Annotated in this window: 91 protein-coding genes, 2 pseudogenes and 1 riboswitch (1 of these 94 cut by a window edge); of the genes and pseudogenes, 50 read left to right on the forward strand and 43 right to left on the reverse strand. The window is 69.4% G+C overall.

The window, feature by feature from the left end; translation table 11 throughout:
* Positions 1-282 precede the first annotated feature (282 nt).
* The 3 genes from gspE to Q0Z44_RS01000 all read left to right on the forward strand — a co-directional run bounded on the left by gspE (position 283) and on the right by Q0Z44_RS01000 (position 3,729).
* On the forward strand, positions 283-1,707 hold the full coding sequence (gspE, locus tag Q0Z44_RS00990) for a type II secretion system ATPase GspE (protein ID WP_298008866.1): 1,425 nt from the start codon (positions 283-285) through the stop codon (positions 1,705-1,707).
* A gap of 21 nt (positions 1,708-1,728) precedes the next feature.
* Positions 1,729-2,952, forward strand: coding sequence for a type II secretion system inner membrane protein GspF (gene gspF / locus Q0Z44_RS00995; protein WP_298008869.1), 1,224 nt, complete (start codon positions 1,729-1,731; stop codon positions 2,950-2,952).
* Between the two features lie 105 nt (positions 2,953-3,057).
* A complete protein-coding gene (locus tag Q0Z44_RS01000) occupies positions 3,058-3,729 on the forward strand; it encodes a response regulator transcription factor (protein WP_298008872.1) in 672 nt (223 codons plus the stop codon).
* Positions 3,730-3,829: 100 nt separating this feature from the next.
* Here the strand turns inward: Q0Z44_RS01000 and Q0Z44_RS01005 are convergent, their stop codons facing one another.
* Positions 3,830-6,169 (reverse strand): hybrid sensor histidine kinase/response regulator, encoded by a 2,340-nt coding sequence (locus Q0Z44_RS01005; protein ID WP_298008875.1) that lies wholly within the window; start codon positions 6,167-6,169, stop codon positions 3,830-3,832.
* A 233-nt stretch (positions 6,170-6,402) separates the two neighbouring features.
* On the opposite strand from Q0Z44_RS01005, the gene Q0Z44_RS01010 reads away from it, so the two are divergent.
* The 3 genes from Q0Z44_RS01010 to Q0Z44_RS01020 are packed head-to-tail and all read left to right on the forward strand — an operon-like array spanning position 6,403 to position 8,728.
* The gene (locus Q0Z44_RS01010) at positions 6,403-7,413 is read left to right on the forward strand and encodes an AAA family ATPase (protein ID WP_298008880.1); all 1,011 of its coding nucleotides are present in this window, start codon (positions 6,403-6,405) and stop codon (positions 7,411-7,413) included.
* A 51-nt stretch (positions 7,414-7,464) separates the two neighbouring features.
* On the forward strand, positions 7,465-8,427 hold the full coding sequence (locus Q0Z44_RS01015) for a 5'-nucleotidase (protein WP_298008885.1): 963 nt from the start codon (positions 7,465-7,467) through the stop codon (positions 8,425-8,427).
* Positions 8,408-8,728 (forward strand): hypothetical protein, encoded by a 321-nt coding sequence (locus Q0Z44_RS01020; RefSeq protein WP_298008889.1) that lies wholly within the window; start codon positions 8,408-8,410, stop codon positions 8,726-8,728. Before Q0Z44_RS01015 ends, Q0Z44_RS01020 begins: the two co-directional genes overlap by 20 nt.
* 7 nt (positions 8,729-8,735) lie before the next feature.
* On the opposite strand, the gene Q0Z44_RS01025 is transcribed toward Q0Z44_RS01020, so the two are convergent.
* From Q0Z44_RS01025 to Q0Z44_RS01040, 4 genes are all read right to left on the reverse strand, one after another.
* Entirely contained in the window at positions 8,736-9,338 is a 603-nt protein-coding gene (locus Q0Z44_RS01025) for an MOSC domain-containing protein (protein WP_298008892.1), read from the reverse strand.
* 66 nt (positions 9,339-9,404) lie between these two features.
* Complete coding sequence (locus Q0Z44_RS01030; protein ID WP_298008897.1) at positions 9,405-10,559, reverse strand: ATP-binding cassette domain-containing protein; 1,155 nt, start codon at positions 10,557-10,559, stop codon at positions 9,405-9,407.
* Complete coding sequence (locus tag Q0Z44_RS01035; RefSeq protein WP_298008902.1) at positions 10,556-11,290, reverse strand: ABC transporter permease subunit; 735 nt, start codon at positions 11,288-11,290, stop codon at positions 10,556-10,558. Before Q0Z44_RS01035 ends, Q0Z44_RS01030 begins: the two co-directional genes overlap by 4 nt.
* A 10-nt stretch (positions 11,291-11,300) precedes the next feature.
* Complete coding sequence (locus Q0Z44_RS01040; protein ID WP_298008907.1) at positions 11,301-12,131, reverse strand: substrate-binding domain-containing protein; 831 nt, start codon at positions 12,129-12,131, stop codon at positions 11,301-11,303.
* A 362-nt stretch (positions 12,132-12,493) separates the two neighbouring features.
* On the opposite strand from Q0Z44_RS01040, the gene Q0Z44_RS01045 reads away from it, so the two are divergent.
* Positions 12,494-14,359, forward strand: coding sequence for a phosphoenolpyruvate carboxykinase (GTP) (locus tag Q0Z44_RS01045; protein WP_298008910.1), 1,866 nt, complete (start codon positions 12,494-12,496; stop codon positions 14,357-14,359).
* 328 nt (positions 14,360-14,687) lie between these two features.
* Positions 14,688-15,152, forward strand: coding sequence for an FxDxF family PEP-CTERM protein (locus Q0Z44_RS01050; protein ID WP_298008915.1), 465 nt, complete (start codon positions 14,688-14,690; stop codon positions 15,150-15,152).
* An 84-nt stretch (positions 15,153-15,236) separates the two neighbouring features.
* Here the strand turns inward: Q0Z44_RS01050 and Q0Z44_RS01055 are convergent, their stop codons facing one another.
* Positions 15,237-17,114 carry a radical SAM protein gene (locus tag Q0Z44_RS01055; protein ID WP_298009283.1) on the reverse strand — a complete coding sequence of 626 codons (1,878 nt, stop codon included), beginning with the start codon at positions 17,112-17,114 and terminating at the stop codon, positions 15,237-15,239.
* 264 nt (positions 17,115-17,378) lie between these two features.
* Between Q0Z44_RS01055 and Q0Z44_RS01060 the strand changes: the two genes are divergently transcribed.
* On the forward strand, positions 17,379-18,047 hold the full coding sequence (locus tag Q0Z44_RS01060) for a LysE family transporter (protein WP_298008919.1): 669 nt from the start codon (positions 17,379-17,381) through the stop codon (positions 18,045-18,047).
* 21 nt (positions 18,048-18,068) lie between these two features.
* Here Q0Z44_RS01060 and Q0Z44_RS01065 read toward each other — a convergent pair whose 3' ends face one another.
* The 4 genes from Q0Z44_RS01065 to Q0Z44_RS01080 all read right to left on the reverse strand — a co-directional run bounded on the left by Q0Z44_RS01065 (position 18,069) and on the right by Q0Z44_RS01080 (position 24,663).
* Complete coding sequence (locus tag Q0Z44_RS01065; protein ID WP_298008922.1) at positions 18,069-19,334, reverse strand: pectin acetylesterase-family hydrolase; 1,266 nt, start codon at positions 19,332-19,334, stop codon at positions 18,069-18,071.
* Positions 19,335-19,544: 210 nt separating this feature from the next.
* Entirely contained in the window at positions 19,545-22,370 is a 2,826-nt protein-coding gene (locus Q0Z44_RS01070) for an ATP-binding protein (protein WP_298008925.1), read from the reverse strand.
* A 5-nt stretch (positions 22,371-22,375) separates the two neighbouring features.
* Positions 22,376-23,188: a hypothetical protein gene (locus tag Q0Z44_RS01075; RefSeq protein WP_294635653.1), complete on the reverse strand. Its 813-nt coding sequence runs from the start codon at positions 23,186-23,188 to the stop codon at positions 22,376-22,378.
* A gap of 8 nt (positions 23,189-23,196) precedes the next feature.
* Positions 23,197-24,663, reverse strand: coding sequence for a hypothetical protein (locus tag Q0Z44_RS01080; RefSeq protein ID WP_298008929.1), 1,467 nt, complete (start codon positions 24,661-24,663; stop codon positions 23,197-23,199).
* 112 nt (positions 24,664-24,775) lie between these two features.
* On the opposite strand from Q0Z44_RS01080, the gene Q0Z44_RS01085 reads away from it, so the two are divergent.
* Both Q0Z44_RS01085 and Q0Z44_RS01090 read left to right on the forward strand, forming a co-directional pair.
* Positions 24,776-26,107, forward strand: a complete 1,332-nt coding sequence (locus Q0Z44_RS01085) for a TIGR03862 family flavoprotein (RefSeq protein WP_298008932.1) — start codon at positions 24,776-24,778, stop codon at positions 26,105-26,107.
* Between the two features lie 80 nt (positions 26,108-26,187).
* Complete coding sequence (locus tag Q0Z44_RS01090) at positions 26,188-26,376, forward strand: hypothetical protein (protein WP_298008936.1); 189 nt, start codon at positions 26,188-26,190, stop codon at positions 26,374-26,376.
* Between the two features lie 26 nt (positions 26,377-26,402).
* Here the strand turns inward: Q0Z44_RS01090 and Q0Z44_RS01095 are convergent, their stop codons facing one another.
* Positions 26,403-27,161: a TerC family protein gene (locus tag Q0Z44_RS01095; RefSeq protein WP_298008939.1), complete on the reverse strand. Its 759-nt coding sequence runs from the start codon at positions 27,159-27,161 to the stop codon at positions 26,403-26,405.
* Here Q0Z44_RS01095 and Q0Z44_RS01100 point away from each other — a divergent pair.
* The 4 genes from Q0Z44_RS01100 to dbpA all read left to right on the forward strand — a co-directional run bounded on the left by Q0Z44_RS01100 (position 27,160) and on the right by dbpA (position 30,251).
* Positions 27,160-27,420 (forward strand): hypothetical protein, encoded by a 261-nt coding sequence (locus tag Q0Z44_RS01100; protein ID WP_298008943.1) that lies wholly within the window; start codon positions 27,160-27,162, stop codon positions 27,418-27,420. The two genes, Q0Z44_RS01095 and Q0Z44_RS01100, sit on opposite strands and share 2 nt — an antisense overlap.
* Before the next feature lie 82 nt (positions 27,421-27,502).
* Complete coding sequence (locus Q0Z44_RS01105) at positions 27,503-27,784, forward strand: DUF427 domain-containing protein (protein ID WP_298008946.1); 282 nt, start codon at positions 27,503-27,505, stop codon at positions 27,782-27,784.
* Positions 27,785-27,874: 90 nt separating this feature from the next.
* The gene (locus Q0Z44_RS01110) at positions 27,875-28,753 is read left to right on the forward strand and encodes a transglutaminase family protein (RefSeq protein WP_298008949.1); all 879 of its coding nucleotides are present in this window, start codon (positions 27,875-27,877) and stop codon (positions 28,751-28,753) included.
* 46 nt (positions 28,754-28,799) lie between these two features.
* Positions 28,800-30,251, forward strand: coding sequence for an ATP-dependent RNA helicase DbpA (gene dbpA, locus Q0Z44_RS01115; RefSeq protein WP_298008952.1), 1,452 nt, complete (start codon positions 28,800-28,802; stop codon positions 30,249-30,251).
* A gap of 30 nt (positions 30,252-30,281) precedes the next feature.
* Here the strand turns inward: dbpA and Q0Z44_RS01120 are convergent, their stop codons facing one another.
* The 3 genes from Q0Z44_RS01120 to Q0Z44_RS01130 all read right to left on the reverse strand — a co-directional run bounded on the left by Q0Z44_RS01120 (position 30,282) and on the right by Q0Z44_RS01130 (position 36,040).
* Positions 30,282-33,407 (reverse strand): PAS domain-containing protein, encoded by a 3,126-nt coding sequence (locus Q0Z44_RS01120; RefSeq protein WP_298008955.1) that lies wholly within the window; start codon positions 33,405-33,407, stop codon positions 30,282-30,284.
* A gap of 107 nt (positions 33,408-33,514) precedes the next feature.
* Positions 33,515-34,189 carry an MYXO-CTERM sorting domain-containing protein gene (locus Q0Z44_RS01125; protein ID WP_298008958.1) on the reverse strand — a complete coding sequence of 225 codons (675 nt, stop codon included), beginning with the start codon at positions 34,187-34,189 and terminating at the stop codon, positions 33,515-33,517.
* Positions 34,190-34,396: 207 nt separating this feature from the next.
* The gene (locus tag Q0Z44_RS01130; RefSeq protein ID WP_298008961.1) at positions 34,397-36,040 is read right to left on the reverse strand and encodes an acyl-CoA dehydrogenase family protein; all 1,644 of its coding nucleotides are present in this window, start codon (positions 36,038-36,040) and stop codon (positions 34,397-34,399) included.
* A 68-nt stretch (positions 36,041-36,108) separates the two neighbouring features.
* Here Q0Z44_RS01130 and Q0Z44_RS01135 point away from each other — a divergent pair, with 68 nt between their 5' ends.
* Positions 36,109-36,759 (forward strand): TetR/AcrR family transcriptional regulator, encoded by a 651-nt coding sequence (locus Q0Z44_RS01135; protein ID WP_298008964.1) that lies wholly within the window; start codon positions 36,109-36,111, stop codon positions 36,757-36,759.
* A 15-nt stretch (positions 36,760-36,774) separates the two neighbouring features.
* On the opposite strand, the gene Q0Z44_RS01140 is transcribed toward Q0Z44_RS01135, so the two are convergent.
* Genes Q0Z44_RS01140 through Q0Z44_RS01160 form a run of 5 tightly spaced genes read right to left on the reverse strand, consistent with a single transcriptional unit; the run spans position 36,775 to position 43,745 of the window.
* Positions 36,775-37,968 (reverse strand): acyl-CoA dehydrogenase, encoded by a 1,194-nt coding sequence (locus Q0Z44_RS01140; protein WP_298008966.1) that lies wholly within the window; start codon positions 37,966-37,968, stop codon positions 36,775-36,777.
* Between the two features lie 36 nt (positions 37,969-38,004).
* Complete coding sequence (locus tag Q0Z44_RS01145) at positions 38,005-39,162, reverse strand: acyl-CoA dehydrogenase family protein (RefSeq protein ID WP_298008969.1); 1,158 nt, start codon at positions 39,160-39,162, stop codon at positions 38,005-38,007.
* 14 nt (positions 39,163-39,176) lie between these two features.
* The gene (locus Q0Z44_RS01150; protein WP_298008973.1) at positions 39,177-40,376 is read right to left on the reverse strand and encodes an acyl-CoA dehydrogenase family protein; all 1,200 of its coding nucleotides are present in this window, start codon (positions 40,374-40,376) and stop codon (positions 39,177-39,179) included.
* Between the two features lie 24 nt (positions 40,377-40,400).
* Complete coding sequence (locus Q0Z44_RS01155; protein ID WP_294635637.1) at positions 40,401-41,597, reverse strand: acetyl-CoA C-acyltransferase; 1,197 nt, start codon at positions 41,595-41,597, stop codon at positions 40,401-40,403.
* A 27-nt stretch (positions 41,598-41,624) separates the two neighbouring features.
* Positions 41,625-43,745 carry a 3-hydroxyacyl-CoA dehydrogenase NAD-binding domain-containing protein gene (locus tag Q0Z44_RS01160; protein ID WP_294635636.1) on the reverse strand — a complete coding sequence of 707 codons (2,121 nt, stop codon included), beginning with the start codon at positions 43,743-43,745 and terminating at the stop codon, positions 41,625-41,627.
* A gap of 91 nt (positions 43,746-43,836) precedes the next feature.
* Between Q0Z44_RS01160 and Q0Z44_RS01165 the strand changes: the two genes are divergently transcribed.
* Entirely contained in the window at positions 43,837-44,748 is a 912-nt protein-coding gene (locus tag Q0Z44_RS01165; protein WP_294635635.1) for a LysR family transcriptional regulator, read from the forward strand.
* A gap of 11 nt (positions 44,749-44,759) precedes the next feature.
* Here the strand turns inward: Q0Z44_RS01165 and Q0Z44_RS01170 are convergent, their stop codons facing one another.
* Positions 44,760-45,671, reverse strand: a complete 912-nt coding sequence (locus Q0Z44_RS01170; RefSeq protein WP_298008978.1) for a LysR family transcriptional regulator — start codon at positions 45,669-45,671, stop codon at positions 44,760-44,762.
* 54 nt (positions 45,672-45,725) lie between these two features.
* Positions 45,726-46,388: a prolyl oligopeptidase family serine peptidase gene (locus Q0Z44_RS01175; RefSeq protein ID WP_298008980.1), complete on the reverse strand. Its 663-nt coding sequence runs from the start codon at positions 46,386-46,388 to the stop codon at positions 45,726-45,728.
* Between the two features lie 57 nt (positions 46,389-46,445).
* Here Q0Z44_RS01175 and Q0Z44_RS01180 point away from each other — a divergent pair, with 57 nt between their 5' ends.
* Positions 46,446-47,351 (forward strand): hypothetical protein, encoded by a 906-nt coding sequence (locus tag Q0Z44_RS01180; RefSeq protein ID WP_298008983.1) that lies wholly within the window; start codon positions 46,446-46,448, stop codon positions 47,349-47,351.
* A gap of 10 nt (positions 47,352-47,361) precedes the next feature.
* On the opposite strand, the gene Q0Z44_RS01185 is transcribed toward Q0Z44_RS01180, so the two are convergent.
* A complete protein-coding gene (locus Q0Z44_RS01185; RefSeq protein WP_298008986.1) occupies positions 47,362-48,831 on the reverse strand; it encodes an NAD(P)/FAD-dependent oxidoreductase in 1,470 nt (489 codons plus the stop codon).
* A gap of 87 nt (positions 48,832-48,918) precedes the next feature.
* Between Q0Z44_RS01185 and Q0Z44_RS01190 the strand changes: the two genes are divergently transcribed.
* The 8 genes from Q0Z44_RS01190 (at position 48,919) to Q0Z44_RS01225 (ending at position 59,280) form a co-directional block, all read left to right on the forward strand.
* Positions 48,919-50,226: an efflux RND transporter periplasmic adaptor subunit gene (locus tag Q0Z44_RS01190; protein ID WP_298008989.1), complete on the forward strand. Its 1,308-nt coding sequence runs from the start codon at positions 48,919-48,921 to the stop codon at positions 50,224-50,226.
* A gap of 12 nt (positions 50,227-50,238) precedes the next feature.
* A complete protein-coding gene (locus Q0Z44_RS01195) occupies positions 50,239-51,462 on the forward strand; it encodes an FtsX-like permease family protein (RefSeq protein ID WP_298008992.1) in 1,224 nt (407 codons plus the stop codon).
* Entirely contained in the window at positions 51,459-52,172 is a 714-nt protein-coding gene (locus Q0Z44_RS01200) for an ABC transporter ATP-binding protein (protein WP_298008995.1), read from the forward strand. The genes Q0Z44_RS01195 and Q0Z44_RS01200 overlap by 4 nt, the downstream gene beginning before the upstream one ends.
* Positions 52,173-52,268: 96 nt before the next feature.
* Complete coding sequence (locus Q0Z44_RS01205) at positions 52,269-52,949, forward strand: PEP-CTERM sorting domain-containing protein (RefSeq protein WP_298008998.1); 681 nt, start codon at positions 52,269-52,271, stop codon at positions 52,947-52,949.
* A 152-nt stretch (positions 52,950-53,101) separates the two neighbouring features.
* On the forward strand, positions 53,102-55,405 hold the full coding sequence (metE, locus tag Q0Z44_RS01210; RefSeq protein ID WP_298009001.1) for a 5-methyltetrahydropteroyltriglutamate--homocysteine S-methyltransferase: 2,304 nt from the start codon (positions 53,102-53,104) through the stop codon (positions 55,403-55,405).
* Positions 55,406-55,526: 121 nt separating this feature from the next.
* Positions 55,527-57,326, forward strand: coding sequence for a DUF1800 domain-containing protein (locus tag Q0Z44_RS01215; protein ID WP_298009003.1), 1,800 nt, complete (start codon positions 55,527-55,529; stop codon positions 57,324-57,326).
* A gap of 9 nt (positions 57,327-57,335) precedes the next feature.
* Positions 57,336-58,715 carry a DUF1501 domain-containing protein gene (locus Q0Z44_RS01220; protein ID WP_298009006.1) on the forward strand — a complete coding sequence of 460 codons (1,380 nt, stop codon included), beginning with the start codon at positions 57,336-57,338 and terminating at the stop codon, positions 58,713-58,715.
* Between the two features lie 70 nt (positions 58,716-58,785).
* Positions 58,786-59,280: a DUF4442 domain-containing protein gene (locus tag Q0Z44_RS01225; protein WP_298009009.1), complete on the forward strand. Its 495-nt coding sequence runs from the start codon at positions 58,786-58,788 to the stop codon at positions 59,278-59,280.
* Between the two features lie 33 nt (positions 59,281-59,313).
* Here the strand turns inward: Q0Z44_RS01225 and ppk2 are convergent, their stop codons facing one another.
* The gene (gene ppk2 / locus Q0Z44_RS01230; protein WP_298009012.1) at positions 59,314-60,489 is read right to left on the reverse strand and encodes a polyphosphate kinase 2; all 1,176 of its coding nucleotides are present in this window, start codon (positions 60,487-60,489) and stop codon (positions 59,314-59,316) included.
* Between the two features lie 161 nt (positions 60,490-60,650).
* Positions 60,651-61,607 (reverse strand): annotated as a pseudogene (gene bioB / locus Q0Z44_RS01235) (biotin synthase BioB); the annotation flags it as partial.
* 314 nt (positions 61,608-61,921) lie between these two features.
* Between bioB and Q0Z44_RS01240 the strand changes: the two are divergent.
* A complete protein-coding gene (locus tag Q0Z44_RS01240) occupies positions 61,922-62,407 on the forward strand; it encodes an AtaL-like protein (protein ID WP_298009018.1) in 486 nt (161 codons plus the stop codon).
* Positions 62,408-62,424: 17 nt separating this feature from the next.
* Here the strand turns inward: Q0Z44_RS01240 and Q0Z44_RS01245 are convergent, their stop codons facing one another.
* From Q0Z44_RS01245 to Q0Z44_RS01280, 8 genes are all read right to left on the reverse strand, one after another.
* Entirely contained in the window at positions 62,425-64,134 is a 1,710-nt protein-coding gene (locus Q0Z44_RS01245; RefSeq protein WP_298009022.1) for a bifunctional hydroxymethylpyrimidine kinase/phosphomethylpyrimidine kinase, read from the reverse strand.
* Positions 64,131-64,958, reverse strand: a complete 828-nt coding sequence (locus tag Q0Z44_RS01250) for a thiazole synthase (RefSeq protein ID WP_298009026.1) — start codon at positions 64,956-64,958, stop codon at positions 64,131-64,133. Before Q0Z44_RS01250 ends, Q0Z44_RS01245 begins: the two co-directional genes overlap by 4 nt.
* A 2-nt stretch (positions 64,959-64,960) precedes the next feature.
* On the reverse strand, positions 64,961-65,188 hold the full coding sequence (locus Q0Z44_RS01255) for a MoaD/ThiS family protein (protein ID WP_298009029.1): 228 nt from the start codon (positions 65,186-65,188) through the stop codon (positions 64,961-64,963).
* Positions 65,188-66,324: an FAD-dependent oxidoreductase gene (locus Q0Z44_RS01260; RefSeq protein WP_298009032.1), complete on the reverse strand. Its 1,137-nt coding sequence runs from the start codon at positions 66,322-66,324 to the stop codon at positions 65,188-65,190. Before Q0Z44_RS01260 ends, Q0Z44_RS01255 begins: the two co-directional genes overlap by 1 nt.
* A gap of 15 nt (positions 66,325-66,339) precedes the next feature.
* Positions 66,340-68,256, reverse strand: a complete 1,917-nt coding sequence (gene thiC, locus Q0Z44_RS01265) for a phosphomethylpyrimidine synthase ThiC (RefSeq protein ID WP_298009035.1) — start codon at positions 68,254-68,256, stop codon at positions 66,340-66,342.
* A 149-nt stretch (positions 68,257-68,405) separates the two neighbouring features.
* Positions 68,406-68,521: riboswitch (TPP riboswitch) on the reverse strand.
* Positions 68,522-68,558: 37 nt separating this feature from the next.
* Positions 68,559-68,810: a hypothetical protein gene (locus Q0Z44_RS01270; RefSeq protein ID WP_298009038.1), complete on the reverse strand. Its 252-nt coding sequence runs from the start codon at positions 68,808-68,810 to the stop codon at positions 68,559-68,561.
* Positions 68,811-69,146: 336 nt separating this feature from the next.
* Positions 69,147-71,036, reverse strand: a complete 1,890-nt coding sequence (locus Q0Z44_RS01275; protein WP_298009042.1) for a ferrous iron transporter B — start codon at positions 71,034-71,036, stop codon at positions 69,147-69,149.
* Between the two features lie 51 nt (positions 71,037-71,087).
* The gene (locus Q0Z44_RS01280) at positions 71,088-71,393 is read right to left on the reverse strand and encodes a FeoA family protein (RefSeq protein ID WP_298009045.1); all 306 of its coding nucleotides are present in this window, start codon (positions 71,391-71,393) and stop codon (positions 71,088-71,090) included.
* A gap of 318 nt (positions 71,394-71,711) precedes the next feature.
* Here Q0Z44_RS01280 and mraZ point away from each other — a divergent pair, with 318 nt between their 5' ends.
* The 15 genes and pseudogenes from mraZ (at position 71,712) to ftsZ (ending at position 89,563) form a co-directional block, all read left to right on the forward strand.
* Positions 71,712-72,152, forward strand: a complete 441-nt coding sequence (gene mraZ, locus Q0Z44_RS01285; protein WP_109038432.1) for a division/cell wall cluster transcriptional repressor MraZ — start codon at positions 71,712-71,714, stop codon at positions 72,150-72,152.
* A gap of 8 nt (positions 72,153-72,160) precedes the next feature.
* Positions 72,161-73,120, forward strand: a pseudogene (gene rsmH, locus Q0Z44_RS01290) (16S rRNA (cytosine(1402)-N(4))-methyltransferase RsmH); the annotation flags it as partial.
* Between the two features lie 92 nt (positions 73,121-73,212).
* Entirely contained in the window at positions 73,213-73,503 is a 291-nt protein-coding gene (gene ftsL / locus Q0Z44_RS01295) for a cell division protein FtsL (protein WP_298009048.1), read from the forward strand.
* Entirely contained in the window at positions 73,500-75,425 is a 1,926-nt protein-coding gene (locus tag Q0Z44_RS01300; RefSeq protein WP_298009051.1) for a penicillin-binding protein 2, read from the forward strand. Before ftsL ends, Q0Z44_RS01300 begins: the two co-directional genes overlap by 4 nt.
* Positions 75,425-76,984: a UDP-N-acetylmuramoyl-L-alanyl-D-glutamate--2,6-diaminopimelate ligase gene (locus Q0Z44_RS01305; protein WP_298009054.1), complete on the forward strand. Its 1,560-nt coding sequence runs from the start codon at positions 75,425-75,427 to the stop codon at positions 76,982-76,984. The genes Q0Z44_RS01300 and Q0Z44_RS01305 overlap by 1 nt, the downstream gene beginning before the upstream one ends.
* The gene (gene murF, locus Q0Z44_RS01310) at positions 76,981-78,402 is read left to right on the forward strand and encodes a UDP-N-acetylmuramoyl-tripeptide--D-alanyl-D-alanine ligase (RefSeq protein ID WP_298009057.1); all 1,422 of its coding nucleotides are present in this window, start codon (positions 76,981-76,983) and stop codon (positions 78,400-78,402) included. The genes Q0Z44_RS01305 and murF overlap by 4 nt, the downstream gene beginning before the upstream one ends.
* Positions 78,392-79,570 carry a phospho-N-acetylmuramoyl-pentapeptide-transferase gene (gene mraY, locus Q0Z44_RS01315; protein WP_298009060.1) on the forward strand — a complete coding sequence of 393 codons (1,179 nt, stop codon included), beginning with the start codon at positions 78,392-78,394 and terminating at the stop codon, positions 79,568-79,570. Before murF ends, mraY begins: the two co-directional genes overlap by 11 nt.
* 14 nt (positions 79,571-79,584) lie before the next feature.
* Positions 79,585-81,360: a UDP-N-acetylmuramoyl-L-alanine--D-glutamate ligase gene (murD, locus tag Q0Z44_RS01320; RefSeq protein WP_298009064.1), complete on the forward strand. Its 1,776-nt coding sequence runs from the start codon at positions 79,585-79,587 to the stop codon at positions 81,358-81,360.
* Entirely contained in the window at positions 81,357-82,637 is a 1,281-nt protein-coding gene (gene ftsW / locus Q0Z44_RS01325; protein WP_298009066.1) for a putative lipid II flippase FtsW, read from the forward strand. Before murD ends, ftsW begins: the two co-directional genes overlap by 4 nt.
* Entirely contained in the window at positions 82,634-83,743 is a 1,110-nt protein-coding gene (gene murG / locus Q0Z44_RS01330) for an undecaprenyldiphospho-muramoylpentapeptide beta-N-acetylglucosaminyltransferase (protein WP_298009070.1), read from the forward strand. Before ftsW ends, murG begins: the two co-directional genes overlap by 4 nt.
* Positions 83,740-85,155 (forward strand): UDP-N-acetylmuramate--L-alanine ligase, encoded by a 1,416-nt coding sequence (murC, locus tag Q0Z44_RS01335; protein WP_298009073.1) that lies wholly within the window; start codon positions 83,740-83,742, stop codon positions 85,153-85,155. Before murG ends, murC begins: the two co-directional genes overlap by 4 nt.
* A complete protein-coding gene (locus Q0Z44_RS01340) occupies positions 85,152-86,126 on the forward strand; it encodes a D-alanine--D-alanine ligase (RefSeq protein WP_298009076.1) in 975 nt (324 codons plus the stop codon). The genes murC and Q0Z44_RS01340 overlap by 4 nt, the downstream gene beginning before the upstream one ends.
* 28 nt (positions 86,127-86,154) lie before the next feature.
* On the forward strand, positions 86,155-87,012 hold the full coding sequence (locus tag Q0Z44_RS01345) for a cell division protein FtsQ/DivIB (protein ID WP_298009079.1): 858 nt from the start codon (positions 86,155-86,157) through the stop codon (positions 87,010-87,012).
* 28 nt (positions 87,013-87,040) lie between these two features.
* Positions 87,041-88,270, forward strand: coding sequence for a cell division protein FtsA (gene ftsA, locus Q0Z44_RS01350; RefSeq protein ID WP_109037644.1), 1,230 nt, complete (start codon positions 87,041-87,043; stop codon positions 88,268-88,270).
* A gap of 60 nt (positions 88,271-88,330) precedes the next feature.
* Positions 88,331-89,563: a cell division protein FtsZ gene (gene ftsZ, locus Q0Z44_RS01355; protein WP_298009086.1), complete on the forward strand. Its 1,233-nt coding sequence runs from the start codon at positions 88,331-88,333 to the stop codon at positions 89,561-89,563.
* A gap of 98 nt (positions 89,564-89,661) precedes the next feature.
* On the opposite strand, the gene Q0Z44_RS01360 is transcribed toward ftsZ, so the two are convergent.
* Together Q0Z44_RS01360 and Q0Z44_RS01365 are read right to left on the reverse strand one after the other, a co-directional pair.
* A complete protein-coding gene (locus Q0Z44_RS01360) occupies positions 89,662-91,215 on the reverse strand; it encodes a methyl-accepting chemotaxis protein (RefSeq protein ID WP_298009089.1) in 1,554 nt (517 codons plus the stop codon).
* Between the two features lie 110 nt (positions 91,216-91,325).
* Positions 91,326-92,564 (reverse strand): multifunctional CCA addition/repair protein, encoded by a 1,239-nt coding sequence (locus Q0Z44_RS01365; protein WP_298009092.1) that lies wholly within the window; start codon positions 92,562-92,564, stop codon positions 91,326-91,328.
* Positions 92,565-92,784: 220 nt separating this feature from the next.
* Here Q0Z44_RS01365 and Q0Z44_RS01370 point away from each other — a divergent pair, with 220 nt between their 5' ends.
* Positions 92,785-93,228, forward strand: a complete 444-nt coding sequence (locus Q0Z44_RS01370) for a PEP-CTERM sorting domain-containing protein (RefSeq protein WP_298009096.1) — start codon at positions 92,785-92,787, stop codon at positions 93,226-93,228.
* A gap of 19 nt (positions 93,229-93,247) precedes the next feature.
* Here the strand turns inward: Q0Z44_RS01370 and rsmA are convergent, their stop codons facing one another.
* Genes rsmA through Q0Z44_RS01385 form a run of 3 tightly spaced genes read right to left on the reverse strand, consistent with a single transcriptional unit; the run spans position 93,248 to position 97,983 of the window.
* Complete coding sequence (gene rsmA, locus Q0Z44_RS01375; protein ID WP_298009288.1) at positions 93,248-94,084, reverse strand: 16S rRNA (adenine(1518)-N(6)/adenine(1519)-N(6))-dimethyltransferase RsmA; 837 nt, start codon at positions 94,082-94,084, stop codon at positions 93,248-93,250.
* Positions 94,074-95,459 (reverse strand): peptidylprolyl isomerase, encoded by a 1,386-nt coding sequence (locus tag Q0Z44_RS01380; RefSeq protein ID WP_298009099.1) that lies wholly within the window; start codon positions 95,457-95,459, stop codon positions 94,074-94,076. The genes rsmA and Q0Z44_RS01380 overlap by 11 nt, the downstream gene beginning before the upstream one ends.
* Before the next feature lie 13 nt (positions 95,460-95,472).
* Positions 95,473-97,983 (reverse strand): LPS-assembly protein LptD, encoded by a 2,511-nt coding sequence (locus tag Q0Z44_RS01385; protein WP_298009102.1) that lies wholly within the window; start codon positions 97,981-97,983, stop codon positions 95,473-95,475.
* A gap of 130 nt (positions 97,984-98,113) precedes the next feature.
* Here Q0Z44_RS01385 and Q0Z44_RS01390 point away from each other — a divergent pair, with 130 nt between their 5' ends.
* Positions 98,114-99,208, forward strand: coding sequence for a phosphotransferase (locus Q0Z44_RS01390; RefSeq protein ID WP_298009104.1), 1,095 nt, complete (start codon positions 98,114-98,116; stop codon positions 99,206-99,208).
* An 81-nt stretch (positions 99,209-99,289) separates the two neighbouring features.
* Positions 99,290-100,840 (forward strand): DEAD/DEAH box helicase, encoded by a 1,551-nt coding sequence (locus Q0Z44_RS01395; protein ID WP_298009107.1) that lies wholly within the window; start codon positions 99,290-99,292, stop codon positions 100,838-100,840.
* An 87-nt stretch (positions 100,841-100,927) separates the two neighbouring features.
* On the opposite strand, the gene Q0Z44_RS01400 is transcribed toward Q0Z44_RS01395, so the two are convergent.
* The 5 genes from Q0Z44_RS01400 to Q0Z44_RS01420 all read right to left on the reverse strand — a co-directional run bounded on the left by Q0Z44_RS01400 (position 100,928) and on the right by Q0Z44_RS01420 (position 106,325).
* Positions 100,928-101,725, reverse strand: coding sequence for a transglycosylase domain-containing protein (locus tag Q0Z44_RS01400; protein WP_298009110.1), 798 nt, complete (start codon positions 101,723-101,725; stop codon positions 100,928-100,930).
* A 35-nt stretch (positions 101,726-101,760) separates the two neighbouring features.
* Entirely contained in the window at positions 101,761-102,636 is an 876-nt protein-coding gene (aroE, locus tag Q0Z44_RS01405) for a shikimate dehydrogenase (protein ID WP_298009115.1), read from the reverse strand.
* On the reverse strand, positions 102,636-103,541 hold the full coding sequence (locus Q0Z44_RS01410; protein WP_298009118.1) for an energy transducer TonB: 906 nt from the start codon (positions 103,539-103,541) through the stop codon (positions 102,636-102,638). Before Q0Z44_RS01410 ends, aroE begins: the two co-directional genes overlap by 1 nt.
* A 35-nt stretch (positions 103,542-103,576) precedes the next feature.
* Complete coding sequence (locus tag Q0Z44_RS01415; RefSeq protein ID WP_298009121.1) at positions 103,577-105,637, reverse strand: ribonuclease catalytic domain-containing protein; 2,061 nt, start codon at positions 105,635-105,637, stop codon at positions 103,577-103,579.
* Between the two features lie 73 nt (positions 105,638-105,710).
* Complete coding sequence (locus tag Q0Z44_RS01420) at positions 105,711-106,325, reverse strand: YqiA/YcfP family alpha/beta fold hydrolase (RefSeq protein ID WP_298009124.1); 615 nt, start codon at positions 106,323-106,325, stop codon at positions 105,711-105,713.
* Positions 106,326-106,391: 66 nt separating this feature from the next.
* Here Q0Z44_RS01420 and Q0Z44_RS01425 point away from each other — a divergent pair, with 66 nt between their 5' ends.
* Positions 106,392-106,706 carry a DUF1840 domain-containing protein gene (locus Q0Z44_RS01425; RefSeq protein ID WP_298009127.1) on the forward strand — a complete coding sequence of 105 codons (315 nt, stop codon included), beginning with the start codon at positions 106,392-106,394 and terminating at the stop codon, positions 106,704-106,706.
* A gap of 70 nt (positions 106,707-106,776) precedes the next feature.
* The gene (locus Q0Z44_RS01430) at positions 106,777-107,445 is read left to right on the forward strand and encodes a histidine phosphatase family protein (RefSeq protein WP_298009129.1); all 669 of its coding nucleotides are present in this window, start codon (positions 106,777-106,779) and stop codon (positions 107,443-107,445) included.
* A gap of 24 nt (positions 107,446-107,469) precedes the next feature.
* Here Q0Z44_RS01430 and Q0Z44_RS01435 read toward each other — a convergent pair whose 3' ends face one another.
* Positions 107,470-108,099, reverse strand: coding sequence for a TetR family transcriptional regulator (locus Q0Z44_RS01435; RefSeq protein ID WP_298009132.1), 630 nt, complete (start codon positions 108,097-108,099; stop codon positions 107,470-107,472).
* A gap of 129 nt (positions 108,100-108,228) precedes the next feature.
* Between Q0Z44_RS01435 and Q0Z44_RS01440 the strand changes: the two genes are divergently transcribed.
* The 3 genes in view from Q0Z44_RS01440 to Q0Z44_RS01450 are tightly spaced (at most 13 nt apart) and all read left to right on the forward strand, a layout consistent with a single transcriptional unit that may run on beyond the window.
* Entirely contained in the window at positions 108,229-109,476 is a 1,248-nt protein-coding gene (locus Q0Z44_RS01440; protein WP_298009135.1) for an efflux RND transporter periplasmic adaptor subunit, read from the forward strand.
* A 13-nt stretch (positions 109,477-109,489) separates the two neighbouring features.
* Positions 109,490-112,615, forward strand: coding sequence for an efflux RND transporter permease subunit (locus Q0Z44_RS01445; RefSeq protein WP_298009139.1), 3,126 nt, complete (start codon positions 109,490-109,492; stop codon positions 112,613-112,615).
* Positions 112,608-114,016 carry the 5' portion of an efflux transporter outer membrane subunit gene (locus tag Q0Z44_RS01450; RefSeq protein WP_298009142.1) on the forward strand. Its footprint extends 112 nt past the window's final position, so 1,409 of the gene's 1,521 nt are visible here — the first part of the coding sequence; the start codon lies at positions 112,608-112,610; its stop codon lies beyond the right edge, outside the window. The genes Q0Z44_RS01445 and Q0Z44_RS01450 overlap by 8 nt, the downstream gene beginning before the upstream one ends.

Consider the following 114,016-nt stretch of genomic DNA (forward strand, 5'->3'; position numbering starts at 1 on the left):
CTACACGCCGAACGACACTCTTTCCCTACACGACGCTCTTCCGATCTGGCCCCTTCGCCCAACGCCGTGCTCCAGGTGCGCGAGGCGCCGGTGATGGACCCATTGAAGTTCAGCAGCGAGCTGACCATGCCGTCAGTGCGCCAGCCGCTGGACGACCCGAATGCGCCGCAACCCACGGTGGTGATCCCGCCGGATTCGCGTTACGCGCCCAAGCTCGCACCGCAGCCTTCGGCCCCGGCCCCGGCCCCGGCGACTGGCACGCGGTGACCCGGAGACACTGACATGGGCGCACGCCACCCCCTTCCTTATGCCTTTGCCCGGGCCCAGGGCCTGCTGCTCGAGGTAGGCGACACCCGCGCGACGCTGTGGGCCAGTCCGGGCGTGTCGCCGTCGGCGCTCTCCGAGGTGATGCGGCGCTTCGTCGTGCACGCGGTGGAGCTGGAGGCTGCGGAGGCGCTGAACCAGCGCATTGCCGTGGCCTACGCGGCCGGCGAGGGCAGCGCAGCGGCCGTGGTTGGCGAGGTCGAAAGCGCCGTCGACCTGTCGCGCATGATGCAGGACCTCCCTGCGGTCGAAGACCTGCTGGAGTCCAGCAACGACGCGCCCATCATCCGGATGCTGAACGCGTTGCTGACGCAGGCCGCGAAGGACGGTGCCTCCGACATCCACATCGAGCCCTACGAGCGCTCGTCGGCGGTGCGGTTTCGGGTGGACGGCACGCTGCGCGAGGTCGTGCAGCCCAACCGGGCGCTGCACGCCGCGCTGATCTCGCGCCTGAAGATCATGGCCGAGCTCGACATCTCCGAGAAGCGCCTGCCGCAGGACGGTCGTATCAGCCTGCGCATCGGCGGCCGCGCGGTGGACGTGCGGGTGTCGACGTTGCCCTCGGCCCATGGCGAACGCGCGGTGCTGCGGATCCTGGACAAGGGCGACACCAGCAAGTTCACGCTGGAATCGCTGGGCATGAGTGGCGAGTCGCTGGCGCAGTTCAAGCGCCTGCTGCGCCAGCCGCACGGCATCGTGCTGGTGACGGGCCCCACCGGCTCGGGCAAGACGACGACGCTGTACGCGGGCCTGAGCACGGTCGACGCCGCGACCACCAACGTGCTGACCGTGGAAGACCCGGTCGAATACGAACTGCCCGGCATCGGCCAGACGCAGGTCAACGCCAAGATCGAGCTGACGTTTGCCAAGGCCCTGCGCGCCATCCTGCGTCAGGACCCTGACGTCATCATGATTGGCGAAATCCGCGACTTCGAGACCGCCCAGATTGCCGTGCAGGCCTCGCTGACGGGCCACTTGGTGCTGGCCACGCTGCACACCAACGACGCACCCAGCGCCGTCACGCGCCTGACCGACATGGGCATCGAGCCCTTCCTGCTGTCGAGCTCGCTGCTGGGCGTGCTGGGCCAGCGCCTGGTGCGCAAGCTGTGCGTGCACTGCAAGCGCGAGGACGAGCAGGGGCGCTGGCACCCGGTGGGCTGCCCCGAGTGCGGCATGAGCGGCTACAAGGGCCGCACCGGTGTCTACGAGCTGATGGTGGCCGACGACGAGTTGCGCGCGCTGATCCACGCGCAGGCGGCCGAGGCGACGCTCTTCGATCACGCCCAGCGCCACGGCATGAAGACCATGCGCGACGACGGCGACCGCCTGGTGTCTGAAGGCGTGACCTCCCTGGAAGAGGTCTTGCGGGTGACCCGCGAGTAATCGCCCCACGGAATACCTCCCATGCCCGCCTACCGTTTCGAAGCGCTCGATGCCGCCGGCAAGACCATGAACGGTCTGGTCGAGGCCGACAACCCGAAGGCCGCGCGTGCCCAGTTGCGCGCCCAGGCCCTGGTGCCCATGAAGGTCGACCAGGTGATGGCGGCCGACAAGGGCGACTCGGTCGGCTCGCGGCAGTTGTTCGCGCGGCGGGTGTTCAACCCCACGGCGCTGGCCATCTGGACGCGCCAGCTGTCGGGTCTGGTCGTGGCCGGCCTGCCGCTTGAGCGGGCCCTGACGGCCCTGGCCGACGAGGCGGAAGACCCGCGCCAGCGGGAGCTGGTGTCGCACCTGCGGGCCGAGGTGAACGCCGGGGCCCCCTTTGCGCAGGCCTTGTCGGGCTCGCCGCGCGAGTTTGACGACGTGTACCGGGGCGTGGTGGCCGCGGGCGAGCAGAGCGGCCAGCTTGGCACCGTGCTCGACAAGCTCGCCACCGACCTCGAAGACCAGCAGGCGCTCAAGGCCAAGCTGATCGGCGCCACGCTGTATCCGGCCATCGTGTCGCTGTTCGCGGTGGTGATCGTGGTGGCGTTGCTGGTGTTCGTGGTGCCGCAGGTCGCGCAGGTGTTTTCCAGCAGCAAGCGCGCGCTGCCCATGCTCACCCAGGTGATGCTGGGGCTGAGCGCCTTCATGCGCCAGTGGGGCTGGCTGCTGGGGCTGGTGCTGGGCGCCGGGTTTGCCGGGTTGATGGCGGGGCGCCGCAACGAGGGGTTCCGCCTGAAGTTCGATGCGTTCTGGCTGGGGTTGCCCCTTCTCGGGCGGCTTTCGCGGGGGTACAACGCGGCCCGTTTTGCCGGCACGCTCGCCATGCTGGCCGGCTCGGGCGTGCCCATCCTGAAGGCCCTTCAGGCCGCAGCCGAGACGCTGTCGAACCGCGCCATGCGGGCCGATGCCATGGAGGCGCTGGTGCAGGTGCGCGAGGGCGCGCCGCTGGCCTCGGCCCTGGCCGCCAAGAAGCGCTTTCCCGGCCTGCTCGCCATGTTTGCGCGCCTGGGCGAACAGACCGGGCAGCTGCCGCTGATGCTGCAGCGGGCCGCCAACCAGCTTGGCGCCGAGGTGCAGCGCAAGGCCTTGGCCATCGCCACCGTGCTGGAGCCCTTGCTGATCGTCGCCATGGGCCTGGTCGTGATGCTCATCGTGATGTCGGTGATGCTGCCGATCATGCAGATGAACACCTGGGTGAAGTGAGCCGACCGGTGTGACACGCACCTGGAATTTGATCTGGGGCCTTCGGTGCGACGTCATCCACCGGTAGGATGAGCGTGTGTAATTTTTTGTCACGCGTACCGCAGCATGAAACTTTTGTTGATCGACGACCATCCGCTGTTCCGCGATGGCCTGAGCATGCTGATCACGTATCGGCTGAGCCTGCCCGGCGGTGCGCTGCAGGTGCTGCAAGCCGGTGACCTGACCCAGGCAGCTTCCGTGCTGGCCGAGCACCCCGATGTCGGGCTGGCGCTGCTGGACCTGAGCCTGCCCCCTGACTGCCACGGCGTGCGCACGCTGGAGCGCTGGCGGGACCTCGCGCCGGACATCCCGGTGGTGGTGCTGTCGGCCGACGACCGGCCGGACACCATCATCTCGGCCATCGACGCAGGGGCCTCTGGCTTCATCCCCAAGACCGTTCAGGCCGGCGTGATGCAAGAGGCGCTGTCACGCGTGCTGGCCGGCGGGGTCTACCTGCCGCCGCTGCCTGCCATGTACGCCATGCACGATGCCGACGATTGGGACGATGACCTGGACGACGGCCTGCCGCGCAATGCCATGGGCCTGTCGGCGCGCCAGATGGACGTGCTGCGCCTGCTGGTCGAAGGCAAGGCCAACAAGGAGATCTGCCGCCAGCTCAATCTGTCGGAGTCGACGGTGAAGACCCACCTGGGCGCCATCTTCCGCAAGCTGAAAGTCAACACGCGCACGCAGGCCGTGGTCGCGGTGGCCAAGGCCGGCATGAACCTCAAGGCCTGAGGGCCCGCTGCGCGGGAGGGCGGTTTACCCCATCCACCGAACGGAGGATGGCGACGGCGCCGCGGTGGCGTTAACCTGAAGGTCGTTTCGGACGCTGTCATCACGTCACGCGGGCCATGGTCTCCACGATCATGGCCCGCATTTTTTTGGCGCTGAACGGTTTGTGCAGCACCGGCAGGCCCGTGCGTGCCAGGTCGGCCAGCCGCTCCGGTGCCGTGTCGCCCGTGATGATGACCAGCGGCGTGCCGGGGTGCCGGTCGGCCAGCCAGCCGGCCAGATCGCGAGCGGTGCCGTCGGGCAGCCGGTGGTCGCTGACGGCCAGATCCCAGGGTTGCGCCAGCAGCGGGCGGGCGTCGGCCAGGTTGGCGGCGCTGCGCACTTCCAGCCCCCAGCCGGTGAAAAGCCGGGTCAGGCTGGCGCGGATGTCGGCTTCGTCTTCGACGAGCAGCACGCGCCAGGGCGGCAGCGGTGTCTGGGCGGGCGGTTCGACGACGGCCCGGGTGTCATGGCGCGCGCGGGTGGGTGCGATGGCCTGCGGCACCGTCAGCGTGAAGCAGGTGCCGTGTCCGGGGCGTGAGCGCAGTGTCAGCGCGTGGCCCAGCAGCCGGACGGCGCGGCGCACGATGGCCAGACCGAGGCCCAGCCCCTGATGGCGGTCGCGCGCCGGATTGCCGAGCTGAACGAACTCCTCAAACACCCGGGCCTGGTCAGCCTCCGGGATGCCAGGCCCCGTGTCCCACACCTGCAGCAGCAGCTGCCCTGCGCGGGGGCGTGCCGACACCAGTACCCCGCCTCGCTCGGTGTGGCGCACGGCATTGCCCACCAGGTTGCGCAGCACCTGCTCGAGCAGCAAGGGGTCGCTCCAGGCCTGGTGCTGCCCGGTGTGCACGCGCAGCGAGAGGCCCTTGCGTCGGGCGGCCTCGGCCTCGTGGCTCACGATGTCGCCCAGCAGGTCGGCCAGCGGCACGGCGCGCGGCTGCACCTCCACGGTGCCGGCATCGAGCCGAGAGAGGTCCAGCAGCCCCTTGAGCAGGCTTTCCATCGACACCACGGCGTGGCTGAGCCGCTCGCTGAGGTCGCGGGCCTGGTGGTCGGTCAGGCGCTCGCGCAGCAGGTCGTTGAGCAGGCCGATGGCGGCCACGGGCTGGCGCAGATCGTGGCTGGCGGCGGCCAGGAATCGGCTTTTCGCCGCGTTGGCGTCGGCCAGTTCCTGCGTGCGGGCCTGGACTTTCTGCTCCAGCGTGGCGTTGTCGGCCTCGATGGCGTTGAAGGCCTGCACCACCCGGCCCACCACCACCAGGGTGAAGGGCGCCAGCCCCAGCGGAATGGCCCAGGCGATCCAGGGAAGGGCTCCGATGTGCCCCATCTGCCGGATGGCAAGGTAGTCATGCAGCCCCGCCACCAGCACGCAGGCCAGGCCGACGGCCAGGTAGCGCTGCGGCACGGCCTGCCCCGACATGCGGTCGCGCAGCAGGATCGCCAATGCGGGCAGCGACAGCGCAATGAGGGCCGGCTGCAGCACCCGGCGGACTGTGTCGAGCATCGGGTCCCATGCGCAGAAGGCGAGCGCCACAAGGGGAAAGCCGATGCCCGTCAGGTCAAGGATGCGCTCGTAGCCGCGTCGCTGCTGGCCCGTGAACGCCATCGCGAAGCGCCCGATCAGCCAGACGCTGGCCGTGTGCGCGCTCAGGTGCATCCAGGAATCGAACTGCGGTGCCGTGCCCAGGTCCACCTCGACGAAGTAGCTGAGGTTGCGCAGCGCAGTGATCATGTAGAGCGCGCCGAACAGCCCGATGGCGCGCTCCTGCCTGCGTTGCCACCACAGCGCGACCAGGAAGAGGGAGAAGGTGACGCAGGCCAGGTTGAGCCCCACCGGCACCCAGCGCGCCAGGATCTGTCGCTGCACGAACTCGCCACGCAGGTCGACGGTGGGGCCGATGAGGGGCAGGGTCATGCCGCCCTGTGCCTTGCAGCCCACGTCGACATGGAGCGTGTTCTCACCCGTGCGCAAGAGCGCCGCCGGCACGTTGATGAGGTAGCCCGCGGGGAATGAGAGTGCGCCCGCGTCGGTGGTGGCCACATGCAGGTGCTCGCCGTTCAGGCGAATCACGTGCGATTGGCAGAGCCGGTCGAAGCGCAGGGCCCAGGGCCGGTGGCGCGCATCGGCCACCTGCGTGGCCGACACCACGAAGCGCGATGCGTAACGGCCGGCGCCGCTGGTGGGCAGGCCGTCTTCCCGCCAGGCATGCGGCAGTTGCACGGCCCGATGGGTCGGTTGTCGGTCGGGCGGCGCGGCCACGAGGGCATGCGACAGCCAGGTCACGGCGCCACGCGAGGCGCTCGGCGCCGGCCACGTGGCCATGGCCCACAGCGCAGCGATGCCCAGCATCACCCACCACCACCACCGTCCCAGGCGGTCCAGCATCTTCGCGGCAGCCATCTGGCCCCGCGTGCCGGTGTTTGTTCTCGTCACCGTTTGAAAGCTCCCTGTCGGGCCTTTTTCGCAGGCCACCCCGCATTGTGCGCAAAGCTGGCGCCCGCTCGGGGGCAACCCCCTGGAAGGGGCGTCGGTCTGGTGATAAGACTGGTGTCGGGGCCAGTTGTCGGCGCGACCGCATGGCGCGGCGCTTGCTTCAATGGCCCTGTGTGTATCGGGTTGTCTGGAGGGCTGGCATGAGCAGTTGCACCGAACTGGTTCCGATTTCGCGCGAGGCGCCGATCCATGGGCGCATTCCCATCGCCCACATGCGGCCGGTCTACCGGCTGGACGAGGTGGAGCGCCGGCTGGGCAAGCTGCCCCCGCGCGACCACGAGAGCCTGCGCGCCACCTACGAGCGCATGCTGGAGAAGGGGGCTGACCGCTTCCAGGTCAAGCCCTCCGGCCTGCCCGCCATGACCCACCTGTACGACGAGCTGCCCAACTTCCACGAGGTGCTCGACGACCTGAAGCGCCAGCTGGCGCTGTGCAGCGACAGCCGCGACGCGCTTGAGATCACGCCCATGCTGCTGCTGGGCCCGCCCGGTGTGGGCAAGACCCATTTCGCCCGCGAAGTGGCGCAACTGCTGGGCACCGGGCTGGGTTTCGTGTCGATGAGCTCGATGACGGCCGGCTGGGTGCTCTCGGGGGCCTCAAGCCAGTGGAAGGGCGCGCGGCCCGGCAAGGTCTTCGAGACGCTGGTCGATGGGCAGTACGCCAACCCGGTCATGGTGGTCGACGAGATCGACAAGGCCGGCGGCGAGCACGCCTACGACCCGCTGGGCTCGCTCTACAGCCTGCTCGAGCACGACACCGCCGGCAGCTTCACCGACGAGTTCGCCGAGGTGCCGGTGGACGCCAGCCAGGTGATCTGGGTGGCCACAGCCAACGATGCGCGCGACATCCCGGATCCGATCCTCAACCGCATGAACGTCTTCGAGGTCGACATGCCGGATGAGGCGGCTGCCCGCAAGATCGCTGCGCGGCTGTATCGGCGCATCTGCGCCGACCACGACTGGGGTGCGCGCTTTGCGCCTGAGCCCGGTGAGGCCGTGCTGGCGGCGCTCGGCAAGTTGGCGCCGCGGGAAATGCGTCGTGCCCTGATGACCGCCTTCGGCAATGCCAAGCTCGATGGCCGACACGAGATCGAACCGCGGGATTTGCCCGAGGCGGGCGGGCGCCGCAACCCGATGGGCTTCACGCACTGAGCGCCGCCAGAGGCTCATCTTCTGAGCTGGCAGGCTCGGTATGATGGGCTCATGCCTGCCTCGCTCGACGGCCAGCTGGTCGTGGCCATTTCATCGCGTGCGTTGTTCGACTTCGAAGAGGAAAACCGCCTTTTCGAAGGCAGCGACGACCGTGCCTACATGCAACTTCAGCAGCAGCGGCTCGACGAGCCTGCGAGGCCGGGCGTGGCCTTCTCGCTCGTGCGCAAGCTGCTGGCCTTCAATGCGCCCGGGCGCCCGCGGGTCGAGGTCGTGATCCTGTCGCGCAACGACCCGGTGTCGGGCATGCGCGTGTTCCGCTCGGCGCGCCACTATGGCCTGCCGATCGAGCGGGGCGTGTTCACGCGGGGTGAGCCCCCCTGGCGGTATCTGCGGCCGCTGCATGCCAACCTCTTCCTGTCGGCCAACGAGCCTGACGTGCGCTCGGCTCTGGCCGAAGGCGTGCCGGCGGCCCGGGTGCTGCCGCATGCCGCCCGCGCGGGCGAGGCGCACCCGAACGAGGTCCGCATCGCCTTCGACGGCGACGCGGTGCTGTTTTCCGACGAGGCCGAACAGGTCTACCAGCAGGGCGGGCTGGACGCCTTCCAGCGCCACGAGGTCGAGCGCGCCAGCCTGCCCCTGCCGGACGGCCCCTTCAAACCGCTGCTGCTGGCGCTGCATGCCTTGCAGCAGGCGCCGCAAGAGCACGAAGCCGCAACCGGCGAGCCCGCGGTGCTGGCCCCCATGCGGGTGCGCACGGCGCTGGTCACGGCACGCGGGGCGCCAGCCCATGAGCGGGCGCTGCGCACGCTGATGAACTGGGGCATCGAGGTCGACGAGGCGATGTTCCTGGGCGGGCTACCCAAGGGCGCCTTCCTGCGCGAGTTCGAGCCCGACTTCTTCTTCGACGACCAGACCGGCCACGTCGACAATGCCGCCCCGCACGTGCCTGCCGGTCACGTGGCGGCCGGGGTTCGCAATCTGCAGGAGTTGTCCGATGTCCGACGAACTGGGTGATTTCTTTGCCTTGCCGGCCTACAAGCCGGAGGAGGCCCTGGTCGCACTGCGCCGCAGCCTGCGCGAATGCCGCCCGCTGACCGAGCAGGGCACCGGCACGCCGGTGCGCTTCACCTGGCGCGGGTTGCCGGCCATCGAACTGGTGCGCACCGAGGGCGCGGCGACCCTCAGCGTGGCGCTGGCGAAGCGGCCGTCACAGCGGCCGGAATGGGTGCGCCGCACGCTGGCCTCTTCGGCCGAGCAGCGGCAGTGGCTGGACGACGTCCGCCGGGCGCTCAAGCGCTGGGACGACGAAGACTAAAGCTGGCTCAGGCCGCATCCTTGCGCATCTTGGCGCGGAACAGGTCGGCGATGCTGACCTCGCGCGGGCCTGGAATGACCTCGAAGGCCTCGCCGGCAGCGATCGTGCCGGGCACCCGAACGGCCAGGTAGTAGCCGCACCAGCCCGACTGGGCCATCATCTTCACCGCCTGCGGAAAGCCCATCACCGCCGCGAACTTGTAGCAGGGCCGGCGCGGCTCGCTGATGGCCAGCGTGCAATCCGGAAAGCGCAACAGGTCGCCGATCCAGGCGTCGGTCTCCAGCAGGCCGGTCACCGTCAGGTTCTCGCCTGGCAGGCCGATCGGCAGGGTCTCGCCCCAAGCCTGAACGCCGGCTTGCGCCCGCACGGTCTGCCAGAACGCGTAGTGCTCGTGCGGGTAGGCGTACACGGCCTTGCTCAGTCCGCCATGCACGGTAAGGTCTGCTTGTTCATCGCCCGCCAGCCCCATGGGGCCCACCGCGATGCGCGCGGGCTCGGTCGGGGTGCTCACGGGCTGCTTGCCGATGGCGCTCAGGATGCGCCGACCCTCGACCTCCATCGGCCGGGCTGAGGCCGTGTTGATGGACAGCACGCGACGGTCTGATGGCATGAGGGGCTCCGGCACAGGTGAGGGCAGGCTGCCGAGCATAACCTCGCCCCGTGGTGCCACCGTGGCTCAGCGCCACGGGGACACCGCGACGGCCATGGCCTTGAAGCCGATCACGCAGGGTTGGCCCGGCGCCCAGCCCATCTGCTGGATGGACTTGCGCGTCAGCAGGGCCCACAGCGACACGGCGGGCCCGGTCAGTTGCCCGTTGGCGTCCACCGCCTGGTCCAGCTCGATGGCCACCGCGCCGTAGGTGCCGTGCTCGCCGGCCAGCATCACCTGCACTACGCGCCCGCGCAGGTGGTTGGAGACGCTGGTGTCCGCCGGGGCCTGGCGGTGCAGCCCGATGTCGCGCGCGCGCACCTTGAGTCGCACCCGGCTGCCGACCGGATGGAGCGCAGCCGGCACGGTCACGCGCTGGCCGGCCACGTCGACCTCGCTGAGCAGCCAGGTCACATCGTGCCGTTTGACAACCCCCTCCAGCACGCTGCCGGCCTGATCGCCTTCCAGAAACGACGACAGCGACACGTCGGACAGGATGTGCGGTGTCGGGCCGGCGCTCGCCATGCGGCCTTCATGCAGCACCACCACCTCGTCGGCCAGGTGGATCACCTCGGCCATCCTCGGCGTGACCAGCACCATGGGCAGGCGAAAGCGGGTGGGCACCTGCGCCAGCAGATCGAGCAGCGCGGGATGTGCTTCCAGCGGGACGCGGCCCAGCGGGTCGTCGAGCAGCAGCGCATGCGGATGCGCGAGCAAGGCCCGGCCGAGGGCCACGCGCAGCCGCTGCGCCGCCGACAGCGCGCTCACCTGGCGCGTCAGCAGCGTCTCGACTTCGAGCCAGCGCGCCACGGCTTCCATGCGGGGGCCACGGTCGCCACCGCCCACCCGGTGTCCGTACAGCAGGTTGCCCTGCACCGTCAGGTGCGGGAAGAGGTGGGTGTCGGCATCGAGCCAGCTGAGGCGGCGGGCGTGGGCAGGCAGGTTCAGGCCCGCGGCCGAGTCGTACAGGGGATCGGGCCCCAGCGCCACGCGACCGCCGAGGGCGGGTTCCAGCCCCGCAGCGGCCTTCAGCAGCGCAGTCTTGCCCGCACCAGATCGCCCCACCAGTGCGCATACGCGGCCGGGCGCCACGCGGAACTGCGCGCGAATGTCGAGCCCGGGCCGCTGCAGTCGCAGTTCGACACTCAACGCCCGCGGCAAGGGGCTGGCTTGCGCCGTCACGCCGCGGCCCCGGCAGCCGGGTGCGCCCATTGCCGCGTACGCTGCCGCCAGTGGGCGCGGCCCCACTCCGACAGCAGCATGGCCACCACCGCCACACCGAGCGACGCCCAGGCGAGCTGCCATGCCACTCGCCCGCCATCGGCCTGCCGCAGCGCGGCCACCAGGGCCAGTGGCGCGGTGTCGGTTGACGCGCCGGGGGGATGGGGCACCAGCACCGTGGCGACCACCAGCGTGGCGCCCGTTTCGCCCCAGGCCGCAGCCAGGCCCAGTGCCGCGGCCGACAGCACCGCCGGCCACGCCATCGGCAGGCTCACCGTCCACCATGTCTGCCAGGGGCTGGCGCCCAGCGTCCGCGCGACCGGACCCAGCATGGCGTCGCCGGCCTCGAAGGCGGGCCGCAGCACGCGCACCATCAGCGGCAAGGTCATCAGCACGGCCGCCAGCATGGCGCCCGCCGGATAGAGCCCGGGCTGCCATCCGGTGTACATCGACAGCCAGTCGCTCGGTCCGCCGGGCGCGCGCAGGCCCCCAGCCAGGACGAGCCCCACCACTGCCGGGGGCAGCGCCATCGGCAGCAGGATCAACGTGTCGACGACCAGCTTGCCTCGCCAGGGCGCGCGTGCCATCCACGCGGCGAGGGCCACGGCCACCGGCGTGCACACCAGCACGGTCAGCCCGGCGATCTGAAAGCTGGAGGCCAGGGCCGCCAGCGCAGCGGGAGCGAAGCCCATCGGCGTCCCCTTATGCCGACGCGGGCAGCCAGCCGGGGCGCGCGCTGCGCCAGACGCCCTCGGCAAGCGGCCCCTGCATCCATTTCAGCAGCAGCTGCGCGCCGGGATGTCGGCGCCGGAACGGCAGCGCCAGCTCGGCCGGCAGGGCCAGTTCGGGCCCACCCGTGACCCAGACTCGCACGCCGGGGGGATTGCCCCGGGCCTGCCATTGCGCGCGCGTCGTCAGGCCATAGGGCGCCAGGGCTGCGGCCTTGTCGGTGGTGGCGCGCGACAGGGCCGTGCCGCGGTCGAGCCGCGCCGTGGGCCGGTCCCGGGTCAACTGGGCCACCAGGGCCCCCAGGGACGAGTCGGGCGCAGGCGCCTCCCAGCGGGCTGCTCCCGCATCCTGGGCCAGCAGCACCTGCGCCAGCGCCTGCCGGAGGTCCGTCTGCTGGCGGATGCCGGCCGGATCGGCGTCCGGCCCGATCAGGTAGACCAGCGTGCGGGCCAGCACGGTGCGGCTGTGGACCAGTCCCTGGGCCTCCAGACGGGCCGCATGCGGGTGTCCCAGGTACAGGCCAGCATCCAGTTGCCCCTGTTCGAGTTGGGTCAGCAGCGCCCCGGATGCGAGGGGGACCCAGCGCGCCGCCCACCCGAGGTCGCGCGCCATGGCCGCCGACCAGCGGGCCGTCAGGCCTCCCTCGACCAGGATGGGGTCGACCCCGACCACCGGTGCGCCCCCGGTGGCGGGTAAGGCGGGTCGTGCGTGCGAGACAGCGGGCAGTCCCGCGCCCAAAACGAGGGCGGGCGCCCGTGCGAGCAGCGTACGGCGAAGGGGGCAGGGCATCGGTTCGGTGTTCATGGCGCATGCCAGCATACAAAAGGCTGACGCTTCTGTGACCTCGTTCTCGCCCCGGCAGGGATCACCCCACCGCCACGGGGGGCACCGGAAACGCCCGGAGTGGACTAAACTGTGAGGCCCCTGACGCCTCCGGATCGGAGTGCAGGGCTCCCGACCTCCCGGTGGCGACCCCGCCCGGAAGAAGGACATGAACCGCCGGTGTGCGCATCAGCCCGCAGCCCACCGGCCAGGCCGACCTACCCGTTGGCCCCCAGACCCGAGCTGGACGCTGCGGTCCAGCAGGGTGTCGAGAGCGCAAACCCCGCAACGGGCGATGTGGCCTTGCGCTGTCGAGACCCTGTTTACTACTTTGGAGCTTCTTCATGTCCACTTCCGCACAAGCGGCGCAGGTGAATGCGCCGGCCTACGTCAAAAACGCCAAACTGATTGCCTGGGTGGCCGAGATGGCTGCGCTGCTGCAGCCCAAGGACATCTACTGGTGCGACGGCAGCACCGAAGAATACGACCGCCTGTGCGCCAAGCTGGTCGAAGCCGGTTCGTTCAAGAAGCTGAACCCCGAGCTGCGCCCCAACTCCTACCTGGCCTGGACCCACCCGTCCGATGTGGCCCGCGTGGAAGACCGCACCTTCATCTGCTCGGACCGCAAGGAAGACGCCGGCCCGACCAACAACTGGTGTGACCCGGCCGAAATGCGCGCAAAGCTGCAGACGGGTGAGAACGCCCTCTTCAAGGGCGCCATGAAGGGCCGCACGATGTACGTCGTGCCCTTCTCGATGGGCCCGCTGGGTTCTAACATCGCCCACATCGGCGTCGAGCTGTCCGACAGCGCCTACGTGGCCGTGAACATGAAGCTCATGACCCGCATGGGCAAGGGCGTGATCGACGTGCTGGGCACCGACGGCGAATTCGTGCCGTGCGTGCACACCGTGGGCGCCCCGCTGGCCGAAGGCCAGAAGGACGTGGCCTGGCCGTGCAACCCCGACACCAAGTACATCGTCCACTACCCCCCCACGCGCGAGATCTGGTCGTACGGTTCGGGCTACGGTGGCAACGCGCTGCTGGGCAAGAAGTGCTTTGCGCTGCGCATCGCTTCGACCATGGGTCGCGACCAGGGCTGGCTGGCCGAGCACATGCTGCTGCTGGGCGTGACCAACCCGCAAGGCCAGAAGTACCACGTGGCCGCCGCCTTCCCGTCGGCCTGCGGCAAGACCAACTTCTCCATGCTGATCCCGCCTGAGGGCTACAACGGCTGGAAGGTCACCACCATCGGTGACGACATCGCCTGGATCAAGCCGGGTGCCGACGGCAAGCTCTACGCCATCAACCCGGAAGCCGGCTACTTCGGCGTCGCCCCGGGCACCAATACGCTGACCAACTACAACTGCATGGAGTCGCTCAACCGCGACGTCATCTTCACGAACGTCGCTCTGACCGACGACGGCGACGTGTGGTGGGAGTCGATGACCGACGAGGCCCCGGCTCACCTGATCGACTGGCAGGGCAACGACTGGACCCCGGCCATCGCCAAGGAAAAGGGCACCAAGGCTGCGCACCCGAACGCCCGCTTCACCGTGGCCGCCACCAACAACCCGGTGCTGGACCCGGAATGGGACAACCCCGCCGGCGTGCCGATCGACGCCTTCATCTTCGGCGGCCGTCGCTCGACCACCGTGCCGCTGGTGACCGAGGCCCGTGACTGGACCGAAGGCGTCTACATGGCCGCCACCATGGGTTCGGAAACCACCGCTGCGGCCTTCGGCCAGCAAGGCGTGGTGCGCCGCGACCCGTTCGCCATGCTGCCCTTCATGGGCTACAACATGAGCGACTACTTCCAGCACTGGCTGGACCTGGGCGCCAAGCTGCAGGGCGCCGGCCACGCGCTGCCCAAGATCTTCTGCGTGAACTGGTTCCGCAAGGGCGCCGACGGCAAGTTCGTCTGGCCGGGCTACAGCGAGAACATGCGCGTGCTGGAGTGGATGCTGGGTCGCCTGCAGGGCAAGGCCGGCGGCGTGGAAAACGCCTTCGGCGTGAGCCCCACCTACGAAGACATCAACTGGAACGGCCTGAACTTCACCAAGGAGCAGTTCCAGTCGGTGATCGGCATCGACAAGGCCGCCTGGCAGCAGGAGTTGAAGCTGCACGACGAACTGTTCACCCAGCTGTCGTACAACCTGCCGGCGGCGATGCCCGCCACGAAGGCGAAGCTGGAGCAGCGTCTGGCTGCCTGAAGCACCTCGCCGCGCTGCGCAGCAGCGCTGCTGCGCATCAGCCAAATGGCCACCCTCGGGTGGCCATTTTTCTTCGCCCACCCGGCGGACTGTCTCCGGAGAACTGGGATCACCGGAATGCGGGGTGGAAACCAAAAACCGCCTCGCTGACACTTGGTTACGGTCTCTGAGAGGTGCCTCCTCCTGCTGTCACCGCGGAACCCCTTTTTTGGGGATTGGGTGACGGGATGCCAGGATGTATAACTGAGTGTGACAAATTCACGCCGGCTGACGATCCCTCTCATGCGGGCTTGATGCCTGGTTTTTCTTAACCCTCATGGGAGTTTTTATGAAATTGAAGTTCCTGGTGGCTGCGGCTGCCTTTGCCATGGTCGGCGGTGCGCACGCTGCAACGCAAGACCTCGGTGTGATCACCGACACCGCTTCCTTCTCTGGCACCGCTGCCAGCGAAACCTTTACCTTCACGCTGACCTCTGACGTCGTTGACGCCTATGCCGGCGTGACGGCCACGTTCGGCAAGAAGTCGGGCTACGACATCACCAGCGTGTTCTTCGGCTCGACCCAGATCCTGCCTTCGGCATCGACCCCGTCGTTTGACAACTACGTCATCTTCTCGGGCGCCCTGGCCGCTGGCAGCTACTCGTTCACCGTCAACGGCACGCCGAAGAGCGCTGGTGCTTCGTTCTCGGGCACGATCGAAGTGACCCCGGTTCCGGAACCCGAGTCGCTGGCTCTGGCCGTTGCTGGCCTGGGCGTTGCTGGCTTCGTGGCTCGCCGCCGCAAGTCGGCCTGATTCGCACGGAGGGCGTGATCGCGGGCTCTGGCCCGCGCGTCGCCCTCGACTGCAAAGCGGACCTTCGGGTCCGCTTTTTTCTTGTCAGCGCGCGCCGCTCGGCGAAGTGAGCGCCTTGGCGATCCGATGCCGCCCCACCGTGGGTTTCGGCACGCGCACATCGAACCAGCTGCGCACGTCGGCATCCAGGCCGATGCCATGCATGAAGTTGTAGATGGCCTTTTTCAGCGCCTTGCCCAGCGCGTCGTGGTCGACGCCCGTGGGGTCGATGAAGGCCACGTCGTTCTTCGCGAAGCCACCGGCCGGCAGCGGCTGCAGCGTCACGCCGTAAGCGGTCGGGTCCAGCCCCACCGGTGAGTGCACGGTGCACGCAAAGCGGTGGAAGAAGCCGGACTGGATGCAGCCGTTCTCGAACAGCTGGCGCACGTACTCCAATGCATCGACCGTGTCCTGCACGGTCTGCGTCGGAAAGCCGTACATCAGGTAGGCATGCACGAGGATGCCGGCGTCGCTGAAGGCCCGGGTCACGCGTGCCACCTGCTCCACCGAGACGCCCTTCTTCATCAGTTGCAGCAGGCGGTCGCTGGCCACTTCCAGCCCGCCGGAAATGGCGATGCAGCCACTGTCGGCCAGCAGCTGGCACAGCTCGGGCGTGAACGATTTTTCGAAGCGCACATTGCCCCACCACGAGATGCCGAGCTGGCGCTGGATCAGTTCATGAGCCAGCGCGCGCAGCACCTTGGGGGGCGCCGCTTCGTCCACAAAGTGAAAGCCGGTCTGGCCTGTCTCCTTCACGATGGCCTCGATGCGGTCGGCCAGTTCGGCGGCCGAAGCCGCTTCGTAGCGCGAGATGTAATCCAGGCTCACGTCGCAGAAGCTGCACTTCCTCCAGTAGCAGCCATGCGCCACCGTGAGCTTGTTCCAGCGCCCGTCCGACCACAGCCGGTTCATCGGGTTCAGCATGTCGAGCAGCGACAGGTAGTCGTGCAACGGCAGGCCGTCCCAGGTGGGTGTGCCAACGTGCTCGAACGGCACGTCCGGCTCCGGGTGGCGCGTCAACCGCACGGCCCCCGTCTCGTCGCGCACGAAGGTGCGCACCAGCTGTTCGGTGGGTCGGGCGCCGGCCAGGTGCTCCAGCAAGGCGAGCAGAGGGCGCTCGCCGGCGTCCAGCGTCACGAAGTCGACGAAATCGAACAGGCGTGGCTCGGCCAGCTCGCGCAGCTCGGTGTTGACGAAGCCGCCGCCCAGGCCGATGCGCACCGTGGGATGGTGCGCCTTGATGGTCTGCGCGATGCGCAATGCGGCATACACGCTGCCCGGGAAGGGCACGGACAACAGCACCAGGTCAGGCTGGTGGCGCTGCACGGCGTCCAGCGTCAACGCGGCCAGGGTCGTGTCGATCAGGTTGGGCGGGGCGGCCAGGGCCTCGGCCAGCGGGTCGAAGCTGTGCTGGCTGGCGGCAATCGATTCGGCGTAGCGCACGAACTCGAAGCGCGGGTCGACGGCCTGCTTCAGCACGTCGGCCAGGTCGTTGAGGTACAGCGTGGCCAGATGCCGGGCACGGTCCTGCAGGCCCAGGGCGCCGAAGGCCCACGACAGCGGGTCTCCGCCCTCGTCGTCGACGTAGTTGTCGAGGCTCTGGAAGCGCGGCCCTTCGGGCAGGTAGCCGCGGGTGTTGATGCGGTGCGCCAGCGTGGGGTCGCGGCCTTGCAGGAAGGCGATCACGCGGCCGATGGTGGCGTGGTAGCGGTCGAACTCGGCCAGGAAGGCGTGCAGGGTGGCGCTGCGGCGGCGCTCGGGCACGGCCTCGGCAAGCGGACGCAGCCGGGTCAGCCCGTCGGGCGACAGCAGTTTCAGCACCAGCGCAAGCGCCAGGTCTTCCTGGAACGCGGCCACACCGCGCGAGCGCAGAAAGCCGGTCAGGTAGGCGGTCGACGGGTAGGGCGTGTTGAGCTGCGTCATCGGCGGGATGAGCGCCAGCACGCGGAGGTGCTGCCCGGCCTTCAGTGTGCCGGTGTCCGGGCCGGGCGCCGCGTTGCCTGCCGGGGCTGCAGGCAGGATGGGGATCTGGGGCGCGGCGGAGCGAGAGGGCAGGGCGGTGGACACGAGGCGAGGCAGACGGAGGCGGCGGGGGCTGCGCCGTGTCGGTCGCGCGGAGGCGCGCGGGCCGCACGGGCAGGCCCGCATTGTCCTGCGTTTCCGCCGCTGGCGGGTTAGAGTGCGGGCATGGACCTGCACGTGTGGATGGCCTATGTCGCGGCCATGACCTTGATTTCGGTGTCGCCCGGCTCGGGCGCCTTGCTGACGATGACGCACAGCATGGCGCGCGGCGTGCGCGGTGTGATGCCGGGGGTACTGGGCTTGCAGGTGGGGCTGGTGGCCGTGCTGCTGGTGTCGGGCGTCGGGCTGGGCGCGGTGCTGCTGGCTTCGGAGCAGGCTTTCACCGCCTTGAAGTGGGCCGGCGCTGCTTACCTGGTGTGGCTGGGCATCGGCCAGTGGCGCGCGGCCACCCGCGAGCCCGAGGTGCTGGCCGACACGCCGGCCAACGGCGCCACCTGGCGCATGGCCGTGACGGCGGCCACGCCGGCGCGCGTGTGCTTCGCGCAGGGGGTGCTCACCAATGTCACCAACCCCAAGGGCATTGTTTTCATGGTCGCGGTGCTGCCCCAGTTCCTGGACCCGGCCCGGCCGCTGTGGCTGCAGTTGCTCATCTGCTCGGCCACCAGCGTCGTGATCGACCTCATCGTGATGCGGCTGGGCTATGCCCATGTGGCGGCCGGCCTGCAGCGCCTGATGAAGCGCCCCTCGGCACGCCGCGTGCGCGATCGCCTGTTCGGCGGCGTGCTGATGGCGCTGGGCGCCTCGCTCGTGTTCGTGAAGCGGGCGGCCAGCTGAGGCGGGCCCCCGCTTTTTGCCTCAGGGAATCAGCGGGGCGAGCCAGTCGGCGAACCAGTCGGACAGCAGCACGCGCTGCGAAGTGGAATTCGATTCCCACGCACGCATCACCGGCCCGGTGCCATCGAGCAGGTTGTCGACGAAGGACTTCACCGAGCTCAGGCCGCGCTCGACGATGCTGGTGCCCCCGAAGGTCACGATGGTCAGGCAGTGCGAGCCATTGAGTTCGCGCTTGTTGGGGATGTAGTAGCCGATGTTGGGCTGTGTCTCCATCTGCGCCACCCAGGGCGTCAACTCCTGGCGCCACTTCTGGTTCAGCAGCTTGAGCCGCGTGGCCTCGTCCGGCGCATTCGCAATTTCCGGGTAGAACTTCTGGTACGAGAAGGCCGAGAAGTTCGTGTCCTCCTGGAAGTTGGCGTAGCCGATCCGGTCCTTCGGGAAGATCTTGCCCAGGCCTGCGGTGATGCTGCCCAGGTTGTCGGCCGAGCCCGCATGCGGGTACTTGTCAATGAGCTCGGTGACCAGGCCTTGCGGGCCGTCGAGGCCCCACACGGTGCGGATCTTGTTGTGCAGCAGCACGGAGGGGGCCTGGGCCGGCGTGGCGGTTTTCGGGACGTCGAACAGCGGGCCGGAGTCGGACAGCAGCGCCATCTTCTTCGGGGCCAGCGTCTCCCGGAAGGCCGGGTAGAGCGCCGCCGAGCCCACGCCGCCGGCCGAGAAGCCCGTGAGCATGAGGTGCTCGGGCTGCTTCATGTTCTTCGCCATCCAGGTGGCCACGGCCTTGGCGTTGACGGCCCCGCGGTGGTAGTAGGCCAGCGGCTGGCTCGGGTCGACGTTGTTGTAGACGCCGACCTTGTTGCCGGTGTGCACGTCGCCCGTGCAGTAGGTGAGGTAGACGATGTTCCAGCTTTGCGTCTGCACCGCCTGCAGCGGGTGGATGCGTGCCGTGAACGGGGTGACGAGCCCCCAGTGCGCCTGGCGATTGAAGTCGCTCATGTAGTTCGCGGGGATGCCGTCGGGGTTGACGGCATCCAGCAGCGTGCCGCCCTTGCAGGCGGCCTGGTCCCAGCAGGCGCCACCGCCTTCAAACATCACCACGGTCTTGCTGGTGAAGGGCGTGCGGTTGACGAAGAAGCGGTAGGGTGTGCCGTTGCCGCAGCTGGCGCCCGAACTGGCGGGCAGTTCGACGGCCTCCCACCGGAAGAAGCCGGCGTGTGCGGCCGAGGCGCCGAGCAGGCCCAGGGCCAGCACCCGCGCGGCCATGCGGGCAGAGATGAGACGGATCATGGTTCGCTCCTGAGGTGTCGTTTGGAGCGAGTGTCCGAGGCGCCTGCGGCGCTGCCTTCAGGGGAAACGCGGGCGATCGCGCTGCGCGTGGCGACGCAGGGGCGCATTGGCCGACACCGCGGGCCGTGCCTGGCGCGTCTGGCCTAAAAGCGCAAAGCCCGCAGGGCGCGGGCTTCGTCACGGAGAGGCGTCAGCCGGCTGGTGGCTGCATCAGTACACGTCGGCCGGGATGCGCCGCTGCAGCACGCCGATCGGCGGCGCCCAGCGTGCGCCCTTGGGCTTCTTGGCCGTCACCAGGGTGATGTCGGCGGGCTCGAACACCTCGACGTTGTGCGTGATCGGCGTGGTCAGCACGTACTGGGCGCGTGTGCTGCGCAGGAAGTGGCCGACCAGCTGGATGTTGCGCACGTCGAGGTGGGCAAAGGGTTCGTCGATGAAGACGAAGCCGCCCGGCGTCTCGTCGTCCTTCATCAGGCCGACCAGCAGGATGAGCGACTTGATCACCTGCTGCCCGCCTGAGGCCTCGCCGTCGTTCAGGCCGATGGCGCCCTTGCCGTCGAAGTTGAAGTGCACGCGCAGCTCGGCCTGGCGCAGCACGCTGTCGTCGCCATCCAGGTGCGGCAGCTCGGCGTTGACTTCCACGCCGGCCAGCTGACCCAGCTCGATGATGTTCTTGCGGTAGCGGCGCACCGTGGCCTTGAGCACGTCGGTGTAGCGCGCGCGGGCGTTGTCGACCGCGATGCCGGCGGCCACGTTGCTGGCCTTGCGCTGGCCCAGCTCGTCTTCCTGGCGCAGCACGTTGGCGTTCATCAGCGTGAGCTGTTCGATCACGGTGCCATCGGTCTCCCACTGGCCTTCGTTCAGTTCGCGCTCAACGGCCTCGGCGCGCAGGCGGGCCTGGGTGGCGTTGCCGTAGTGGGCCTGCATGTCGGCGATGCGGGCCGGGCGGCGCCACGCGGCGGGCAGCGAGAGCTTGACCTCGCGCGCCATCACGGCCTGGGCCATGACGTCGTCGAAGCGAACCTGCCATTCGCGCTCGTGCTGGGCGCTGCGCTGCTCGATGTGGGCGAGTCGCTCCTGGGCCTGGCGGTAGGCATGCTGCGCGTTGGTCTGCTCGACCACGGCGCGCTTCAGCTGGGCCTCGGCCTGCTGCCAGCGCTCGCCGGCTTCCTGGCGCGCCTGCTTGAGCATGGGCAGCTGGCGGCGTGCTTCGCTGAACTCGGCCTCGCGCTCGGCCAGCTCGGCCGCGGCGGTGAAGCCTTGCGTGGCCTTGCGGGCATCCTGCAGCTGCCGGTCGAAGAAGGCCTGGTCGCGCACCACGCGGGTCATGTCTTCATCGAGCTGGGCCAGACGCGCCTCGATCGACGCGCGGCGCGCGGCCACGGCCGAGGCGCCGAACTGGTGCTGGCCCGGGTCGACCCAGACCGAGCGGCCGCCCCGGCCATCGCGGTGATAGGCCTCCGGCGTGATCCACTCGCCCTTGAGCTTGACGCCCGCTTCGGTGCTGGCCACGCGCTGGATGTTCTCCAGCTGGCGCAGCAACCAGCGCGGGGCCGGCGCGCTGAACTTCAGCACGGCCAGCAGGCTGTCGGCATCCGGTTTGGCCGGCGCGTCTTCGGCATCGGCCACGATGTAGTGGCGGTAGCGCTCTTTCTCGGCCAGGCTCATGGCCTGAGCCTCTTGTCGCGGGTTGGCCAGCACCACGACCCAGCGGCTGCCGCGTAGCACGCCTTCGGCCGCGGCGCGCCACCTCTCGTCGGTGATCTCGATGATGTCGGCGATCAGGTGGTGCGCGATGCCGGCCTCGGTCAGCGTGCGCGTGAAGCGGCCGACGTCGGGTGGCGGCGGGGCCTGGCGCTGGCCCTTGAGGGCGTCGTACGCGCGCTGGGCGTCGTCGCGCTGGTCCTTCAGGCGCTGCCATTGCGCCGAGAGCTTCTGCTTGTGCTCGCTCAGTTCGGTGATCCGCAGCGTGAGCTTGTCGGCATCGCCCTCGACCACGGCCAGGCCGGCCAGTTCGTCGGCGCGCTTGACCAGGGCCTCGATCGGGCGCTCGGCATCGCGGGCCTCTTCCTGCAGGCGGCGGGCGGTGCGCACCTGGGCTTCGATGGCCTCGACGCGTGCGGCAGCATCGGTCTGGTCCTGCAGGCGCTGCAGCAGTTCGGCCTTGACCTGCCCGTGGGCGCGGCGGTCGGCGCTGGACTGGAGGCGCTGGCGGTGCAGGTCGCGCAGCTTGGTGGCCAGGCTCTTGCGCGTTTCGTGGCTGCTGAGCACGGGCACCACCTCGGTGGCCAGCGTTTCACGCTCGTGGCACTTCAGCTCGTACTGGCGGAACAGGTTCACGCGCGATTCGAGCTCGGCGCGCTGGGCCTTGCCGTGCGAGAGCTCGCGCTCGGCGGCTTCCACTTCCTGCAGCAGCTGCTTCTGGTGGTTGCGGGCTTCGTCGTAGCGGTCCAGCACCTCCTGGTCGCCGAACACGTCGAAGACCAGGCGCAGCAGTTCGCGCGGGCTGTATTCGCACAGGCGGTCGGTCTGGCCTTGTTCGAGCGCCAGCACCTTGGCGATGGCGCGCGACAGGCCCGCGCCTTCGAGGCGCTTGCGCCAGTTGTCGATGCCCAGCCAGTCGCGGTCGCCGGGGCTGCCGCGCTCGATCAACTGCTCGATGCTGACGTCGCCTTCGACCATCAGGTAGCGGCGCGTCCAGTCACCGCCATTGCGATCGATGCGGCACACCAGCGTGACGACGTCGCTGTAGAGCAGGCAGCGCGCGAACGGCCGGTTGCTCGACTGGCGGTTGCGCGGGCGGTTGTCGACCGTGGCACGCAGCCAGGCACTGTCGGCGTTGGCGTGGCGGGCGTAGGTCTTGTAGTTGCGGCCGCCCGAGCAGTCCAGGCCCAGCAGCGTGCGCATGGCATCGAGCAGCGTGGTCTTGCCCGAGCCGTTCGGCCCGGCCACGGTGATGATGGCGCCGTCGAGCGGCAGGGTCAGGCGCTGGCAGTAGTCCCAGTGCAGCAGTTCAAGGCTTTGCAGGTGAAACATCGCGATCAGGCCGGGGTGTCAGGGGTGGCGGCAGGCTCATCGGGTGAGCCTGTTGTCGGGGCGGCGTCGATGGCCGCCGGGGCGTCGGCTGCCAGCAGCGCGTCCTCGGCCAGCTCGTCCTCGTCAGGAATCTCTTCCAGCGGGGGCTGCGTGAGCGCCAACGGTAGCGCGCCGGCCAGCTGCTTGGCCTGGGCCAGCACATCGCCCAGCGCGCCCTGCAGGATGCGCGGCGCCAGCGCGTCGTAATCCAGCAGCAGATCCAGCAGCGGGCCTTCGGCGATGTCTTCGCCCTTGCGCGTGATGAAGCCGTGGTTCTCCAGGCGCTTGAGGTTGGCGTCCATGCGGGTCTTCTTGCCCAGCTGCACGCCGAAGTCGGCCAGCAGCGCGCGGTAGGACACGAGCGGGCTGACGCTGGCGGCGGTGGGCAGTGGGCGTTCCTTGCCGAACATGTCGTTCTGCTGCTCGCCGTCGGCGCTCGCGGCGCGGGCCTGCTGGCGTTCGCGCTTGGGCAGCACGATCAGCGCCCACAGCACCACCAGCAGCGACACCGCGTCGCGCGGCAGGTCGATGTTGTTGTGGCTGTTGAGGCCCGCTTCGCCGAACACGCTGGCTTCGGCCGGGCGCAGCAGCGCCACGCTGACGTGGTCGGCATACAGGTTGTCGATCAGGCGCAAGCCCACCTGGGCCAGGCGCTCCTGTGTGGCCTGCCAGAGGTCGGCATCGATCAGCGCGCGCTTGACCTTGGGGTGTTGGCGCGGCAGCCAGCGGCGGGCCAGCAGTTCGGCGGCCAGCAGGGCCGCGTCGTCCAGAGTGCTCATCGGGTGGATCAGGATGCGGTGGGGGCCTCGGACGGCATGGCGTCAGAGGCGGCAGGGGAGGGCGCGGTGGCGTCCGGCGCACCGGGTGCGGCCGTGCTCGGTGAGGCGGCCAGCAGGGCCGCATCGGGCCGCAGGTGTCCTTCGCTGATCAGCGCCACGGCCTCGTCGTCGGTGGCCACATGCCGGGGCGTGGGTGCCCAGCGCCACGGGCTGCGGGCCAGGTCGCCGGTCAGGCCTTTCAGGGTCTGCGCCTGCGCATCGCCCAGCAGGGGCAGCAGCTGCAGGCGGTAGGCGGCCTGCGCAAAGCGACCGCCCAGCACGGCCTCGGCCAGGGGGCGGGTGCCGGGCGGTGGCGCATCGGGGTCCTCCGCCTCGCCGGACGCCGCCTGGGCGGCCGCGGCCTCGGTCGCCAGCTCGGACCAGCGCCCGAACAGGTCGATCAGCCCCCCGAGTTCGGCGGGCAGGCTCAGCACATCGAGCGTGCCGGTGGCGGCTTCGGCGGGCGGCGGCAGGCCGGCGGCCTCGCCCGCGTTCGGGCGGTCGCGTTCGAATTCGCCTTCGGCCACGTCGACCAGGTCGTGCTGGCTGACCATGACCGGGCGCACGGGCGTGTGCAGCGCGTCGCCCAGCAGTTCGTACAGCGCCGGGTGGCCCTGCAGCCAGGCGCGCACGTCCGAGGTCGTCAGGCCGGTGCTGCCCAGCGTCACGCGCTGGCGGTCGGCCTGCTGCAGGGCGCGGGTGAACTGGCTGGCCATGGCCAGCAGGCGGGCCTGCTCCTGGCCGATGGCGCGGGCCTCACGTTCCAGTCGCGGGTCGAGGTGGTCGGCGCGGATCAGCGCCGTCAGGGCCTGGCCGGCACGGTCGACCAGTTGCAGCGCGCGGTCGAAGCGCGGCTGGGCCAGGCGCAGGCGGGCTTCCGAGCCGCTGGCAATGGCTTCGGCAAACTCGTCGTGCAGGCGGGCCAGCTGCGCATGCAGGTGCTTGAGCTGGTTGGCGTTGACCAGGCCGAGCTGCTGTGCGCCGGCCACCTGGGCCAGCAAGGCGCCCATTTCCTCGTCGGCCTCGCTGCCGTCGGTGGCGGGCGGCGTGCCCAGCGGCACCAGCAGCGCGTGCACCTGCTGCGCCAGCGGCGAAAGGTGGTGGTCCTGCGCGGTGGCATCCCACACCAGCAGATTCAGCTCGCGCAGGCGCTTGAGGGCCAGATCGAGCGCCTCCGGGCGCAAGGTGTGGAACAGGCGGTTGAGGTCGTCGCGGCTCAGGCGCGCCTGGGGCTGGCCGGCCAGCTCCAGAAAACACCACAGGCGCAGCTGCACCAGGGCCTGCGGGCCGTTGAACAGGCCGCGCAGGGCGTCAAGGGCGTCGAGCCGACGGCCCAGGGCCCAGGCCAGGGGCTGTTCGGCGGCCAGGCCCGGATCGCGGAAATAGCCTTCAAAGCTGCCGGCTTCGGCAGCATCGGGCGGGGAAGCCTCCATCATGGGGGTGGATTGTGCCGGATGGCTTCGCAGAGAAGGGACGCCTCGGCCCCGCGAAAATCCGACTACCATCGCCAGCCGCCGATCCGGCCCCACCCTGTCCCGAAAGCCACCCATGTCCGATGCCCGCCCGAACCCGCCTGCCGTCGCGCCCCTCACCGGCCCGCGCGTGGCCGTGATCGGCGGCGGCCCGGCCGGCCTGATGGCCGCCGAGGTGCTGGCCGACGGCGGGGCCTTGGTCGACGTGTACGACGCCATGCCGTCGGTGGGGCGCAAGTTCCTGCTGGCAGGGCGCGGCGGGCTGAACCTCACGCATTCCGAGCCCATCGAGCCCTTTGTCGGGCGCTACGGGGCCAGGGCCGAGGCGGTGCGCCCTTGGCTGAATGCCTTCGATGGGCCTGCGTTGCGCGCATGGGCCGCCGGGCTGGGCGTCGAGACCTTTGTGGGCTCGTCGGGCCGCGTGTTCCCCACCGACATGAAGGCCGCCCCGCTGTTGCGAGCCTGGTTGCACCGGCTGCGCGCGGCCGGCGTGCGGGTGCACACGCGTCACCGCTGGCAGGGCTGGCTTGCGTCAGGCGCGCTGCACTTCACCACGCCGGAAGGCGAGGTGACGGCCACGCCTGATGCGACCGTGCTGGCGCTGGGTGGGGCCAGCTGGGCGCGTCTGGGTTCGGACGGCGCCTGGGTGCCCTGGCTGGCCGAGCGCGGCGTGGCGGTGGCGCCCCTGCAGCCGGCCAACTGCGGCTTCGACGTGGCGCCCACGGCCGAGGGCCGCACCGGCTGGAGCGATTACCTCCGTCAGCGCTTTGCCGGCCAGCCCGTCAAGCCCGTGGTCGCCAGCGTGACGGACGCCGAAGGCCAGGTCCACCGCCAGCAGGGGGAGTTCGTGCTGACCGACAGCGGCATCGAGGGCAGCCTGGTGTATGCCTTCTCGGCGCGCTTGCGCGACCAGATCACCGCGCACGGGCAGGCGGTGTTCACGCTCGATCTGCTGCCCGACCACGACGCGGCGCAGGTACTGGCCGAGGTGAGCCGTCCGCGCGGCCCACGCAGCCTGGCCACCCACCTCAAGAGCCGGCTGGGCATTGCAGGCCTGAAACTGGCCTTGCTGCACGAAATGCTGAGCCCCGAAGAGCTGGCTGACCCCGTCCAGCTGGCTGGCGCACTGAAGGCGCTGCCGATCACGCTGCGGTCGCCGCGCCCCCTCGACGAGGCCATCAGCACCGCCGGCGGTGTGCCGTTCGAAGCGCTGGACGAGCACCTGATGCTGCGCGCGCAGCCCGGTGTGTTCTGCGCGGGCGAGATGATCGACTGGGAAGCCCCCACGGGGGGCTATCTGCTCACCGCCAGCATGGCGAGCGGCCGCGTGGCAGGGCAGGGCGTGCTCGCGTGGTCGGCCGCCGCCAGAGACACATCGCACACCTGCCCCCCTGTTCGGGGCAGATGACCCCGAAGCGTGGGTCAGATCGCACACCACGGCGCGCGCGGCCGTGCGATATTGAAGGCAACCCACGACAGGAGGCCGTCATGATGCTGCTCGACGAAATGCTGGCCCTGAACCTGCTGACACCGGATCAGCACACCGAAATCCGCAGCTGGGTGCGGGGTGCCCGCACGCCCGAGCGGATCATGACCATGCCGGCCCATCTGTGGCGTGCGCTGGAAATGGCGAGCCTGCTGATGGACGTGGACAGCGAGCAAGGGCTGCCGAACTAGCCGCCCTCGCCCGCAAGGCGCGGAAGTCAGGCCGCGTCAACCTGCTTGAGCGCCAGGCGCTTGGCGCGGGCCCGGATGTTGAGGGCCTCGACAGCCAGCGAGAACGCCATCGCGGCGTAGATGTAGCCCTTGGGCACGTGCACCTCGAACGCCTCGGCCGTCAGCGCCATGCCCACCATCACCAGGAAGGCCAGGGCCAGCACCTTGACCGACGGGTGACGGTCGACGAACTCGCCGATCGGCTTGGCCGCAAACAGCATCACGCCCACGGCGCAGATCACGGCCGCCACCATCACGCCGATCTGGTCGACCATGCCGACGGCGGTGATGACCGAGTCGAGCGAGAACACGATGTCGATGATCGCGATCTGGCCGATGGTGGCCCAGAACAGACGCTGGCCCGCGGCTTTCAGCACGGCCGGGTCGGCGGCCGGGGGGCCGTCTTCTTCGCGGGCTTCGACCTCCACGAAGATCTCGTGAGAGGCTTTCCACAGCAGGAACAGACCACCGCCCAGCAGCACGAGGTCACGGCCGCTGATGCCCTGGTTGAACACGTGGAACAGGTCTTCCTTCAGGCCCATCACCCAGCTCAGCGAGAACAGCAGCGCCAGGCGGGAGAGCATCGCGAAGCCCAGGCCGAGCCGGCGGGCCTTGTCACGCACGTCTGCGGGCAGGCGACCCACCAGAATGGAGATGAAGATGATGTTGTCCACGCCGAGCACGATTTCCAGTGCGGTCAGCATGGCGAAGGCGATCCAGATATTGGGGTCGAGCAGGAAGTCCATGGGTTCTTATTTGAGCAGCGAGGGCGACATGCCTGCGCGAAAGCCGCAAAGAATAGCCGCCATCGGGATGAATGAGAAATCGATATTCTGCGGAAGAAACTTCGGAAAAATCGATGTGTTTGTCAGAGCGCGCAACGGCGGCGCGGGAGCCGACCATCAGCCCCGGCAATGCTGCACGAAGATCATGAAGCACAGAATCGAGCGCGACAAGACCGACATGCTGGCCCGCGGTTTTGACGAGGTCATTTCACCGGGCTGACCGGTGGGGCCGTGCGGGGCATGGGGGCACGCCCCATGGCGTAGCATCGGTCTTTTCTCAGTTCCCTCTCGCAAAGGCCCGCATGAAAGCAATCTGGAACGGCGTCGTCATCGCCGAAAGCGACGACATCGTCACGCTCGAAGGCAACCACTACTTCCCGCGCGAGGCCCTGAACGAGGCCTTCGCGACCTTCAGCAACCACCGCAGCAGCTGCGTGTGGAAGGGGCAGGCGCGGTGGTTGAGCCTGTTCGTGAACGGCGAAATGAAGCCCGACGCCGTGTGGTTCTACCCCGAGCCCACCGAAGCCGCGCAGGAGATCAAGGGGCGCGTGGCCTTCATGCCGGGCGTCGAGATCTCCGACTGACGCCCGGGGGATGCAGCGGGTGGGGGCCGCGCAGGCCTCACAATGGACTCACAAAGCTGGTCGCGATCCCGTGTGGCCCTGGAGATTCCCGTGGTCCGCATCGAACTGTCCGTTGACCTGCAATACGAGGTGACCCCGCCGGGGGCCGACTTCATCTTCAACATCCATGGCGCACACACCCGCTGCCAGGTGATTCGCAGTGAGCGGCTCGACATCAGCCAGCCGCTGCTGCCGCAGATCTTCACCGACCCGGTCAGCCACAACCGCTACCTGCGGCTGGGGGCCGCCGCCGGCCCGCTGAAGGTGAGCTACAGCGCGGTGGTCGACCTGCATCACCACCTGTGCGCGCCCGAGCTGATTGCCGAGACGCCGGTGGCGAGCCTGCCGCCCGAGGCCCTGGGCTACATCTACCCCAGCCGTTACTGCCAGTCCGACCTGATGGGCGCCCGGGTGATGCGCGAGTTCGGGCAACTGCCGCAGGGCCATGCCCGTGTGGTAGCCATTCAGAACTGGGTGCGCCAGCACGTGCGCTTCGAGGGCAACACCACCACCAGCGCCACCTCGGCGATGGACACGCTCAACGAAGGCCGCGGGGTGTGCCGTGATTTTGCCCACCTGATGATCGCGCTGTGCCGGGCCCTCAACATCCCGGCGCGCTTTGCCACTGGCATCGACTTCGGGGCCGACCCGGCGCTGGGGCCGACCGACTTCCACGCCTATGTCGAGGTGTTTCTCGGCGGGCGCTGGTACATCTTCGACCCGTCTGGCACGGCCATTCCGATGGGTTTCGTGCGATTCGGCACCGGGCGCGATGCGGCCGACGTGTCGTTCGCCACGATCTTCGGCTCGGTGCAATCGCAGCCGCCGGTGATCCATGTGCGGGCCCTGCTCGACGGCGAGGGACTGTGCGAGATGCCGCGGCACCGCACCGAGGCGATCTCGACCGACGCGCCGGCGCATTGGGGGTGAATCGCCGCTGGCCCCCTGAACGGCGCGCGATCCCGGATAATCGCGCATGAACACCTTTTCTTCGCCGGCCAACCCGGCGACCCCGGCGTCGGCCCATCCGGCCACGCCCGCCGCCGTCAGCGGCCCCTCCTTCCAGCAACTGCCCCTGTCGGAGGCCATGCAGGCCAACCTGCAGACGCTGGGCTATCTGGCCATGACGCCCATCCAGGCGGCCAGCCTGCCGCTGGCGCTGGCCGGCAAGGACCTGATCGCGCAGGCCAAGACCGGCAGTGGCAAGACCGTGGCCTTCGGCCTGCCCCTGCTGACTTCGCTCAACCCGCGGCACTTTGCCGTGCAGGCGCTGGTGCTGTGCCCCACGCGGGAGCTGGCCGACCAGGTCACCACCGAGATCCGCCGCCTGGCGCGGGCCGAAGACAACATCAAGGTCGTGACGCTGTGCGGTGGCAGCCCCATCCGGCCGCAGCTGGCCAGTCTGGAGCACGGCGCCCACATCGTGGTGGGCACGCCCGGCCGCGTGCTGGATCACCTGGCACGCGAAACGCTGAACCTCGATGCCCTGAAGACGCTGGTGCTGGACGAGGCCGATCGCATGCTGGACATGGGCTTTGCCGAGGACATCGCGCAGGTGGTGGCGCATGCCCCGAAGCAGCGCCAGACGCTGCTGTTCTCGGCCACCTACCCCGAGGGCGTGGACAAGCTGGCGCGCCGCTTCATGCGTGATCCGCAGGAGGTGAAGCTGGCCGAGCGCCATGACACGTCGCGCATCCGCCAGCGCTTCTACGAGGTCAAGGATTCGGAGCGCCTGCACGCTGTGGGCCTGCTGCTCGATCATTTCCGCCCGGCCAGCACCATCGCGTTCTGCAACACCAAGCAGCAGTGCCGCGACCTGGTGGACGTGCTGCAGGCGCAGGGCATCGTCGCACTCGAACTGCATGGCGACCTCGATCAGCGTGAGCGCGATCAGGTGCTGGTGCGCTTCGCCAACGGCAGCTGCAGCGTGCTGGTGGCGACCGACGTGGCCGCGCGCGGGCTCGACATCGCCCAGCTGGAAGCGGTCATCAACGTCGACATCACGCCCGACCCCGAGGTGCACACCCACCGCGTGGGCCGCACCGGCCGCGCCGGCGAATCGGGCTGGGCCTTCAGCCTGGCCAGCATGGACGAGATGGGCCGCGTGGGCCGCATCGACGAGATGCAGGGCCGTGCCAGCGAATGGCACCCGTTGAGCGAGCTGACGCCCTCGACCGAGCGTGGGCCACTGCGCCCGCCGCGCGTGACCCTGCAGATCCTCGGCGGGCGCAAGGAAAAGATCCGCCCGGGCGACGTGCTGGGCGCGCTCACCAAGGACCTCGGCTTCGATGGCGCACAGATCGGCAAGATCAACGTCAACGAGTTCTCGACCTATGTGGCCGTGGACCGGGCCATTGCCGACAAGGCCTTGAAGGGCCTGCAGGGCGGCAAGGTCAAGGGCAAGTCGGTGAAGGTGCGGGCGCTGTAATCGACGGCCGGGCGGCCAGCGTGCCGCGGCTCATGCTGGCGCGTCCTTCCGTGCGCCGGCCTGTACCTCCGCCAGCCACGCGGACAACTGCTGAATGTCCACCGGCTTGACGAAGTGGCGGGCAAAGCCCGCCTGGTGCGCCGCCTCGATGTCGGCGGGCTGGCCGTAGCCGGTGACGGCTGCCATCTGGGCCGCTTCCATGCCGGGCAGGCGGCGAAGCTCGGCCGCCAGCTGCCGGCCGTCCATGTCGGGCAGGCCGATGTCCAGCAGGCAGACCCCGGGCTGCATGACCCGGGCGGCTTTCAGCGCGTTGAAGGCCGAGTCTTCGACGTGCGCCTGGTGGCCGATGGCCTGCAGCAGCATGGCCAGCACCGAGGCGGCATCCTGGTTGTCGTCGACGATGAGGATGCGGGTGGCCGCCTCCGCTTCGTGCGCCATCGCGCCCGTCGGGTCCATGCTGTCCGCGCTTCCTGGAACCCGCGGCAGGGTGATCCTGAACTCGCTGCCCAGGCCGACCCCGGCGCTGCTGGCGATGACCTGGCCGTGGTGCAGCTCGATCAGCCGCTTGACGAGGGCCAGGCCCAGCCCGAGTCCGCCCTGGCTGCGGTCGGGCGTGCGTTCGCCCTGGGCGAACAGATCGAAGGCGTGGGCCAGCAACGCCGGTGACATGCCCTGGCCGTTGTCCTGCACGGCGACCTCGACGTGTTGCGCGGTGCACGCGACCGTGACCGTCACCTCGCCGCCCACGGGCGTGTACTTCGCAGCGTTCGACAGGATGTTGGCAAAGACCTGCACCAGGCGCTTGCCGTCGCCCATCACGACGGGCAGCTCCGGCGGCGTGGACACATGGAGGCGGTGCTGGCGCGCTTCCATCAGCACGCGCGTCTGCTCGATGGCCTCGGTCAGCACGCGGCGCAGGTCCACGCGTTCGCACTCGAGCACGACCAGGCCGCGGGTCACGCGCGACACGTCCAGAAGGTCGTCGATCAGTTCGCGCATGTGGCCCGCCTGACGGCCGATCACCTCGGCCAGCTTGCGCACCCGGTCGGCGTCGTCGGCCACCAGGGGCAGCAGCGAGGCCGACGAGGTGATGGGCGCGAGCGGGTTGCGCAGCTCGTGGGCCAGCATGGCGAGGAACTCGTCCTTGCGGCGGTCCATGTCCCGCAGCGATTCCTGCGCCGCGCGCTGCTCGGTCACGTCGGTGTTGGTGCCGAACCAGCGCACGACCTGCCCCTCGTCATCCCGGATGGGCACGGCGCGGGAGAGGAACCACCGGTACTCGCCGCTGCGAGCGCGCAAAGGGAAGGTGTCTTCCCAGACTTCGCCGTTCTCGAAATGCCGTTGCAGCTTGTCGGCCACGCGCTCGACGTGGTCGGGGTGATGCAGCTGCCGCCAGGCCCCGTTGCGCAGCGTCTCTGCTGTCGCGCCGGTGTAGTCCAGCCAGCGGTTGTTGTACCAGTACACCTCGCCGTGGCGGTCGGCCATCCACGCGAGTTGGGGCAGGTTGTCGGCCAGGGCGCGGAAGCGGGCCTCGCTGTCGCGCAGGGCCCGCTCGGCTTCGACCTGCGGCGTGATGTCGATCTGGGTGACGACGGCGTTGACGATGCGGCCGTCCTCGTCGTGGATGGGCCGCGCCCGCAGCAGAACGGTCTTGCGCTGTGAGGAGCCGAAGGCCTCGATCTCGACCAGATCGTGCATGACGTGCTCACCCTGAAGCGCGCGGGCCAGGGCCCACTCGTGCGGCTGCACGGGCTGGCCGTGGCGCTCGCTGCCGTCGGCCCACCAGCCCTTCCACGCGCGGTACTCCGCCACGCTGCGGGACATCGGGTGCTCGCCCCAGAGGTGGTTGTTCTCGGCGCTGCTCAACAGCAGTGCACCGTCCCGGTCGGCCAGGTAGATGCCCACGGGCGCGGCCGCCATCACCGCTGCCATCTGCTTTTGCTGCAGGGCCAGGCGCCGGGCTGCCGACAGGGCCTCGGCTTCGCGCTGGCGGAGTCGCTCCTCGGCCTGCTTGCGCTCCGAGATGTCGATCACGAACGCCAACAGCTCTTCCGTGTCCCCGCCGAACTGCGTGCACGCCAGCATGACGGGCACGCGGGTGCCGTCCGGCCGCAGGTACTCCTTCTCGTACACCGATGAGACGCCTTGCGCGCGGACCTCTTCGATCGCCTTGGCGTCCTGGGGCAGGTGCTCGGGCGGCGTGAGTTCGTCCCAGCGGATGCGGCCCGCCTGCAGCTCGTCCGACGTGCGCCCGATGATGCGGAGGAAGGCCTCGTTGGCGTCCAGCAGCTGACCGGACGAATCGCCCGTGACGACCCCGATCGGGTTGCGCGCAAACATCCGGCGGAAGCGCTCTTCGCTTCGCTCCAGGGCCTGCTGGTCGCGGTGCCGATGGGTCACGTCGCGGAAGAACACCGACACGCCGTTCGGTGAGGGATAGGCATGGCACTCCAGCCACTTGTTCAACGGGGCGGGATAGAAGGCCTCGAAGTGCTCGGCCTGCTGGGTCTGCATGGCGCGTCGATATGCGGGCCCGAAGTTCAGCGCTTCGGCCTCGGGGTAGAGGTCCCAGACGACCTGCCCTACCAAGCTATCTGGCGCGACGCCGAGGAGGTCGGCGCCGGCGGCGTTCAGGTAGGTGCAGCGCCAGTCCGTGTCGATGGCGGCCAGGCCGTCGGTGATGCTGTTGAGGACCTCGCTGAGGCGGTCGCGGGAGGCGCGCAATTCGGCCTCCAGCTGCTTGCGTGCCGTGATGTCCCGCGAGATGCCGAGCAGGCCGACCACCTTGCCCTGGCTGTCTCGATACGGCACCTTGCGGGAGGCCCATATCCGGACGGTCCCATCGGGGAGCGGCACCGTTTCCTCGACCTCTTCGGCCACACCGGACAGCATGATGCGCCGGTCGTTCGCCATGACGAGCTCGGCGGCCGCGGCATCTCCCAGAAACTCGCGGTCGGTCCGCCCGACCACCTGCCTGCCTGGTTTCCCGATCAGGGCCAGCGCCGCGGGATTGGCGTACAGCATGCGCCCCGCACGGTCCTTCGCGTAGATGACATCCGAGGAGGATTCGAAGACGGCCAGCGAGAGCGCAGACAAGTCTGGCGGCTGACCAGTGAAGTCCGGCGTGACCGAGCCCGGTATGTCATGGATTTCCATGTCGCGATGTCCGTGTGCCACAGGTCGCGTCCAGGAAAGGTCCTTGACTCGATGCCGGTTGGGTGGGCGATATCGCGATTCTCCTCCAAAGGCGACCACGGGCAAGGTCAAGCGCAGGTCGGTGCCGGCGCGGGAGCTGCATACCGGCGCCGGCGCAGGCCCCCGACCAGGCCCAGCCCCGCAAGGGCCATCCAGGCGGCCTGGCTTTCCGGCACTGGCGTGGCCTGCACGGTCAGCCGGTCGATCACCAGCCCGAAGTCGCCGTTGTAGCCGGCCTCTGCGGCCTCGTACGCCAGGGTGCCGGGCTCGAAGACCGCGACCACGCGGAAGCCGAAGCCGGGCTGGTTTGCCACGGCCGGCAATGCGGCAGACACGTCGAAACTGGCCGAGAACCACTGGTCGGCCGCGGCCACGCCGAAGGTGGCCACGTCGGTCCACGAGATGCCGTCATCGGCGGTGGCCTGCGTCAGAAACCATTTGTTGCCGCTCGGCTGCGTCTTGTAATCGAACGACAGCGTCAGCTGCTGGTATCCGACCGAGGAGACGCGCCCCTCGAACCCGGCCGTGCCCGACAACGTGCCTTGTGCCGGATAGCCGCCGACGGACCAGCCGCTGTCGAGCGGGAAGCCGGCCGGGTCGATTGGAGAGCCGGAAGTGAACAGGCTGCTCGTGCCTCCCGTCAGCGACAGCGTGCCGGCACCTTCGGACGGCGTGAGCGAGCCCGTGTTGACGAGTCCGTCGTCGCTGTTGAAGTCCCAGCGGGCCAGGGTCGTGGTGGCCATGGCAGGGAGCGTGGACAGGCAGAGGGTGAGGGTGGCGAGCAGCGGTTTCATGGTCGTCCCGGAGGTTTGTGCGTGGTGGAAGCCATTCTCGAGTGTGGGCCGGTGGTCACCCATCCCCAGAAATGATCCCTACTGCCAGAGCGGTCGGGTGGCTTCGCGCATGACGTGCTGCTGACACGCCCCCGGTGCCCTTCTTGCAGGGCGTTTTCACGCAGGCAGCGCGCGCTCCAGCAGTTCGCGCACAGCCAGGCCCCGCGTGTCGATGCTGCCGACCACGCTGCCCCAGCGCTCGCCCAGCCGCGTGGCGATGAAGGCATCCGCCACGAAGCCGGGCGCGTGCTGCCGCAGCAGGCAGGCCTGCGCGGCGACGGCCAGGCGCTGGGTCAGAACGCGGCCGAGGGCCTCGAGCTGTGCGGGATCGGTCTGCAGCAGGGCCTGCAGCGCGCGCAGCTCCTGAACCAGCGCCCGGTCGTCGTGCGCCATCTGCAGCAGGTCGTCGAGCAGGGCCTGCGCCGAGGCGGGGTCCTTGGCGATCGCGCGCAGCACATCCAGGCACATCACGTTGCCCGAGCCTTCCCAGATCGAGTTGACCGGCGCCTCGCGGAACAGGCGGCCCATCTGGCCGTCCTCGACGTAGCCGTTGCCGCCGAACACCTCCATGGTTTCGCCGGTGACCTCGACGGCGCGCTTGCAGACCCAGAACTTGGCGGCCGGCGTCATGATCCGCTTCCAGGCCTTGTCGAGCGGCGTGTCGTCACGCTCGTAGGCCTGGGCCAGGCGCGTCATCAGCACGACGTTGGCCTCATTCTCCAGCGCCAGGTCGGTCAGCACCGATTGCATCAGCGGCTGGTCGGCCAGCAGGCGGCCGAAGGCACGGCGCCGGCGTGTGTAGGCCAGGCTCTGCACGAGGCCCTGGCGCACCATGCCCGCGCTGCCCACCACGCAGTTCAGCCGCGTGTACGTGGCCATTTCGATGATGGTGGGGATGCCGCGGCCCGGCTCGCCCATCAGCACGCCGTACGCGTCCTTGAACTCGACCTCGCTGCTCGAGTTGCTGCGGTTGCCCACCTTGCTTTTCAGGCGCTGCACCTCGACCGCGTTGCGCGTGCCATCGGGGCGCCAGCGCGGCACGAAGAAGCACGAGGGGCTGCCGTCCGGGGTCTTGGCGACCACCAGGTGGGCATCGCACATCGGCGCCGAGAAGAACCACTTGTGGCCGCGCAGCGTGAACTCGCGGTCGGACGTGCCGATGGGCGTGGCCTGCGTGGTGTTGGCCCGCACGTCGGAGCCGCCCTGCTTTTCGGTCATGCCCATGCCGATCCAGATGGATTGCTTCTGCGCCAGCGGCAGGTCGCGCGGGTCGTAGGCGGTGCTCATCAGCAAGGGCAGGCAGGTGTCGCGCAACAGGGGCTCGCGCGCCAGCAGCGGGATGGCGGCCTGGGTCATCGTGGCGGGGCACAGGGTGCCCGCTTCCACCTGGGTGTGCAGGTAGAAGCCCGCCGCCCAGGCCGTCCAGCGGCCTCGGGCCCCGCTGGCGAAGGGCAGGGCGATGAGGCCCTGCTCGCGGTACATCGCCATCAGCGCGTGCCAGCTGGGGTGGAAGGTGACCTGGTTGATGCGGCGGCCGCGCGCATCGAAGGCCTTGAGCTCGGGCGTGTGGCGGTTGGCCTCGTCACCCAGTGCGAAGGTGTCGGCCTGGCCGAGCCGTGCGGCGTACTGCGTCAGGTCGGCGGTAAAGGCCTGCGCGCCGGCACGCTCCAGCGCGTCCAGCATGGGGCGGTCGGTGGTGAGCAGGTTGTAGTCCGTCCACTCGTCGAACTGGTTGCTGACTTCGTGTGTGCGCCAATCCATGCTTGTCTCCGGCTTGCTTCATGATCGGGGCCTGCACACCGCGCATCCCACCGATCGGGCTTGTTGTCATGGCAAAAATTCTAGGAAAGGCGACCGAGTCAGGTGTTCGGCTTTCGGGCCCCACGCGCCGCAAGCCGCGCCAGCAGCGCGCGCACCTGAGCTCCGAGGCGCTGCAGGAGGCCTTTGTTCGGGTTTTGATGGACAAGGGCTACGCGAAAGCGACGATCCGCGAGATCGCGGCGGTGGCCGGTGTCGGCATCGGCACGTTTTACGACTACGTTGCCAACAAGGACGCGCTGGCGGCCCTGACGATCCACATGCACGTCAAGCAGCTCGCCATCGCGATGGCGGCGTGTGCCGAGCGGCACCGTGGCGTGCCGACGCAGGTGCTGGCGGCTGCCCTGATCGATGATCAGGTCGATCGCATCCTGAGTGACATCCCGCGGTGGGCCGAGCTGTTCGTGCTGGAGCGCCAGGTGTCGAGCCGCACGGCCTACAGCAAGCACTACGAGCAGTTCGTGTCGCTGTGGCAGCAGGCGCTGGCGTCGGCCAGCGACGCCATGCCGGTGGCGCTGCAGCCGCTCAAGGCGCGGATGATCCACGCCATCGTCTATGGCTGGATGACGCAGAGCCTCATCACCCAAGGGCCAGCGGTGGATGGCGAAGCCTTGCGGGATGAGGTGAAGGCGGCGGTCAGCGCATACCTGCGCGGGGGCTGACCGCCACGAGGCCGATCAGAAGAAGGCCTGGATGCCCGTCTGGGCGCGGCCCAGGATCAGCGCGTGGATGTCGTGCGTGCCTTCGTAGGTGTTGACCACCTCGAGGTTGACGAGGTGCCGTGCCACACCGAACTCGTCGCTGATGCCGTTGCCGCCCATCATGTCGCGCGCCAGCCGGGCGATGTCGAGCGCCTTGCCGCAGTTGTTGCGCTTCATGATCGAGGTGATCTCGACCGCGGCCTTGCCTTCGTCCTTGAGGCGGCCCAGGCGCAGGCTGCCCTGCAGGCCCAGCGCGATCTCGGTCTGCATGTCGGCCAGCTTCTTCTGGATCAGCTGGTTGGCCGCCAGTGGCTTGCCGAACTGTTTGCGGTCGAGCACATACTGGCGTGCGCGGAACCAGCAGTCTTCGGCCGCGCCCATCGCGCCCCACGAGATCCCGTAGCGTGCGCTGTTCAGGCAGGTGAAGGGGCCCTTGAGGCCACGCACCTCGGGGAAGGCGTTTTCTTCCGGCACGAAGACGTCGTCCATCACGATCTCACCGGTGATGCTGGCACGCAGCCCCACCTTGCCGTGGATGGCCGGCGCGCTCAGGCCCTTCCAGCCTTTCTCCAGCACGAAGCCGCGGATCTGGTCTTTGCCGTTCTCTTCACACTGCGCCCACACCACGAACACGTCGGCAATCGGCGAATTGCTGATCCACATCTTGCTGCCGCGCAGCGTGTAGCCGCCGTCCACCCGGGTGGCGCGCGTCAGCATGCTGGCCGGGTCGGAGCCGTGGTTAGGCTCGGTCAGGCCGAAGCAGCCGATGAATTCGCCCGTGGCGAGCCTGGGCAGGTACTTGCGCTTGGTGGCTTCGTTGCCGAAAGCGTGGATGGGCACCATGACCAGCGAGGACTGCACGCTCATCATTGATCGGTAGCCGCTGTCCACGCGCTCCACCTCGCGCGCGATCAGGCCGTAGCTCACGTAGTTCAGGCCGGCGCCGCCGTACTCGGCCGGGATGGTGGGGCCGAGCAGGCCCAATTCGCCCATCTCGCGGAAGATGGCCGGGTCGGTGCGCTCGTGCCGAAAGGCCTCGAGCACGCGGGGCAGCAGCTTGTCTTGCGCATAGGCGCGCGCGGCGTCGCGCACCATGCGTTCCTCGTCGGTCAGCTGGTCGTCCAGCAGCAGCGGGTCGGCCCAGTTGAAGGTGGCTTTGTTCTGGCTCATGTCGTGATCCGGTGGTGATGCTGGGACGTGCCCGCTTCAGGCGGCCAGTGTGGCGTCGGCCTGCTGGCCCAACGCGATGAAGCGCGCCAGGTGGTGGTCCTCGTCGCCCAGCTGGTGGTCGATCATGATGAGGCGCTTGGCGTAGTGCGGCAAGGGCAGTTCCCAGGTCATGCCGATGCCGCCGTGCAACTGGATCGCCTCTTCGGCCACCAGGGTGCCGATGCGGCCGATGCTGTACTTGGCGGCCGACAGTGCGCGTTCACGCTCGGTGCGGTCGGGGTTGTCCAGCGCCGCCGCGGCGTTGATCACGGCCGATCGGGCCTGCTCGATCTCCAGCAGCACGGTGGCCATGCGGTGCTGCAGCGCCTGGAAGCTGCCGATGGGCTTGCCGAACTGCTTGCGGGTCTGCAGGTAGTCGATGGTCTGGCGCTTGGCCACTTCCATCGCGCCCAGGCTCTCGGCGCACAGGGCCACGATGCCGCGGCCGATGGCGTGCTCCAGCGTGGCCAGGCCCTGGCCTTCTGCGCCCAGCAGCGCGGTGGCCGGCAGGCGAACCTGGCTCAGCGTCACTTCAGCCGCGCGGGTGCCGTCGATGTTGGTGTAGGCGCGCAGCGTGAGACCGGGGGTCTGCGACGGCACGATGAACAGCGAGATGCCGTCCGCGTCGGCCACGTTGCCGGCGGTGCGGGCCGACAGGATCAGCGTGTGAGCCTGGTCGGCGAACGGAACCACCGCCTTGGCACCGTTCAGGACATAGCCTTCGGCATCGCGGGTGGCGGTGGTCGAGACATGGTTCGGTGCGTAATAAGCGTCGGCCTCTTCATGGGCCAGCGTGGCGACCAGGCTGCCGTCGATCAGACTGGCCAGTTGCTCGCGCTGGGCGGCGTTGCCGGCGTGGGCCAGGGCGCTGCCGGCCAGCACGGCGCTCGCCAGAAAGGGCTCGACCACCAGGCCGCGCCCGAGCGACTCGAACACGACCGCCAGGTCGAAGCCGGTGCCGCCAAAGCCGCCATCCGCTTCAGAGAACAACGCGCCAATGGCGCCCAGCTCGGCGAACTGCGCCCAGTGGCTGGCGCTGTAGCCCGTGGGCGAGGCGGTGATGGCGTGGCGGGTGTCGATCGGGTACTGCTCGGCCACATAGCGGTCCAGCAGGTCGGCCAGCATGCGGCGGTCTTCGGTGTGGATGAAGTTCATGTGCGCCTCCGAGCTCACAGGCCCAGGATCATCTTGGAGATGATGTTCTTCTGGATTTCGTTGGAGCCGCCAAAGATCGACAGCTTGCGGTTGTTGAAGTACTGCGCCGCGGCGTAGGCGGCATCGCGCGGGCCGACGCGGGCATCGTCCTCGGCACCGCCCTCCAGCGCCTCGGGCAGGAAAGGCAGGGCATACGGGCCCATGGCGCGGCGCGTCAGGGCATTGATCTCCTGGCGGATCTCGGTGCCCTTGATCTTCAGCATCGAGCTTTCCGCGCCAGGCGCACCCCCGCCGGCCACCGCGGCGATCACGCGCAGGTTGGTGGTCTTCATGTTCTCCAGGTCGATCTCGACCTTGGCCAGGCGGGCTGCGAACAGCGGGTCCTGGGCCAGCGGGCGGCCGTTCTTCATCACCTTCTGCGCAATCACCTTCAGGCGTGCCAGCGCGGCCACCGAGAAGCCCACGCCCGCAATGTTGGTGCGCTCGTAGGTCAGGAGGTACTTGGCGCAGGTCCAGCCCTTGTTCTCTTCGCCGACCAGGTTCTCGACCGGCACCTTCACGTCGGTGAAGAAGACCTCGTTGACCTCGTGCTCGCCGTCCAGCGTGATGATGGGGCGCACTTCGATGCCCGGGCTGGTCATGTCGATCAGCAGGAAGCTGATGCCCTCCTGCTGCTTGGCTTCGCGGTTGGTGCGAACCAGGCAGAAGATCATGTTGGCGTGGTGGCCAAGCGTGGTCCAGGTCTTCTGGCCGTTGACGATGTAGTGGTCGCCCTGGCGCACGGCGCTGGTCTTGACCGAGGCGAGGTCGGAGCCGGCGCCGGGCTCGGAGTAGCCCTGGCACCACCAGTCCTCACCGCTGAGGATGCGCGGCAGCCAGTACCGCTTCTGCGCTTCGTTGCCGTACTTGATCAGCACCGGGCCCAGCATGTTCACGCCGAAGGGCACCGTGCGGGGGCACCACGCCAGCGCGCATTCGTTTTCGAAGATGAACTTCTCGACGGCATTCCAGCCGGTGCCACCCCATGCCTGGGGCCAGTGGTTGGCCAGCCAGCCCTGGGCATGGAGGATGGCGTGCCATTCTTCGTAATCGGCCTTGGTCAGGTGCTGGCCGTGGCGCACCTTGTCCGTGAGGCGGGCCGGCACCTTCTCGGCGATGAAGCGGCGCACCTCGGCGCGAAAGGCCTGCTCTTCGGGGGTCAGGTTCAGGTCCATGGGGTCGTTCTCGGTTGAGGGGCTTCAGAAGATTTCGAAGAGGCCGGCGGCGCCCATGCCACCCGCGATGCACATCGTCACCACGGCCCACTTCACGTTCGGGTTCTGCGCCTTGCGGCGGCGGCCTTCCAGCAGCACGTGGCCCACCAGCCGCGCACCGGTCATGCCAAAGGGGTGGCCGATCGAGATGGCACCGCCGTTGACGTTCAGGCGTTCGTCGGGGATGCCCAGGCGCTGCTGGCAGTACACCGACTGCGATGCAAACGCCTCGTTGAGCTCCCACAGGTCGATGTCGTCGACCGTGAGGCCGTGGCGCGCCAGCAGCTTGGGCACGGCAAACACCGGGCCGATGCCCATTTCATCGGGCTCGCAGCCGGCCACGGCCATGCCGCGGAAGGCACCCAGCGGCTGCAGGCCGTGGCGCTCGGCCTCCCGGCTGTCCATCAGCACGCAGGCCGAGGCGCCGTCGCTCAACTGCGAGGCGTTGCCCGCGGTGATGAACTGTTCGGCGCCCCGCACCGGCTCCAGCTTCGCGAGCGATTCGTAGGTGGTGCCTGGGCGGTTGCAGGTGTCGTGGTCCACCGTCACGTCGCGGTGCGACACGGCCTTGGTGTCCTTGTCGACCACGGCCATCGTCGTGGTCACCGGGATGATCTCGTCGGCATACCGACCGGCTGCCTGGGCTTCGGCCGTCTTGCGCTGGCTCTCCACCGAGAAGCGGTCCTGGGCCTCCCGGCTGATGCCATATCGCTGCGCCACGATGTCGGCGGTCTCGATCATCGTCATGTAGAGCGCCGGCTTGTGCGCCTGGATCCATGGGTCGATGCCGCTGTCGCCGTCTTCACGGGTGCGGATGCCCGAGATGCTCTCGATGCCGCCGGCGATCATGGCCGGGGCACCGTCCACGATGATGCGGCTGGCGGCCATGGCCACGGCCTGCAGGCCCGATGCACAGAAGCGGTTGACCGTGGTGCCGGCGATCGACAGCGGCAGGCCCGCGCGGAGCACGGCCTGGCGGCCGATGTTGCGGCCGGTGCGGCCTTCGGGGTAGCCGCAGCCGAGGATGGCATCCTCGATCAGGTCGGATTCGATGCCGGCGCGGTCGACGGCCGCCCGGACGGCGAACGACGCGAGGGTGGGGCCGGGCACGATGTTGAACTCGCCGCGGTGCGACTTGGTGAGCGGGGTCCGTGCGGTGGACACGATGACGGCTTCACGCATGGGGTTGTCTCCTGAAATGAGGTCGGGTCAGCCGTGGTTGAGGCTGTCGAAGTTCTTGCCTTCCTGCACCAGCCTGACCAGCAGCGGGGCCGGTTGCCAGAACAGCGGGTCTTCTTTGGCAAACGACTGGATGTCGGCCAGGATCTGCGGCAGGCCGACGAGGTCGGCGTACTTCATCGGGCCCCCCTTGTGGCGGGGGAAGCCGTAGCCGTGCACCAGCGTGACATCGACGTCGAGCGGCCGCAAGGCAATGCCCTCTTCGACCACCCGGGCGCCTTCGTTGACCATGGCGGCCACATAGCGGCGCTCCAGCTCTTCGCGGGTGAAGGGGCGCGGCGTCACGCCGGCCTTGGCGCGCTCTTCGGCGATGAGGGGCTCGACGGCCGGATTGGGCTTGCCGCTGCGGCTGCCGGCTTCGTACACATACCAGCCCTGGCCGGTCTTCTGGCCGAACCAGCCGCGCTCGCACAGCCGGTCGGCAATGTGCACGTAGCGGGCCTTCGGGTCGCGGGTTGCGGCACGGCGCTTGCGCGTGGCCCAGCCGATGTCGCCCCCGGCCAGGTCGCTCATCTCGTACGGGCCCATGGGGTAGCCGAAGGCGCGCACCATGGCGTCGATCTCGAACGGCGAGGCCCCGTCTTCCATCATGTGGTCGGCCGCCGTGCGGTACACGGCCAGGATGCGGTTGCCGATGAAGCCGTCGCACACGCCGGCGCGCACCGGCACCTTCTTGAGCTTCTTGGCCAGCGCAAAGCCGGTGGCGACCACGTCGGCGCTCACCTTGGCGGGCACCACGATCTCCAGCAGCTTCATGATATTGGCCGGCGAGAAGAAGTGCAGGCCGAGGACATCCTGCGGGCGCGAGATGCTGCCTGCGATCTCGTTGATGTCCAGGTAGGACGTGTTGGTGGCCAGCACGGCACCGGGTCGGCAGACGCGATCCAGCTCGGCAAACACCGCCTTCTTCACGGCCATGTCTTCGAACACCGCTTCGATCACCAGGTCGGCATCGGCGAGCGCGTCGTAGTGCGTCGAGCCCTGGAAGCGCGTCAGGATGGCGGCCTTGCCCTCTTCGGTCAGGCGGCCCTTGGCCATGGCCCCGTCGTACACCTTGGCCACGCGCGACTGGCCGAGGGCCAGGGCCGCGTCATCGCGCTCGATCATCGTCACGTTCAGGCCCGCATCCAGCAGGGACACGGCGATGCCGGCGCCCATGGTGCCGCCGCCGATCACGCCAACCTTCTCGAAGGGGCGGGGCTTGGCCGACTGGGTCTCGGGCGACTTGGTGACTTCACGCTCGGCAAAGAACAGGTGGACCAGGCCGGCGCGCTGCGGACTGTGCAGGCACTGCGTGAACAGGTCGCGCTCGGTGGCCAGGCCGTCGGCAAAGGGCTGGTCCAGCGCGGCCTGCACGCAGTCGACGATCTTGCTCGGCGAGAACAGGCCCTTCTTCTTCGCCACCTCGGCGCGGGCCGCGTCGATCGCGGCCTGTTGCGCAGCCCGGTCGGCCAGCGCCGCAGTCTGTTCACCGGTGCGGCGGATCGGGGCGCCGTCGGCCAGCAGGCTGCGGGCGTAGGCCACGCCTTCAGCGGCGATGTCGTTGCTGGTCGCAATGTGGTCGATCAGGCCCAGGCGCAGCGCTTCCTTGGCGCTCGCGTGGCGGCCGCTGAGCATCAGGTCGAGCGCGGCGGCGGCGCCGATCAGGCGGGGCGCGCGTTGGGTGCCGCCCGCGCCGGGAAGCAGCCCCAGGGCGACTTCGGGCAGCCCCACCTTGGCGGTGTCGACGGCCACGCGGTAATGGGCTGACAGCGCGATCTCCAGGCCGCCACCGAGCGCGGCGCCATGGATGGCCGCGATCACCAGCTTGTCGCTGGCTTCGATCTGGTTGCAGACCTCGGGCAGCGAAGGCGCCTGGGGCGGCTGGCCGAACTCGCGGATGTCGGCGCCGGCGATGAAGTTGGCGCCCGAGCCCGCGATCACGATGGCGTGCACGTCGGCGTCGTGGCTCAGTTCGGCAAAGGCCTGCTGCAGGCCCTGGCGCACCGCGGTGCTCAGCGCGTTCACCGGCGGGTTGTGCAGGGTGACCAGGGCGATGGCGCCGTCGCGTTGGACGCGAACGGCCGGGAGGGAGTCGGTATGGGCGGGCATGGCCTCATTCTTGGCACCGGCTCTGTTCTTGACAATCCGGGGTGGCATTGACAGACTGTCAAGCACTTTTTGACAATCGACCCGTGCTGCGATGGATCTGCAAGCCCTCACCCTGCTGGTCGAGATCCTCGATGCCGGCAACCTCAGCGAGGCCGCCCGGCGGCTGAAGATGAGCCGGGCCAACGTCAGCTACCACCTCAACCAGTTCGAGCGGTCGGTGGGGCAGCAGCTGGTGCGCCGCACCACCCGCCGCATCGAGCCCACCGAGATCGGCCTGCGCCTGTACGAGCATGGCCGCGCCATCCGCGACGAACTGACGGCCGCGCGGGATTCGGTGGCCGCGCTGAGCCAGCATCTGCAAGGGCGCGTGCGCCTCAGTGTGCCCAGCGGCTATGGGCAGCTGGTGATGTCACCGTGGCTGATCGACTTCAAGCGTGCCCACCCGGGCGTCGTGCTCGATGTGGTGTTCGAGAACCGCGTGGTCGACCTGCTGCGCGACGAGGTCGACATTGCCGTGCGCGTGATCAGCGACCCGCCCGAGAACCTGGTGGCCCGCGACATGGGGCCGGTGCGTTATGTGGCCTGCATGACGCCAGCCTATGCCGAGGCCCACGGCGTGCCGCATGCGCTCACGGACCTGGCCGAGGCCCCCGTGATCACGTCGGCGGTGGTGGGGCGCGAGCTGCGTCTGGCCGCCACGCTGCATGGCGAGCGCCACGAGGTGCCGCTGCGGCCCACGCTCACGTCAGAGAACTTCCTCTTCCTGCGTGAGGCCATCGTGGCCGGTCTGGGCGTGGGCATCGTGCCCGATTACGTCGTGCACGACGAGGTGACGCGCGGCCATGTGATCACCGTGCTCGACGACTGGAAGCTGCGCATCTTCGGCATGCGCATGCAGATGCTCTACATGCCCAACCGCCATCACACGCGGGCGGCGGCCACGTTCATCGAGTTCATGCTGGGCCGAGCGCGGCAGGCTCAGGACGACACCGAGCCGGCCTGACTGGCCGTGGTTTACGCCAGCCACTCGATGCCCGGCAGCTGCGCACATTCAGTGCGGATGATCTGCGCCATGTCCTGCATGTAAGGCCGATTGGCCAGCGCCTTCGGGCACACCGCGTGCAGCTCGCTCCACAGGCCTTTGGGGCCGATGCGCACGGCCTGCACATAGTCGTGCTGGAGGTAGCTCTGCAGCCCCCAGCTGGGCAGGGCGGCCACGCCGCGGCGGCTGGCCACGAGCTGCACGATGGCCACGGTGAGCTCGGCCGTGCGCCGCGCGGGGGCCACGCCAGCGGGCTGCAGCACCTCGCGGATCAGATCGATGCGCTGCTCCGGCACCGGGTAGGTGATCAGCGTCTCGTCGGCGAAATCGCGCGCGCTCAGGCTGCGCTTGTGGCGCAGGGGATGGTCGTTGGCCACCACGGCCAGGATCTCGAAGCGGAACAGCGGCTGCACCGACCACGGCCGCATCGCACGCGGCTTCGAGCCAATCACCAGGTCGGCCTTGCCCTCCTTGAGCAGGGCCAGCGGGTCGGCGTGAAAGCCCGCCACCAGATCGACCTCGACCTCGGGCCAGCGTTGGCGGAAGGTGTGCATCACCGGCATCAGCCAGTCGAAGCAGGTGTGGCATTCGAGCGCAATGCGCAGTTCGCCCCCGGTCTGGCCTTTCAGGCGCTGCAGGTCGCGCTCGGCGGCATCCACCTCGTTCAGCACCGTGCGCGCCAGGGCCAGCAGCCGCTCGCCCGCGGGTGTGAAGCGCAGGCCTTCACGCGTGCGCTCGAACAGTGTCAGGCCGTGGTGGTCTTCCAGCGCGCGGATCTGGTGCGACAGCGCCGATTGGGTCAGGTGCACGCGCTCGGCGGCGGTGGTCAGCTTGCCGGTGTCGGCAATGGCGGCAAGCGAGCGGAGGTGGCGCAGGTCGAGCATGAGCCGGATGATCGCATGGCGCGCTTCTCATGCGCTGGATTCATGCCCGGATGCTCAGGCCAGTGTCTTCAGCAACCACGCATTCAGGTCCTCGACCTCCTCCATGCACAGGCTGTGTCCCATGGGGTAGGTGTGCCAGTCGACCGTGTGGCCCAAGGCACGCAGCCGGTCGCGCGCAGCCGCGCCGCGGGCCGGCACCACCACGTCGTCGTCATCGCCGTGCGCCAGGAAGATGGGCGTGCTCAGGTTGGCCGCGTGCCGCTCGGCCTCGGTCGTGTCAGGCAGCGGCAGGTAGCCCGACAGCGCAGCCAGCCCAGCCAGTCGCGCCGGGTAACGCAGCCCCGCCAACAAGGTCATCGCACAACCTTGCGAAAAGCCCATCAACACGATGCGTTCGGCGGGCACGCCTCGCGCCATCTCGCGGTCGATCAGCGCCGCAATCTGCGTCTGTGACGCACGCAGCCCCGGCTCGTCTTCAATGCGACCGCCGCCCGGCGTGGCGATGATGTCGTACCAGGCTGGCATCACGTGTCCATTGTTGATGGTGACGGGCCGCACCGGCGCATTCGGCATGACGTACCGCACCGGCCCCACGGCCGACAGGTCGAGCGCGCGGCACAGTTGCAGAAAGTCGCTGCCATCGGCGCCCAGGCCGTGCAGGATGATGAGCGTGGCGCGCGGGGCGTCGGCGGGGTTCAGTTCAAGCGTCTCGAGCATGCTGCCTAGAATAGCGCCCCCCGATCCCCTTGTGGGACAGACCGAAAGAAGCCCCAGATGGACATCATCGTCAAAGAGGAACTGCGTGCCTACATCGACCCGCTGACGCCTGAAGAGCACGATGCGCTCGAGCGCAGCATCCTGGCCGAAGGCTGCCGCGACGCACTGGTGCTGTGGGGCAATGTGCTGGTCGATGGGCACAACCGCTACGGCATCTGCAGCAAGCACGGCATTCCGTTCCAGACGGTGCAGAACCCGCGGTTCAAGTCGATGGAGGACGTGCACCTGTGGATGATCGACCAGCATCTGGGGCGGCGCAGCGTGTCCGACTTCCAGCGCGGTGTGCTGGCCCTGCGCAAGAAGGCCATCCTGCAGGCCCGTGCCGAAGCGGCGGCCCAGCCGGCCGATGCCGCACCGCAGGGTGATGTGAGCGGCGCACAGCCGGACAGCGCTGCACCTGTGGTGATGACCGAAGAAGAGCGTGCCGCTGCCGAAGCGCTGGCCAGCCGCGAGGCCCTGGCGCGGGCCGCCCGCATCAGCCCGACCACGGTGGCCCAGATCGAGAAGATTCAGAAGCACGCTGCGCCCGAGCTGGTCGAGGCCGTCAAGCAGGGCACGATCTCGATCAATGCCGCCGCCACGGTGGCCACGCTGCCGATGGAAGAGCAGGTTGCCGCGGCGGCCGGCGGCCGCAAGGAGCTGCAGCAGGCCGCACGGCAGGTGCGCGAGGCGCGCCGCCAGGCCCGTGAAGGCCGCCACGCCGAGGTCAGCGAGATGCTCGAAGGCGATGCGGGCCAGCCGGCGTCGCAGGCCGCGCCGTGGGAGGCCATCGACGCGGCCGACGACGGCCCGCGCCCCGGCGAGACCCCGGAGGAGACCATCGCCCGCCTGGTCGAGACCGTGCGCACCCTGCGCAACCAGAACGCCATGCTGGCCGCCCGCGTGACGGCGCTGGAAGGCTGACGTCCGCGACTCAGACAGTGCGGGGCGCCGGGTTGCCGAACACCAGCGCGCCGTCGTCGAGGCCCGCCAGCCGCAGGCGCCAGCGGTCGAGCAGCGCGTTGTCCGGTGTGCGCCACGGGCCCTGGTCGCCTGCCTTCGGAAAACAGTGCAGGTTGCGCAGCACGTAGCCCGGCTGGAAGTCCAGCCGCCGGTCGGTGCGCAGGTCGTTCGGTGCGCGGGGCGTGCATTGCCGCAGGCCGGTGCCACGCAAGTGGCGCAGCACGCGCACCACCTGTTCGGTGGCCAGCTCGGCGCGCAGCGTCCATGAGGCGTGCGTGTAGCCGAAGGCATAGGCGAAGTTCGGCACGCCGGCCAGCATCATGCCGCGGTGGCTGAAGGTGCGGCGCAACACCACGGGCGAACCATTGACGCTCAGCGTCATGCCACCCAGGGCCAGCAAGTCCAGTCCGGTGGCCGTCACGATGATGTCGGCGGGTAGGTGCCGGCCCGAAGCCAGCGTCACGCCGTCGGGCGTGAAGCGGTCCACCGTGTCGGTCACGACCTCGGCACGGCCTTCGCGCAGGGCGGTGAACAGGTCGCCGTCGGGGGCCAGGCACACCCGCTGATCCCACGGCCGGTAGTGCGGTGTGAAGTGCACCAGCAGATCCTGACGGGGGCCAAGCGCCCGGGCCACACCGCGCAGCAGGTGGCGCCGCACGGCCTCGGGCCAGCGGCGCGACAGGCGATGCACCAGCACCTGGCGGGCCGCGCGCGCCAGGCGGATGAGCCGGCCTGCCAGCGGGGCGGGCAGCCGCCGCGTGAGGTGCCGGGCCAGCGCGCTCTCCCCCGCGCGCACCTCGACGTAGGTCGGCGAGCGCTGCAGCATCGTCACCTGGGCCCCTTGGGCAGCGAGAGCGGGCACCAGCGTCACGGCCGTGGCGCCCGAGCCGATCACCACCACCCGCTGCCCGGCCACCGCCAGGTCCTGCGGCCAATGCTGCGGGTGCACGATGCGGCCGGTGTAATCGGCCTGTCCGGGCCAGGTCGGTGTGTGGCCCTGGTCCATCCGGTAGTAGCCGCTGCAGGCGTACAGAAAGCGGGCCTGCAGCGTGCGGCACGTGCGCTCGGGGCCGATCTCCACATCCACGTGCCACAGCGCGGTGGTGTCGTCCCAGCGGGCGCCCACCACGCGGTGCTGCAGCCGGATCAGGCGGCCGAGGTCGTGTTCGGCAATCGTGTCGTCCAGGTAGCGCCGGATCGCCTCGCCAGAGGCCGTGCGGTGCGCACCCTGCCAGGGTCGGAAGCGGTGGCCCAGTGTGTGCATGTCCGAATCCGAACGCATGCCGGGATAGCGGAAGAGGTCCCAGGTGCCGCCCGGCGCATCGCGGGCTTCGAGCACGGCCAGGCGCAGGCCGGGCAGTTCACGCTGGAGGAGGGCGGCGGCGCCGATGCCGGAGAGGCCGGCGCCGACGATCAGCACATCAAGGTGCTCGTGGTGCATGCAGAAGGAGCGTGGTGACAGGGATGCGGATTGTCGTGCGGATGCGGCACACTGGCGGCGGTCTCGGCCGTGATCGGAGTTGCATTGATGTCTGTTGCCTCGCGCCCGGTGTGGCGCCGTCGTGTCGTGTGGGTCGCTCTGGCGTGCGTGGCCGTTGGCGTGCTGGCCTGGATGCGGCTCAAGCCGCCGGTGGTCGATGCCGTGCCGGTCGAGGCCCGGGCGCTGGTGCGCACACTGCAGTTCACCGGCCGCGTGAAGACACCGGCCCGCGTGGAGGTGGGCGTGACGGTGACGGGCCGCGTGGCGAGGGTGACCGTCGACGAGGGTGATGCTGTGGTGGCTGGCCAGCCGCTGATCGAGTTGGAGACCGATGAGGCGCGTGCGGCCGCCGAGCAGGCCCGCGCCAGCCTGGCCCAGGCCGAGGCCCGACGTGAAAGCCAGGCCACGCTGGCACTGAGCAGCGCCGAGGCGGCCCTCGGGCAGGCCGAAGCCACGCTGCGTGCGGCCGAGCGTGAGCTGACCCGCACGCAGGAGCTCGTGGCCCAGCAGTTCTACAGCCAGTCCCGGCTGGACGAGGCACGGCGGGCGGCCGATGTGGCGCGGGCCCAGCGTGATGCGGCCCGCGCGCAGGTCCAGGCCAACCAGCGCAGTGGCGCCGAGCGCGGTGCGGCGGTGGCGCAGGTGGCCACGGCCCAGGCGGCGCTCGCCGCCGCAGAGGCCCGTCTGGCGCAGCTGGTGGTGCGTGCACCGGCGGCTGGGCGCGTGCTGCTGCGCAACGTCGAGCCCGGCCAGATCGTGCAGGCCGGCAAGGGGCTGCTGACGCTGTCCGTGCAGGGCCCGACCGAATTGGTGGCGCCCGTCGACGAGCGTTTCCTGGGCCAGCTGCAGGGCGGCCAGGTCGCGCGCGTCCGCGCCGATGCCTATCCTGAGGCGCCGTTCGACGCCCGCCTGGTGCGCCTGGCCCCGTCGGTGGACGCCCAGAGCGGGGCGGTGGAGGTGACCTTTGCGGTGCAGGGCGCCTTGCCAGCCTTCCTGCGCGAAGACATGACGCTGTCGATCGAGGTGCGCACGGGGGCCCGCCAGGGGGCCCGCGCGGTGCCGCTCAAGGCCTTGCGCGACACGGCCGCAAGCTCATCGGGTGAGCGAGCCACGGTGCTGGTGGCCAAAGACGGCAGGGCGGTTGCGCGCGAGGTCGTTCTGGGGCTGCGCACGCTCGATGCTGTCGAGGTGCGCAGCGGGCTGAAGGACGGCGATCTGGTGCTGCTCGACCCGAATGTCGAGCCCGGCCAGCGGGTACGCGCACGCCCGGTGCCTGTGCCATCTGCCGGGCGCGCCGCGGGCGGCTCCAGCGGGCAAGGGGCGGCGCAGGCCCTGTCCTCGTCCGTTGCCCGCTGAGGTCGGCACGCCATGCGAGGCATCGGATTCGAATGGCAGGTGGCGGTGCGCTTCCTGCGCGAGGGGCGCTTTCAGAGCGTCCTGATCATCGCAGGCGTGGCCGCCGGCGTGGCGGTGGTGGCCTACATCTCCGCCCTGGTCACCGGCCTGCAGGCCAACACACTGAATCGCACGCTCGGGGCGCAGGCGCATGTGGTGCTCTCGCCGCCCGATGAGGTCGTGACGCCGGCCTGGCCGCGCGCGGGCGACACGCTCGTGCTGAGCGAGACCCAGGCCCGGGCCCAGCGGCTGCGCACCGTGGCCAACTGGCCGGCCCTGCAGCAGTCGCTGGCGCGACGGCCGGGCGTCGATGCGGTGTCGCCGATGGCAGCCGGCGCGGCGCTGGCCCGGCGGGGCGAGGCCACGCGCGCGGTCGCGATCACCGGGGTGGAACTGGCGCTGTACGACCGCATCGTCAACCTGCGCGACAAGCTCGTCGATGGCGCGCTGCGCATGGGCCCGGGCGAGGCCATCATCGGCCAGACGCTGGCACGTGACCTGGGCTTGCGCGTGGGCGATCGGCTCACGGTCTCCACAGGCGATCGCACCGACACGCTGCGCATCAGCGGGCTGGTCGACCTCGGCGTGAAGGACCTCAACCGCCGCGTCGTCATCATGCCGTTGCGCGCGGCGCAAAGCCTGCTCGATGTGGCGGGCGGCGTCACCCAGCTGGATCTGCGGCTGGCCGATGTGTGGGCCGCACGCTCGCTGGCCGACGAACTGGGGCGCGAGCTGCCCTACAAGGTCGAGAGCTGGCAGGAAAGCAACGCGCAGCTTGTCACGGCCTTGAATGCCCAGACCATCAGCACGACGCTGATCCGGGGCGTGGTCATGGTGGTGGTTGTCATGGGCATTGCCAGCGTGCTGGTGGTGTCGGTGGTGCAGAAGCAGCGCGAGATCGGCATCCTGCGCGCCATGGGGGCCACGCGGGCGCAGATCCTGCGCGTGTTCCTGTTGCAGGGCGCGCTGGTCGGCACGCTCGGGTCGCTGGCCGGCGTGGTGCTGTCCATGGCCATGATCAAGGCCTTCACCACCTTTGTGCGCGGGGCCGACGGCCTGCCCCTGTTCGCCATCACGCTGCCGCCCGAGATGGCGCTGCAGGCGGTCGGCGTCACGCTGGTGGCCGGGGTGCTGGCCGCCATGGCGCCGGCCCGTCGCGCCGCCCGCATGGACCCGGCCCAGGCCATCCGACTATGAACGACGCCACCGAGCTGCTGCGCCTGCGCAGCCTGAGCAAGACCTACAACGCCGGCCAGCCCAACGAGGTGCAGGTGCTGCACACGCTCGACCTCGGCCTGGCGCGCGGCGAATTCGTCGCGCTGATCGGCCCGTCCGGCTCGGGCAAGAGCACGTTGCTCAACATTCTCGGCCTGCTGGAGCGGCCCTCCTCGGGCGAACACCGCCTGCTGGGTCAGGCTGTGCAGGCGCTGTCCGACGACGAACTGACCCGCCTGCGCCGCGAGGCCCTGGGCTTCGTCTTCCAGTTCCACCACCTGCTGCCGGCCTTCTCGGCGATCGAGAACGTCACGCTGCCGGCGCTGGTCCGTGACGGCCACGTGGGTGCCGCGCAGCGCGCACGCGGAGTGGCCTTGCTCAAGGCGGTGGGGCTGGCCGACGCGGTGGACCGACGGCCCGCTCAGCTCTCGGGCGGCATGCAGCAGCGCGTCGCGATCGCGCGGGCGCTGATGCTCGAGCCCGCGCTGATCCTGGCCGACGAGCCCACCGGCAACCTCGACACCGCCTCGTCGGACGAGGTGTTCCGGCTGCTGCGCGAGGTGCACGGCCAGGGCCACACGGCCTTCCTCATCGTCACCCACGATCCCCGGCTGGCAGCACGTTGCGACCGCATCATCGAGCTGGTGGACGGCCGGATCGCCCGCGACGGGCCGAGTCAGCCACTGGCATAGCGGAACCACTGGCCTGAGGGATGGAAAGGCGACGCTCTTCTCCGTAGAGTCGATGGGGTCTTCAGAAGAATTCTTCTCACACCGCAAGGACAGGGCATGGCATTCATTCAACGCGCCGCAGTGGCGACGGCGCTCGGTTTTGGTCTCGGCCTGGGTGCCGCCCACGCGACCGGCACCCCGATCACGCTCAAAACGGACGGCTACACCAGCACGTCCACCCACGCCGCCACCTCGGTGAAGTACGGCTGGGACACTGTGTCCGTCGACGCCGGCTCGTTCCAGGTCACCACCAGCGCGGGCAAGAGCTTCCTGGCCTTCTGCGCCGAGATCAGCCAGTTCACGAGCAGCAACTGGCAGACGTATTACGTGGGCACCTTCGGCAGCACCGACCAGGCCCTGCTCCAGGGCCTGTTCTCGTCTGTTGCCACGTTCTCGGGCACGGCCAAGGTCGACAGCGGCCTCGAGTACGCCGCCCTGCAACTGGCCGTGTGGGAAATCATGCACGAGACCGCCAGCACCGCCAGCCTGACCAAGGGCAGCGGCACGCTGTACGTCAACGACACGAGCACCAGCGGTCTGAGCCTCGCCAGCCTCGCCAACAGCTACCTGAGCGCCGCCTACAACTGGGAAGGCCCGTCGCTGGTCAAGGTCGAGAAGCTGAGCAATGGCAGCTACCAGGACCTGGTGCGTGTCACGCCCGTGCCCGAAGCCGGAACCTTCGGCCTGATGGCGCTGGGCCTTGCCGGCCTGGCGCTCGTGCGTCGCCGCGCAGCCTGAACGCGGATTCGCCGCACGGTATGAAAGGCCCTTCGGGGCCTTTTTTGTTTTTTGATGCATGAATTCGGTTCATGTGTTGCTGAAAACATCTCGCTTGATTCATGGTGTGAGCGTGGCCAGACTCCTGCCATCCCGACTGATGAATCAAGTCCATGACCACCACCCACATCCTTGGCTTTCCGCGCATCGGCGCCCACCGCGAACTCAAGCACGCGCTCGAGGCGTTCTGGCGCGGGGAAGACCCGGACGCCACCCGCCTGCAGGACACCGGCCGCAGCCTGCGCGCGCGCCACTGGCAAGCCCAGCGCGAGGCCGGGCTGGCCTTCGTCACCGTGGGCGACTTTGCCTGGTACGACCACATCCTGACCCTGTGCGCCACCCTCGGCGCGTTGCCGCGGCGTTTCGGGTTCGATGCGCGGGCGCTGACCCTCGCGCAGTACTTCGCGCTGGCCCGTGGCAACGCCGACCACCCGGCCATGGACATGACCAAGTGGTTCGACACCAACTACCACCACCTCGTGCCCGAGTTCGACGAGCACACCCGCTTCGACGGCGGCGTGTCTTGGCTGTTTGACGAGGTGGACGAAGCGCGTGCGCTGGGCCACGCCGTCAAGGTGGCGCTGCCCGGCCCGTTGACGCTGCTGTGGCTGGCGCGCTGGGATGGCGGTGCCGCAACCGACCGGCTGGATCTGCTGCCCCGCGTGCTGGCCGCCTACCAGCGCCTGTTGACCGTGTTGCAGCGCCGCGGTGCGGCGTGGGTGCAGATCGACGAGCCGGTACTCTGCCTGGATCTGCCCGAAGCCTGGCGTGCGGCCTTGCCTGCCAGCTGTGCGGCCTTGCAGGTCGAGGGCCTGAAGACGCTGCTGGCCTTGCCCTTCGGCTCTGCGGCCGAACATGCCGAGGCGCTGGCCGCGCTGCCGCTGGACGGCGTGCACCTTGACCTGGTGCGCGCACCGCAGCAGCTGCCCGCCTGGCTGGCCGCCTGGCCGCGTGACCGGGTGTTGTCGCTTGGCGTGGTCGATGGCCGCAACATCTGGCGCACCGACCTGCGTCGCGTGCTGGCCCAGGTGCAGGACGCCAGCGCAGCCTGGGGTGACAAGCTGTGGCTGGCGCCCAGTTGCTCGCTGCTGCACGTGCCGGTGAGCCTGGCGCCCGAAACGCGGCTCGATCCGGAGCTGCGCAGCTGGCTGGCCTTCGCCACCGAGAAGCTCGACGAGCTGCACGTGCTGGCGCGCGCACTCGATGAAGGCGAGCCCGCCGTGGCCGAGGCCCTCGCGCAGGCGGAAGCGGCCGTGGCGGGGCGCCGGGCCTCGCCCCGTGTCACGCACCGCGCGGTGCAGCGCCGGTTGGCGCAGGTCACGGCCGACATGGCACAGCGGGGGCTGCCCTTTGCCGAGCGCGCGGTGCGGCAACAGCAGGCGCTGGGTCTGCCGCCGCTCCCCACCACCACCATCGGCTCCTTCCCGCAGACGGCCGCCATCCGCCAGACGCGTGCGGCCCACCGCCGGGGCGAGCTCTCGGCCATGGCCTACCTGCACCGCATCCGCGACGAGATCCGGCTGGCGGTGCGCGAGCAGGAGACGCTCGGTCTGGATGTGCTGGTGCATGGCGAGGCCGAGCGCAACGACATGGTCGAATACTTCGGCGAACAGCTCTTCGGCTTTGCCTTCACCGACCACGGCTGGGTGCAGAGCTATGGCTCGCGCTGCGTGAAACCGCCGATCCTGTATGGCGACGTGCTGCGGCCCGAGCCCATCACCGTCGAGACCACGCGGTATGCGCAGTCGCTGACCGAGCGGCCGATGAAGGGCATGCTCACCGGCCCTGTCACGCTGCTGCAGTGGTCCTTCGTGCGCGACGACCAGCCGCGCGAGCAGACCGCGCTGCAGCTCGCGCTGGCCGTGCGCGACGAGGTACTCGACCTCGAGCGCGCCGGCATCCGCCTGATCCAGATCGACGAGCCGGCCTTCCGCGAGGGGCTGCCGCTGCGCCGCAGTGACTGGCCGCATTACCTCGACTGGGCCGTGCGCGCCTTCAAGGTCGCCTCGTGTGGCGTGCGGGACGAGACGCAGATCCACACCCACATGTGCTACTCCGAGTTCAACGACATCCTGCCGGCCATTGCCGCGCTCGACGCCGATGTCATCACCATCGAGACCGCACGTTCGGCGATGGCGCTGCTCGACGGGTTCGGGGCCTTTGCCTACCCCAACGCGATCGGGCCAGGCGTGTACGACATCCACTCCCCCCGGGTGCCCAGCGTGACCGCGATGACGACCCTGCTGGTGCGGGCCGCCAGCGTGATCCCACCGGACCGGCTGTGGGTCAACCCCGACTGCGGCCTGAAGACACGGGGCTGGCCTGAAACCCGCGCTGCGCTGGCCAACATGGTGGCGGCGGCCAAGGCGTTGCGCGCGCGATGGGCGCTGCCGGACGAGGTGGCCCGAGCCGCCTGAGGGGTCTGTTGTTGTTTTGTGCACGCCCACCCCCCCAAACATGTCAGCAAGGCGTAACGCGCCTTGAGTGCTGACACACGGCCCGCCTACAGTGCCCGCATCCATAAAGAAACAGGGGGAAATGGCGATGACGGACACGGTGGAGGCGGCATGCGCGGCCGGGCTGCCCGGTGCCCCGGCGCATGCCGGGGCAGGGCCGCTGCGCCGCGGCGCGATGGCGTTCTCGGCAAGCGTGGCCGGCGGCGTGCTGAGCGCGTGTGGTGGCGGCGGCTCGCCGACGGCACCGCGTGCCGAGCCGTCGGCGGTGCCGCCCGGTTGCACGGGCCTCAGTGCTGCGGCCGCCGCTGCCGAGCCCGCCTGCCGCGGCGCCGCGCAGCCCTTCGAGGCCATGACGCCCGAGCGCGCTGCCCGCCTGCTGGCCCAGGGCGGGCTGGGCGCCACGCCGGCCGAGGTCGACACCCTGGTGCGCGACGGTGCCGAGGCGTGGTTCGATGCGCAGGTCGCCATGCCCGTGCCGGCCTCCGTGTGGGACTGGGGCCTCGCCATGGGCTTCAACAACCGGCTTTACGCCCGCGGTGATTTCGGGCTCGACCGGGTGCTGTGGCGGCGCCTCAGCACCGCGCCCGATGTGCTGCGTCAGCGTGTCGTGCTCGCCCTCAGCGAGATCTTTGTCGTCTCTCCGCTCAACATGGTGGCCTACTGGAAGCAGTTCGCCTGCATGGCCTGGTGGGAGCTGCTCGAACAGCACTGCTTTGGCTCGTTCCGCTCGCTGCTCGAGGCGATCACGCTGTCGCCCGCCATGGGCGTCTACCTCAGCATGCGCGGCAGCGCCCGCGCCGATGGTCAGGGGCGACAGCCTGACGAGAACTACGCGCGTGAGCTGATGCAGTTGTTCAGCATCGGGCTGGATGCCCTGCAGATCGATGGCACACCGAGCACGCCGCAGCAGGCCACGTACAACCCGGACACGGTCAGTGAACTGGCACGGGTGTTCACCGGCTGGGACGTCGACGGCTTCAATCCGCTCGATCCGGAAGGGCCGTTCGACTACCTCCGCCAGCCGATGGACTTCCACCCGGAGCGCCACGACGAAGGGGCCAAACGCCTGATTGACGGGCGCGTGGTGGCGGCCGGCACGCCAGGGCCCACCGCGCTCGGCATGGCGCTGGACGCGCTGTGTGCCCATCCCAACGTGGGGCCTTTCATCGCCCGCCAGCTGATCCAGCGCCTGGTGTGCAGCAACCCCAGCCCGGACTATGTGCGCCGCGTGGCGCTCGTTTTCAATGCGGCCGACACGAATGGCGAGCGTGGCAACCTTGCGCGGGTGGTCCATGCGGTGCTGGCTGACCCGGAAGCCCGCCCCGCGATCCGCCACACCGCCGCAACAGGCACGCTCACCGATGGCAAGCTGCGCGAGCCCATCCTGCGGCTGCTGCACTGGCTGCGCCTGGCGCAGGTGCGTTCGGTCGATGGCCAGTGGGCCTTTCCCGATCTGTCGGGCAGCGACACCTTGGGGCAGGCGCCATTGCGTGCGCCGTCGGTCTTCAACTTCTTCCGGCCCGGGCATGTGCCGGTGGGCACCGGCATGGCGGCACGCGGTCTGGTCGCCCCCGAGTTCCAGATCACCAACGAGTCCACCGTGATGGGCTATGCCAACTTCCTGCTGGCGGTGATGCCGTTCGGTGCGGGCGGCCTCGAGCCCGACTATGCCCGCTGGCTTGCGCTGGCCGACACGCCCGACACGCTGGTGGACCAGCTGGCGCTGTACCTCGGGGCCGGCACGTTGAGTCCTGCCACCGTGAGCACCCTCCGCAGCGCCGTGGGCAGCATCACCGTGGTGTCCGACACCGAGCGCCGCAACCGCGTGGTGGCCGCCTTCTTCCTGATCATGACCTGCCCGCAGTACCTCGTGCAGCGCTGAAGCCCCGCCATGACCCATTCCCTTCTGAGCCGACGCGCATTCCTGCGCCGCAGCGCCGCGCTGTCGATGGCCGGCGTGGCCGCACCGCTGGCCCTCAACCTGTCGCACATGGCCGAGGCGGCCGCAGCAGCCTCGCCGGGCGATGACTACAAGGCCCTGGTCTGCGTCTTCCTGCAGGGCGGCAACGACCACGCCAACACGCTGATCCCGGTGGACCCGGCCGAGCACGCCACCTATGCCGCGGCCCGCGGCATGCTGGCCTTGCCGCGCGACGATCTGGCCGCCACCACACTCGGGCCCATCGCTTCGGGGCGGGCGGTGGCCATGCACCCGGCCCTGCTGCCGCTGATGGCGCCCTGGCGCGACGGGCGGCTCGCGTGGCTGGCCAACATCGGCCCGCTCGTGCAGCCCACCTCACTGGCCGACTACCGTGCAGCGCGCGTGCCACTGCCGCCGCGCCTGTTCTCGCACAACGACCAACAATCGGTGTGGCAGAGCGGCGCGCCCGAAGGCGCCCTGTCGGGCTGGGGCGGGCGGGCGGCCGATGCGGTGCTCTCGGGCAACAGCGTGGCCGCGCTCACGTGCATCAACACCGCCGGGCAGGCCGTGTTCCTTGCGGGGGATACCATCGTGCCCTATATGCTCGCGCCCACCGGCGTGCCTTCCCTGGCCGCGCTGGAGGGCGGGCTGTTTGGCTCGGCGGCGTGCGAGGCGGCCTTCCGCAGCCTCGTCACCGACACGGCCCAGCCGCACCTGCTGGCCGGCGAGCATGCGCGCATCATGGCGCGCGCGATCGACGTGAATGCCCGCCTGCGGACCGCGCTGTCCGGCATCGCCACCCCGTCGGGGTTCGACACATCGACCTCGCTGGGGCTGCAACTCGGCATGGTGGCCCGGCTGATGGCGGCCCACGCCACGCTGGGGCTGCGTCGCCAGGTGTTTTTCGTGCAATTGGGCGGCTTCGACCTGCACGACAACCTGCGCGCGCGCCATCCGGAGCTGCTGGCCCAGGTGGCGGCTGCGCTGGCCGCCTTTCAAACCGAGGTCGATCGACTGGGCCTTGCCGACCAGGTCACGAGCTTCACCGCCAGCGATTTCGGCCGCACGCTCACCAGCAACGGCGATGGGTCGGACCACGGCTGGGGCGGACACCACCTGATGCTCGGCGGTGCCGTGCAGGGTGGGGCGCTCTACGGCACGCTGCCGCCGGCTGGGCTGGACGGCGATCACCATGTCGGCCAGGGCCGGCTGCTGCCCACGCTGGCGGTGCAGCAACTCGGCGCGGCGCTCGCCCGCTGGTTCGGCGTGCCCTCGTCCGAACTGGAGCAGGTGGTGCCGGGCCAGAGGCGGTTCGATGCGTCGCCGCTGGCGTCACTGCTGTCGGCCTGACGGGACACGCCCATGCGCGCATCGCCTTGTGCGGGTACCATGCGGTACCTTGGCGTTTGAAGGCGATTGCATGACCCGTCCCAACCAGCTTGCCCGGACCCTGGCCCGTTTCGAAGCACTTCCGACCGCGCTGCGTGTGCGCGTGGTCAGCCTCATTCTGGGCCGCATCGTGCCGCTGGTGGGCACGGCGGGGCTGCGCTTCGAAGAAGTGAGCGCGCGGCGGGTGGTGGTCGGCATCCGCAACCGCCGGCCGGTGCAGAACCACATCAAGGGCGTGCACGCCGCCGGCATGGCGCTGCTGGCTGAAACGGCCACAGGCTTCAGTGTCGGCATGCACCTGCCCGATGACAAACTGCCCCTGATCAAGACGATGCAGATCGACTACCTGCGCCGCGCCCAGGGCGACCTGCGCGCGGAGGCCCACCTCAGTGAAGAGCAGATCGCGCTGATGCACGCGCAGGACAAGGGCGAGGTGACGGTGGCCGTGCGCATCACCGACGCCGCCGGCGAGACCCCGATCGAGGCCCGCATGGTCTGGGCCTGGGTTCCCAAGGCCCGGCGCTGACCCCTACGCGGGCGTCGCGCCACGCCACTTTGGTCAGGCCTCCACCGGCACCTCGCCGGGGTGCTCGCCGCGTTCGTACACCACGTTGGCGCGGCCCACCAGCAAGGGGTCGGGCTGGGCCACGTGGCTCAGATCGCGGTTGGCGTAGGGCAGCTTGTGCAGCACATAGCGCATGGCGTTCAGGCGTGCGCGCTTCTTGCAATCGCTCTTGATCACGGTCCACGGCGCATCGGCCGTGTCGGTGTGGAAGAACATCGCTTCCTTGGCGCGCGTGTAGTCGTCCCACTTGTCGAGTGAGGCCAGGTCCACCGGCGAGAGCTTCCACTGCTTGAGCGGGTGCGTTTCACGCTCCTTGAAGCGGCGGCGCTGCTCCTTGCGGCTCACCGAGAACCAGAACTTGATCAGGTGCACGCCCGACCGCACCAGGTTGCGCTCGAACTCCGGCGCCTGGCGCATGAACTCGCGGTACTCCTCGGCCGAGCAGAAGCCCATCACGTGTTCCACGCCGGCGCGGTTGTACCAGCTGCGGTCGAACAGCACGATCTCGCCGGCCGTGGGCAGGTGCTGCACATAGCGCTGGAAGTACCACTGACCCTTTTCGACTTCGCTGGGTTTTTCCAGCGCGACCACGCGGGCGCCCCGCGGGTTGAGGTGCTCCATGAAGCGTTTGATGGTGCCACCCTTGCCGGCCGCATCGCGACCCTCGAACAGGATCACCACCTTCTGGCCGGTCGCCTTGACCCAGGCCTGCAGCTTCAGCAGTTCCACCTGCAGGCGGTACTTCTGCTTCTCATAGCTCTTGCGGGCCATGAGGTTGCGGTACGGGTAGGTCGAGGCATCACGCCACGTGGGCGCCAGTTCCTCGTCGGGGTTGACGCGCGGTGCATGGCGGTCGAGTCGCCCCTGCAGCGCGGCGCGCAGCACGGCCGCGTCATCGGGCGAGGCGCCCTCCAGCAGCGAGTCGATCGCCCGGGCCAGCTCTTCGGGCGGGGTCTGCCGCACGATGTCGTCGAGGGCGGCCACCTGGGCGTACTGGCGGGCCTCGGTGGCCTCGCGGGCCACGGCGGCTTCGATGTGGTCGGGGCGGGTGCTGTGGATCACGTCACCTGCCACGGCGCGACGCGGGGTGCGCGCTGGCCGGGATGCCGTGCGCGGCGTCGTGCGCGAGGCGGCAGAGCGGGAAGAGGCAGGCTTGGCGGGTTTGTCCATGAGCGTGTGTCATCGTTCTGAAACAATCGAACGTACGCTCATGCGCGCCTGAGTGCAATGCTGCGCGGCCGCCTGCCCCGCCCAACCTGAGCCAGATCAAATCGGCAGTGTGACATCTGACCGAATGCCCTTGTCGGGCGCTCCGGCCGGATGCCCGACGATCAAGCGGTCTGCGCCTTGGCTGTCACGGCCTTGCCGCTCTTGAGGCCCAGCTTGGCCATCAGCGCCTGGTCCTTGTCGAACTCGGGGTTGCCGGTGGTCAGCAGCTTGTCGCCGTAGAAGATGGAATTGGCGCCGGCCAGGAAGCACAACGCCTGCACGGCTTCGCTCATGGCCTGACGGCCGGCCGACAGGCGCACGCGGGCGGTCGGCATGGTGATGCGGGCCACGGCGATGGTGCGCACGAACTCCAGCGGGTCCAGCTGGGGCGTGTCGGCCAGCGGCGTGCCGGGCACGCGCACCAGGTCGTTGATCGGCACCGACTCGGGGTAGGTTGGCAGGTTGGCCAGCTGCGCGATCAGGCCGGCGCGGCCTTCGCGCGTTTCACCCATGCCGACGATGCCGCCGCTGCACACCTTGATGCTGGCGCTGCGCACATGGGCCAGCGTGTCCAGGCGGTCCTGCATGTCACGGGTGGTGATGATGTCGCCGTACAGCTCGGGTGCGGTGTCGAGGTTGTGGTTGTAGTAGTCCAGGCCTGCGTCCTTCAGGGCCTGTGCCTGCGTGTCGGTCAGCATGCCCAGCGTGCAGCAGGCTTCCAGGCCTTCTTCCTTGATCACGCCGATCAGTTCGGCCACCTTTTCGATGTCGCGGTCCTTCGGTGCACGCCAGGCGGCGCCCATGCAGAAGCGGCTGGCACCGGCATCGCGCGCGGCGACAACCGCTTCGCGCACCTCGTCGGGCGACATCAGCTTGCTGGCTTCGACCCCGGTGTCATGGCTGGCCGATTGCGGGCAGTAGCCGCAGTCTTCCGGGCAGCCGCCCGTCTTGACCGACAGCAGCGTGGCGTGTTCGATCTCGTTGGCGTCCCAGTGCTGGCGGTGCACCTGCTGGGCCTGCCACAGCAGGTCGTTGAAGGGCAGATTGAACAACTCCAGCACCTTCGAGCGCGGCCAGCGGCCGTTGTCGAAGTTCGGGTCGGTGCAGTCGCCTCCGCAGCCATGGCTGTTGAGCACCGACTTGCGGGGCACGATCTGAACGGGCTGGGCGGCCGGCTCGGACACAGGGGCGGCGGTGGAGGAGGTGGCGCACTGGGACATGGATCGGGCCGCACCGGGTCGCGGCTGGTGTGAACGGACGAAAGAAACGGGGGCCTTGTGAGCCCAGGGCGAAGTTTAGTCGCCCCGGTGCCCACGGTTGCCGGCATGTGGAATTCCGGGCCGCCAACGCGGGCCACGGGCAGGGGGCAGGGCGCTGGCGTTAAGCTCGCGCCATGCGATTCGAACACCTCATCGAGATCAACTCGCCGGACCCGGTCTTTGGCGAGGCCATGCCGCCCTTCACGCGCGCACAGCTGTGGCGCGGCCTGATGCAGCGGGTGAAAGCGCCTCAGCGCTTTCCGAACGGGCCCGAGGGGTGCGACTGGCACGAGCCGGCGGCCGGCGTGATCGCGCGCACCTTGCGCTTCGGGCCTCACACGCTGACCGATCGGGTGCAGCTCGACACCGAAGAGTGCCTGGTGTTCACCCCCGAAGTCCATGGCGAGACCGCCCCCATCCGCCTGACCATCCGCATCGAAGAGCCCCAACCCCGCCAGATGGTGCTGCGTTTCATCTACGAGGCGCTGGCCGAGCAGACGCAGGAAGAGGCTTACTACAACGACTACCGCCACAGCGCCTGGTTGCACAACGACCGCGACATGGTCATCACCTTGCGCGAGTGGCTGCAAGCGGGCCAGCTGAACCCGTTGTCGAGCTGAGCCCGGCCCCTTTTCCTTCATGGGCCGGTGTCCAGCACCGGCGCAGGCAATGCAGGGGTGGGGCGCCCGTCCCGCGGGGTGGCCGCAGCCGCCCGCAGGGCCGGCGCACGGGCAGCCATCTCGGAAGCCCCTTCGCCCAGCCCGCGCACCACGCACACCGCGGCCGGCCCGCAGGCCGCGAAGCGCGCCACTTCCTGCGGTGTGAGCAGCCCGCCGATCGCCACCACGGGGGCCGGGCTGTGCTCCACCCACCAACGCAGGTTGTGCTCACCCTGGGGGCGCCAGGGCATGTCCTTCGTGGTGGTCGGCATCACCGGGCCGCAGGCGATCAGGCTGGCCCCGCAGCCGGCGGCGCGCGAGAGCTCCCACAGACTGTGTGAACTGAGTCCCAGCATGACGCGGTCGCGCTCGGCCAGCAGCATGGCCTTGTCTGCGGCGCTCAGGGCCAGCAGGTCTTCCTGGCCCAGGTGCAGGCCCAGCCGGAAGCCGGGGGCGGCCGAGACGCGCGGGGGCAGGGCCAGGGCGTCGCGCCAGTGGTCGTTGACGAAGAGCTGTGCGCCGCGCTCTGCGCACAGGCTCAGGCTATGAGCCAGGTGAGCGTCCAGGCCCTCGCGCGCCTTGTGCCGGAGCTGCACCAGCCGCAGGCCGGCATTCAGGGCATGCCCCAGCTCCTGGCTGTCGGGCAGGATGCCGTACAGGCCGTCGCAGGGTGCGCGAAACGGCGCAAACAGCGGGGCAGGGCACGTGCCCGGGGCCGTCTCGCGAACAGGCTGTGCGTGGCTCAGCTGCCAGGGCAGTTCGTCGCCCAGGCCCAGCCACGGCAGGCGGGCGCGTCCCGGGCTCGCAAAGCCGGCGCGGGCCTTCACGGGGCCTGCGCCCTGCCCGGCAACGTGCGAGGCCGCCAGGGCGTCGCGCGTCAGCATGTGGGCCAGCACGATTGCATCGGCTTCGACATGGCCGAGTGCCCATGCGGCCGCCACGCCGGTGGCAAAGGTGCAGCCCGTGCCGTGGTGGTGCGGCGTGTCGATCCGGCGGGCGCACAGCCAGCCGTGGGCCTGTACCGAGGCGAGCCAGTCCAGGCACCAGCCGGGGTGGCTGTCATCCGCTGCATGGGGCGGGGCGTCGCCTCCGGTGATCACCACACTGCGGGCGCCCAGGCCCATGAGCCCGACGGCCAGTGCCGGCAGTTCCTGCCGCGAGCCGGTGTGCCCGCCCTGCTGTTTCAGCAGCCGCCGTGCTTCGGCCCGGTTCGGTGTGACGACCGTGGCCCTCGGCAGCAGCCACTGCCGATAGGCCTCGAGCACGGCCTCGGTGCTGAACGGCACACCGCCTGCCGAGGCGCCGAGCACCGGGTCGACGACCAGGGCCAGTTGCCGATGCGGGTCGGCGCCAGGTGGTGTCTGGGCGCGGAAGTGATCCACCCAGCGCGCCACGGCCTGCACGGCGGCCACGCTGCCCAGCAGCCCGGTCTTGATGACGCGGGGCGGCAGGTCTTCGGCCAGCGCGGCCAGCTGCGCGTGCAGCTGCTCGGGCGGCACGGAAAACAGCGCGGTCACGCCTTGCGAATGCTGCGCCGTCAGCACGGCCGCCACCGGGCACAGGTGCACGCCGAGCGCATCGGCTGCGCGCTGATCGGCGCTCAGGCCGGCACCGCCGGCGGGGTCCAGGCCAGCGATGCTCCAGACGACGGGACGTGCCGCTGCCGTGGGGGTCGAGTCGAGGGTCACAGCAGCACGAAAGGTTGTCCGCCCACGGGCGTGGTGGCGATCGCCACGTCGCTGGTGGCCATCAGCCCGGCGCGGAAGCCGGCGCGGCCCCCTGCCACGGCGTCACGGAAAGCCGCGGCCATGCCCACCGGATCGCGCGATTGCGACACGGCCGAGTTCAACAGCACCGCATCGAACCCGAGCTCCAGGGCAGCGGCCGCGTGCGACGGGGCGCCCAGTCCGGCATCGACGATCAACGTGACACCGGGCAGCCGGGCGCGCAGCGTGCGCAAGGCCCACGGATTGAGCAGGCCGAGGCCCGAGCCGATCGGCGCGGCCCACGGCATCAGCACGCGGCAGCCCGCGTCCACCAGCCGCTGGCCGCTCACCAGGTCGTCGGTGCAGTAGGGCAGCACCTCGAAGCCGTCGGCCACGAGCTGGCGCGCCGCGTCGACCAGCTCGAAGGGGTCGGGCTGCAGGGTCTGTTCGTCGCCCACCACCTCCAGCTTGATCCAGTGCGTGCCGAGCAGCTCGCGCGCCATGTGGGCCAGGGTGATGGCCTCACGGGCGCTGCGACACCCGGCTGTGTTGGGCAGCAGGTGTGCACCACGCGCGCGGGCGGTGTTGCGGATGATCTCCACGAAACCGTTGTCGCCTCCGCCGGGTACGGCCAGCGTGCGCTTGAGGCCCAGCGTGAGCACCTGGCTGCCCGAGGCCACGATGGCGTCCTGCAGGGCCTGCGGTGAGGGGTAACCGGCGGTGCCCAGCAGGAATCGGCTGTGCAGCACCGTGTCGCCGATGCGCCAGGTGTCGTCGGTGTCGGGCGTGGGGTTCGGGGGGAGCATGGTCAGCCTCCGGTGATCGGGGAGAAGCACAGCACGGCATCGCCGTCGGCCAGGACATGTTGGGCGCGCGCACCGCGCGCAACGAAGCCGCCATTGACCGCGGTGGCCACGCTGGCCGGGTCGCGGTCGGTGCCCGCCAGCACACGCTCGACCGCATCGGCCAGCGTGCTGCCTGCCGGCAGTTTCAAAGGGCCAAGGTCGGTGTGGATGGTCAGTTCAGGGTGGCTCATCAAGTGATCCTGTCGGGAGCAAGGGCGTTGTCGTGCATGGGCAGGGGCGGGCATCCCAGCTGCGCGAGGGCATCGTCCACCACCGACGGGGCCAGCAGCCAGCCGTGGCGGTACAGGCCATTGAGCCGGACCAGGCCGTCCCGCACCTGCACCTCGGGGCGGTTGTCCGGCAGGGCAGGGCGCAGGTTGGTGTCGAGCCGCAGGATGCGGGCCTCGGCCAGCGCGGGGACCACGCTGTGCGCGGCGGCCATCAACTCCACGGCGGTGCGCAGCGACATCGGCGAGCGGTCTTCGGTTTCAAGTTCGCTGGCGCCGACCAGCACGCGCTCACCCGGCCGGGGCACGATGTAGACGCGGTGGCGCGGGTGCAGCAGGCGCACCGGCCGTTGCAACCGCAGGCCGGGGGCGTGCAGCCAGACCACCTCGCCACGCACGCCGCGCACAGGCATGGCCGGCCGGGCCCCCGTGCCACGTGCATCGATCACCAGGTCGAAGCGGTGCACGGTGCCGTCCGCCAGGTGCAGGGCACCCGGCTCGACCTGCGCCACCGGCATCCGCCATTGCCATCGCACAGCCGCCGCATCGTCGTGCAGCGCCTGCATCATCGCCACGGTGTCGAGGTGGCCCTCGCCTGGCAGCCACCACGCATGCAGTGGGCCGCTGCTGCCATGCAGGGCGGGCTCGAGTTCGGCCAGCGCCGTGGCGCTGAGCGGCTGCGGCAGAGCTCCCGCCGGTTGCCCGGGCATCGGCTGGTCCAGTCGGGCCAGCACGCGGCGCGCCGCGCCCAGGTCCGGGCCATGGGCCACCATCAGACTGCCCAGCCGGGCCACCTGGGGCGCGGGCTGAACCCGCTGGCCCATCTCGGCGGCCACCGCGGCCCACCGGGGGATGCTGTGCCACCCGCGGCCAGCCACATCGGGTTCGGCTGCATCCAGCTCGGCCAGTGGGCTCAGCATGCCGGCGGCGGTGAAGCCCGCCGCGCCGCGCCCGTCGAATGCGGGCAGAGGGCCGTCGGCCGGATCGAACACGCTCACGTCATGAGCCAGCCGTGACAGGTGCCACGCCAGCAGCCGGCCCAGCACGCCGGCCCCGGCAATGCCGATGCGCTGGCCCGGCGCCAAGGGAGATGAGGACATCGCGAAACCTCGCTGTCAGGCCTGCGGCTTGATCGGGATGTAGAGCTCCCCGCCCACCTGCTTGAACTCCTGGGATTTGGCCGCCATGCCCTGCGCCAGCGCGTCGGTTTCGCCCACACCCTGCGCCGCGGCAAAGTCGCGCACTTCCTGCGTGATCTTCATCGAGCAGAACTTCGGGCCGCACATCGAGCAGAAGTGCGCCACCTTGGCGGCGTCCTTGGGCAGCGTCTCGTCGTGGAAGTCGCGCGCGGTTTCCGGGTCCAGCCCGAGGTTGAACTGGTCCTGCCAGCGGAAGTCGAACCGGGCTTGCGAGAGCGCGTCATCTCGCGCCCGCGCGCCGGGGTGGCCCTTGGCCACGTCGGCCGCATGCGCTGCGATCTTGTAGGCGATCAGGCCCTGCTTCACGTCGTCGCGGTTGGGCAGGCCCAGGTGCTCCTTCGGCGTCACGTAGCACAGCATGGCCGTGCCCATCCAGCCGATCATCGCCGCACCGATGGCCGAGGCGATGTGGTCGTAGCCCGGCGCGATGTCGATGGTCAGCGGGCCCAGCGTGTAGAAGGGCGCCTCGGCGCAGTGCTTGAGCTGCTCATCCATGTTGGCCTGAATCATGTGCATCGGCACATGGCCCGGGCCTTCGATGATGGTCTGCACATCGTGCTTCCACGCGATCTGCGTCAGCTCGCCCAGAGTCTGCAATTCGGCGAACTGCGCCTCGTCGTTGGCATCGCTCAGGCAACCGGGGCGCAGGCCATCGCCCAGCGAGAAGGTCACGTCGTACGCCTTCATGATCTCGCAGATCTCTTCGAAGCGCGTGTAGAGGAAGTTCTCTTTGTGATGGGCAATGCACCACTTGGCCAGGATCGAGCCCCCGCGCGACACGATGCCGGTGCGGCGCTTGGCCGTCATCGGGATGTGGTGCAGGCGCAGGCCCGCGTGGATGGTGAAGTAGTCCACGCCCTGCTCGGCCTGCTCAATCAGCGTGTCACGGAAGATCTCCCAGGTCAGGTCCTCGGCCACGCCGCCCACCTTCTCCAGCGCCTGGTAGATGGGCACGGTTCCGATGGGCACGGGGCTGTTGCGCACGATCCAGTCGCGCGTGGTGTGGATGTGCTTGCCGGTCGACAGGTCCATCACGGTGTCGCCGCCCCAGCGGATCGACCACACCAGCTTCTCCACCTCCTCCTCAATCGACGACGTCACAGCGCTGTTGCCGATGTTCGCGTTGATCTTCACCAGGAAGTTGCGGCCGATGATCATCGGCTCCAGCTCGGTGTGGTTGATGTTGGCGGGGATCACGGCGCGGCCGCGGGCCACCTCGTCGCGCACGAACTCGGGCGTGATCTCGCGCGGGATCATGGCGCCCATCGGGTTGCCGCGCAGGCGGGCTTCGCGCTCCGCGTCGGCGCCGTACTTCGCTCGCCAGTCTTCGGCCAGATCCAGGCGGCGCTGGTTCTCGCGCAGCGCCACGAACTCCATCTCGGGCGTGATGATGCCGCGGCGCGCATAGTGCATCTGCGACACGTTGTGGCCGGCCTTGGCTCGTCGTGGCTGGCGCTGCAGACCCGCGGCGGCCTCGCGCAGGGCGGCCATGCGGGCATCGTGGCGCTCGCCGGGCATCAGGCCATCGTCCATGGCCTGGACGCTGCGGCCAGCATACAACTCGGTGTCCCCTCGGGCCACCACGGCGGCCTCACGCACGGGCGGCAGGCCCTTCGTCACGTCGATGGCCACGGCCGGGTCGGTGTAGGGGCCGGAGCAGTCGTACAGCGTGACTGCTTCGCCATTGGTAAGCGAGACCTCACGCATGGGCACCCGCACGCCCGGGTGGTTCCCTTCCACGTAGACCTTGCGGGACGCAGGCAAGGGCTCACGCGTCAGGCGGGTGAGCTCGTTCAGGGTGTCGAGGGCGACGGCGGGATCGGGGGCGTTCATGGGCAGCTCCTGGAGGCAGGTGTGATGACACGTGCTCCGAGGGCGCCCGACAGGCCACGCAAGGAGGGAGGACGAGGGCCATGCGTGGTCTTCAGCCTGGCGGCGCGCGGCCGTTGTCTGAAGCCGTGCTCGCCCAGGTCGCCATGCGGCCTCGACAGGACAGCTCTTCTTTCGCCGGTATGAACCGGATCAAGTTCAGCGGGTTCGGTAATCCATCTCAGCGCCGCATGCGGATTTCACATGTGGCACACCCCGGAGCAAGCCGCAGTGTAGCGCGCTGCCGGGCAAGTGGACAAGGGGCGTCAGGGGCGGACGCGTGCCTCGAAGGGCTGGCCGATCGGCATGGTCGGCAGGCGGTCGGCCGTGTGCGCAGTGCCCAGGCGCACCGGGGCGGGCCATGATGACAGCGTGGCGCGTGCGACGGGTCGGCTGTCGGCCGGAGCCTGGGCCTGCTGTGCCTGAGGCTGACCAGAGAGCGGCGCGGTGCGCGTGCCGTCGTTTCCGACCAGACTGAGCACGACCGCAAGCGGGGCGATGGCGTACAGCGTTTTCATGACGGGGCCTGGGTGCCTGGGTTTGTGTTGTTGCAGCCCAGTTTAGGCAGCGGCGCGCCCCGCCACATCCCCCGGCACAGGGGGACTCCCTAGTGCGGGGGGGATGGCGGGCGTGGATGCACGCGCACCACACGGTGGTCTCGTGCGGGAGGCGAGCTGTCGCCACCGCACTGACCGCAGCCGCTGCCGCACGACGTGGCAGGCGAGCCACAGTCTTGTCCCTTCTGGCGTGTGGCCGAACGCCAGCGCGCAGGCCACCAGCGCCGCAGCAGCCACGCGAGGGCGGCCAGACCGATCAGAAGGGTGAGTGCGTCCTGCAGCATGCCGATGTCGACCTTACTGGAGCCACCATCCGGCCACCCGGTAGACGATGAAGCACGCCACATAGGCGAGCGTGAACAGGTAGCCCGCCATCATCAGCGGCACCTTCCAGCCGTTGGTCTCGCGGCGCACCACCATCAGCGTCGGCAGGCACTGGGGCGCATACACATACCAGGTCAGCAGCGACAGCGCGGTGGGCAGGCTCCAGGTCTGGCTCAGCAGCCCGGCCAGCGCGCCCGAGAGCTCGTCGCCGCTCTGAGACAGGCTGTAGACCGTGCCCAGCGCGGCCACCGCGACTTCGCGGGCGGCCATGCCGGGCACCAGCGCAATGCAGATCTGCCAGGTGAAGCCGATGGGCGCGAAGACCACTTCCAGCGCGCGGCCCATCATGCCGGCAATGCTGTACTGGATGGCGGGGCCGGTGGCGCCGTCGGGCGGCGCGGGAAAGTTCGACAGGAACCACAGCATCACCATCAACGACAGGATGGTGGTGCCCACGCGGCGTACGAAGGTGCTGGCGCGCTCCCACAGGCCCAGCAGCAGGTCGCGCCAGTGGGGCCAGTGGTAGTCGGGCAGTTCCATCAACAGCGGCTGGCTGGCGCCCTGCTTGAGCACACGTTTGAGCACCAGGGCCACCACCATGGCCGAGCCGATGCCGGCCATGTACAGGCCGAACAGCACCAGGCCCTGCAGGTTGAAGATGCCCCCCACGGTGCGCTCGGGCACGAACGCGGCAATCAACAGCGCGTACACGGGCAGGCGCGCGGAGCAGGTCATCAGCGGGGCGATGAGGATGGTCACCAGTCGGTCGCGCGGCTGTCCGATGGTGCGGGTCGCCATGATGCCGGGGATGGCGCAGGCAAAGCTGGACAGAAGCGGGATGAAGGCCCGGCCCGACAGCCCGACGCTGCCCATGATGCGGTCGAGCAGGAAGGCGGCGCGTGGCAGGTAGCCTGAATCTTCCAGCGCCAGGATGAAGGCGAACAGGATGACGATCTGCGGGAGAAAGACGAGCACCCCGCCGGCGCCGGCAATGATGCCGTCGACCAGCAGGCTGCGCAGCATGCCGTCGGCCATGCGGGCCTGCACCTGCTCGCCGATCCACGACACGCCGCCGTCGATCAGGTCCATGGGCGTGGCCGCCCAGGTGAACACCGCCTGAAAGACGAGGAACATCAGCACCGCAAGGATGACCGGGCCAAGCAGCGGGTGCAGCACGTAACGGTCGAGCGTGGTGGTGAAGTGCGAGGCGTGCGGCGGCGTATGCACACAATCGGCCAGCAGTTGCCCGACGCGCCGGTGGGTCTGTTCGACCGGGGTGTCGGCGATGCGGGCGACAGGACGTGGCTCGGCAGGCGGGGGCAGGCCCGCCCAGTCCAGTGCGTCCAGTTGCGCCAGCAGGGCCTGTTCGCCCCCGGCCCGCACGGCCACCGCTTCCACCACCGGGATGCCGAGGGCCTGCTGCAGTCGGTCGGTGTCGATCCGGATGCCGCGGCGCGCGGCCTCGTCCATCATGTTGATCACCAGCACCATGGGCACGCCCAGCGTCTGGAGTTCGAGCACCATGCGCAGGTTCAGGCGCAGGTTGGTGGCGTCGACCACGCACACCAGGCCCACCGGAGCCGATTCGCCTTCGCGCATGCCTGCGATCACGTCGCGGGTGATGGCCTCGTCGGGTGTGGCGGCCAGCAGGCTGTAGGCGCCGGGCAGGTCGAGCAGGCGCCACGGCTGGCCCTGGGGCGAGATGAACTGGCCTTCCTTGCGCTCGACCGTCACGCCGGCGTAGTTGCCGACCTTCTGGCGCGCGCCGGTGAGGCGGTTGAACAGCGCGGTCTTGCCGCAGTTGGGGTTGCCGACCAGGGCGATGAGCGGGGTCGGGGACGCGGTGGGGGCCGCTGCCGCCATGAATGAAGCTCCTGCGTACTGCGCGCTGAGGGGATCGGTGAGGGCGCCCCGTCAGGCGGGCACGACCTCGATGAGGGAGGATTCGAGGCGGCGCATGGCGAAGGTGCTGGTGCCCACGCGCACCGCCAGCGGGCCGCGTCCGGCAAAGACGCGGCGCAGGACCTGCACCCGTTCTCCCGGCACGAAACCCAGTTCCATGAGCCGACGCTTGAGGGCGCCCCCGTCGTGCCGAGCACAGTGCACCTCGCGGATGGTGGCCACCGTGCGGACCGGCAACTGGTCCAGCGTGAGGCCCGTGTCGGGGTGCGCCGACGGGGCAGGCATGCGGCCGAGGTGGGGGGCGTGGGCGACGGTCATGGTGCATTCTAGGTTCAAATGCGAACCATTCGCAATTCACGGGGCTTGATCCGCATCAGGCTGGGCCGCTGTTGTCCGACCCGCTCACGTCGGGGGCGAGCCGCCGCCCCCGGGAGCACACCCCTGCGAGGGGCAATTGCTCATCCACCGCTTGCAGACCAATTTGCATGTCCTTGATTTTGAAGGACTTTTTTTTCGTCTCGGCGTCCGAAAAACACGCGTAAGTCTTTGATTTCATTGGCATTTTTTTTGTTTCATCCCTTGTTCCAGGGGTGTGGATCGAGTAAAGTGGGATGAAGTGCACTTTTGTGGGGTTTTGTGGTGAATGTGGTCTTTCAGGGGGCTTCAGCGTTGTCGCTGGACGCGAAGGGGCGGATGGCCGTCCCTGCGCGCCATCGTGACGCCCTGTCCGCCCTGTGCAGCGGCCAGCTCACCATCACGAAGAACCCGGATGGCTGCCTGATGGTCTTTCCGCGCCCGGCGTGGGAGGCCTTCCGCGACAAGGTCGCTGCGCTGCCCATGTCGGCGGCCGGCTGGAAGCGGATCTTTCTGGGCAACGCCATGGACGTCGAGGTCGACAGCGCCGCGCGCGTGCTGATCTCGCCCGAGTTGCGTGCCGCCGCTGGCATCACCAAGGACGTGATGCTGCTGGGCATGGGCAGCCACTTCGAGCTGTGGGATGCGGACCGCTACGCCGCGCACGAAGCCGAGGTCATGGCCCAGCCCATGCCCGATGCGCTCCAGGACTTCACCTTCTGACCGCCACCATGACCACGGGGAGCGCCACCTGGACGCACCGCACCGTGCTGCTGCACGAGGCGGTTGAAGGCCTTTGGGATGCAGAGAGCGGCCCGCAGCCGCAGGGCGTCTATGTGGATGCCACCTTCGGCCGCGGCGGGCATTCGCGTCTGCTGCTGTCGAAGCTCGGCCCGCAGGCCCGCCTGCTGGCGCTCGACCGTGACCTGGACGCCATCGCCCACGCCACCCAGGGCCCGGATGCGATCACCGACCCCCGTTTCACCATCGTGCACGCGCCGTTCTCGTCGTGGGCCGAGGTGGTGGCGCAGCAGGGCTTCGGCCCGGTGGCCGGCCTGCTGATGGACATCGGCGTGTCGTCGCCGCAGATCGACAACCCCGCGCGCGGGTTCAGCTTCCGCTTCGATGCGCCGCTGGACATGCGCATGGACACCACGCAGGGCGAGAGCGCCGCCGATTACCTGGCGCGCGCCGCCTTCGAGGAGCTGGCCGATGTCATCCGCACCTATGGAGAAGAACGGTTTGCTGGGCCCATTGCAAAGGCGCTTGTCGCTCGCCGCGAAGCGGGACAGCCTGTGCGCACCACCGGCGAGCTGCAGGCGGTCGTGGCTCGTGCGGTCAAGACCCGTGAACCCGGGCAGGATCCCGCCACACGCACCTTCCAGGCTCTTCGGATTCACGTCAACCGAGAGCTGGGCGAGCTGGAAGACGCTCTGGAGTCGAGCCTGAGGATGCTGGCCCCTGGCGGCCACCTGGCGGTGATCAGCTTCCACTCGCTGGAAGACCGCATCGTCAAGACCTTCATCGCGCGCCACAGCCGCGAAGAAGTCGACCGCCGCGTGCCGTTTGCGCAGCCGCGCCCGCTGTTGCTGGAATCGCTGGGCCGCATCAAGCCGTCCGAGGCCGAGGTGGCGGCCAACCCGCGCGCCCGATCTGCCGTGCTGCGCGTGGCTCGTCGCACCGATGTACCCTGGTCGTCCGAGCTGGTCGCTGCGGCCGGTGGGCCGGGTGCGAAGCCAGCGGGCAAGGCCAGCCGGGGTGGCCCGAAAGGGGGCCGCCGGTGATGGTGCGCCTCAACATCGTGCTGGCTGTCCTGCTGCTGGCCAGCTGTGTGTGGCTGATCCGGTCGAGCAACGATGCGCGCCGCCTGTTTGCCGACCTGGAGAAGGCCAAGGCGCAGTCGCACGAACTGCAGATCGACTACGAGCGCCTGCAGCTAGACAAACGCGCCCAGGCCACGCCGCTGCGCGTTGAAAAGCTCGCGCGCGAGAAGCTGAAGATGTTCAACAACAACCCGGCGGTGACGCACTACGTCGCCACTGGGGCGTCGGCCGCATCGGGGGCGCAGCCATGAGCCGCGTGCGTGACCTGCTGCGTCGGCTGGTGGGGCGGCCCCGTCGTCAGGGTGCGGCGGGCATGCCGACCGTCCGCTATGCGACCAGCCCGCTGCTGGCGTCGCGCACGCCGCCATGGCGGGTCAAGTTCCTGATCGGTGGCATCGGGCTCGGCTTTGCCGTGCTGATCGGCCGAGCCGCCTGGATCCAGATCATCCACAACGATTTCTACCTGCAGCAGGGCGCGAGCCGCTACGAGCGCCGCATTGCCCTGCCGGCCAGCCGCGGGCGCATCGTCGATCGCCATGGTGAGCTGCTCGCGTCCAGCGTGCCCTCGCCGTCGCTGTGGGCCATTCCCAAGGATCTGGTGGCATCTCCCGAGGAGCTGCAGTCGCTGGCCAGGCTGATCGACATGCGGCCCCAGGACCTCAAGAAGCGCCTGGCGTCCAACCCGAACTTCGTCTGGCTGCGCCGGCAGGTGCCCGACGAGGTGGCGCAGAAGGTCGCCGCGCTCAAGATCAAGGGTGTGCACGAGCTGCGTGAGTCCCGTCGACAATATCCCGAGGGCGAATCCGCGGCTCACATCGTCGGATTCACCAACATCGAGGACCAGGGCCAGGAAGGCATCGAGCTCGCCTATCAGAAGCAACTGGCCGGCCGTGATGGCGCTCGCCATGTGCTGAAGGACCGGTTGGGCCGCGTGGTCGAATCGGTGGGCGACCTCGTGCCTGCGGAGGACGGCCAGCCCGTGCAGCTGTCCATCGACGCCAAGATCCAGTTCTACGCCTACCAGCGCATTCGCGATGCCGTCGCCCAGCACAAGGCCAAGGCGGGCAGCGTGGTGGTGCTGGATGCCGTGACGGGGGAGGTGCTGGCGCTGGCCAACGTGCCCAGCTACACGCCCGAAGACCGCCGCAACCTGACGGGCGCGCAGTTGCGCAACCGTGCGCTGACCGACACCTTCGAGCCGGGCTCGACCATGAAGCCGCTGATTGCGGCGCTGGCCATCGAGACCCGCCGTGTGCGCCCCGAAACCATCATCGCCACGGCGCCCGGCCGCATGACGATCGACGGCTCGACGATCTCTGACTCGCACGCGCATGGCGACCTGACGGTGGCCGAAGTCATCCAGAAGTCCAGCAACGTGGGCACGGCCAAGATGGCACTGCAGATGCAGCCGCGCGAGATGTGGGAGTTGTACTCGGCCGTGGGCCTGGGGCAGAAGCCGCAAATCGGCTTCCCGGGTGTGGTCACCGGACGCCTGCGCCCGCACAAGAGCTGGCGTCGCATCGAGCAGGTCACCATGAGCTACGGCTACGGCCTGTCGGCCAGCCTGTTTCAGCTGGCGCAGGCCTACACCATCTTCGCAACCGATGGTGAGCTGATCCCCATGACGCTGCTCAAGCGCGATGGACCGGATGCGCCACCGCGCAAGCTGGCAGAGCAGGGCGGGCCCCCGACCCTGGCCTTCAAAACGGCCTTCAAGCCGGGCGACCGAGAGGGCGATCCGGTTGCCCGGCCGGCCGATGCCGAGCCCATCCCCGTGCGCGGTCAGCGCGTGATCTCGCCCGCCACTGCGCGGGCGGTTCGCCAGATGCTGCAGCTGGCGACGGGCCCGGGCGGCACGGCGCCCAAGGCCCAGACCATGGGCTACAGCGTCGGCGGCAAGACCGGCACGGCGCACAAGCAGGAAGGCAAGGGCTACTCGGGCAACAAGTACCGCTCGTGGTTTGTCGGCATTGCGCCGATCAGCAAGCCGCGCATCGTGGTGGCCGTGATGGTCGACGAGCCGAGCGCCGGCGTCTACTTCGGTGGCTTGGTGGCCGCGCCTGTTTTCAGCCAGGTGGTTCAGCAGACGCTGCACCGGCTGGGCGTGATGCCCGACCAGCACGTCGAGCCGCAGATCATTTCGGCGCAGCCCGCCGAGCAGGAGAGCTTCTGATGGCGGCGAGCCTGCACACCCTTCACACCACCGCCGAGGCCCTGGCCTGGCTGCGCCAGCAGGGCGTGGCCGAACTCACCGTGGACAGCCGCAAGGTGGGCGCCATGGCCGCGCAGGGCGTGGGCTTCATCGCCTGGCCGGGCGCCGCACGCGATGGCCGCAGCTTCGTGGCGCAGGCGCTGGCCGATGGCGCGCGTGCCTGCCTGGTCGAGGCCGACGGGGCCGAGGCCTTCGGCTTTGACGATGCCCGCGTGGCCGCCGTGCCGGGCCTGAAGGCCCGCAGCGCCGAGATCGCGCATGGCTTCTATGGCGAGCCCAGCGCCCGCCTGCAGGTGGTGGCCGTCACGGGCACCAATGGCAAGACCTCGACCTCATGGTGGACGGCGCAGGCGCTGGCCGCGCTCGGTCGCGGCTGCGGCGTCATCGGCACGCTGGGCGTGGGCCAGCCGGGTGGCGCTGGCTTCACGCCCACCGGCCTCACCACGCCCGACCCGGTCACGCTGCATGCCACCTTCCGCGCCTTCGCGGAAGCCGGTCTGCAGGCCGCCGCCATCGAGGCCTCGTCCATCGGCATCGAAGAGCTGCGCCTGCATGCCACCCACATCGCGGTGGCCCAGTTCACCAACTTCACGCAGGACCACCTGGACTACCACGGCAGCATGGCCGCCTATTGGCAGGCCAAGCGCGCCCTGTTCGACTGGCCCGGGCTGCAGGCCGCCGTGGTCAACCTCGACGACCCGATGGGCGCCGGCCTGTGCGCCCACGCGCGCTCCCGGGGGCTGGCGGTGTGGTCGTACGGCGTCGACACGCCGGCACGGCTGCAGGCACAGCAGGTGCGCCACGAAGCCATGGGCATCGCCTTCACGCTGGTGGAGCACACCGACAGCGGCTTGGCCGAGTTGAGTCGCATCGACCTGCAGGCGCCGGTGATCGGGCGCTTCAATGTGTCGAACCTGCTGGCGGTGGTCGGCGCGCTGCGCGCCCTGGGCGTGCCGCTGGCCGACGCCGCTGCCGCTTGCCGTGCGCTGCATGCCGTGCCCGGGCGCATGGACCTGGTGGCCGTGCCGCCCGCGCTGGCTGCCACCCTGCCGCTGGCCGTGGTCGACTATGCCCACACACCCGATGCGCTGGAGAAGGCGTTGCAGGCCCTGCGCCCCGTGGCCGAGGCCCGCGGGGGGCGCCTGTGGTGCGTGTTCGGCTGCGGTGGCAACCGCGATCCGATCAAGCGCCCGCTGATGGGGGGCATCGCCGACCAGCTGGCCGACCACGTGGTGTTGACCAGCGACAACCCGCGCCATGAAGACCCGCATGCCATCCTGGCGCAGGTGCGTGCCGGCGTGCACGGGCGCGCGCGGCTGGCCGTCGTCGCCGACCGCCGCGAAGCGATTGCCGAAGCCCTGGCCGACGCCGAGCCGCACGATGTCGTGCTGATCGCCGGCAAGGGCCACGAGGACTACCAGGAGATCGCGGGCGTGCGCACGCCGTTCTCCGATGTGGAAGAAGCCCGAGCCGCCCTCGCGCAGCGGGCCAACCAGGCTGCCACGGGAGGCGCCGCATGAACCGCACACCGATGATGACCCTCGGCCTGGCGCACGCGCTGCTGCCGGGCTCGGTCCTGCACGGCGATCCGGCCACGCCGATCGCCCGCGTGCACACCGACACCCGCACCCTGCAGGCCGGCGATCTGTTCGTGGCCCTGCGCGGTGAGCGCTTCGATGCCCACGACTTCCTGCCCCAGGCGGCGGCCTCGGGTGCGGTCGCCGTGCTGGCCCAGCGCGGGGTTGACACCTGCGGCCTGCCGGGCCTGACCGTGCCGGACACGCGCGCGGCACTCGGCTGGCTGGCCTCCGGCTGGCGCGCCCGCTTCGACATTCCGCTGATCGGCGTGACCGGCAGCAATGGCAAGACCACCGTCACGCAGATGGTGGCCGCCATCCTGCGCGCGTGGATGCAGGATGTGGCCGGCACGCCCGAGGCCGCGCTCGCCACACAGGGCAACTTCAACAACGACATCGGCGTGCCGCTGACTCTGCTGCGCCTGCGCGAAGGCGTGCACCGCTGCGCCGTGGTCGAGCTGGGCATGAACCATCCCGGCGAAATCGCCCAGCTGAGTGCCATGGCCGCTCCCACCGTGGGCCTGGTGAACAACGCCCAGCGCGAGCACCAGGAGTTCATGCACACCGTGGAAGCCGTGGCGCGCGAGAACGGTGCCGTGCTGCAGTCGTTGTCGCGCAGCGGCGTGGCCGTGTTCCCCGCGGACGATGAGCACACCGCGATCTGGCGCGAGCTGGCACAGGGGTGCCCCAAGCTTGAATTCGCCACCCATGGCGTGGCGGCCGTCACCGGCCATGCACACTGGGTCAGCGACGACCATCCCCATTGGGCCTTGACCCTGCGCACCCCGCAGGGCGAGGCCCCGCTGGCCCTGCACATGGCCGGCGCCCACAACGTCCGCAACGCGCTGGCGGCCACCGCCGCGGCGCTGGGTGCGGGCGTGCCGCTGGCTGCCATCGTGGCCGGCCTCACCGCGTTCGAGCCCGTCAAGGGCCGTTCTCAGCTCAAGCGTGTGGCCTTTGCCGGTCGCACCCTCACGCTGGTGGACGACAGCTACAACGCCAACCCCGACTCCGTGCGCGCGGCCATCGACATGCTCGCCGGCCTGCCCGGCCCGCACTGGCTGGTGCTGGGCGACATGGGCGAGGTCGGCGACCAGGGGCCGGCCTTCCACGCAGAAGTGGGGGCGTATGCCCGCGAACGCGGCATCGACCATGTCTGGACAGCCGGCACGCTGTGCGCCCATGCGGCGCAGGCGGTCGGTGCGTCTGCCCGTCATTTCGCCAGTGCCGCCGACATCGTCGCCGCGCTGGCCAGCCCGCAGGCCGCGCCCGATGCGGCTTCCGTGCTTGTCAAAGGTTCTCGCTTCATGAAGATGGAACAAGTCGTCACCTGCCTGTCCGGAGGTGCCCATGCTGCTTAGTCTGGCCCTGTGGCTGCAGAGCCTGAATCCCGACTGGGGCTTTCTGCGCGTCTTCCAGTACCTGACCTTCCGGGCCGTGATGGCCGCCATGACGGCGCTGCTGATCGGCCTGGTGCTGGGCCCCTTCGTCATCCGCAAGCTCACCGAGCTCAAGATCGGCCAGCCCATCCGCGAGTACGGCGTGCAGGCCCACCTCGCCAAGCGCGGCACACCCACCATGGGCGGCGCGCTCATCCTGCTGTCGCTGGGCATCTCGACGATGCTGTGGTTCGACTGGGCCAACCGTTTCGTCTGGATCGTGATGATCGTGACGCTGGGCTTCGGCGCCATCGGCTGGGTCGATGACTGGCGCAAGGTGGTGCTGAAAGACCCCGAAGGCATGCCCTCGGGCCAGAAGTACTTCTGGCAGTCCATCATCGGCCTGATCGCGGCGCTGTACCTCGCGTTCAACGTGTCCGAGGTCAACACGCTGCGCGTGATCCAGCTCTTCATCGACTGGGTGGCCTCCGGCTTCTCGGCCGACCTGCCGCCCAAGGCCGACCTGATCGTGCCCTTCTTCAAGACGGTCAGCTACCCGCTGGGCGTCTGGGGCTTCATCGTGCTGACCTACATCGTCATCGTGGGCACCAGCAACGCGGTGAACCTGACCGACGGCCTGGACGGCCTGGCCATCATGCCGGTGGTGATGGTGTCGGCGGCGCTCGGCATCTTTGCCTACGTCACCGGCAACGCCGTGTTCGCCAAGTACCTGCTGCTGCCGCACATCCCCGGTGCGGGCGAGCTGCTGATCTTCTGCGCCGCCATGTCGGGCGCGGGCCTGGCCTTCCTGTGGTTCAACGCCTACCCGGCCCAGGTCTTCATGGGCGACGTGGGCGCGCTGGCGCTGGGCGGCGCGTTGGGCACCATCGCGGTCATCGTGCGGCAGGAAATCGTGCTGGCCTTCATGGGTGGGGTGTTCGTGCTGGAAGCCCTGTCCGTCATGGTGCAGGTGAGCTACTTCAAGTACACGAAGAAGAAGTACGGCGAAGGCCGCCGAATTCTGCTGATGGCGCCGCTGCACCACCACTTTGAGAAGTCGGGCTGGAAGGAAACGCAGGTCGTGGTCCGCTTCTGGATCATCACGATGCTGCTTTGCCTGCTGGGCCTGTCGTCGCTGAAGCTGCGCTGAACGAACACGAGACCATGCACTACCTCAAGGACCTCACCGTGCTGATCCTGGGTCTGGGTGACTCGGGTCTGGCCATGGCGCGCTGGTGCGCCCGGTGTGGCTCGACCGTGCGCGTGGCCGACACGCGCGCCAACCCGCCGCAGGCCGCCACGCTGGCCCGCGATGTGCCCACGGCCACGCTGCACCAGGGGCTGGATGCGAACCTGCTCGAGGGTGTACAGCTGGTGCTCAAGAGCCCCGGCCTGGCGCCCAACGCCCCCGATGTGGCCGCGCTGTGCGCCCGCGCCGATGAGCAGGGCATTCCGGTGCGTGGTGAGCTGGCGCTGTTTGCCACCGCGCTGGCCGACCTGAAGACCGACCTGGGCTATGCGCCCAAGGTGCTGGCCATCACCGGCACCAACGGCAAGACCACGACCACCTCGCTGACCGCACAGCTGTGCGAGCGCGCCGGGCTGCGCGTGGGTCTGGCGGGCAACATCGGTCCGACGTTGCTCGACACGCTGAGCCAGGCGCTGGATGCCGAGCCGCCGCGCGAGGTTGCGGCCATGGCCTCAGAAGAGACCCCGGATGCCGACAGCGTTGCCGTTGTCACGGCAGAGTCGGCTGTCGAGCCGACCCCGGTGTCGACCGACGAGACCCCGCCTGTGCCCCAAGACGAGCGAGCGGGCGAGGCCACGCCTTCCCTGTCCGATGACGCCGATGCCCCGCTGATCGAACTCACGCCCCCGCCGCCCGCCGCGCCCACCTTCGAGGTGCTGCCCGACGTGTGGGTGCTCGAACTCTCAAGCTTTCAGCTCGATGGCGTGAGCAACTTCGAGCCGAGCGCCGCCGTGGTGCTCAACATCACGCAGGATCACCTCGACTGGCACGGCTCGATGGCGGCTTATGCGGCGGCCAAGGCCCGCATCTTCGGCAAGCAGGGCGTGATGGTGCTCAACCGCGACGACGAGACGGTGATGGCAATGCTGCCGCCGCCCGAGGTCGTGAAGTCGGGCGTGCGCGGCCGGCCGTCGAAGCTCGTCGAGCGCGCGTCCGTGCATTTCGGGCTGGATGCCCCACGCCGCCCCGGCGACTTCGGGTTGGTGACCGAATCCGGCATGGCGTGGCTGGTGCGCGCCCACGAAGCAGACCCGACGATCAAGCGCAAGAAGGGCGAGGAAGAAGAGATCGTGCTGCAGCGGCTGATGCCGGCCGATGCGCTGCGCATCCGCGGTCGCCACAATGCGTCGAATGCACTCGCCGCGCTCGCACTGACCACCGCGGTTGGCTGCCCGCTGGCACCGATGCTGCACGGTCTGCGCGAATACCGCGGCGAGCCGCATCGCGTGGAACACGTGGCCACGGTGGCCGGCGTGGACGCCATCGACGACAGCAAGGGCACCAACGTGGGCGCCACGGTGGCGGCCCTCACTGGCCTGGGCTCCGACCTGTCGCCGGGCAAGCTCATCGTCATCCTCGGTGGCGACGGCAAGGGCCAGGACTTCGGTCCGCTGCGTGAGCCGGTCGCCCGGCATGCCCGCGCCGTGGCCCTGATCGGCCGCGATGCCGAGGCGATCGAAGCTGTGCTGCAGGGCGCCGAAACTGCCCAGGGCGAGCCGCTTCCGATGGCGCGCCACGCCAGCCTGGAAGATGCCACGCGCTGGGCCTTTGCACAGGCGCGCGAAGGCGATGCCGTGCTGCTGAGCCCCGCGTGCGCCAGTCTGGACATGTTCCGTAACTACGCCCACCGTGCCGAGGTGTTCGTCACCACGGTGCAGGCGCTGGCGGCCGATTGCGGAGACGTCGCATGAGCCTCACGCACACCGGCCTCTCCGGACGCCTGAGCGGCCTGCTCGGCGCGCTGCGCGCCCGCCTGGGCGGTGCCGATGCGGCCGGAGCCGGCTCGTTGCCGGTGCGCGATTATGTGAATGTCAGTGCCGCCAGTCCCTCGCGCGTGATGGGTTTCGACCAGCCGCTGGTGTGGGTGACGATCGCGCTGCTGCTCGCCGGCCTGATCATGGTCTATTCGGCCACGATCGCACTGCCCGACAGCCCGCGCTTCGCGAACTACGCACCGCATCATTTCTTCAGCCGCCACCTGCTATCCATCGTGATGGCCGTCAGCGTGGCGGCCGTGGTCACGCAGGTGCCCATGGCCACCTGGGAGCGGGTCGCGCCGTGGCTGTTCATCGCCTCGCTGGTGCTCCTGATCCTGGTGCTGATCCCGCACGTGGGCAAGGTCGTGTATGGCGCGCGGCGCTGGTTGCCGCTCGGGGTCATGAACTTCCAGCCGTCCGAGCTGGCCAAGCTGGCCATCGTGCTGTACGCGTCCGACTACATGGTGCGCAAGATGGACGTGAAGGAACGCTTCTTCCGCGCGGTGGCGCCGATGGCTGTCGCCGTGGGCGTGGTGGGCCTGCTGCTGCTGGCCGAGCCCGACATGGGTGCCTTCATGGTGATCGCCACCATCGCCATGTCCATCCTGTTCCTGGGTGGCGTCAACGGCCGCATGTTCTTCCTGATCACGGCGGTGCTGCTCGGCGCCTTCGCGCTGATGGTGACGCTCAGCCCGTGGCGGCGCGAGCGCATCTTCGCCTACCTCGACCCGTGGAGCGAAAAGAATGCGCTGGGCAAGGCCTACCAGCTCACGCATTCGCTGATCGCCTTCGGGCGCGGCGAGGTGTTCGGCGAGGGCCTGGGCTCCAGCCTCGAGAAACTGCACTACCTGCCCGAGGCGCACACCGACTTCCTGCTCGCCGTCATTGGCGAAGAGCTGGGCTTCGTTGGCGTCGCCATCGTCATCCTGGCGTTCTTCTGGATGGTGGTGCGCCTGTTCAACATCGGCCGCCAGGCCATTGCGCTCGACCGCGTGTTCTCGGGGCTGGTGGCCCAGGGCGTGGCCGTGTGGATGGGCGGCCAGGGATTCATCAACATGGGTGTGAACCTGGGCGTGCTGCCCACCAAGGGCCTGACGCTGCCGCTGATGAGCTTCGGCGGCTCGGCCATCCTGCTCAACTGCGTGGCGCTGGCGATCTGCCTGCGCGTCGACATCGAGAACAGACAGTTGATGCGCGGAGGCCGAGCATGAGCGCACGCCACCTCGTGATCATGGCGGCCGGCACCGGCGGACACATCATGCCCGGCCTGGCCGTGGCCGATGAAATGAAGCGCCGCGGCTGGACCGTGTCGTGGCTGGGCACGACCGGCGGCATGGAAAACCGCCTCGTGCCGCCCACGGGCATCCCGCTCGACACCATTGCCTTCAATGGCCTGCGCGGCAAGAGTCCGGTGGACACGCTGTTTGGCGGCGTGCGCCTGCTCAAGGCCTTTGCCGATTGCTGGAAGATCCTCGCAGCACGCAAGGCCACGGCCGTGCTCGGCATGGGCGGCTACGTCTGCTTCCCCGGTGGCGTGATGGGCACGGCCCGTGGTCTGCCTCTGGTCATGGTCAACGCCGATGCCGCCATGCTGCTGAGCAACCGCGCGCTGCTGCCGATCACCGACGTGCTGGCCTGCGGCTTTGACGGCCCGGCCTCGCAGCACAAGGTGGCCCGCGTGACCGGCAATCCGGTGCGCGCCGAAATCGAAGCCATCGCCCCGCCCGCCGAGCGCTTTGCCGGCCGCACCGGCCCGCTGCGCGTGCTGGTGGTGGGCGGCAGCCTGGGCGCACGCGTGCTGAACGAAACCGTGCCCGAGGCCCTGGCCAGGATCCCGGCCGACCAGCGCCCGCTGATCACCCACCAGACCGGCATGGCCAACCTCGAAGACGTGCGCAAGGCCTATGCCGCCGCCGGCCTCGGCGCCAGCCGCGATGCCGAGGTCCTGCCCTTCATCAACAACATGGCCGAGCGCCTGGCCGCGTGCGACCTGATCGTGTGCCGTGCCGGGGCCATCACCGTCAGCGAACTGTGCGCGGCCGGCGTGCCCAGCATCCTGATCCCGCTGATCGTGTCGACCACGGCACACCAGCGCGACAACGCCGAGTACATGGCCGGGCATGGCGCCGCCGTGCACCTGCCGCAGACCGAGCTGTCGGCCGACGCCCTGGCGCAGCGCCTGATGGCCCTGGACCGCACGCAGCTGCTGACCATGGCCGAACGGGCGCGGCAACTGGCACGCACCCGCTCGGCCGCCGCCGTGGCCGATGCCATCGAACAGCACGTGAAACCTACTTCCGGAAAGGCGTCTGCATGAAGCACGCCGTCAAACACATTCACTTTGTGGGCATCGGGGGCGCCGGCATGAGCGGCATCGCCGAGATCCTGCAAAACCTGGGCTACACCGTCTCGGGCTCCGACCAGTCGGACAGCGCCACGTCGCGCCGCCTGGCCTCGCTCGGCATCCGCGTGTTCATCGGGCACGAGGCCGCGCACATCGAGGGCGCCGAAGCCGTGGTCACGTCCACCGCGGTGAAGGGCGACAACCCCGAGGTGATCGCCGCACGCGCGAAGCGCATCCCGGTCGTGCCCCGCGCCGTGATGCTGGCCGAGCTGATGCGCCTGCGCCGCGGCATCGCCATTGCCGGCACGCACGGCAAGACCACCACCACCTCGCTGGTGACCTGCATCCTGGCCGAAGCCGGCGTCGACCCGACCTTCGTGATCGGTGGCAAGCTCAACAGCGCCGGTGCCAACTCGGCGCTGGGCAAGGGCGAGTACATCGTGGTCGAGGCCGACGAATCGGACGCCTCCTTCCTGAACCTGCTGCCCGTGCTGTCGGTCGTCACGAACATCGACGCCGACCACATGGACACCTACGGGCACGACTTCGCGAAGCTCAAGCAGGCCTTCGTCGACTTCCTGCACCGCATGCCGTTCTACGGCTCGGCCATCCTGTGCGCCGACGATCCCGGCGTGCGCAGCATCATCCCGCTGATCTCGCGTCCGGTGATCACCTATGGCTTTGGTGAAGACGCTCAGGTGCGTGCTGTCAATGTGGTGGCGCTGCCCGGCGGGCAAATGCGCTTCACGGTGCAGCGCCGCAACGGCCAGGTCATGCCCGATCTGGACGTGACGCTGAACCTGCCCGGCGTGCACAACGTGCTCAATGCGCTGGCGGCCATTGCCGTGGCCACCGAAATCGAGCTGCCCGACGCCCCGATGGTGAAGGCGCTGGGCGAGTTCACCGGCGTGGGCCGCCGCTTCCAGCGCCACGGCCAGTGCCGTGCCGGCGATGGCGGCCAGTTCACGCTGATCGACGACTACGGCCACCACCCGGTCGAGATGGCCGCCGTGATCAACGCGGCGCGCGGGGCCTTCCCCGGCCAGCGCCTGGTGCTGGCCTTCCAGCCGCACCGCTATACCCGCACGCGTGATTGCTTTGAAGACTTCGTGAAGGTGCTGGGCACGGCCGATGCGGTGCTGCTGACCGAGGTCTATGCCGCGGGCGAGGCGCCCATCGTGGCCGCCGACGGCCGGGCGCTGACCCGCGCGGTGCGCGTCGCCGGCAAGGTCGAGCCGGTCTTCGTCGACGACGTGGCAGCGCTGCCACAGGCCATCGCCGACAGCACCCGCGACGGCGACATCGTCATCTGCATGGGCGCCGGTTCGATCGGCGGCGTGCCCGCCAAGGTGGCGGAACTGTTGAAGCAAGAGGCATCGGCATGAGCCAGGTTCACCTTCAGCCCCCCCGTATCGACCCGGCCTCGCTGGGCAAGGTCGCCGTGCTGTTCGGCGGCACCTCGGCCGAGCGCGAGGTCTCGATCATGTCGGGCACCGGCGTGCTGCAGGCGCTGCAGTCGGCTGGCGTCAACGCGTTCGCCTTCGACCCGGCCGAGCGCCCGCTGGAAGACCTGCGCGCCGAAGGCGTGGACCGCTGCTTCATCGCGCTGCATGGCCGCGGTGGCGAAGACGGCACCGTGCAGGGCGCGCTCGAGCTGCTGAAGATCCCGTACACGGGCTCGGGTGTCATGGCCTCGTCCATCGCGATGGACAAGATCATGACCAAGCGCATCTGGCGCTTCGAGGGCCTGCCCACGCCGGACTGGCGCATGGTCAGCAGCGCCGACGAGTGCGTGCACGCGCTGGCCGTGCTGGGCGCGCCGATGATCGTCAAGCCGGCGCGCGAAGGCTCGTCCATCGGCCTGACCAAGGTGACCGACCCCGCCCAGTGCGCCGCTGCCTACGCGGCCGCCGCACAGCATGACCCCGAGGTGCTGTGCGAGCAGTTCATCGAAGGTGAGGAAACCACCTGCCCGGTGCTCATCGTGGAAGGCCACGCGCAGGCGCTGCCGGTGATCCGCATCGTCGCGCCCGGTGGCAACTACGACTACCAGAACAAGTACTTCACCGACGAGGTGCAGTACCTGTGCCCGAGCGGCCTGGATGCCGACGAGGAAGCCGAGATCCAGCGCCAGGTGGTGCGGGCCTTCCGCACGCTGGGCTGCCGGGGCTGGGCCCGCGCCGACGTGATGATCCGCCAGAGCGACCGCCAGCCCTTCCTGCTGGAGATCAACACCTCGCCGGGCATGACCGGCCATTCACTGGTGCCCATGTCGGCCCGCGTGGCCGGCCTGAGCTACGAACAACTGTGCGTGCACCTGCTGGCCTCGGCCAGCCTGGACAGCACCACCCGCTGACGCGAAGAAAGGCGCACAGGACACCACCATGCTCGCTGCCGCAGCCCTGCACGCTGCCCCCATCCAGGATGAGACGCCGATGGACGTCCGCTGGATGAACACGGCCGTGGTCGCGCTCGCGATCGGGCTGGTGGGGCTCTTGCTGGCGGCCGGCCTGCTGCGCCTGTCGCGCCTGCCTTACTTCCAGATCGACCGCATCGAAGTGGGCGGCGACCTGCAGCGCAACAGCCTGGCCACCGTGCGGGCCAACGCCGTGCACCGTCTGCAAGGCAGTTTTTTCGATCTTGACCTGCAGAAGAGCCGCGAGGTGTTCGAGTCGGTGCCCTGGGTGCGCAAGGCCGTGGTGCGCCGCGTGTGGCCCAACGAACTGCGCGTGACGCTGGAAGAGCACCGCCCCGCCGCCTACTGGTTCCGGGAGGACCAGGAGGACCAGCTCGTCAACACGCTGGGCGAGGTGTTCGACGCCAACCTCGGCGACGTCGAAGACGAGCGCCTGCCGGTACTGCGAGGCCCCGCCCACAGCACCGGCGAGGAGTCGGCGCGGATGCTCGCGATGCTGCGTGCGCTCAAGCCGCTCCTGCAGCCGCTGGGCGAGGTGCAGACGCTGCGCCTGACGGCCCGTGGCTCGTGGAGCGTGCAGCTCGACAACGAAGCCCGCATCGAGCTGGGCCGTGGCACCGACGACGAGGTGCTGGCCCGGGCCACCCGCTTCGTGCAGACCCTGCCGGCGCTGCAGCGCCAGTACCCTGCGCCGCTCGAGCAGGCGGACCTGCGTTACCCGCAGGGCTACGCGGTCAAGCTGCGCGGCACCAGCACCTGGGCCGATGCCGCGAGCAAGCCCAAGCCGCCGCCCGTGCGCAAGCCGTCGGCGCCCACCCCACCCTGATCAACCACCTGAGCCCTTCACACACACCATGCCCAAGGAATACAAGGATCTGGTCGTCGGACTGGACATCGGCACCGCCAAGGTGATGGCGGTCGTGGCCGAGGTCCTGCCCGGTGGTGACCTGCGCCTCGCGGGTCTCGGCGTGGCCCCGAGCCATGGCCTCAAGCGCGGCGTGGTCGTCAACATCGACGCGACCGTGCAGTCCATCCAGCAGGCGCTGAAAGAGGCCGAGCTGATGGCCGACTGCAAGATCAGCCGCGTGTGGACCGGCATCACCGGCAGCCACATCCGCGGCCAGAACAGCACGGGCATGGTCATCGTGCGCGACAAGGAAGTTGCCCCGATCGACGTGCAGCGTGTGGTCGAGACCGCCAAGGCCATCAACATCCCGAACGACCAGCGTCTGCTGCTGGTCGAGCCGCAGGAATTCATCATCGACGGCCACGAGGTGAGGGAGCCGATCGGCATGAGCGGTGGCCGCCTGGAGGTCAAGGTCCACATCGTGACCGGCGCGCAGAGCGCGGCCGAGAACATCGTCAAGTGCGTGCGCCGCTGTGGCCTGGAAGCCGAGCAGCTGGTGCTCAACCCGAGCGCATCGAGCTCGGCGGTGCTGACCGACGACGAGAAGTCGCTGGGCGTGGCCCTGGTCGACATCGGCGCGGGCACCACCGACGTGTCCATCTTCACCGATGGGGCCGTGCGCCACACCGCCGTCATCCCCATTGCCGGTGACCTGATCACCAGCGACATCGCGATGGCGCTGCGCACGCCCACCAAGGACGCCGAGGACATCAAGGTCGAGTACGGCGTGGCCAAGCAGCTGCTGGCCGATCCGAACGACCAGGTCGAGGTGCCCGGCCTGGGCGACCGCGCCCCGCGCATGCTCTCGCGCCAGGCGCTGGCCGGCGTGATCGAGCCGCGCGTCGAAGAAATCTTCTCGCTGGTTCACCAGGTGATCCGCGAGTCCGGTTACGAGGAGCTGCTGTCCTCCGGCATCGTGCTGACGGGCGGCTCGGCCGTCATGCCCGGCATGGTCGAACTCGCCGAGGACATCTTCCTGAAACCCGTGCGCAAGGGCCTGCCCCTGTACGCGGGTGCACTGCACGACATGGTGGCCAGCCCGCGCTCGGCCACCGTCATGGGCTTGCTCGAAGAGGCAAGACTCGCGCGCACGCGCGGGATGAAAGCGGCGCAGCAGGCCGGGTCGGTTCAGACCCTGTTCGGCCGTGTCCGCGACTGGTTTGTAGGCAACTTCTGACGCCCCACCGAGGGCAACTCCATTTCATTGGCAACTGCTTGAACAAAAGAGAGGTACGACATGGCAATCGAGATGATCGACAACTTTGATGCCGGCACCCAGATCAAGGTGATCGGGGTGGGCGGCGGCGGCGGCAACGCCGTGGAACACATGATCAGCCAGGGTGTGCAGGGCGTGCAGTTCATCTGCGCCAACACCGATTCGCAGGCGCTGGGTCGCTCGAGCGCCGAGATGCAGCTGCAGCTGGGCTCGTCGGGTCTGGGCGCCGGCGCCAAGCCGGAAGCCGGCAAGGCCGCTGCCGAAGAGGCCGTGGACCAGATCCGCAATGCGCTGGACGGCGCGCACATGGTCTTCATCACCGCCGGCATGGGCGGCGGCACGGGCACGGGCGCAGCGCCGGTGATCGCCCGTGTGGCCAAGGAAATGGGCATCCTGACCGTGGGTGTCGTGACCAAGCCGTTCGAGTTCGAAGGCAACCGCCGCACCAAGCAGGCCGACGCCGGCCTGGCCGAACTGGAAGCCAACGTCGATTCGCTGATCGTCGTGCTCAACGAAAAGCTGCTGGAAGTGCTGGGTGACGACATCACCCAGGAAGAGGCCTTTGCCAAGGCCAACGACGTGCTGAAGAACGCCGTGGGCGGCATCTCGGACATCATCCACATCCCGGGTCTGGTGAACGTCGACTTCGAGGACGTCAAGACCGTGATGAGCGAGCCGGGCAAGGCCATGATGGGCACGGCCACCGCCGGCGGCCCGGACCGCGCCACCAAGGCCGCCGAAGCTGCCGTGGCCTGCCCGCTGCTGGAAGGCATCGACCTGTCGGGTGCCCGTGGCGTGCTGGTGCTGATCGCCGCGTCGAAGTCGAGCTTCAAGCTGGCCGAGTCGCGCAACGCGATGAACACGATCCGCCGCTATGCGGCCGACGACGCCCACGTGATCTACGGCACGGCCTACGATGAAAGCCTGGGCGACCAACTGCGCGTCACCGTGATCGCCACCGGCCTGAGCTCGGGCAAGCGTGCCCAGGCGCCGATGACCGTGGTCCACAGCGCCGCCACCACGCAGGCCTTCGCCCGCACCGGCACCGACAACATCCCCGTGCTGAACCACCCGGTCGGCCACGCCCAGGGCCATGGCCTGGGTGGCGCCGGCGGCCATGACTTCAGCGGCCTCAACACCCCGAGCGTGTGGCGTTCGGGTCGCACGCAGGCGGCTGCCAAGGTCGACGCGCTGGCCAGCAACGGCATGGACGAGATCGAGATCCCGGCCTTCCTGCGCAAGCAGGCCGACTGAGTTGCCCGACTGATCGTACCGTTGCCAAGAAGTTGATCCCCCCGGGCCCGTGAGGGCGCGGGGGGTTTTTGGCGTTCTTCCGATTTCTTCTTCTGGCGTCAGCTCTGCACGCGGAACACCGACACCGCGCGTGACAGTGCGCTCGCCTGGTTGCGCAGGCTTTCTGCTGCAGCCGATGTCTCTTCCACCAGCGCCGCGTTCTGCTGAGTCGTCTGGTCGAGCTGCCCCACCGCCTGGTTGATCTGTCCCACGCCGGTGCTCTGCTCCGCGCTCGATGACGTGATCTCGGCGATCAGGTCGTTGACCTTGCGCACCTGCAGCACCACCTCCTCGATCGTGCGGCCCGCGCTGTTGACCTGGTCGTTGCCGACGTCGACCTTCTCGACGCTGTCCGTGATCAGGCCCTTGATTTCCCGGGCCGCGTTGGCCGAGCGCTGCGCCAGCGAGCGCACTTCGCTGGCCACGACCGCAAAGCCGCGCCCCTGTTCTCCGGCCCGTGCTGCTTCCACGGCGGCATTGAGCGCCAGGATGTTGGTCTGGAACGCGATGCCGTCGATGACCGAAATGATGTCGGCGATGCGCCGGCTCGACGCCTGGATGGCGGCCATTGTGGACACCACCTGGGCCACGTCCTCACCACCGCGCGCGGCCACGGCGGTGGCCTGTGCCACCAGCTGGTTCGCCTGGTTGGCGTTGTCGGAGTTGGCCCGCACGGTGTCCGTCATCTGGTGCATCGAGGCCGCCGTCTGCTGAAGGCTGGCCGCCTGTTGCTCGGTCCGCGCCGAGAGGTCGGAGTTGCCTTGCGCGATCTGCGTGGAAGCGGTGGCAATGGCGTCGGTGCCCTGGCGCACGTCGGCCACGAGGCGTGACAGGTTGGCCGTCATCTCGTTCATCGAGCGCACAAGGTCTGCCACTTCGTCTTCGCCCTGCACCTGGGCGCGCTGCGTCAGGTCGCCCTGCGCGACGGCCTTGCTCAGCGCCACCGCCTGGGAAAGCGGCTCGGTGATCGAACGGGTGATGCGCCAGGCCAGCACGCCGCAGACGACGGCGAGCAGGGCAATGCCGGCCACCACCAGGCTGAGCGCGAGCTGGTACGTGCGCTGTGCCGTGACCCAGGAACTCTCGGCGCCCCGCTTGTTCAGCTCGACGTCCTTGGCGACCAGTTCGAGCATCCGGCCAAACGCTTCGGCCGATTCGCCCACGGCCAGCGCGCGGGTGTCAGCAAAGGCCGCGTCCCCCTGGTTCGACAAGCCGATGAGGCGGTCGTTGAGCTGGCGGTAGGCCGCCATCTCGGTCTTGATCTGCGCCATCAGCGCGCGCTCTTCGTCCGAGGAGATGAGCTTGTCGTACTCCGCCAGGGTTTCCGGGATCTCCTTGTCGACGATCCGGGCCAGCACGGCGGCCTGCCTGGCCTTGCCTGCTTCCGTGGACTCGAGCACGTGCCGCAGGCTCGCGCGGCGGGCCTCGTTGAACTCATTGCGCAGCGTGGCGAGCGCCTGCACGCTGGGCAGCCAGTTGACGGCCAGTTCGCGGGTGTCGCTGTGCAGGCGCGACATCTGGAACAGACCAAAGGCGCCGGTCAGGAGCAGCAGCACGGCCGTCGTGCCGAAGGCAAGCCCCAGTCGCGCCCCCAGTTTCATTTTGCTCAACATCGCTTCACGCTCCTTGGTGACGTGGTGGTCTGGCGATATCGGCTTGTCCGAGCAGGACTTGATCTGGGTTTAATGTCCGGGATTTATCGGGCGGAAGGGGCGGTATTCCGTCACGTGCGCTCAAGCGGCGGGGTGGCCGACGTGAGGGCGGTCAGGCGGGCCTGGGTGATCGCGTCCCCGATCGCCGGCCCCTTCAGGCCGCGCGCAAGGGCCTCGGCCGACACCGATGCGGTGTCCACCGCGAGCACCGTGTCGAGCGCCCGGGCGAGCCGCGCGCCCTGCGGATAGGGACAGTCGTCGAGGCCCAGGCGGCCGCGTGCATCGCACTCGCAGGCGAGCAAGAGCTCACGGAAGCGGGCGGGCTTGCGCAGGCCGTCGCAGCGCTCCAGCAGGCGTAGCACGGCCTCGGGGCCGAACTCGGCGCTGCGGTGGACATTGCCGTGCTCGCGGGCCACCACATCGGCCAGCTCTCGGCAGTCGTTGGGCACGCGCAGCCGCTCGCTGACGTCGCGCAGCAGGCGCACGCTGCGCCCCTCGTGGCCAAGGTGGCGCGGCAGGATCTCGGCGGGCGTGGTGCCCTTGCCCAGGTCGTGGCCGAGGCAGGCGTAACGCACCGGCAGGCTGGCGCCGAGGCGGGCGGCCATGTCGAGCACCATCATCACGTGCACACCGGTGTCGACCTCGGGGTGGTAGTCGGCCCGCTGGGGCACGCCCCACAGCCGGTCGAGTTCGGGCAGCAGGCGCGCCAGCGCGCCGCAGTCGCGCAGCACGGTGAACATCCGTGAGGGGCGAGCCTCCATCAGGCCGCGGGCCAGTTCCTGCCAGACCCGCTCGGCCACCAGGTGGTCGACCTCGCCGTCGTCCACCATGCGCCGCATGAGCGTCACCGTTTCATCGGCCACGGTGAAGTCGGCAAAGCGGGCGGCGAAGCGGGCCAGGCGCAGGATGCGCACCGGGTCTTCGGCAAAGGCAGGCGAGACGTGGCGCAGCACCCGGTCGGCGAGGTCGCGCTGGCCGCCGTGGGGGTCGATGACCGTGCCGTCCTCGTCCTGTGCCATGGCGTTGACCGTCAGGTCACGGCGCACCAGATCCTCCTCCAGCGTCACCTCGGGGGCCGCGTACACGGTGAAGCCGTGGTAGCCCCGGCCGCTCTTGCGTTCGGTGCGGGCCAGGGCGTGTTCTTCGCCGGTTTCTGGGTGCAGGAAGACGGGGAAGTCCTTGCCGACCGGCCGGAAGCCGAGGTCGGTCATCTGCTGCGGGGTCGCGCCGACGACCACCCAGTCGCGGTCACCGCCGGGTCGCCCGAGCAGGCGGTCGCGCACGGCGCCGCCGACGAGGTAGGTTCTCATCCGGTCAGTTTAGTGAAATGCACGGAAAGAGGGAGGGCGCGGGGGCCATGCCCCGGCATGCACACCGATTTGTGCGTTTCCGCACAGAAGAGGGCGTGGATTGTCGATTTCAGTGCAGTGTCCCCGCGACTCGGGCGCCAAAAGCGCCAGAAAGCGCCCGAATCGGCTGGCATGGCGCATGCGTGGTGGGAAGGGCCCTAACACCTCAGGAGGTCTTGTCATGAAGCGTTCCCTGTTCGCCCTTGCCACCGCAGCCGCACTCTGTGTGGCCGGTGTGGCCCATGCAGAGCCGGTCTACGGCACGCTGTCCGGTACGTCGAAGAGCGTCAAGACGATCTTCGAGGTCGACTATGCCGGCACGCTGTACGGCAACCTGTCGTCCTATCTCATCGACGGTGTCGGCTACGACATCTTCTCGGTGGTGGTGGACGGCGTCACCCTGGTCGACGAATTGCCGGCGTCCCCGAACGATTACTACTCGTTCGCCCTGCCGGTGCTGCCTGGCGAACACACCATCTGGGTCAAGGGCGCAAGCTTCGGCGGCCAGTTCAGTGGCACCTACAAGGTCACGCCGGTGCCCGAGCCCGAGTCGCTGGCTCTGGCCATGACCGGTCTGGTCGGTGTGGCCGGCGCGGTGGCCCGTCGCCGCCGCCAGGACCGCTGAAAGGCGGTCGGCGGGGAGGTCAGCGCGCGGCCGCGGCCTGTTGTGCCAGGGAGAGGTAGTCGGCCACCGGCACCTCCTCGGCACGGCGCTGAAGGTCGAAGTCGCTGTCCAGCCCCCGCTGTGCAATCCATGCGCCCAGCGTGTGGCGCAGCAGCTTGCGACGCTGCGAAAACGCCACCGCCACGAGTTCCTCCAGCACGCCGGCATCCACGTTCGGCGGTGTGGCAAACGGCGTCATGCGCACCACGGCCGAGTCCACCCGCGGTGGCGGGTCGAAAGCTTCCGGCGGCACGTCGACGACGTTCTCCATGTCGTAGCGCCATTGCAGCATCACGCTCAGGCGCCCGTAGTCCTTGCTTCCGGGTGAGGCCACCATGCGGTCGACCACTTCCTTCTGCAGCATGAAGTGCTGGTCCTCCACCACGTCGGCCACAGGCAGCAGGTGGAACAGGATCGGGCTGGAGATGTTGTACGGCAGGTTGCCGATCACGCGCAGCTTGCGGCCGATCTGGGCCTGCAGCGCCGCGAAATCCACCTTCAGCACGTCGGACTCGACGACCGACAGCTCCGGGCGCTTGCGCAGCCGGGCCGCCAGGTCGCGGTCCAGTTCGATCACCGTGAGCTGACCGCTGCGCTCCACCACGGGGTTGGTCAGCGCCGCCAGACCCGGGCCGATCTCGACCAGAGCCTGACCGGGACGTGGGTCGATCGCCCGCACGATCTCGTCGATGACGCCGCTGTCGCTCAGGAAGTGCTGACCGAAGCGCTTGCGGGCCACATGGCCGCCACCGCCGGCGACCGCGCGTTTGGGGGCGCCGCCCTGGGGGCGGCGGTTTCCAGGACGATCAGGGCGCATCACGCATCTCGATCCAGGCGGCCGCGCGGATCTCGCGCGCCCATTCCTCGTAGGTGGACTCGAACTTGCGCTCGCGCAGCACGTTGCGGGCGGCTTCGCGTTTCTGTGCGTCCGTCAGCTGCACCTCGCGGCGTTCGATCAGCTGAATCAGGTGCACACCAAAGCGGCTGACCACCGGCTCGGAGATCTGCCCCGGTTGCAGGGCATTGAGTGCGCGCTCGAACTCGGGCACGAACATGCCGGGCGGGGCCCAGCCGAGGTCGCCCCCGCGCGCGGCGCTGCCGTCCTCGGAATACTGGCGGGCCATCTGCGGGAAGCTGCCCTGGCCGCTCGTGATCTGCCGGCGGATGTCGGCCAGGCGCTTGACCAGATCCCCCGCCGGTTGCTGCGGGCTGCTGCGCAGCAGGATGTGGCGGGCGCGCTGTTCGGTGTAGGTGGCTTGAGCGGTGTTTTCGCGGGCCACCAGCTTGATCACGTGGAAGCCGGCGTTGGAGCGCACGAGCGGCGCCACCTGGCCGACCTGCAGGTTCTGCGCGGCCTGCACGAACAGCTCGGGCAGCCGGCTCGCCTCGCGCAGCCCGAAGCTGCCGCCCTGCTCGCGCGTGCCGCGGTCGTCGGACTGGGTCTTGGCCAGCTCGCTGAAGTTGGCGCCCTGGGCAGCCCGGTCGCGCAGGCCCTGCGCCTTGGCTTGCAGCGTGCGCAGCTGCTCGGGGCTCGCGCCCTCGGGCACGGCGATCAGGATGTGGGCCAGGTTCAGCGCGGCCTCGGCCTGGCTGGCCGGCTCGCTCTGCAGGAAGGCCGTGACCTCGTCGTCGCTGATGCGAATGCGCGCGCCCACTTCACGCTCGCGCACCCGCTGCAGCAGGATCTGCTCGCGCAGGCTGGTGCGGTAGCGCTGGAAGTCCAGGCCATCGGCTTCCATGCGGCGCTTGAGCTCGGCCCGCGTCATCTGGTTCTGCATCGCGATGCTCTCGATCGTGGCGTCGATCTCGGCGTCGCCCACGTCGATGCCCAGCGTCTTGGCATGGGCCAGCTGGGCCTTCTCGTCGATGAGCGCGTCCAGCACCTGCCGGCGCAGCTCGTCGGCCGGCGGCAGTTGCTGGCCGCGCTGCACGGTGGCCTGCAGGCGCGCCACCCGCTTGTCCACATCGGTGTAGGTCACCAGCTCGTTGTTGACAACGGCAATGATGTAGTCAGAGGTGGTCGGCTTGCCGGCCAGACTGAGTTCGGTGCTCAGACCGGCGTTGGCCGGAATGCGCGGCGAAACGGCCGGGGCATCGCGCCGGAACTGAGCCAGGGCGGGAGACAGCGCGCTCACCAGCAGGCTGAGGCAGACGCCGCGGGCCACCGCGCGCAGGGCGGTCGTATGAGACATCGAGGGGCGGTGGTCAGTCATCGGAAGGGAAGGGCTGGGAGGCGGGGGCCGACAGGACGCTGTCGTCCTGACGCAGCAGACGGTAGCCGGGGATATTGTCCCTCAGCGTGCTCAACGGGTTCGAGCCGATGCGCGACAGACCGACCAGTTCCAGCTGGAACATGATGCGGCGGCTCGAGGTGGTGCCGACCGTGGTGCGCTCGGCCACCACGCGGGTGATCCAGCAGCCGGCGTCGTATTCGACGCCCAGCAGGCTGTTCGCCATGCGGCCGTCGCGCATGTTGTAGTTGAATCGGCCGACGCTGTACCAGGTGCCGCCGTCGCCGCAGGCCGAGCTGCTCACCGCCGGCTGGCCGTTCAGGCTGATCTGGTCGGGCGACGAGGCCTGGGCGCGCATCTGGTTGACCGAGGGCTTGCGGCCGGCAATGGGCCACTGCCAGCCGACGTCCACCTGGTTGGTGCGCTCGCGGGCGTAGCGGTAGATGGCGCTCAGCGTGCGATAGCCGCCGGGCGAGTAGCGCATGCCGATGGTGGCGCGCTCGGCTTCGTGCGACTGCGCGTTGAGCTGCAGCACGTTGTCGAGGTACCAGTTCGGGATCACCGACGTGGACGCCAGCAGCAGCAGGTCGGACAGCCGGTCGGTGATGGGGCCGTCGCCTGTCGGGTTGATCTTCTGGTCGGCCAGCAACACCTTCTGGATCACGCCCAGGCGCAGCGCTTCGGCGCCGGTGGCCTGGTCGAACAGGCGCGAGGTGAGGCCCACCGTCACCTGGTTGGCGTCCGAGATGCGGTCGACGCCGGTGTAGGCGTTCTCGCTGTAGATGGCGTACTGGTTGAAGTCACGCGGCGCCGTGTCGAACAGCGGCAGCATGCTCTGGTCCTTGTACGGCGTGCGCACGTACTGGATGCGGGGCTCGAGCGTCTGCGTGAGCGCGCGGTTGAACATCGTCACCGGCCGCTCCATCGTGAAGCCGGCCTCGACGCTGAACGTGGGCAGCGTGCGGGAGACGCTGCGGCTGCCCGAACTCAGGGTCTGGTCCAGCTGATAGCGGGTGTTGTCCAGGCTCAGGCGGGGGGTCAGGCGCAGGCCGCCCAGCGAGAAGGTCTGCTCGACCGCGCCGGTCAGGTTGCTCCGCGTGCCCGACTGGCGGGTTTCGTCCGGGTGCGAGAACTGGTCGACCTGGCCCTTGACGCGCCAGGTGAGGCCGCTCTCGGCCACCGAGCGGCTGCGGACGCCGGCACGGTTGCGGTTGTACGGGGATTCGATCGCGCTGAGCAGCGGGTCGGCCGTCAGCGAGGTGTCGCGCAGCACCTGCCAGCGCTGTGTGCTGGCGAACAGCGCGGTCTGGCTGTTGCCCAGGCCCCAGTCTCGGGCATTGAGCTGGCGTTCGACCGCCGCGTGGCTGTCGTACAGGCGCGGCGTGATCGTGGGCAGGTAGCGCGAGAAGTCCTTCCAGTAATCGTCGTCCGAGACGCGCCGCCAGCGCAAGTCGTAGCTGGTGAGCGCCAGGCCATCGGCCGAGGCCCGGCTGCCAAGCATGCGCAGGTTCACCATGCCGCGGTCGCGATCCGTCACGCGGTCGCCGGGCAGGCCGAAGGCATTCAGCGAGGCCCGCTCGTACTGCGACAGGTAGCGGAACTCGCCGCCCAGACCCATGCCGCGCCGGCTGGAGAAGGTGGGGGTCAGCGTCGCGTCCATGTTGGGCGCGATGTTCCAGTAGTAGGGTTCCGCAATGCCCAGGCCGTTGCGGGTGTCGTAGTCGATGCTGGGCGGCAGCCAGCCCGACTTGCGCGCCTCGGTCAGCGGGAAGGTCAGCACCGGTGCGGCGAGGATGGGCACGCCCTTGAAGCGGATCACTGCATTTTCGGCCCGGCCCTCGTTGGCGTCGAAATCCATGTCGACCCGCGAGGTGCGCAGCGACCAGTCGGGCTCGCCGGGCGTGCCGTCGGCGGTGTTTTCGGGCGTGCAGCTGCTGTAGCTGGTGTGGTGGGCGCGCAGGCGATTCTCGCCAAGGAACTCGATCAGCGTGGCCTGTCCGCCGGCCTGCGTGCGTGCGAACCAGTACTGCGGCTGGATGAACTCGCCTTCCAGGGTGTCGAGCTGCAGCGTCAGCTCGGGGCCGCTGAAGACATTGCCGTTGCGGGTGATCCGCACGTGCCCTGCCGCGCGGGCGGTGTTGTCGGGCTGGGTGTGGACCAGCTCGTCGGCTCGCACGGTGAGCTCACCCTGGCGCAGGCGCACCGAGCCGGTGGCGCGGGTGCGGCGGTCGGCTTCGCCCTCGAGCGTGTCGGCCTCGAAGAACAGGGGGAGCTTGCCGTTGTGCGGCCCGGCAGGGGCGGGCAGCGAGAAGCTGAGCCGCGAGGCGCCTGTGGCGGCGGCCGATGCTGGCACAGCCGTGCTTGGCGCGGCGGCAGAAGCCTGGGCGTGGGCCGGACTGGCCATCGCGGTCAGGCCGAGCAGGGCCACGGCCAGGGCGATCGGCGAGCAGGGAGGAAGGGCGGGGGTGCGGTGGTTGCGGGACACGGTGGAATCAGGTCGCAGGGCTGCTGCGGCGTGGGCGTGTCGCGGCTGCGATCCGGCCTTGCCTAAAATCAGCCATTATTTCATGTCACCCCGCCGTCTTGCGGGGCCTCTTCCCCAGTCTGTCGCCCCCATGTCCGAATCGACCGCTGCCGCCGCTCCCGTGCCCTCCCTCACCTGGGCCGATCCCGCCCGCGCGCAGGCGTTTGCCGCCTGGCTGGCCGACGTGGGGCCACGCCACGGCCTGGACGCCGCCTCCGTGCAGCCGGCCAGTGCCGATGCGAGCTTCCGCCGCTATTTCCGCGTGGCCGCCGGCGTCGGCTCACTTGTCATCATGGACGCGCCGCCCGACAAGGAAGACTGCCGGCCCTTCGTTGCCGTCGACCGCCTGCTGGCCGGGGGCTTTGTGAACGTGCCGGCCATCCTTGAGTGGGACGAGGCCCGCGGCTTCATGCTGCTCGGCGACCTGGGCCGCCACACCCTGCTGTCCACCCTGGTCACCGACCAGCCGTGGGACGCAGGCAACCGCGCACGCTACCGCGCCGCCACCGAAGAACTGGTGCGCCTGCAGGCCGTGCCCGCCGCCGGGGTGCTGCCCTCCTACGACGACGCGCTGCTGCAGCGCGAGATGGACCTCTTCCCCGAGTGGTATCTGGGGCAGCTGCGCGGCATCACGCTGGACGACACCCAGCGCGGCCACCTCGACCGCATCTTCACCACCATCAAGGCGCAGGTGGGCGGCCAGGCCCGTGTGCTGGTGCACCGCGACTACCACAGCCGCAACCTGATGGCCGATCCGGCCGACGCGTCGGCGCGCCCGGGCGTGATCGATTTCCAGGACGCCGTGCACGGCCCCATCACCTACGACCTGGTCAGCCTGCTGCGCGACGCCTACGTGATGTGGGACGAGGACGTGCAGATCGACTACGCCGTGCGCTACTGGGAAGCCGCCCGCAAGGCCGGGCTGCCGGTGCCGGCCGATTTCGGCGACTTCTGGCGTGATTTCGAATGGATGGGCCTGCAGCGCCACCTGAAGGTGCTGGGCATTTTTGCGCGCCTGGCTCTCCGCGACGGCAAGCGGCAGTACCTGGACGACATCCCCCGCGTGTGGACTTACGCCCACCGTGCGGCTGCGCGCTACAGTGGTCTGGGCGCGTTGCGGCTCCTGCTGGAGCAGGCCGAAGCGGCCCACGGCGGCGCCCAGACGCAGGTGGGCTACACCTTCTGACCGCGGCTCCCCTGATCGGCGGAGGGGGAGCCATCGCAAATTTGCGCAAAAAAGCAGCAACAGGAGGATAATGGTCCCTTGATGACCTTGAATACCTCTGAAGTGGCCGATCTGGCCCCGGCTGCACCGGCAGTCGCCGTGGCAACCGAAGCCGCCCCCTCCGCCGCCGTGGCCGAGGCACCCGCCCTGTTCAACACCCTGCCGCTCGACGCCAAACTGCTGCGCGCCATCGAGGTGCAGGGCTATGCGTCCATGACGCCCATCCAGGCCAAGGCCATTCCCGTGGTCCTCTCGGGCCGCGACGTGATGGGAGCGGCGCAGACCGGCACCGGCAAGACCGCCGCGTTCTCGATCCCGCTGCTGCAGAAGATGCTCAAGCACGAGAACGCCAGCATGTCGCCGGCACGCCACCCGGTGCGTGCCGTGGTGCTGGCCCCCACGCGCGAGTTGGCCGACCAGGTCGCCAACAACGTGAAGGCCTACGCCAAGCAGACCAATCTGCGTGTGGCCGTGGTCTTCGGCGGCATCGACATGAAACCGCAGACGGCCGAGCTCAAGGGCGGCGTCGAGGTGCTGATCGCCACGCCGGGCCGCCTGCTCGACCACATCGAGGCCAAGAACTGCAACCTGTCGCAGGTCGAGTACGTGGTGCTCGACGAGGCCGACCGCATGCTGGACATCGGCTTCCTGCCCGACCTGCAGCGCATCCTGAGCTACCTGCCCAAGCAGCGTCAGACGCTGCTGTTCTCTGCCACGTTCTCGCCCGAGATCAAGAAGCTGGCACAGAGCTACCTGCAGGACCCGGTGCTGGTCGAGGTGGCGCGTCCGAACGCGACGGCCACCAACGTGGAGCAGCGCTTCTACAAGGTCGACGAAGACGACAAGCGCGCGGTGATCCGTCAGATCCTGCGCGACCGCAACATCAATCAGTCCATCGTCTTCGTGAACTCGAAGATCGGTGCCGGTCGCCTGGCCCGCGCTTTCGAACGCGACGGCCTGAAGACTGCGGCGCTGCACGGCGACAAGTCGCAGGACGAGCGCCTGAAGGCCCTGGCCGCGTTCAAGGCCGGTGAGATGGACCTGCTGGTGGCCACCGACGTGGCCGCCCGCGGCATCGACATCGCGGCGCTGCCGGCGGTGTTCAACTACGACATCCCCTTCAACGCCGAAGACTACGTGCACCGCATCGGTCGCACGGGCCGTGCCGGCGCGTCGGGCCTGGCGGTGTCACTGGTCACGGGGGCCGATGCGCGCCTGATGGCCGACATCGAAAAGCTGATCAAGAAGAAGCCGGATGTCGAGGCGTTCGAACTCGAGCGCCGTGGTTACGGTGACCGGGGTGGCTACCGCCGCGAGCGCCGCGACGAGGGCGACAGCCGCCCGGACGAAGGGTTCGGCCGTGGTGCGCCGCGCGAGGCCCGCGCTCCGCGCCCCATGTCGTCGTCCCCGCGTCGTGCGCCGTCCGATCCGTTCTTCGACAAGCCCTACGAACCGACGACGCCCGACGCCGCACCGGCCTGGGAAAAGGGCGACGCCGCCGTGCCGGCTGCGGGCAACGGTCTGTCGCGTTTCATCAAGCCCAAGCGCAAGGTTGCGATGCTGCTGGGTGGCTCGGGTACGGCCCGCCGCTGACCCCCGCTGCGCTGCCGCCCCGTCCAACGCCGCCCTCGGGCGGCGTTGTCGTTTCAGGCGTGCGAGCGCCGTGGGCTGCGCGCAGGATCAGGGCAGCTCGACGCCGCCCATGCGCGCGGCAATCGTGCCGGCGCGCCCCACCACGTAGCCCGAGGCGGGCTGCTTTTCAAAGCGCTTTGGCGCGGGCAGCATCACCGCCAGGCGGGCGGCCTGCAGCGGCGTGAGCTGGCCGGCGTCCACGCGGAAGTAATGCCGTGCGGCCGCCTGGGCGCCGAACAGGCCTTCGCCCCACTCGACGTTGTTCAGGTAGATGGTGAGGATGCGTTCCTTGCTCAGCAGGCCTTCCAGCATGAACGTGATGGCGAACTCCTGCCCCTTGCGCAGGAAGCTGCGCTCGCTGCTCAGGAACAGGTTCTTGGCCAGCTGCTGTGTGATGGTGGAGCCGCCGATGACCTTCGGTGTGGCCGTCAGCGCGTTGGGCGGGGGTGGTGGCGTGCGCCCGCGGCGTTGCGCCCGCTCTACCGCGCGCTCGTAGCGGGCCTGGGCCGCCGCGCGCAGCTTCTCGGTGCGCTCCTGGGCGCGGCTGTTCTTCTGCCAGGCCTTTTCCAGGGCGTCCCACTCCACGCCGCCGTGGTCCACGAAGTTGGCGTCCTCCGAGGCAATCACGGCGCGCTTGAGGTGGCTGGCGATCTGCGTGTCGTCACGCCACGCCTGGCTCCAGGGCAGCTGCCCCTGGGTGAGCAGGATGCGCGCGGCTTCGCTGCGCTGGAAGGCGGTCGACTGCGGGTCGACCACCGTCATCAGCGCGATGCGGGCCAGAAAGTACAGCTGCAGCGCGCCGCCGCACAGCAGGGTGAGAAGGACGATTCGCCAGACTGCGCGCATCGCGACAAGGCTCCTGGGTAGGGCGTGGAGGGGGCTCAGTGGCCGGTGGCGGCGTCGACCTCGGCACGCAGCGCGGCCAGCACCGGCGCGGTGTCGGGGCGCACGCCGCGCCACAGGAAGAAGCTTTCGGCGGCCTGTTCCACCAGCATGCCGAGACCGTCGCGCGGCACGCCGCCGTGGGTGCGCACCCAGTCGAGGAAGGGGCGGGCGGCCGGGCCATACATCATGTCGACGGCCAGCGTGCCGGGGCGCAGCACAGCCGCGCTCACGGGCACGCCGCTGCCGGCCAGGCTGGCGGCGGTGCCGTTGATGAAGACGTCGAAGGCGGTGCCTGCGTCATCGAGCCCGCGGGCGGCCAGGCGCACGCCATGCTGTGCGGCCCAGTCGGCGTGGCGGGCCACGATGGCCTCGGCCTTGGCGACGGTGCGGTTGGCCATGACGATCTCGGCTGGCCGCGCCTCGATCAGCGGGCCCAGCACCCCGGCGCTGGCGCCGCCCGCACCCAGCAGCAGCACGCGCTGGCCGGCCAGCGGCACGCCGGCGTTGACGGTGATGTCGCGGACCAGGCCGACGCCATCGGTGTTGTCGGCCAGCCAGCCGTCGGCGTCGAAGCGCAGGGTGTTGGCGGCCTCGGCCAGTTCAGCCCGGGGCGTGCGCCGGCTGGCCAGTGCGAAGGCCTCGAACTTGAACGGCACCGTCACGTTGGCGCCCTTGGCCCCGCCGGCGGCAAAGGCGCGCACGGTGTCCGCAAAGGCATCGAGCGGGCACAGCAGGCGGTCGTAGGCCACGGCCTGGCCCGTCTGCGCGGCAAAGCGCGCGTGGATGGCGGGTGAGCGGCTGTGGGCCACGGGGTTGCCGGCCACGGCGTAGCGGTCGGCCGAGGCGGTGGGCTGGGCAGGAGTCGGGTTCATCAAGGCTGGGTGGCCGGCTCGGCCGGGGCGGTGGGGGCCATGGTGGTGGCCTGCATGCCGGCGTCGCGGGTGAAGCGGAAGCGGGACGAGATCACCAGCAGGTCATGGCCCGTGCTGACTTCGGGCGGCACGGCGCCGAAGGGCCCGGCCTGGCGGACGATGGCGGCCGCGCGCTTGTCGAGCAAGCGGTTGCCCGACGGCGTGCGCACCTCGGTGTCGATGACGCGGCCCTGGCGGTCCAGCGAGATGAACATCACCAGCTCACCGTAAAGCTTCTCGCCGTTGCGGCCGGTCGGGAAGTGCTCGGTGCCCGCGCGCTCCACCCGCGTGCGGAAGGCCGCGTAGTACAGCGCGTCGGCCGACTTCAGCGTGGCCGGGCTCAGGTAGCGCTTCTTGGGACGCGCGTTCTCTTCGTGGATGCGTTTTTCGATCTCGGCCAGCAGGCGGGTGAGCTGGCGGCGGCGTTCTTCTTCGGCCCGTTGCTGCGGGGTGTCGGTGCGGGCGTCGGGTTGGGGCGGCGGCAGGGCGGCCAGTTCCTGGCGCACCTGGGTCAGCAGCAACTGCTGTTCGCGCTGCATCTGCTCGATCATCCGCATGGCGTCGTCCATCGCATCGCCCTGGGTGTTCTCGGGCGAGGGCGGCAGTGGCGAGGTGGCGCGGCCCCGGTCGGCCTCGCCACCGCCGGCCAGGTTGGCCTGGGCCAGCGCCTGGGCCTTGGTCGGGGCCTCGTTGCCGGCGGCGTTCACGAGGACCACTTCCAAGGGCGTGTCCTTGAAGACGCGGTTGAAGCCTTCCGGGTCGACCAGGCGGAAGCTGAACAGCGCCGCGTGCACCAGCACCGACACGCCCAGGCAGACCTGGAGCAGGCTCAGCGAGGTCCACAGGGCTTTCAGGCGGTTCAGCATGCGCGTCAGGTGGCGAAGTGCAAGGTGGCCGGGCGTCAGGCGGCCGGGGCGTCCCCGGCAGGCGCGTCCGCGTCACTCACGTCGATGGCCAGGGTCAGGGCCCCGGCATTGTCGACCAGCTCGTCCTCGGCGTCGGCCTCGGAGTCACCCGCATCGGTGGGGGCGTTGTCGTCCAGGCGCGCCACGACGCTGGCGTGCACGTCCAGCGTCAGCGCGTCCAGTCCGGTGATGCGCACGCGCACGCGGGCGTGGCGCGGCAGGCCGTCGGCACCGATGGCCTTGAACACCAGCGGCAGGGTGTCGGCACGCACCAGGCCGTTGACCATCACGGCCGCATCCAGCTCGGTGATCTGCTGTTGCTGCAGGTATTGCAGCGTCCAGTAGCGCTCCATGCTGGACTGGAAGCCGTTGTACGCACTGTAGGCGCCGTCGAAGCCCGAGATGACGGCAAACAGCTCGGCATCCTTGGGCTTGAACGGGGCGACCAGCGCGGCGGTGCGGCCCTTCTTGGCGCACGCCACGATCTGCCACTGGTTGACCAGGTCGACGTAGCGGCGCAGCGGCGAGGTGGCCCAGGTGTACTGCGACACGCCCATGCCGGCGTGCGGCAGTGCCTTGGTGCCCATGCGCACCTTGATGCCGGGCGCCAGGCTTGCCTGGCTGCGGTAGATGCCGGGCACGCCCAGCTCGGCCAGCCAGCCGCCCCAGGTGCTGTTGGCCAGAATCATGGCCTCGGCCACGATCAGGTCGAGGGCCGAGCCCCGCTGGCGTGTGCCGATCACGACCTGCTCGGTGCCGGTGGGCTCGATGCCGTCGCTCATGGTGTTGACGCCGTTGGCGCCGATGAGCTTGAAGGTGTAGTCGGGGCGGTTGAAGTTTTCGGGCTTGCCGCGCACCACCTCGCGGCGGGCCTTCAGGTGCTTGGCCAGGCGGAAGGCAAAGGCCAGCTCGGGGGCGAAGGCGTAGTCGGCCGGGGCCTCGCCGGTCAGCGTGGCGTCGGTGATGACGCTGTCGAGCTGGTCGTGGCGCAGGTTGGCGGCAATGGGCACCCGCTCGAGCCTGGTCTCGCTGCCCTTGACCTCGAGCGTGGCTTCGTCGAACGTGACGTACAGCGAGACGGCCGGGCAGTCGCGGCCCGCGATCAGCGTGTAGGTCTGCACGACGTCATCGGGCAGCATCGTGATCTTGTGGCCCGGCATGTAGACGGTCGACATGCGGCCGCGTGCCAGCGTGTCGACCGGCGAGCCTGGGGCGATGGCGAGGCCCGGCGCCGCGATGTGGATGCCGTAGACGACGGTGCCCGTGCCCAGGCCCTGCACCGACAGCGCGTCGTCGATCTCGGTGGTCATCGAGTCGTCGATCGAGAAGGCCTGCACGGCGGCCAGCGGCAGCGTGTCGGTGATCGGCGGCGCCTCGAGCGTCGGGAAGCCGGTGCCCTTCGGGAAGTGCTCGAACAGGAAGCGCTTGAAGTGGAACTGGTAGGGGCTGTCGATCGCGCCAGCGTCCTTCAGCAGGTCGAGCGGGGCGCGCTGGGCGGCCTTGGCGGCTTCGACCACGGCCTTGTATTCGGGGCCGTTCTTGTCGGGCTTGAAGAGGATCTTGTAGAGCTGGTCCTTGATCGGCTGCGGGCAGCTGCCGGCGGCCAGCGCCTCGGCCCACTGCGCGATCTGCAGCGCCTGCTGCTTCTTGCGCTCGATGGCGGCCAGCGCCTGCTTGAGGATGTCTTCCGGCGCCTTCTTGAAGCGGCCCTTGCCGCGGCGGTGGAAGTAGTGCGGTGTTTCGAACAGGCGCATCAGCATGGCGGCCTGCTGCACGGCGTCGGCCGAGGCGCTGAAGTACTCGCGCGCCAGGTCGTCGAAGCCGAAGTCTTCTTCAGGCGCCACTTCCCAGACCAGGTCGACGTCGATGTCGGCCGACTGCGCCGCGGCCTGGGCCAGCAGCTCGGCAGGCGCCGGCTTGGCGAACTTGATCAGGACGTTGGCGGCTTTCACCTTCACGCGCTTGCCGCTGTCCAGCTCGATCTGCATCGAGCTGTCGGCTTCGGACATCACGCGGCCGGCCTGGAATTTTCCGGCGTCGTCAAACAGGGCAAACATGCGGCGGGGGTTCTCGGGTGAGCGGGCAAAGCGCGATTGTCCCATTTTGCTGCCGTGCCCCGGCAGCCGCGGTTCAGGCCAGACCCAGCCAGTGCATCAGCGCCGGCAGGTGGTCGGCAAAGTCGCTCACGGCGTGGTCGCTGCCGGGCAGCACGGTCAGCGCGGTGCCTTGCAGGTGGGCCACCATTTCCTGCCAGTCCAGCACCTCGTCGCCCTGGGCCACCAGCGCCCAGTGGCGCTCGGGGTGCGTCAGGGGCCAGGGCGACAGCGCCTCCAGCTCTCCGATGAACTCGGGGCGGAAGAAGAAGCGGTCGGCCGGGTTGTGGAAGGCGGTCTGCTCGCCGATGTAGCGGGCGAGATCGCGGTCGGGCGCCACGGCCGGGTTGACGAAGGCCGCGCGGCAGCCCAGGCGCTCGGCCGTGACGGCGGCGTAGAAGCCGCCCAAGGACGAGCCGACCACGGCCATCGTGTCCCGGGGCCAGTCGGCCGTGAGCGCCGCGATGTCGGCCCAGGCCTGCGCGGGCGAGGGGGGCAGTTGCGGACAGGCCCAGAGCGGGGTGGGCAGGCCGGCGGCGCGTCGCGCTTCGAGGGCGCCCCCCAGCATCCGCGCCTTGAAGGAGCCGGGCGACGAGCGAAAGCCGTGCAGGTACAGCAGGTGCGTGGGTGGAGAAGTGGGAGAGGCGGCCATGGGTTCAGAGTATGCCGCCCCGGGCCGGCGCCATAATCGTTTCAGATCCGTCCGAGGGGAGCCCGCATGTTCACGTTCAAGTCCCAGGCCACCGACAACCTGGTGATGCTGCAGTCCACCGCCGAGGCCTTGCTCAAGCTGCTTGGCAAGAGCGCCGCCGAGCCCGGCATCATCGAGGTGGCCGACATGCCGCGTGTGCTGGAAGCGCTGCGCGGTGCCCCGGCTTTCGTGCCGCCGCCGCCGGTCAACCCGGAAACCAACGAGCCGATCGAGCTGCCGTTTGCCGACCAGCCCGTGTCGCTGCACCAGCGTGCCGCCCCGCTTGTGCGCATGGTTGAGCAGGCGCAGGCCGAGGGCAAACCCATCGTCTGGGGCGTCTGATGCCGCCAGCCTGAGGGGGGCATGCGGATGCGGCATGGTGCGCTGCCGCATGCTGAGGCATGATGGCGCGATGCCCGACAACCTCACCCGACTGGTGGTCGTTCGCCATGGCGAAACCGACTGGAACACCGAGACCCGCATTCAGGGTCACACCGACATCCCGCTGAACGCGCGGGGCCGTTGGCAGGCCGAGCGGGTGGGCCAGGCCCTGGCCGACGAGGGCATTCACGCCATCTACAGCAGCGACCTGCAGCGCGCCCGCGACACGGCGGCCGCCATTGCCCGCCACGCCGGGCTGCCATTGCAACTCGACCCGACGCTCCGCGAGCGCCACTTCGGGTGTCTGGAGGGCCGGACGCAGGCGGAGGTGGCACAACACCACCCGGAAGACATGCGCCGCTGGCGTGCCCGTGAGCCTGGCTACGGCCCGGCGGGGGGTGAAACGCTGCAGGCCTTCTATGACCGCACCGTGGGCGCCGCCGCCCGGCTGGCCGCGCTGCACCCTGGGCAGACCATTGCGCTGATTGCGCACGGGGGCGTGCTCGATTGCTTCTACCGCGCGGCCAACCGGGTCGCGCTGGAAGCCCCGCGCAGCTGGAAGGTCACGAATGCCAGCATCAACCGCCTGCTGTATTCGCCGGAGGGCTTCAGTCTGGTGGGCTGGGCGGACGACCGCCACCTCGACGAGGACGGCCTGGACGAGACCACCGACGGTCTCGTGCTGCGCTCGGTGGGCTGAGCCGGGTCCGGCGGCGTGCGACGCTCAGCGTGCCACGCCCGCCTGCGGACGAATGCCGTCCAGAAACAGCGCGAGGCTGCGCGCGCCGACCTCGCACAGGTCGAACCGACCCGGCTCGAGCATCCAGTTCTGGATCAGGCCGTTGACGATGGCCAGCAGCGTGAGGGTCAGGGTGGCCGGCTCGAGCTCGGGGCGCACCAGGCCGGCCGCCTGGGCGCGGGCCAGGCAGTGGCCGATGTGCTGGGCGCAGTCTTTCTGCACTTCGATGTGGCGGCGCCGCACGCCGTCAAGCTCGGCCACCAGTTCGATCTTCAAGGTCGCGATGTCGAAGACCCTTCGCGTCCGAGGGTCGTGCACGATCTGGTGAAACACATTCATCGAAGACTGCAGGACGTCGGCGAGCGGGTCGGTGCGGCCCGGTGCGTCGAGTTGGGCGAGCCCGTCCTCCATCGGCAGTGTGGTGCGCGCCATCATCGCGTTGAACAGGTCAGCCTTGTCCTTGAAGTGCCAGTAGATGGCCCCGCGCGTGCAACCGGCGGCACGCGCGATGTCCTGCAGCGAGGTGCGCGACACGCCCTGCTGTGCGAACAGGGTCTCGGCGGCATCAAGCAGCGATTCGCGGGTCTGGAGGGCGTCAGCCTTGGTGCGGCGCATGTGAATTTCGGAAAAGACCGTCGTGGGTCACGGGGAATTGTCTCCGATCTTGCTGCATACGTGCGTGGATGTATGTATAGTGCCATGGTTAATTGACCAGGCAAGAATTCAAATCCCGAGGTGTCCCTGATGGTCTCCCCCTCTCTTCCGACGCGGTTTTCCGCCCAGCTGGCCGTGTGTGCACTGGCCGCCCTCATCCTGACCGCCTGTGGTGGTGACGACAAGTCCAAGGGCGCCGGTGCACCGGCGGCCGGCGCGGCACCGCCCCCCGTGCCGGTGGGCGTGGTGACGGTCAAGCCGGGCTCCGTCCCGGTCGTGGCCGAGCTGCCCGGCCGCCTCGAGGCGTCGCGCATCGCCCAGGTGCGGGCGCGCGCGGCCGGCATTCTGCAGAAGCGCTTGTTCACCGAGGGCAGCGACGTGCGCGCGGGCCAGCCCCTCTTCCAGATCGACCCGGCCCCCTACCAGGCTGCGCTGCAGAGCGCTCAGGCCACGCAGGCCAAGGCCGAAGCCAATCTGGCGCAGGCCACTGCGCTGGTGGAGCGCTACCAGCCGCTGCAGGCTGCCAAGGCCATCAGCCCGCAGGAGTTCCTGAACGCCCAGGTGGCGCAGCGCCAGGCGCAGGCCGATGTGGCCGCGGCCAAGGCCGCCGTGGCCACCGCGCAGCTGAACCTCGGCTATGCCGGGGTCACGTCGCCGATCGCCGGTCGCGTTGGCCGCGCGCTGGTGACCGAAGGCGCGCTGGTGGGGCAGGGCGAGGCCACCCAGCTGGCCGTGGTGCAGCAGATCAACCCGCTGTACGTGAACTTCACTCAGTCGGCCAACGAGGTGATGCGCCTGCGTCAGGCGCTGGCCGCCGGCCAATTGCAGCGTGCCGGCGAGAACGCGGCGCGTGTCAAGGTCGTGCTGGACGATGGCCGCGAGTACCCGGTGGCCGGCCGCCTGCTGTTCGCCGACCTGACGGTGGACGCCGCCTCGGGTCAGGTCACGCTGCGTGCCGAGCTGCCGAACCCGAAGTTCGAGCTGCTGCCCGGCATGTATGTGCGTGTGCGGCTGGAGCAGGCCCAGGTGGGTGGCGGTGTGCTGCTGCCCCAGCAGGCCGTGACGCGTACCGCCCAGGGTGATTTCGTGACCGTGGTGGAAGGCGGCAGCAAGGCGGGCCGTCGGCCGGTCAAGCTGGGTGGCGCCACCGGCACGAACTGGGTGGTGCTCGAAGGTCTGAAGGAAGGTGACCAGGTCGTCGTCGACGGCTTCCAGAAGATGATGATGAGCCCGGCCTCGCCGCTCAAGCCGGTGCCGTGGGCGCCGCTGAGCGCCTCGGCGCCGACCGCTGCTGCAGCCGCCTCGGCCCCGGCATCGTCGGCTTCGGCCGCCCAGTGAAAGGCGGTCGCGCATGTCACGTTTCTTCATCGAGCGGCCCATCTTTGCGTGGGTGATCGCCCTGTTCATCCTGGTTTTCGGCGGCGTGGCCATCACGCAGCTGCCGATTTCGCAGTACCCGACGGTCGCCCCCCCGGCCATCGTCATCAACGCGACCTACCCGGGGGCTTCCGCACAGACGCTGGATGAAACCGTCATCAGCGTCATCGAGCAGGAGCTCAACGGCGCGCCCGGTCTGGCCTACATGGAGTCGGTCAGCCAGGCCAACGGCACCGGTCAGATCACCGTCACGTTCGAGACCGGCACCAACATCGAACTGGCCCAGGTGGAAGTGCAGAACCGCCTGTCGCGCGCCACGCCGCGTCTGCCGTCTGCGGTCACGCAGCAGGGCGTGCGGGTCGACAAGTCACGCAACAACTTCCTGATGTTCGTGATGCTGTCGTCCAGCAACCCGGCCTACGATCCCATTGCGCTGGGCGACTACGCCGCCCGCAACATCGTGCCGGAACTGCAGCGCGTGCCCGGCATCGGCCAGGTGCAGCTGTTCGGGACCGAGCGCGCCATGCGCATCTGGGTCGACCCCACCAAGCTGGTGGCCTATGGCCTGTCGACGGCCGACGTCAACGCCGCCATCCGTGCGCAGAACGCGCTGGTGCCTGCCGGTGGCATCGGGGACCGTCCCAACATCGGCGAGCAGACCATCTCGGCCACCGTGGTGGTGAATGGTCAGCTGGTCAACGAGAAGCAGTTCGGCGACATCGTGCTGCGCGCCAAGGCCGATGGCTCGACCGTGCGCCTGCGCGACGTGGCCCGCATCGAGCTGGGTGCGCAGACCTACGGCACCTACGCCCGCCTGAATGGCAAGCCCGCCACGGGCATGGGCATCCAGCTGTCGCCCACCGGCAATGCGCTGGCGGCGGCCGAAGCCGTCAAGGTACGCCTGGGCGAGCTCAAGAAGTTCTTCCCGCAGGGGATGGACTTCAGCGTGCCGTATGACACCTCGGGCTTCGTGCAGCTGTCGATCAGCCAGGTCGTCGAGACCCTGGTCGAGGCCATCGTGCTGGTGTTCATCGTGATGTTCCTGTTCCTGCAGAACATCCGCTACACGCTGATCCCCACGCTGGTGGTGCCCGTGGCGCTGCTGGGCACGTTCGGGGTCATGCTCACGCTGGGTTTCTCGATCAACGTGCTGACGATGTTCGGCATGGTGCTGGCCATCGGCATCCTGGTGGACGACGCCATCGTGGTGGTGGAGAACGTCGAGCGGCTGATGGTGCAGGAGGGCCTGAGCCCCGTGCAGGCCACCCGCAAGGCCATGAGCCAGATCAGCGGCGCCATCATTGGTATCACCGTGGTGCTGGTGTCGGTGTTCATTCCGATGGCCTTCTTCGCCGGTTCGGTGGGCAACATCTATCGGCAGTTCTCGCTGTCGATGGTGGCCTCGATGCTGTTCTCGGCCTTCCTCGCGCTGTCGCTGACGCCGGCACTGTGCGCCACGCTGCTCAAGCCCGTGCCGCATGGTCACCATGAGAAGAAGGGTTTCTTCGGCTGGTTCAACCGCGCCTTCACGTCGACCACGCATGGCTACGAAAGCTGGGCGGCGAAGCTCGTGCGCCGTGGCGGCCGCGTGCTCATCGTCTACGCCGTGATCGTGGGCGTGGTGGGCTGGCTGTATGTGCGCATGCCGTCGTCCTTCCTGCCCAACGAAGACCAGGGCAACCTGATCGTCAACGTGCAGCTGCCGCCGGGCGCCACGTCGAACCGCACTGAGGCCGTGATCTCGCAGGTCGAGCAGTTCTTCCTGAAGCAGCCGGAGGTGCAGTCCATCGTGGGTGTGGTGGGCTTCAGCTTCTCGGGCTCCGGCCAGAACGCGGCGCTGGGTTTCGTCACGTTGAAGGACTGGGATGAGCGCAAGGGCGAGGGCCAGTCGGCGCAGGCGCTGGCAGGGCGTGCCTTCGGCGCGCTGGCTGGCATCCGCGACGCCTTCATCTTCCCGCTGAACCCGCCGGCCATCCGCGAGCTGGGCAACGGCACCGGCTTCTCGGTGCGTCTGCAGGACCGCGGTGGCGTGGGCCACGACGCGCTGCTGGCCGCCCGCAACCAGATGCTGGGCATGGCGATGCAGAACCCGATCCTGACGGGTGTGCGCCCGGACGGCCTGGAAGACGCGCCGCAGCTGCAGGTCGACATTGACCGCGAGAAGGCGCTGGCGCTGGGCGTGGGCGTCGATGCCATCAGCACGACGCTGTCGACGGCGCTCGGCTCCAGCTACATCAACGACTTCCCGAACCGCAGCCGCATGCAGCGTGTGATCGTGCAGGCCGATGCCGACAAGCGCATGCAGCCCGACCAGATCCTCGAGCTCAACGTGTTGAACGGCCAGGGCCAGAACGTGCCGCTCTCGGCCTTCGCCACCACGCGCTGGGTCACGGGCCAGATGCAGGCCGTGCGCTACAACGGTTACCCCGCCATGCGCATTTCGGGTGACGCCGCCGCGGGCTACAGCACGGGCCAGGCCATGGACGAGATCGAGCGCATGGCGGCCAAGCTGCCCCCGGGCATCGGCATCGAGTGGACGGGCCTGTCGCGCGAGGAAAAGCTCTCCGGTTCGCAGGCCACCCTGCTGCTCGCGTTCTCGCTGCTGGCCGTGTTCCTGTGCTTGGCCGCGCTGTACGAAAGCTGGTCCATCCCGTTGGCCGTGCTGCTCGTGGTGCCGCTCGGCATCCTGGGTTCGCTGCTGGGCGCCAACGTGCGCGATCTGCCCAACGACGTCTACTTCAAGGTTGGCCTGATCACCATCATGGGCCTGTCCGCGAAGAACGCCATCCTGATCATCGAGTTCGCCAAGGAGCTCCAGGAGAAGGGCATGGGGCTGATGGAGGCCACGCTGCAGGCCTGTCACCTGCGGTTCCGGCCGATCATCATGACCTCGCTGGCCTTCATCCTCGGGGTGATGCCGCTGGTGCTGGCCAACGGCGCCGGTGCTGCTGCCCAGCGCGCGATCGGCACCGGCGTGATGAGCGGCATGATCGCGGCCACCGTGCTGGCCGTGTTCTTCGTGCCCGTGTTCTTCGTGGTGGTGCGCCGGTTCTTCCCGGCCCGCGCCACCCAGCCCGAAGTGGAGACCGACCATGACTGACAAGGCCCTGTTCCTGCGGCCCGCCACGGTGCTGGCCGCCGTGCTGGCCCTGGCCGGCTGTTCGCTGACGCCTGAGTACCAGCGTCCGCCGCTGGCCGTGCCGGCCACACTGCCTGCCGCCTCGGCGGCTTCGGTGCCGGTCACCGCTTCCGCAACCGCCGTGGCCGACCTGCCCTGGCAGCGCTACTTTCCCGACGCGCGCCTGCAGCAGCTGATCGGCATGGCGCTGGATGGCAACCGTGACCTGCGTGTGGCCGCCCTCAACATCGAGGCCCTGCGTGCGGCCTACGCCATCCAGGATGCCGACCGCTTTCCGAGCGTGAATGGCGTGGCCAACGCCGCTCGCCAGCGTGCCACCAGCCGGCCGTTTGCCTACGGTAATTCGGTACAGGCGGGCGTGAGCATCTCGGCCTTCGAGCTCGACCTGTTCGGTCGTGTTCGTGCGCTCAGCGAGGCGGCCGGCGCGCAATTGATGGCGTCCGAATCGGCCCGCCGCGCCACGCACATCAGCCTGGTCGCCTCGGTGGCCAGCACCTGGTACACGCTGTGGGCCGACCGCTGGCAGCTGGCGCTCGCCGAGCAGACGCTGGCCACGCGGGAGTCGTCACTGAAGCTGCAACAGCTGAAGTTCGACAACGGCGTTCTGAACGAGCTGGATCTCCGCACGGCGCAATCGCTGGTGGAAGCCGCCCGTGTGACGCGCGCCCAGGCGCAGCGCCAGTGGGCGCAGGACCGGAGCGCGCTGGACCTGCTGCTGGGCCGCCCGGCACCGGCCGAGCTGCTGCCGCCCGCGGTCGATGTGAGCATGTCGGCCGCCCAGGCCGATGGGCCCACCACGGCCCAGGCCGATGCACTGGCTCAGACCGTGAGCCGGTCGCTGTGGCCCGAGCTGGCCGAGCTACCGGTGGGGCTCTCGTCGGATGTGTTGCTGCAGCGCCCCGACATCGTCCAGGCAGAGCAGAACCTGGTGGCGGCCAACGCCAACGTGGGCGCGGCCCGTGCCGCGCGCTTTCCGCGCATCAGCCTGACGGCCTCGCTCGGGGTGGCGAGCACCTCGCTGGCCGGCCTGTTCAACGACGGCCTGCTCGGCGCTGCCATCGCCCCCGGCGTGTCGGTGCCCTTGCTGGATTGGGGCCGCACCGCCGCAGGCGTCGACAGCGCCCTGGCGCGCCGCGACATCGCGCTGGCGCAGTACGACCGCACCGTGCAGTCCGCGTTCAAGGACGTGGCCGATGCGCTGGTGGCGCGCCAGACCTGGACCGAGCAGGCCCAGGCCCAGCGCGCCCAGACCGAGGCCGAGGCCGCCCGTCTGCGCCTGTCGACCTTGCGCTATGAAAGCGGCGTGGCCAGCCAGCTCGACCTGCTGGACGCGCAGCGCGCGCTGTTTGCCTCACAACAGAG

This window comes from uncultured Aquabacterium sp., from assembly GCF_947366995.1.
Lineage (GTDB): Bacteria > Pseudomonadota > Gammaproteobacteria > Burkholderiales > Burkholderiaceae_C > Aquabacterium.

Coding starts and splice junctions, on each gene's coding strand:
- Q0Z44_RS01225 (WP_298009009.1), top strand. CDS start 58,786: ATGACCCGTCCCAACCAGCTTGCCCGGACCCTGGCCCGTTTCGAAGCA.
- Q0Z44_RS01140 (WP_298008966.1), bottom strand. CDS start 37,968: ATGAGCCAGAACAAAGCCACCTTCAACTGGGCCGACCCGCTGCTGCTG.
- mraY (WP_298009060.1), top strand. CDS start 78,392: ATGCTGCTTAGTCTGGCCCTGTGGCTGCAGAGCCTGAATCCCGACTGG.
- Q0Z44_RS01400 (WP_298009110.1), bottom strand. CDS start 101,725: ATGCGCGCAGTCTGGCGAATCGTCCTTCTCACCCTGCTGTGCGGCGGC.
- Q0Z44_RS01100 (WP_298008943.1), top strand. CDS start 27,160: ATGGGTTCTTATTTGAGCAGCGAGGGCGACATGCCTGCGCGAAAGCCG.
- Q0Z44_RS01135 (WP_298008964.1), top strand. CDS start 36,109: ATGGCAAAAATTCTAGGAAAGGCGACCGAGTCAGGTGTTCGGCTTTCG.
- Q0Z44_RS01010 (WP_298008880.1), top strand. CDS start 6,403: ATGAGCAGTTGCACCGAACTGGTTCCGATTTCGCGCGAGGCGCCGATC.
- Q0Z44_RS01145 (WP_298008969.1), bottom strand. CDS start 39,162: ATGAACTTCATCCACACCGAAGACCGCCGCATGCTGGCCGACCTGCTG.
- Q0Z44_RS01445 (WP_298009139.1), top strand. CDS start 109,490: ATGTCACGTTTCTTCATCGAGCGGCCCATCTTTGCGTGGGTGATCGCC.
- Q0Z44_RS01380 (WP_298009099.1), bottom strand. CDS start 95,459: ATGTCTCATACGACCGCCCTGCGCGCGGTGGCCCGCGGCGTCTGCCTC.
- Q0Z44_RS01065 (WP_298008922.1), bottom strand. CDS start 19,334: ATGATCCGTCTCATCTCTGCCCGCATGGCCGCGCGGGTGCTGGCCCTG.
- aroE (WP_298009115.1), bottom strand. CDS start 102,636: ATGAACCCGACTCCTGCCCAGCCCACCGCCTCGGCCGACCGCTACGCC.
- Q0Z44_RS01040 (WP_298008907.1), bottom strand. CDS start 12,131: ATGAACACCGAACCGATGCCCTGCCCCCTTCGCCGTACGCTGCTCGCA.
- Q0Z44_RS01305 (WP_298009054.1), top strand. CDS start 75,425: ATGGCGGCGAGCCTGCACACCCTTCACACCACCGCCGAGGCCCTGGCC.
- Q0Z44_RS01260 (WP_298009032.1), bottom strand. CDS start 66,324: ATGTCCTCATCTCCCTTGGCGCCGGGCCAGCGCATCGGCATTGCCGGG.
- Q0Z44_RS01060 (WP_298008919.1), top strand. CDS start 17,379: ATGGACCTGCACGTGTGGATGGCCTATGTCGCGGCCATGACCTTGATT.
- thiC (WP_298009035.1), bottom strand. CDS start 68,256: ATGAACGCCCCCGATCCCGCCGTCGCCCTCGACACCCTGAACGAGCTC.
- Q0Z44_RS01075 (WP_294635653.1), bottom strand. CDS start 23,188: ATGAGCACTCTGGACGACGCGGCCCTGCTGGCCGCCGAACTGCTGGCC.
- Q0Z44_RS01120 (WP_298008955.1), bottom strand. CDS start 33,407: ATGGAAATCCATGACATACCGGGCTCGGTCACGCCGGACTTCACTGGT.
- Q0Z44_RS01150 (WP_298008973.1), bottom strand. CDS start 40,376: ATGGACCTGAACCTGACCCCCGAAGAGCAGGCCTTTCGCGCCGAGGTG.
- Q0Z44_RS01175 (WP_298008980.1), bottom strand. CDS start 46,388: ATGCTCGAGACGCTTGAACTGAACCCCGCCGACGCCCCGCGCGCCACG.
- Q0Z44_RS01435 (WP_298009132.1), bottom strand. CDS start 108,099: ATGCGCCGCACCAAGGCTGACGCCCTCCAGACCCGCGAATCGCTGCTT.
- ftsA (WP_109037644.1), top strand. CDS start 87,041: ATGCCCAAGGAATACAAGGATCTGGTCGTCGGACTGGACATCGGCACC.
- Q0Z44_RS01395 (WP_298009107.1), top strand. CDS start 99,290: ATGACCTTGAATACCTCTGAAGTGGCCGATCTGGCCCCGGCTGCACCG.
- Q0Z44_RS01130 (WP_298008961.1), bottom strand. CDS start 36,040: ATGGATTGGCGCACACACGAAGTCAGCAACCAGTTCGACGAGTGGACG.
- Q0Z44_RS01390 (WP_298009104.1), top strand. CDS start 98,114: ATGTCCGAATCGACCGCTGCCGCCGCTCCCGTGCCCTCCCTCACCTGG.
- ppk2 (WP_298009012.1), bottom strand. CDS start 60,489: ATGGACAAACCCGCCAAGCCTGCCTCTTCCCGCTCTGCCGCCTCGCGC.
- Q0Z44_RS01160 (WP_294635636.1), bottom strand. CDS start 43,745: ATGCCCGCCCATACCGACTCCCTCCCGGCCGTTCGCGTCCAACGCGAC.
- Q0Z44_RS01440 (WP_298009135.1), top strand. CDS start 108,229: ATGGTCTCCCCCTCTCTTCCGACGCGGTTTTCCGCCCAGCTGGCCGTG.
- dbpA (WP_298008952.1), top strand. CDS start 28,800: ATGAACACCTTTTCTTCGCCGGCCAACCCGGCGACCCCGGCGTCGGCC.
- Q0Z44_RS01180 (WP_298008983.1), top strand. CDS start 46,446: ATGGACATCATCGTCAAAGAGGAACTGCGTGCCTACATCGACCCGCTG.
- Q0Z44_RS01005 (WP_298008875.1), bottom strand. CDS start 6,169: ATGGCTGCCGCGAAGATGCTGGACCGCCTGGGACGGTGGTGGTGGTGG.
- Q0Z44_RS01340 (WP_298009076.1), top strand. CDS start 85,152: ATGAGCCAGGTTCACCTTCAGCCCCCCCGTATCGACCCGGCCTCGCTG.
- ftsW (WP_298009066.1), top strand. CDS start 81,357: ATGAGCCTCACGCACACCGGCCTCTCCGGACGCCTGAGCGGCCTGCTC.
- Q0Z44_RS01365 (WP_298009092.1), bottom strand. CDS start 92,564: ATGAGAACCTACCTCGTCGGCGGCGCCGTGCGCGACCGCCTGCTCGGG.
- Q0Z44_RS01050 (WP_298008915.1), top strand. CDS start 14,688: ATGAAATTGAAGTTCCTGGTGGCTGCGGCTGCCTTTGCCATGGTCGGC.
- Q0Z44_RS01020 (WP_298008889.1), top strand. CDS start 8,408: ATGTCCGACGAACTGGGTGATTTCTTTGCCTTGCCGGCCTACAAGCCG.
- Q0Z44_RS01045 (WP_298008910.1), top strand. CDS start 12,494: ATGTCCACTTCCGCACAAGCGGCGCAGGTGAATGCGCCGGCCTACGTC.
- Q0Z44_RS01255 (WP_298009029.1), bottom strand. CDS start 65,188: ATGAGCCACCCTGAACTGACCATCCACACCGACCTTGGCCCTTTGAAA.
- murG (WP_298009070.1), top strand. CDS start 82,634: ATGAGCGCACGCCACCTCGTGATCATGGCGGCCGGCACCGGCGGACAC.
- Q0Z44_RS01300 (WP_298009051.1), top strand. CDS start 73,500: ATGAGCCGCGTGCGTGACCTGCTGCGTCGGCTGGTGGGGCGGCCCCGT.
- Q0Z44_RS01275 (WP_298009042.1), bottom strand. CDS start 71,036: ATGGCGGCAGCGGCCCCCACCGCGTCCCCGACCCCGCTCATCGCCCTG.
- Q0Z44_RS01360 (WP_298009089.1), bottom strand. CDS start 91,215: ATGTTGAGCAAAATGAAACTGGGGGCGCGACTGGGGCTTGCCTTCGGC.
- Q0Z44_RS01280 (WP_298009045.1), bottom strand. CDS start 71,393: ATGACCGTCGCCCACGCCCCCCACCTCGGCCGCATGCCTGCCCCGTCG.
- ftsZ (WP_298009086.1), top strand. CDS start 88,331: ATGGCAATCGAGATGATCGACAACTTTGATGCCGGCACCCAGATCAAG.
- murD (WP_298009064.1), top strand. CDS start 79,585: ATGCACTACCTCAAGGACCTCACCGTGCTGATCCTGGGTCTGGGTGAC.
- Q0Z44_RS01185 (WP_298008986.1), bottom strand. CDS start 48,831: ATGCACCACGAGCACCTTGATGTGCTGATCGTCGGCGCCGGCCTCTCC.
- Q0Z44_RS01370 (WP_298009096.1), top strand. CDS start 92,785: ATGAAGCGTTCCCTGTTCGCCCTTGCCACCGCAGCCGCACTCTGTGTG.
- murF (WP_298009057.1), top strand. CDS start 76,981: ATGAACCGCACACCGATGATGACCCTCGGCCTGGCGCACGCGCTGCTG.
- Q0Z44_RS01000 (WP_298008872.1), top strand. CDS start 3,058: ATGAAACTTTTGTTGATCGACGACCATCCGCTGTTCCGCGATGGCCTG.
- ftsL (WP_298009048.1), top strand. CDS start 73,213: ATGGTGCGCCTCAACATCGTGCTGGCTGTCCTGCTGCTGGCCAGCTGT.
- Q0Z44_RS01220 (WP_298009006.1), top strand. CDS start 57,336: ATGACCCATTCCCTTCTGAGCCGACGCGCATTCCTGCGCCGCAGCGCC.
- Q0Z44_RS01410 (WP_298009118.1), bottom strand. CDS start 103,541: ATGCTGAACCGCCTGAAAGCCCTGTGGACCTCGCTGAGCCTGCTCCAG.
- Q0Z44_RS01170 (WP_298008978.1), bottom strand. CDS start 45,671: ATGCTCGACCTGCGCCACCTCCGCTCGCTTGCCGCCATTGCCGACACC.
- Q0Z44_RS01105 (WP_298008946.1), top strand. CDS start 27,503: ATGAAAGCAATCTGGAACGGCGTCGTCATCGCCGAAAGCGACGACATC.
- Q0Z44_RS01215 (WP_298009003.1), top strand. CDS start 55,527: ATGGCGATGACGGACACGGTGGAGGCGGCATGCGCGGCCGGGCTGCCC.
- Q0Z44_RS01055 (WP_298009283.1), bottom strand. CDS start 17,114: ATGACGCAGCTCAACACGCCCTACCCGTCGACCGCCTACCTGACCGGC.
- Q0Z44_RS01270 (WP_298009038.1), bottom strand. CDS start 68,810: ATGAAAACGCTGTACGCCATCGCCCCGCTTGCGGTCGTGCTCAGTCTG.
- Q0Z44_RS01345 (WP_298009079.1), top strand. CDS start 86,155: ATGCTCGCTGCCGCAGCCCTGCACGCTGCCCCCATCCAGGATGAGACG.
- Q0Z44_RS01425 (WP_298009127.1), top strand. CDS start 106,392: ATGTTCACGTTCAAGTCCCAGGCCACCGACAACCTGGTGATGCTGCAG.
- Q0Z44_RS01415 (WP_298009121.1), bottom strand. CDS start 105,637: ATGTTTGCCCTGTTTGACGACGCCGGAAAATTCCAGGCCGGCCGCGTG.
- gspE (WP_298008866.1), top strand. CDS start 283: ATGGGCGCACGCCACCCCCTTCCTTATGCCTTTGCCCGGGCCCAGGGC.
- Q0Z44_RS01250 (WP_298009026.1), bottom strand. CDS start 64,958: ATGCTCCCCCCGAACCCCACGCCCGACACCGACGACACCTGGCGCATC.
- Q0Z44_RS01090 (WP_298008936.1), top strand. CDS start 26,188: ATGATGCTGCTCGACGAAATGCTGGCCCTGAACCTGCTGACACCGGAT.
- Q0Z44_RS01080 (WP_298008929.1), bottom strand. CDS start 24,663: ATGATGGAGGCTTCCCCGCCCGATGCTGCCGAAGCCGGCAGCTTTGAA.
- rsmA (WP_298009288.1), bottom strand. CDS start 94,084: ATGCGCCCTGATCGTCCTGGAAACCGCCGCCCCCAGGGCGGCGCCCCC.
- metE (WP_298009001.1), top strand. CDS start 53,102: ATGACCACCACCCACATCCTTGGCTTTCCGCGCATCGGCGCCCACCGC.
- Q0Z44_RS01165 (WP_294635635.1), top strand. CDS start 43,837: ATGGATCTGCAAGCCCTCACCCTGCTGGTCGAGATCCTCGATGCCGGC.
- Q0Z44_RS01070 (WP_298008925.1), bottom strand. CDS start 22,370: ATGTTTCACCTGCAAAGCCTTGAACTGCTGCACTGGGACTACTGCCAG.
- Q0Z44_RS01025 (WP_298008892.1), bottom strand. CDS start 9,338: ATGCCATCAGACCGTCGCGTGCTGTCCATCAACACGGCCTCAGCCCGG.
- Q0Z44_RS01095 (WP_298008939.1), bottom strand. CDS start 27,161: ATGGACTTCCTGCTCGACCCCAATATCTGGATCGCCTTCGCCATGCTG.
- Q0Z44_RS01240 (WP_298009018.1), top strand. CDS start 61,922: ATGCGATTCGAACACCTCATCGAGATCAACTCGCCGGACCCGGTCTTT.
- Q0Z44_RS01195 (WP_298008992.1), top strand. CDS start 50,239: ATGCGAGGCATCGGATTCGAATGGCAGGTGGCGGTGCGCTTCCTGCGC.
- Q0Z44_RS01200 (WP_298008995.1), top strand. CDS start 51,459: ATGAACGACGCCACCGAGCTGCTGCGCCTGCGCAGCCTGAGCAAGACC.
- murC (WP_298009073.1), top strand. CDS start 83,740: ATGAAGCACGCCGTCAAACACATTCACTTTGTGGGCATCGGGGGCGCC.
- Q0Z44_RS01035 (WP_298008902.1), bottom strand. CDS start 11,290: ATGGGCTTCGCTCCCGCTGCGCTGGCGGCCCTGGCCTCCAGCTTTCAG.
- Q0Z44_RS01155 (WP_294635637.1), bottom strand. CDS start 41,597: ATGCGTGAAGCCGTCATCGTGTCCACCGCACGGACCCCGCTCACCAAG.
- Q0Z44_RS01085 (WP_298008932.1), top strand. CDS start 24,776: ATGTCCGATGCCCGCCCGAACCCGCCTGCCGTCGCGCCCCTCACCGGC.
- Q0Z44_RS01190 (WP_298008989.1), top strand. CDS start 48,919: ATGTCTGTTGCCTCGCGCCCGGTGTGGCGCCGTCGTGTCGTGTGGGTC.
- Q0Z44_RS01125 (WP_298008958.1), bottom strand. CDS start 34,189: ATGGCCACCACGACCCTGGCCCGCTGGGACTTCAACAGCGACGACGGA.
- Q0Z44_RS01430 (WP_298009129.1), top strand. CDS start 106,777: ATGCCCGACAACCTCACCCGACTGGTGGTCGTTCGCCATGGCGAAACC.
- gspF (WP_298008869.1), top strand. CDS start 1,729: ATGCCCGCCTACCGTTTCGAAGCGCTCGATGCCGCCGGCAAGACCATG.
- Q0Z44_RS01205 (WP_298008998.1), top strand. CDS start 52,269: ATGGCATTCATTCAACGCGCCGCAGTGGCGACGGCGCTCGGTTTTGGT.
- Q0Z44_RS01015 (WP_298008885.1), top strand. CDS start 7,465: ATGCCTGCCTCGCTCGACGGCCAGCTGGTCGTGGCCATTTCATCGCGT.
- Q0Z44_RS01420 (WP_298009124.1), bottom strand. CDS start 106,325: ATGGCCGCCTCTCCCACTTCTCCACCCACGCACCTGCTGTACCTGCAC.